This is a genomic window from Haloechinothrix sp. LS1_15, from assembly GCF_033042135.1.
Taxonomy (GTDB): Bacteria; Actinomycetota; Actinomycetes; order Mycobacteriales; family Pseudonocardiaceae; genus Haloechinothrix.
In genome coordinates, this window is sequence record NZ_WBXM01000008.1 from 1 (window position 1) to 115,343 (window position 115,343).

General features: G+C 68.7%; 101 protein-coding genes, 2 tRNA genes and 1 pseudogene (1 of these 104 running past the window's edge). 32 read left to right on the plus strand and 72 right to left on the minus strand.

The genetic code is table 11. The annotated features are described in order from the left end of the window. Positions 1–244: 244 nt before the first annotated feature. Positions 245–751: a polyadenylate-specific 3'-exoribonuclease AS gene (locus tag F8178_RS13360; protein ID WP_317495104.1), complete on the minus strand. Its 507-nt coding sequence runs from the start codon at positions 749–751 to the stop codon at positions 245–247. A 65-nt stretch (positions 752–816) separates the two neighbouring features. Beyond that, positions 817–1,572 carry a lysophospholipid acyltransferase family protein gene (locus F8178_RS13365; protein ID WP_317495105.1) on the minus strand — a complete coding sequence of 252 codons (756 nt, stop codon included), beginning with the start codon at positions 1,570–1,572 and terminating at the stop codon, positions 817–819. Between the two features lie 399 nt (positions 1,573–1,971). On the opposite strand from F8178_RS13365, the gene F8178_RS13370 reads away from it, so the two are divergent. Then, positions 1,972–2,742 (plus strand): alpha/beta fold hydrolase, encoded by a 771-nt coding sequence (locus F8178_RS13370; RefSeq protein WP_317495106.1) that lies wholly within the window; start codon positions 1,972–1,974, stop codon positions 2,740–2,742. Then, positions 2,739–3,416, plus strand: a complete 678-nt coding sequence (locus tag F8178_RS13375; RefSeq protein WP_317495107.1) for a hypothetical protein — start codon at positions 2,739–2,741, stop codon at positions 3,414–3,416. Before F8178_RS13370 ends, F8178_RS13375 begins: the two co-directional genes overlap by 4 nt. On the opposite strand, the gene F8178_RS13380 is transcribed toward F8178_RS13375, so the two are convergent. The 8 genes from F8178_RS13380 to F8178_RS13415 form a co-directional block, all read right to left on the minus strand. Beyond that, complete coding sequence (locus F8178_RS13380) at positions 3,413–4,354, minus strand: NUDIX domain-containing protein (protein ID WP_317495108.1); 942 nt, start codon at positions 4,352–4,354, stop codon at positions 3,413–3,415. The two genes, F8178_RS13375 and F8178_RS13380, sit on opposite strands and share 4 nt — an antisense overlap. After that, positions 4,335–5,312 carry an ROK family protein gene (locus tag F8178_RS13385; protein ID WP_396345541.1) on the minus strand — a complete coding sequence of 326 codons (978 nt, stop codon included), beginning with the start codon at positions 5,310–5,312 and terminating at the stop codon, positions 4,335–4,337. Before F8178_RS13385 ends, F8178_RS13380 begins: the two co-directional genes overlap by 20 nt. Positions 5,313–5,328: 16 nt before the next feature. Next, the gene (locus F8178_RS13390) at positions 5,329–5,841 is read right to left on the minus strand and encodes a hypothetical protein (RefSeq protein WP_317495110.1); all 513 of its coding nucleotides are present in this window, start codon (positions 5,839–5,841) and stop codon (positions 5,329–5,331) included. Then, positions 5,838–7,034 carry an ArsA family ATPase gene (locus F8178_RS13395; RefSeq protein WP_317495300.1) on the minus strand — a complete coding sequence of 399 codons (1,197 nt, stop codon included), beginning with the start codon at positions 7,032–7,034 and terminating at the stop codon, positions 5,838–5,840. Before F8178_RS13395 ends, F8178_RS13390 begins: the two co-directional genes overlap by 4 nt. Before the next feature lies 1 nt (position 7,035). Further along, entirely contained in the window at positions 7,036–7,482 is a 447-nt protein-coding gene (locus F8178_RS13400) for an SRPBCC family protein (protein WP_317495111.1), read from the minus strand. Between the two features lie 67 nt (positions 7,483–7,549). Beyond that, positions 7,550–8,338: a metallophosphoesterase gene (locus F8178_RS13405; RefSeq protein WP_317495301.1), complete on the minus strand. Its 789-nt coding sequence runs from the start codon at positions 8,336–8,338 to the stop codon at positions 7,550–7,552. A gap of 54 nt (positions 8,339–8,392) precedes the next feature. After that, positions 8,393–10,081, minus strand: coding sequence for a DUF885 domain-containing protein (locus F8178_RS13410; RefSeq protein ID WP_317495112.1), 1,689 nt, complete (start codon positions 10,079–10,081; stop codon positions 8,393–8,395). Then, a complete protein-coding gene (locus tag F8178_RS13415) occupies positions 10,078–11,742 on the minus strand; it encodes a DUF885 domain-containing protein (protein ID WP_317495113.1) in 1,665 nt (554 codons plus the stop codon). Before F8178_RS13415 ends, F8178_RS13410 begins: the two co-directional genes overlap by 4 nt. A 271-nt stretch (positions 11,743–12,013) precedes the next feature. Between F8178_RS13415 and F8178_RS13420 the strand changes: the two genes are divergently transcribed. The 4 genes from F8178_RS13420 to F8178_RS13435 all read left to right on the plus strand — a co-directional run bounded on the left by F8178_RS13420 (position 12,014) and on the right by F8178_RS13435 (position 15,289). Then, the gene (locus F8178_RS13420; RefSeq protein WP_317495114.1) at positions 12,014–12,406 is read left to right on the plus strand and encodes an SAV_915 family protein; all 393 of its coding nucleotides are present in this window, start codon (positions 12,014–12,016) and stop codon (positions 12,404–12,406) included. Further along, a complete protein-coding gene (locus F8178_RS13425) occupies positions 12,396–12,740 on the plus strand; it encodes a hypothetical protein (RefSeq protein ID WP_317495115.1) in 345 nt (114 codons plus the stop codon). The genes F8178_RS13420 and F8178_RS13425 overlap by 11 nt, the downstream gene beginning before the upstream one ends. 49 nt (positions 12,741–12,789) lie before the next feature. Continuing rightward, positions 12,790–14,007: a hypothetical protein gene (locus F8178_RS13430; protein WP_317495116.1), complete on the plus strand. Its 1,218-nt coding sequence runs from the start codon at positions 12,790–12,792 to the stop codon at positions 14,005–14,007. 790 nt (positions 14,008–14,797) lie between these two features. Next, entirely contained in the window at positions 14,798–15,289 is a 492-nt protein-coding gene (locus tag F8178_RS13435; RefSeq protein WP_317495117.1) for a hypothetical protein, read from the plus strand. Between the two features lie 86 nt (positions 15,290–15,375). Here F8178_RS13435 and F8178_RS13440 read toward each other — a convergent pair whose 3' ends face one another. The 22 genes from F8178_RS13440 to F8178_RS13545 form a co-directional block, all read right to left on the minus strand. After that, positions 15,376–16,299, minus strand: a complete 924-nt coding sequence (locus tag F8178_RS13440) for an RluA family pseudouridine synthase (protein ID WP_317495302.1) — start codon at positions 16,297–16,299, stop codon at positions 15,376–15,378. An 8-nt stretch (positions 16,300–16,307) separates the two neighbouring features. After that, on the minus strand, positions 16,308–16,973 hold the full coding sequence (gene lspA / locus F8178_RS13445; RefSeq protein ID WP_317495118.1) for a signal peptidase II: 666 nt from the start codon (positions 16,971–16,973) through the stop codon (positions 16,308–16,310). Between the two features lie 67 nt (positions 16,974–17,040). After that, positions 17,041–18,525, minus strand: a complete 1,485-nt coding sequence (locus F8178_RS13450; RefSeq protein ID WP_317495119.1) for a potassium/proton antiporter — start codon at positions 18,523–18,525, stop codon at positions 17,041–17,043. A 204-nt stretch (positions 18,526–18,729) separates the two neighbouring features. Then, positions 18,730–19,032 carry a DUF167 domain-containing protein gene (locus F8178_RS13455; RefSeq protein ID WP_317495120.1) on the minus strand — a complete coding sequence of 101 codons (303 nt, stop codon included), beginning with the start codon at positions 19,030–19,032 and terminating at the stop codon, positions 18,730–18,732. Next, positions 19,029–22,223, minus strand: a complete 3,195-nt coding sequence (gene ileS / locus F8178_RS13460; protein WP_317495121.1) for an isoleucine--tRNA ligase — start codon at positions 22,221–22,223, stop codon at positions 19,029–19,031. Before ileS ends, F8178_RS13455 begins: the two co-directional genes overlap by 4 nt. Positions 22,224–22,603: 380 nt before the next feature. Continuing rightward, entirely contained in the window at positions 22,604–23,275 is a 672-nt protein-coding gene (locus F8178_RS13465) for a hypothetical protein (protein ID WP_317495122.1), read from the minus strand. 40 nt (positions 23,276–23,315) lie between these two features. Next, on the minus strand, positions 23,316–24,242 hold the full coding sequence (locus F8178_RS13470) for a DivIVA domain-containing protein (RefSeq protein ID WP_317495123.1): 927 nt from the start codon (positions 24,240–24,242) through the stop codon (positions 23,316–23,318). 44 nt (positions 24,243–24,286) lie between these two features. Then, entirely contained in the window at positions 24,287–24,577 is a 291-nt protein-coding gene (locus F8178_RS13475) for a YggT family protein (RefSeq protein ID WP_317495124.1), read from the minus strand. 20 nt (positions 24,578–24,597) lie between these two features. Next, on the minus strand, positions 24,598–25,281 hold the full coding sequence (locus tag F8178_RS13480; protein WP_317495125.1) for a cell division protein SepF: 684 nt from the start codon (positions 25,279–25,281) through the stop codon (positions 24,598–24,600). A gap of 43 nt (positions 25,282–25,324) precedes the next feature. Next, complete coding sequence (locus tag F8178_RS13485; RefSeq protein WP_317495303.1) at positions 25,325–26,062, minus strand: YggS family pyridoxal phosphate-dependent enzyme; 738 nt, start codon at positions 26,060–26,062, stop codon at positions 25,325–25,327. A gap of 2 nt (positions 26,063–26,064) precedes the next feature. Beyond that, on the minus strand, positions 26,065–26,772 hold the full coding sequence (pgeF, locus tag F8178_RS13490; RefSeq protein ID WP_317495126.1) for a peptidoglycan editing factor PgeF: 708 nt from the start codon (positions 26,770–26,772) through the stop codon (positions 26,065–26,067). Positions 26,773–26,995: 223 nt separating this feature from the next. Next, complete coding sequence (gene ftsZ, locus F8178_RS13495) at positions 26,996–28,300, minus strand: cell division protein FtsZ (protein ID WP_317495127.1); 1,305 nt, start codon at positions 28,298–28,300, stop codon at positions 26,996–26,998. A gap of 326 nt (positions 28,301–28,626) precedes the next feature. Further along, positions 28,627–29,343, minus strand: coding sequence for an FtsQ-type POTRA domain-containing protein (locus F8178_RS13500; protein WP_317495128.1), 717 nt, complete (start codon positions 29,341–29,343; stop codon positions 28,627–28,629). A 3-nt stretch (positions 29,344–29,346) separates the two neighbouring features. Then, positions 29,347–30,801, minus strand: a complete 1,455-nt coding sequence (gene murC, locus F8178_RS13505) for a UDP-N-acetylmuramate--L-alanine ligase (protein ID WP_317495129.1) — start codon at positions 30,799–30,801, stop codon at positions 29,347–29,349. After that, the gene (gene murG / locus F8178_RS13510) at positions 30,798–31,925 is read right to left on the minus strand and encodes an undecaprenyldiphospho-muramoylpentapeptide beta-N-acetylglucosaminyltransferase (RefSeq protein WP_317495130.1); all 1,128 of its coding nucleotides are present in this window, start codon (positions 31,923–31,925) and stop codon (positions 30,798–30,800) included. Before murG ends, murC begins: the two co-directional genes overlap by 4 nt. Next, entirely contained in the window at positions 31,922–33,298 is a 1,377-nt protein-coding gene (gene ftsW / locus F8178_RS13515; RefSeq protein ID WP_317495131.1) for a putative lipid II flippase FtsW, read from the minus strand. The genes murG and ftsW overlap by 4 nt, the downstream gene beginning before the upstream one ends. Before the next feature lie 79 nt (positions 33,299–33,377). Then, positions 33,378–34,760, minus strand: coding sequence for a UDP-N-acetylmuramoyl-L-alanine--D-glutamate ligase (gene murD / locus F8178_RS13520; protein ID WP_317495304.1), 1,383 nt, complete (start codon positions 34,758–34,760; stop codon positions 33,378–33,380). Then, a complete protein-coding gene (mraY, locus tag F8178_RS13525; protein ID WP_317495132.1) occupies positions 34,760–35,851 on the minus strand; it encodes a phospho-N-acetylmuramoyl-pentapeptide-transferase in 1,092 nt (363 codons plus the stop codon). Before mraY ends, murD begins: the two co-directional genes overlap by 1 nt. Beyond that, on the minus strand, positions 35,848–37,350 hold the full coding sequence (gene murF, locus F8178_RS13530) for a UDP-N-acetylmuramoyl-tripeptide--D-alanyl-D-alanine ligase (RefSeq protein ID WP_317495133.1): 1,503 nt from the start codon (positions 37,348–37,350) through the stop codon (positions 35,848–35,850). The genes mraY and murF overlap by 4 nt, the downstream gene beginning before the upstream one ends. Beyond that, positions 37,347–38,888 carry a UDP-N-acetylmuramoyl-L-alanyl-D-glutamate--2,6-diaminopimelate ligase gene (locus tag F8178_RS13535; protein WP_317495134.1) on the minus strand — a complete coding sequence of 514 codons (1,542 nt, stop codon included), beginning with the start codon at positions 38,886–38,888 and terminating at the stop codon, positions 37,347–37,349. The genes murF and F8178_RS13535 overlap by 4 nt, the downstream gene beginning before the upstream one ends. A gap of 126 nt (positions 38,889–39,014) precedes the next feature. Next, positions 39,015–39,572, minus strand: coding sequence for a GNAT family N-acetyltransferase (locus F8178_RS13540; protein WP_317495135.1), 558 nt, complete (start codon positions 39,570–39,572; stop codon positions 39,015–39,017). 37 nt (positions 39,573–39,609) lie between these two features. Continuing rightward, positions 39,610–40,536 carry a thiamine-phosphate kinase gene (locus tag F8178_RS13545; protein WP_396345544.1) on the minus strand — a complete coding sequence of 309 codons (927 nt, stop codon included), beginning with the start codon at positions 40,534–40,536 and terminating at the stop codon, positions 39,610–39,612. Positions 40,537–40,886: 350 nt separating this feature from the next. Here F8178_RS13545 and F8178_RS13550 point away from each other — a divergent pair, with 350 nt between their 5' ends. Together F8178_RS13550 and F8178_RS13555 are read left to right on the plus strand one after the other, a co-directional pair. Next, positions 40,887–41,120 (plus strand): Lrp/AsnC ligand binding domain-containing protein, encoded by a 234-nt coding sequence (locus tag F8178_RS13550; RefSeq protein WP_317495137.1) that lies wholly within the window; start codon positions 40,887–40,889, stop codon positions 41,118–41,120. A gap of 19 nt (positions 41,121–41,139) precedes the next feature. Beyond that, positions 41,140–41,712 carry a DUF3515 domain-containing protein gene (locus F8178_RS13555; protein WP_317495138.1) on the plus strand — a complete coding sequence of 191 codons (573 nt, stop codon included), beginning with the start codon at positions 41,140–41,142 and terminating at the stop codon, positions 41,710–41,712. A 58-nt stretch (positions 41,713–41,770) separates the two neighbouring features. Here F8178_RS13555 and F8178_RS13560 read toward each other — a convergent pair whose 3' ends face one another. Then, complete coding sequence (locus F8178_RS13560; protein ID WP_317495139.1) at positions 41,771–42,868, minus strand: D-alanine--D-alanine ligase family protein; 1,098 nt, start codon at positions 42,866–42,868, stop codon at positions 41,771–41,773. 126 nt (positions 42,869–42,994) lie between these two features. After that, the gene (locus F8178_RS13565; protein WP_317495140.1) at positions 42,995–44,359 is read right to left on the minus strand and encodes a PLP-dependent aminotransferase family protein; all 1,365 of its coding nucleotides are present in this window, start codon (positions 44,357–44,359) and stop codon (positions 42,995–42,997) included. Between the two features lie 111 nt (positions 44,360–44,470). Here F8178_RS13565 and F8178_RS13570 point away from each other — a divergent pair, with 111 nt between their 5' ends. Beyond that, on the plus strand, positions 44,471–45,220 hold the full coding sequence (locus F8178_RS13570) for a pyridoxamine 5'-phosphate oxidase family protein (protein ID WP_317495141.1): 750 nt from the start codon (positions 44,471–44,473) through the stop codon (positions 45,218–45,220). Here the strand turns inward: F8178_RS13570 and F8178_RS13575 are convergent. The 3 genes from F8178_RS13575 to F8178_RS13585 all read right to left on the minus strand — a co-directional run bounded on the left by F8178_RS13575 (position 45,178) and on the right by F8178_RS13585 (position 47,656). Further along, positions 45,178–45,636, minus strand: a complete 459-nt coding sequence (locus F8178_RS13575; RefSeq protein ID WP_317495142.1) for a cysteine dioxygenase family protein — start codon at positions 45,634–45,636, stop codon at positions 45,178–45,180. The genes F8178_RS13570 and F8178_RS13575 overlap by 43 nt on opposite strands. Positions 45,637–45,915: 279 nt before the next feature. Further along, positions 45,916–46,953, minus strand: coding sequence for an NAD(P)H-dependent glycerol-3-phosphate dehydrogenase (locus F8178_RS13580; protein ID WP_317495143.1), 1,038 nt, complete (start codon positions 46,951–46,953; stop codon positions 45,916–45,918). Then, positions 46,943–47,656: a lysophospholipid acyltransferase family protein gene (locus F8178_RS13585; RefSeq protein ID WP_317495305.1), complete on the minus strand. Its 714-nt coding sequence runs from the start codon at positions 47,654–47,656 to the stop codon at positions 46,943–46,945. Before F8178_RS13585 ends, F8178_RS13580 begins: the two co-directional genes overlap by 11 nt. A gap of 436 nt (positions 47,657–48,092) precedes the next feature. On the opposite strand from F8178_RS13585, the gene F8178_RS13590 reads away from it, so the two are divergent. The 3 genes from F8178_RS13590 to F8178_RS13600 all read left to right on the plus strand — a co-directional run bounded on the left by F8178_RS13590 (position 48,093) and on the right by F8178_RS13600 (position 51,592). Then, the gene (locus F8178_RS13590) at positions 48,093–50,228 is read left to right on the plus strand and encodes an RNA degradosome polyphosphate kinase (RefSeq protein WP_317495306.1); all 2,136 of its coding nucleotides are present in this window, start codon (positions 48,093–48,095) and stop codon (positions 50,226–50,228) included. 63 nt (positions 50,229–50,291) lie between these two features. Beyond that, positions 50,292–51,239: an NUDIX hydrolase gene (locus tag F8178_RS13595; protein ID WP_317495144.1), complete on the plus strand. Its 948-nt coding sequence runs from the start codon at positions 50,292–50,294 to the stop codon at positions 51,237–51,239. 62 nt (positions 51,240–51,301) lie between these two features. After that, on the plus strand, positions 51,302–51,592 hold the full coding sequence (locus F8178_RS13600) for a hypothetical protein (RefSeq protein ID WP_317495314.1): 291 nt from the start codon (positions 51,302–51,304) through the stop codon (positions 51,590–51,592). Positions 51,593–51,948: 356 nt separating this feature from the next. On the opposite strand, the pseudogene F8178_RS13605 reads toward F8178_RS13600, so the two are convergent. The 3 genes and pseudogenes from F8178_RS13605 to leuC form a co-directional block, all read right to left on the minus strand. After that, a pseudogene (locus F8178_RS13605) lies at positions 51,949–52,155 on the minus strand (HU family DNA-binding protein); the annotation flags it as partial. A gap of 307 nt (positions 52,156–52,462) precedes the next feature. Then, positions 52,463–53,071 carry a 3-isopropylmalate dehydratase small subunit gene (gene leuD / locus F8178_RS13610; RefSeq protein WP_317495145.1) on the minus strand — a complete coding sequence of 203 codons (609 nt, stop codon included), beginning with the start codon at positions 53,069–53,071 and terminating at the stop codon, positions 52,463–52,465. Between the two features lie 41 nt (positions 53,072–53,112). Continuing rightward, positions 53,113–54,582: a 3-isopropylmalate dehydratase large subunit gene (leuC, locus tag F8178_RS13615; protein WP_396345546.1), complete on the minus strand. Its 1,470-nt coding sequence runs from the start codon at positions 54,580–54,582 to the stop codon at positions 53,113–53,115. Between the two features lie 193 nt (positions 54,583–54,775). Here leuC and F8178_RS13620 point away from each other — a divergent pair, with 193 nt between their 5' ends. Beyond that, positions 54,776–55,495 (plus strand): IclR family transcriptional regulator, encoded by a 720-nt coding sequence (locus F8178_RS13620; protein WP_317495147.1) that lies wholly within the window; start codon positions 54,776–54,778, stop codon positions 55,493–55,495. A gap of 36 nt (positions 55,496–55,531) precedes the next feature. Here the strand turns inward: F8178_RS13620 and F8178_RS13625 are convergent, their stop codons facing one another. Then, a complete protein-coding gene (locus tag F8178_RS13625) occupies positions 55,532–56,158 on the minus strand; it encodes a TetR family transcriptional regulator (RefSeq protein WP_317495148.1) in 627 nt (208 codons plus the stop codon). A 143-nt stretch (positions 56,159–56,301) separates the two neighbouring features. Here F8178_RS13625 and F8178_RS13630 point away from each other — a divergent pair, with 143 nt between their 5' ends. From F8178_RS13630 to F8178_RS13660, 7 genes are all read left to right on the plus strand, one after another. Beyond that, positions 56,302–57,453 (plus strand): acyl-CoA dehydrogenase family protein, encoded by a 1,152-nt coding sequence (locus tag F8178_RS13630; protein ID WP_317495149.1) that lies wholly within the window; start codon positions 56,302–56,304, stop codon positions 57,451–57,453. 68 nt (positions 57,454–57,521) lie between these two features. Next, positions 57,522–58,163 (plus strand): TetR/AcrR family transcriptional regulator, encoded by a 642-nt coding sequence (locus F8178_RS13635; RefSeq protein WP_317495150.1) that lies wholly within the window; start codon positions 57,522–57,524, stop codon positions 58,161–58,163. Positions 58,164–58,273: 110 nt separating this feature from the next. After that, positions 58,274–61,582, plus strand: coding sequence for a carboxyl transferase domain-containing protein (locus F8178_RS13640; RefSeq protein WP_317495151.1), 3,309 nt, complete (start codon positions 58,274–58,276; stop codon positions 61,580–61,582). A 44-nt stretch (positions 61,583–61,626) separates the two neighbouring features. Then, positions 61,627–62,427 carry an SDR family oxidoreductase gene (locus F8178_RS13645; protein ID WP_396345491.1) on the plus strand — a complete coding sequence of 267 codons (801 nt, stop codon included), beginning with the start codon at positions 61,627–61,629 and terminating at the stop codon, positions 62,425–62,427. A gap of 51 nt (positions 62,428–62,478) precedes the next feature. Continuing rightward, entirely contained in the window at positions 62,479–63,777 is a 1,299-nt protein-coding gene (locus F8178_RS13650; RefSeq protein ID WP_317495152.1) for a hypothetical protein, read from the plus strand. A gap of 59 nt (positions 63,778–63,836) precedes the next feature. After that, complete coding sequence (locus F8178_RS13655; RefSeq protein ID WP_317495153.1) at positions 63,837–64,310, plus strand: TRAP transporter small permease; 474 nt, start codon at positions 63,837–63,839, stop codon at positions 64,308–64,310. A gap of 22 nt (positions 64,311–64,332) precedes the next feature. Further along, a complete protein-coding gene (locus F8178_RS13660) occupies positions 64,333–65,838 on the plus strand; it encodes a TRAP transporter large permease (protein ID WP_317495154.1) in 1,506 nt (501 codons plus the stop codon). Here F8178_RS13660 and F8178_RS13665 read toward each other — a convergent pair. From F8178_RS13665 to F8178_RS13725, 13 genes are all read right to left on the minus strand, one after another. Then, positions 65,822–66,460: a hypothetical protein gene (locus F8178_RS13665; RefSeq protein WP_317495155.1), complete on the minus strand. Its 639-nt coding sequence runs from the start codon at positions 66,458–66,460 to the stop codon at positions 65,822–65,824. The two genes, F8178_RS13660 and F8178_RS13665, sit on opposite strands and share 17 nt — an antisense overlap. A gap of 213 nt (positions 66,461–66,673) precedes the next feature. Then, positions 66,674–66,746: transfer RNA gene (locus F8178_RS13670), tRNA-Glu, on the minus strand. A 48-nt stretch (positions 66,747–66,794) separates the two neighbouring features. Continuing rightward, positions 66,795–66,866, minus strand: a tRNA-Gln gene (locus F8178_RS13675). Between the two features lie 87 nt (positions 66,867–66,953). Further along, entirely contained in the window at positions 66,954–67,649 is a 696-nt protein-coding gene (locus tag F8178_RS13680; protein WP_317495156.1) for an HAD family hydrolase, read from the minus strand. A gap of 177 nt (positions 67,650–67,826) precedes the next feature. Beyond that, positions 67,827–69,323: a glutamate--tRNA ligase gene (gene gltX, locus F8178_RS13685; protein WP_317495157.1), complete on the minus strand. Its 1,497-nt coding sequence runs from the start codon at positions 69,321–69,323 to the stop codon at positions 67,827–67,829. A gap of 87 nt (positions 69,324–69,410) precedes the next feature. Further along, positions 69,411–70,193 (minus strand): fumarylacetoacetate hydrolase family protein, encoded by a 783-nt coding sequence (locus F8178_RS13690; protein ID WP_317495158.1) that lies wholly within the window; start codon positions 70,191–70,193, stop codon positions 69,411–69,413. 34 nt (positions 70,194–70,227) lie between these two features. Continuing rightward, positions 70,228–71,904, minus strand: a complete 1,677-nt coding sequence (cimA, locus tag F8178_RS13695) for a citramalate synthase (protein WP_317495159.1) — start codon at positions 71,902–71,904, stop codon at positions 70,228–70,230. A gap of 303 nt (positions 71,905–72,207) precedes the next feature. Then, positions 72,208–73,257 carry a 3-isopropylmalate dehydrogenase gene (locus F8178_RS13700; RefSeq protein WP_317495160.1) on the minus strand — a complete coding sequence of 350 codons (1,050 nt, stop codon included), beginning with the start codon at positions 73,255–73,257 and terminating at the stop codon, positions 72,208–72,210. A gap of 146 nt (positions 73,258–73,403) precedes the next feature. Next, entirely contained in the window at positions 73,404–74,999 is a 1,596-nt protein-coding gene (serA, locus tag F8178_RS13705; protein WP_317495161.1) for a phosphoglycerate dehydrogenase, read from the minus strand. 304 nt (positions 75,000–75,303) lie between these two features. Next, a complete protein-coding gene (locus tag F8178_RS13710) occupies positions 75,304–75,606 on the minus strand; it encodes a DUF397 domain-containing protein (protein ID WP_317495162.1) in 303 nt (100 codons plus the stop codon). 11 nt (positions 75,607–75,617) lie between these two features. Then, positions 75,618–76,610, minus strand: a complete 993-nt coding sequence (ilvC, locus tag F8178_RS13715; protein ID WP_317495163.1) for a ketol-acid reductoisomerase — start codon at positions 76,608–76,610, stop codon at positions 75,618–75,620. 83 nt (positions 76,611–76,693) lie between these two features. Further along, positions 76,694–77,200 (minus strand): acetolactate synthase small subunit, encoded by a 507-nt coding sequence (gene ilvN / locus F8178_RS13720; RefSeq protein ID WP_317495164.1) that lies wholly within the window; start codon positions 77,198–77,200, stop codon positions 76,694–76,696. Positions 77,201–77,311: 111 nt separating this feature from the next. After that, complete coding sequence (locus F8178_RS13725; protein ID WP_317495165.1) at positions 77,312–79,165, minus strand: acetolactate synthase large subunit; 1,854 nt, start codon at positions 79,163–79,165, stop codon at positions 77,312–77,314. Between the two features lie 459 nt (positions 79,166–79,624). On the opposite strand from F8178_RS13725, the gene F8178_RS13730 reads away from it, so the two are divergent. The 3 genes from F8178_RS13730 to F8178_RS13740 all read left to right on the plus strand — a co-directional run bounded on the left by F8178_RS13730 (position 79,625) and on the right by F8178_RS13740 (position 82,009). After that, entirely contained in the window at positions 79,625–80,110 is a 486-nt protein-coding gene (locus tag F8178_RS13730; RefSeq protein WP_317495166.1) for a PH domain-containing protein, read from the plus strand. A gap of 380 nt (positions 80,111–80,490) precedes the next feature. After that, entirely contained in the window at positions 80,491–80,769 is a 279-nt protein-coding gene (locus tag F8178_RS13735; protein ID WP_317495167.1) for a WhiB family transcriptional regulator, read from the plus strand. 52 nt (positions 80,770–80,821) lie between these two features. Further along, positions 80,822–82,009, plus strand: a complete 1,188-nt coding sequence (locus F8178_RS13740; protein ID WP_317495168.1) for a PQQ-dependent sugar dehydrogenase — start codon at positions 80,822–80,824, stop codon at positions 82,007–82,009. Here F8178_RS13740 and gatB read toward each other — a convergent pair. The 3 genes from gatB to gatC are packed head-to-tail and all read right to left on the minus strand — an operon-like array spanning position 82,006 to position 85,350. Further along, complete coding sequence (gatB, locus tag F8178_RS13745; RefSeq protein WP_317495169.1) at positions 82,006–83,508, minus strand: Asp-tRNA(Asn)/Glu-tRNA(Gln) amidotransferase subunit GatB; 1,503 nt, start codon at positions 83,506–83,508, stop codon at positions 82,006–82,008. The two genes, F8178_RS13740 and gatB, sit on opposite strands and share 4 nt — an antisense overlap. Positions 83,509–83,536: 28 nt before the next feature. Then, positions 83,537–85,054 carry an Asp-tRNA(Asn)/Glu-tRNA(Gln) amidotransferase subunit GatA gene (gene gatA / locus F8178_RS13750; protein ID WP_317495170.1) on the minus strand — a complete coding sequence of 506 codons (1,518 nt, stop codon included), beginning with the start codon at positions 85,052–85,054 and terminating at the stop codon, positions 83,537–83,539. Beyond that, on the minus strand, positions 85,051–85,350 hold the full coding sequence (gene gatC, locus F8178_RS13755) for an Asp-tRNA(Asn)/Glu-tRNA(Gln) amidotransferase subunit GatC (protein WP_317495171.1): 300 nt from the start codon (positions 85,348–85,350) through the stop codon (positions 85,051–85,053). Before gatC ends, gatA begins: the two co-directional genes overlap by 4 nt. A gap of 253 nt (positions 85,351–85,603) precedes the next feature. Between gatC and F8178_RS13760 the strand changes: the two genes are divergently transcribed. Then, entirely contained in the window at positions 85,604–86,254 is a 651-nt protein-coding gene (locus F8178_RS13760) for an amino acid-binding protein (protein WP_317495172.1), read from the plus strand. Positions 86,255–86,319: 65 nt separating this feature from the next. Here the strand turns inward: F8178_RS13760 and F8178_RS13765 are convergent, their stop codons facing one another. The 11 genes from F8178_RS13765 to aceA form a co-directional block, all read right to left on the minus strand. Further along, positions 86,320–86,844: a GNAT family N-acetyltransferase gene (locus F8178_RS13765; protein ID WP_317495173.1), complete on the minus strand. Its 525-nt coding sequence runs from the start codon at positions 86,842–86,844 to the stop codon at positions 86,320–86,322. Positions 86,845–86,846: 2 nt separating this feature from the next. Further along, positions 86,847–88,937, minus strand: a complete 2,091-nt coding sequence (gene ligA / locus F8178_RS13770) for an NAD-dependent DNA ligase LigA (RefSeq protein WP_317495308.1) — start codon at positions 88,935–88,937, stop codon at positions 86,847–86,849. Between the two features lie 104 nt (positions 88,938–89,041). Further along, positions 89,042–89,776 carry a hypothetical protein gene (locus F8178_RS13775; protein WP_317495309.1) on the minus strand — a complete coding sequence of 245 codons (735 nt, stop codon included), beginning with the start codon at positions 89,774–89,776 and terminating at the stop codon, positions 89,042–89,044. A gap of 46 nt (positions 89,777–89,822) precedes the next feature. Then, positions 89,823–90,860 (minus strand): methionine synthase, encoded by a 1,038-nt coding sequence (locus F8178_RS13780; protein WP_317495310.1) that lies wholly within the window; start codon positions 90,858–90,860, stop codon positions 89,823–89,825. Between the two features lie 17 nt (positions 90,861–90,877). Then, positions 90,878–91,969: a tRNA 2-thiouridine(34) synthase MnmA gene (mnmA, locus tag F8178_RS13785; RefSeq protein WP_317495311.1), complete on the minus strand. Its 1,092-nt coding sequence runs from the start codon at positions 91,967–91,969 to the stop codon at positions 90,878–90,880. Positions 91,970–92,004: 35 nt separating this feature from the next. After that, positions 92,005–93,315, minus strand: coding sequence for a cysteine desulfurase family protein (locus tag F8178_RS13790; RefSeq protein WP_317495174.1), 1,311 nt, complete (start codon positions 93,313–93,315; stop codon positions 92,005–92,007). A gap of 26 nt (positions 93,316–93,341) precedes the next feature. Continuing rightward, positions 93,342–94,130 (minus strand): lysophospholipid acyltransferase family protein, encoded by a 789-nt coding sequence (locus F8178_RS13795; protein WP_317495175.1) that lies wholly within the window; start codon positions 94,128–94,130, stop codon positions 93,342–93,344. Positions 94,131–94,380: 250 nt separating this feature from the next. Then, on the minus strand, positions 94,381–95,340 hold the full coding sequence (locus tag F8178_RS13800) for an electron transfer flavoprotein subunit alpha/FixB family protein (RefSeq protein ID WP_317495176.1): 960 nt from the start codon (positions 95,338–95,340) through the stop codon (positions 94,381–94,383). A 38-nt stretch (positions 95,341–95,378) separates the two neighbouring features. Then, complete coding sequence (locus F8178_RS13805; protein WP_317495177.1) at positions 95,379–96,167, minus strand: electron transfer flavoprotein subunit beta/FixA family protein; 789 nt, start codon at positions 96,165–96,167, stop codon at positions 95,379–95,381. 431 nt (positions 96,168–96,598) lie between these two features. Further along, positions 96,599–98,200 (minus strand): malate synthase A, encoded by a 1,602-nt coding sequence (gene aceB / locus F8178_RS13810; RefSeq protein ID WP_317495178.1) that lies wholly within the window; start codon positions 98,198–98,200, stop codon positions 96,599–96,601. A gap of 86 nt (positions 98,201–98,286) precedes the next feature. After that, positions 98,287–99,573 carry an isocitrate lyase gene (gene aceA, locus F8178_RS13815; protein ID WP_317495179.1) on the minus strand — a complete coding sequence of 429 codons (1,287 nt, stop codon included), beginning with the start codon at positions 99,571–99,573 and terminating at the stop codon, positions 98,287–98,289. Positions 99,574–99,812: 239 nt separating this feature from the next. Here aceA and F8178_RS13820 point away from each other — a divergent pair, with 239 nt between their 5' ends. The 4 genes from F8178_RS13820 to F8178_RS13835 all read left to right on the plus strand — a co-directional run bounded on the left by F8178_RS13820 (position 99,813) and on the right by F8178_RS13835 (position 104,973). Further along, on the plus strand, positions 99,813–101,243 hold the full coding sequence (locus tag F8178_RS13820) for a short-chain fatty acyl-CoA regulator family protein (RefSeq protein WP_317495180.1): 1,431 nt from the start codon (positions 99,813–99,815) through the stop codon (positions 101,241–101,243). Between the two features lie 26 nt (positions 101,244–101,269). Beyond that, positions 101,270–102,268: a nucleoside hydrolase gene (locus F8178_RS13825; RefSeq protein ID WP_396345503.1), complete on the plus strand. Its 999-nt coding sequence runs from the start codon at positions 101,270–101,272 to the stop codon at positions 102,266–102,268. A gap of 135 nt (positions 102,269–102,403) precedes the next feature. Beyond that, positions 102,404–103,339, plus strand: coding sequence for an ABC transporter ATP-binding protein (locus F8178_RS13830; RefSeq protein WP_317495182.1), 936 nt, complete (start codon positions 102,404–102,406; stop codon positions 103,337–103,339). After that, entirely contained in the window at positions 103,336–104,973 is a 1,638-nt protein-coding gene (locus tag F8178_RS13835) for an ABC transporter permease (protein ID WP_317495183.1), read from the plus strand. Before F8178_RS13830 ends, F8178_RS13835 begins: the two co-directional genes overlap by 4 nt. A 21-nt stretch (positions 104,974–104,994) precedes the next feature. Here F8178_RS13835 and F8178_RS13840 read toward each other — a convergent pair whose 3' ends face one another. From F8178_RS13840 to glgP, 4 genes are all read right to left on the minus strand, one after another. Next, the gene (locus tag F8178_RS13840; RefSeq protein WP_317495184.1) at positions 104,995–106,173 is read right to left on the minus strand and encodes a THUMP-like domain-containing protein; all 1,179 of its coding nucleotides are present in this window, start codon (positions 106,171–106,173) and stop codon (positions 104,995–104,997) included. 104 nt (positions 106,174–106,277) lie between these two features. After that, positions 106,278–107,057: an enoyl-CoA hydratase-related protein gene (locus F8178_RS13845; RefSeq protein WP_317495185.1), complete on the minus strand. Its 780-nt coding sequence runs from the start codon at positions 107,055–107,057 to the stop codon at positions 106,278–106,280. A 156-nt stretch (positions 107,058–107,213) separates the two neighbouring features. Beyond that, positions 107,214–107,978, minus strand: coding sequence for an ABC transporter ATP-binding protein (locus F8178_RS13850; RefSeq protein ID WP_317495312.1), 765 nt, complete (start codon positions 107,976–107,978; stop codon positions 107,214–107,216). A 157-nt stretch (positions 107,979–108,135) separates the two neighbouring features. Continuing rightward, a complete protein-coding gene (glgP, locus tag F8178_RS13855) occupies positions 108,136–110,685 on the minus strand; it encodes an alpha-glucan family phosphorylase (protein WP_317495186.1) in 2,550 nt (849 codons plus the stop codon). Positions 110,686–110,789: 104 nt separating this feature from the next. Between glgP and F8178_RS13860 the strand changes: the two genes are divergently transcribed. The 4 genes from F8178_RS13860 to F8178_RS13875 all read left to right on the plus strand — a co-directional run. Continuing rightward, positions 110,790–112,244 (plus strand): neutral zinc metallopeptidase, encoded by a 1,455-nt coding sequence (locus F8178_RS13860; protein WP_317495187.1) that lies wholly within the window; start codon positions 110,790–110,792, stop codon positions 112,242–112,244. A 194-nt stretch (positions 112,245–112,438) separates the two neighbouring features. Further along, on the plus strand, positions 112,439–113,665 hold the full coding sequence (locus F8178_RS13865; protein ID WP_317495188.1) for a glycine cleavage T C-terminal barrel domain-containing protein: 1,227 nt from the start codon (positions 112,439–112,441) through the stop codon (positions 113,663–113,665). A gap of 36 nt (positions 113,666–113,701) precedes the next feature. Further along, positions 113,702–114,559, plus strand: coding sequence for a methylenetetrahydrofolate reductase (locus tag F8178_RS13870; RefSeq protein ID WP_317495189.1), 858 nt, complete (start codon positions 113,702–113,704; stop codon positions 114,557–114,559). A gap of 20 nt (positions 114,560–114,579) precedes the next feature. Beyond that, positions 114,580–115,343, plus strand: partial view of a formate--tetrahydrofolate ligase gene (locus F8178_RS13875; RefSeq protein WP_317495190.1) — the 5' portion only. The gene runs 934 nt beyond the window's last position; the window shows 764 of its 1,698 coding nt (coding positions 1–764); its start codon is at positions 114,580–114,582; the stop codon falls past the right edge of the window.

The following is a 115,343-nucleotide window of genomic DNA, read 5'->3' on the forward strand; positions in this document are numbered from 1 at the left end:
TCGCGAGAGCGCCTGCCCGAGGGCGGGCCGCAGGGCCACCCCCGGGGGGCGGGGGGCGGCCCCGCCCCCCCCCGCCCCCCCCCCGCGGGCGGGGGTGGGGGGCGCCCCCCCCGTGGTGCCCCGCCCCGGCCCGGCGGCGGGGGGGGGGGGGGGGGGGGGGGCGCCGGGGCGCCCCCCCCCCCCCGGGGGGGGGGGGGGCCCCCCGCCGCGGGCCGTAGCACTCCCCGGTGGTCAGCCCGCGGCCTCACCCCGCCAGGGAGAAGCCACGCCGTCGCCGTTCCTGTTCGAGTACCTCCCACCGGCGCAGGTTGTGGCGCGCGTCGGCCAGCGCGTCGTGCGCGTCGTTCGGTGCGGGCGGGAGCTTCGGCTTACCGAGATCCTCCCACCGCTGCCGCAGATCCCGGGTGAAGCGGGGAAGCTGCCTCGGCAAGGCGGGCATCGCTCCCCACAGCTGGGCGAGCGCCACATGATCGTACGCGGCCAGCCACGCCCACAGCTGCACCCCATCGCGCGGGTGGCCGAAGAACTCCAGCAGGTCCTCGCGGATGCCTGCGCGGCTACGCCAGGCGGGATCGCTACGCGGCGGGAGTTTCGGCAGCACGTGCTCGGCAACCCACGGCCCGGCCTTGCTCGCGTCGAACTCGGTCGAAACGGCGTAGAACTCTCTGCCGGATTCGGATACGACACCGATCGAGACCAGGTCGATCGTCACGCCGTCCTCGATGAACTCGGTGTCGTAGAAAAACCGCACCCGACAACCCTAATCGGCGGCAGCGGCCCGGCCAGCTCCGGCTCGCATCTCGCCGTCGCCTCCGGTCAGCTCCCTGCCGAGCTCGGGGTACGGGGGCCGACGTACCGGTACCGGGACACGGCATCGGCGACCTCGAGCTGCTCGGTCTCGGCGAGCTCCTTGGCCCTGGCCGCGTACATGTCGACGTACTCCTGGCCGGACAGCTCCATCAGGGCGTACATGACCTCGTCGGTGATCGCACGCTCCACGAACCGGTCACCGGCGAGACCCGAGTAGCGCGAGAAGTCGAGCGGCTCACCGATCCGGATCTCCAGCCTGCGGGGACGCCACATCCTCGAGCCGATGGGGTTGACCTTGTCGGTCCCGACCATAGCCACCGGGATCACCGGCACCCCGGCGTCCAGAGCGATGCGGGCGAGCCCGCTCTTGCCCTTGTAGAGCCGCCCGTCCGGCGAGCGGGTACCCTCCGGATAGATACCAAGAAGCCGCCCCTCTGCCAGCAGCCGCACCGAGGTGTCCAACGCGGCCTGCGCTGCCGAACCGCTGGAACGATCGATGGGGAACTGGCCGGTGCCGCTGAAGAACCACTTCTTCAGCTTCCCCTTGATGCCAGGACCCTCGAAGTACTCGCGCTTGGCGGGGAAGGTGATCCGGCGGGGCACGTAGCAGGGCAGGAAGAAGGAGTCGGCGACCGCGAGATGGTTACTGGCCAGTATCGCCGCTCCCGAGCGCGGGATGTTCTCCAGTCCCGTCACCCTGGTGGGCCATACGATGCGCATCAACGGCCCCAACAGCACGTACTTCAGCAACCAGTACAGCACGACGCACCCTACTTTCCACACCGGTCACGGCTCACCCAGCGAGTGATTCACCGGCCACACGCGCGGCGGAACCGCACGACCCTCGAGCATTCGACCTCGGCCAGCGCGCTCCCTACTGACTTGGCCGAACAGCTGGTGAGCAGCACTCGAGTGTCACGTCGTTCACTTTACGGACGAGCGCACCGCACGCACAACGAGCACCGGCGACCTCAACCCACCGAGCGACCGATCTCACATCGCCGTCCACCAACTCGATCTTCACCAGGCAGCGGCCGACCCGCACCTGGCCAACCGTGCCACCATGGAGGGATCCGAGCTCGGGTGTCGCGCCCGTTCACCGCGTGTACTCACCCGCAACCAGGAACCCACGACCGGCAGGACCGGCAGGAAGGTGTCGCCATGCACGTCACCCCCGGTGCGGAGTCGTTTTCCTACACCGGCTCCGGAAACGTGGGCGTGTTGCTGTGCCACGGTTTCACCGGCACCCCCGCCAGCATGGTGCCGTGGGGTGAACGACTGGCCAGCGAGGGGTTCACCGTGCGCTGTCCCCGGCTGCCCGGTCACGGCACGAACTGGCGGGAGCTGAACCGGACCCGATGGCAGGACTGGTACGACTGCGTGCGCTCGGCGGCGCTCGAGCTCTTCGACGAATGCGCCGATGTGTTTGCCTTCGGCCAGTCCATGGGTGGGACACTGACATTGCGGCTCGGCCAGGAGTTCGGTGACCGGATCGCCGGATTGACACTGGTCAACCCGTCCGTGACGACCCTACGCAAGGAGGTCGCGTTGCTCCCGCTGCTGTCGCGCCTGGTGCCCTCGGTGGCGGGGCTCGGCGGGGACATCGCCAAGCAGGGCGCGGCCGAGCTGAGCTATCCCAGGGTCCCGCTGCGGGCGGCGGCGAGTCTGGCGCAGCTGTGGAAGCATGTGCAGGCGGATCTCGGCAGCCTGACCCAGCCGGTACTGCTGTTCCACTCGCTCGTTGACCACGTTGTGGAACCCATGAACTCCGGCCTCATCGTGGAGCGGATCAGTAGCACCGACATCACCCACGTGATGCTGCGGAACAGCTTCCACGTGGCCACACTCGATCACGATGCACCCCGGATCTTCACCGACAGCATCGCGTTCGTCACGCGCGTACAGCAATCCCGAGTGGAAGCACCAGCATGAGCAAGACAGGTAGCCCCAACGGACCCAACGGGCCGGACGACCTCGACGCGGCGTTCAGCGAGATCGTCGCTGGCTTGCGCGCCGAAGGCATCGGCGAGGAGACCGAGTTCGGTAAGCGCACTCGTGACCGGCGTGGCAAGGACAGGCGCACCGACGACGCGTCGGGTAGCGCCGACACCGGGGCGGACGAGGTGACCGAACCGGACGGCGCCGACGCGCCCGGCACCGGCGATGACCGCGAGGCAAGCGAGATCGCCGATACCGGCGACGAGTGGGACGAACCCGACGCCGCAGCGGACGGTCCCGGCGGTCGCGACGTGGCAGGGCCACGCGCGGGTGGCACCGCCACGAGCGACTGGCGATCCAGCGACACCGACTGGGACTCCACGATGCTCTCCGACGAGGACCCGACCGCAGGGCTCGACGAGGACGAGCACTTCGTCCCGCCGGAACCTCCCCCGGTGCGCAAACCGGCGCACGGCACGGTGGTCGCCTGGCTGTTCCTCGCCGCTGGCGTGCTCATGCTGATCGCTCCTGGGCTCGTCGGTCTCGCCCCAGCCGTGAGTCTGCCGTTCGGCATCCTGTCCCTGGCCGCGGGACTCGGCCTGCTGCTGCTTCGGATCAAGGACGGGCCGCCCCCCGGATCGGACCCGGACAATGGCGCGCAAGTCTAGAGCGTGTCTCGGGGGCTAGCCGCCCGGTGCGCGGTGTCCGGCGGTAGGTCACTCAGCAGCTGATCCAGTTCCGCCGGTGTCAGCACCCCGGCTCCGCGTTCGCGTGCCAACGCGCCCTCCCGATCGTCTCCGGTGACCACCACCCGATGGTCGCCGGGCCCGGCCGCGTCGAGCCGACTCAGCAGCTCGCCCTCGCCCTTGCCGCCGGTCACCACCGTCACGCCGTCCCGCGTGCCGTGCGGCTCGGCTCCGGGTGGCACCACGAGAACCACGCGGGGCCACCACCACCATCCCGTGCCCTGATCCAGGCCAACGGCCCGTGCCGCGATTCCGTACTGCCGGAGCAGCGCCAGGTCGTCCCGCAGCCAGGGCAGGAACTCGGCGACCTCCGACGCGCAGGCGGGCTGTGGCCGCCCCTGCTGCCCGGTTCGCCGGGCAGGCACCTGCCCCGGTACAGCACGCCCGTCCACCAACAGGACGAGCTCCCTGCCGAGCTGCGCACGGAGAGCAGGCCATGCGGCAGCGAAGTCGCGCTGCAGGCGGTAGCGGACCACCTCCCGAGCAGGCACCCAGGCCAGCTTGGAACTCTCCGGGCTCCTGGCGCGCTGCCGTACCGGCGCCCGCACAGCAGCCAGTACGGTCGTGTACCGCCAGCTGCCGTGATCGTCGATGGAAGCGGCCGTCACTCGGACCGCATCGGCAGGGATACCGGCTTCCTCGGCGGCTTCCCGCAACGCCGCTCGCTCCGCCGTCTCGTCGCCGCGCATCGCCCCGCCGGGCACCGCCCACGTCCGGCCGTGCTGCAACCACCACGCCCTGCGCTGTAGCAGCACGCCACGGTCCGGGTCGGTGAGCAGCAACCCGGCCGCGCCGTGCTTGCCCCAGTGCCTGCGCCCGCAGGAGCAGGAGACGAACCCGTCACCGTCGCCGAAAAACACCCGACCAGCCTCGCACGGGCGGACCGCCGCCGGATACCGTCTCCCTGGCGAGAACCCCGGCACCCACCATGCCCGCCTCGTCACGGAGCTGCGCGGTGCGGATCCGTGCCAGCGGGCGGTGTCCAGCCCCGGTGAGTACGGTCCGGTAGTGTTCCCTGGCCTCGTCAAGGAACAGCGGCGCCGACTCGGACACACCTCCGGCGATCACGATGAGATCCGGATCGTAGACGTCGGCGACCAGGGAGAGTCCCTCACCGAGCCACCGGCCGAGCTCACCCATCGCCAGCTGCGCCACCGGGTCGCCGTCGCGCGCGGCGCCCGCGACTCGGCGTCCGGTGATCGATGCTGGATCACCGGTGGCTTCCCTGGTCAGCACGGTCGACTTTCCCGGGTACCTGGCAAGCAGCTCGATCGCGGTCGCGGCCAGCGCCGTCCCGCTGCAGTAGCGCTCCCAGCACCCTCGCTTGCCGCAGGAGCATGCCCGGCCGTCCGGGACCACCCGGAGGTGCCCCAGTTCCGGGGCGACCCCACTGGCGCCGCGGAATACCGCACCGTCGAGCAACATCGCTCCACCGATCCCGGTTCCGAGTGCGACCAGCGCGAGCACGCCAGCGCCGCGGCCGGACCCGTAGCGATGCTCGGCGACCGCGGCGGCGTTGGCATCGTGCTCAAGGATCACCGGCAGCCCGGTCCGCGTACCGAGCCGTTCGGCCACCGGGATGTCACGCCACGCCAGGTGGGGCGCGTACATGACGCGCTTCCGGTCGGCTGAGATGAACCCGGCTACGGCCAGCCCGACGGCTCCGATGGTGTGCCTGCGCCGGAGCAGCTCCACGACCCCGACAACGGCCTCTTCCAACGCATCCGAGTCGGCAGGGGTGCCCACACGCGCGGTATCGACAACGGTGCCGTTGCCGTTGATCACACCTGCCTGCACGCTGGTACCGCCGATGTCGATACCGACGGTCAGCACGCTACCGCCCCTCGGCATCTGTGGCGGCGCCCGCTTCGCGCCTGCGCACCGGGATGTGCTGGACCCTGCGCTGCCCGGGCCCCCTGGACTTCCCTGCGGCGGCGGCCGCCTGTGCCTCCGCCGGCCCCGCCTGCCCGTCACCGGCCGGGCCACCGTGCGCTGGTGCGCCGGAGGGACCGTACCCGGCCTGCCACCTGTCGGCCAGCACCGCGCGCAGCAACGCCACCAGCCGGGCGGCCTGCTCGGCCAACCGGGCGGCGAGCTCGGGACGCTCACCACGGACGATCGCGATCACCGCGCATAGCGGACACCAGCCGCCGTCACCCGCGGTGGCACCGCCATCGGTACGGTGCCCCTCGCCGGTTTCGGTGGCGTTCTCGCCGTTGTGCCCGGCCGCGAGAACGCTCTCCAGCCACGGTGAGGCGTGCTCGGTCACCAGCTCCACAAGCAGCCGGACCTCCTCGACCAGGCTGGCGACACCGTCCTGCTCGACCCGCTCGTACTCGGTGGTCATCGTTCCACGCTCCCTGCGGATACCTCGCCGCCTGCGGGGCCGCCTGGGCAGGCGGGCGGTCCCATGCTCACCACGAGACCGTCCTCGTCGTACTCGGCGCCGGTGACCTCGTAGGCGCGCAGCAACTCCGGCAGCGCGACCAGCCTGCGATGCCCGTCCAGGGTGATCGCCAGATCATCGTCCACTCTCGCGAGTTCGACAGCCGAGTTCCCGGCGAGCGGTAGTGCTACCCGCAGACGATACCCCCCGTCCGGTCCAGGACGGACCTGGAGAAGCGTGCCCTGTCCCGGAGCGTCGCCCGCGAGTGGATCGCCCCCGTCGTAGAGCTGCCGGGAGATCTCGGCCAGCGCGTCAAGCCCGACCGGTTCGGTCGCGCTGTGTTCCACGATACGTACCGGGGGCAGGCCCACCTCCCGAAGCTCGGCCAGCACCTCCTCCTGCTCGGCGCGCCGTTGCCGGAGCCACGACGCCGCGCCACCGCGCCAGAAGCCGGGGGCGGGCATCAACCGGTTGGCAACCAGACCGTCCACACGGATACCGCGCAGCGCCAACGCCGTCAGCGTGCGGCGGGTCTCGGCGACGACCATGCGTTCCGGGGTCAGCACCAGCCGCACCGCGGTGGTGTCGGTGTCGGTCAGCAGGGCTCGCAACGACTCGAGGTGGTCGGCGAGCCCGCGCGCGGTCGCGGCTGCCCCACCACGCCCGCGTTGGCCCTTGCGCCACCCGTACAGCCTGCGCAGGTACTCCGCGATCGCTTCGGGTAATGCCAGCAGTCGTAACGTCTCGGCGGTGGGCCCACAATCGACGACCACGGCGTGCCAGTAGCCCGATACCGCGTGACGCCGCACCTCACCGAGCGCAAGCAGCTCGTCCACGCCGGGGAGCACGGTCAGCTCCTCGGCGTCCAGGGCTTCGATGCCCACACCGGTCAGCGCCGTGCGCAACTGCCCGCGCAGCTCGTGCCACACCGAGTCCGCCAGCGCGCGCGGGTCGACCTGCACGGCCCGCAGCCTGTCGCGCACTGCGACGGGATCACTGCCCACCGGCACCCCGAAGGAGTCGGCAAGCGAATGCGCCGGATCCGTGGACACCACCAGCGTTCGCTTGCCCTGCTCGGCGAGCGTCGCCGCGGTGGCCGCGGCCAGCGTCGTCTTGCCGACTCCGCCCTTCCCGGTGAACAGCAGGAGCCTCAAGTCAACCCTCACCCTCCACCCGGCGCTTGAGTTCCTTCAACGCGGTATCCATGATCATCTTTTCCGCCTTGCGTCGAAGCAGGCCGATCATCGGGAGTACCAGCTCCACCGACAGCGTGTAGGTCACCTCGGTCCGCTGCCCGCCGTCGAGCGGGCGAAGCAGGTACTGACCGTGCTGCGCGCGTTGCATCTGGCCCTTGACGAGCTCCCAGGTCACCGACAGGCCGTCCGGCGCCCAGTCGTAACTGAGGGTGTAGACGTCCTTGACGGGCCCGGCGTCGAGGGTGAAGCGGACCTGGGCGGGCATGCCGTCGTCGCCGGTCTCCAGGACCTCGGTCTGCTGGACTGCCTTGGCCCATTCCGGATACGCCTCGAGATCTGCGATCACCGACATGATCCGGTCGGGGGGCGCGTCGATCACGATCGACTGAGTGGACTCCTCGGCCATGGCTCAACAGGGTAGCCGGACCATGCGGCGAGCTGTGCCTCGCCCACCGGAGCGCGGCACCGAAAGGCTACCAGCGCAGCACGTAGGGGGTCTCGTGACGCTTGAAGTATCCGACGTTGCGGCATTCGGTCATACCGATGCGCATGCGGTGCGCCAGCGGCTGATGCACGTGCCCGAACAGCGACCATCGCGGCGCGAACCGCTCGATGTGGCCGCGCAGTGCGGTCGAGCCGCACTCGGCGTTGCGCGCGACGACATCGTAGGTCAGGTCGGCGACATCAGGGGGGATGTGGCTGCAGAGCACGTCCACCTCGCCGACCGCGTCGACCGCGGCCTCGAAGTCGGCCGCGCTGCGCAGGTACGGGCGCCACGCGGGATTGGCGCGCGGCCAGGCTCCAGCGGGCCGCAACCCACCACCGACGAATCCGAACCGCAGGCCACCGATCTTGGTTACCTCACCGTCCAGCATGCCGACCGTCTCGCCCGTGAACTCCCGCCACAGCTCCGGCGAGTCGACGTTGCCGGGCGTTGCGTAGGTGGGTGCGCTCAACGCGCCGAACAGCTCCGCGTACTGCTCCCTGATGGCCTCGTCGACCGCCGCGTGTGGCTCGGTGAGGCTGCCCCACAGCGACTGTGAGAATGCCGCTAGCGCGTTCCTGTCACCGCTGCTGCGCAACTTGGCGAACGTAGCGACGTTGTCGGCGCCGAACAGCCGCCCCAGGATGCCGCCACTGTAATCGGAATAGTCCACGAAATCGATCAGATCGCCCAACACAACCAGCGCGTCGGCGCCCTCGCCCGCACGCGCCAACCCCTCGGCGTTGCCGTGCACGTCGGAGACCACATGTACCCGCATCATCGCCGACTCTACTGCCCGACGGGCGCGACAGGCGATGACGTGGCGGCAGGCTCAACCGAACTGCGCGTCGATCCAGTCCCGCACCACCGACGACAGCACCGGCAGCGGCACTGGGCCGCAGTCCAGTACCGCCGCGTGGAACCGGCGGATGTCGAACCGCCGACCCAGCCTGCTTTCCGCCTCCGAACGCAACCGCTGGATCTCGAGCCGCCCAACCATATAGGACAACGCTTGCGCCGGAACCGCGGCGTACCGGTCCACCTCTGCCACGATCTCGGACGGTGGTAGCGGGGTGTGTTCGAGGAGGTAGTCCATCGCGCGCCGCCTGCTCCAGCCGTAGGCGTGCAGGCCGGTGTCCACGACCAGCCGCGCCGCCCGCAACGATTCCTGCGCCAGCATGCCGAGCCGGGCAGGCTCACCCGAGTACAGTCCCATCTCGTCGGCCAGCCGCTCCGCGTACAGCGCCCACCCCTCCGCGTACGCGTCGACTTCGGCGATGCGCCGCAGCAGCGGGAGTTTGTCCAGGCCGTGCGCGGTGGTGACCTGGAAGTGGTGCCCGGGAATTGCCTCGTGGAAGGCGATCGCCTCGGCCAGGTAACGGCAACGCGACCCCGGGTCGGTGATGTTCGCGAAGTAGGTACCCCGCCGCGAGCCGTCCAGCGATGGCGGGGTGTAGTAGGCCACGGCGCCGTTGCCCGCTTCGGCTTCCGGGATCGGTTTGACCTCGATGGGCTCGGTGGGAAACCGGTCGAACCAGTAAGGGGCGACGGCCTCGGCTCTGCGGATCGCAGCGCGCGCCGCGTCGAGCAGCTCGCCAGCGCTCGACCAGCGCAGCCCGGTATCCCCCCGCAGCCGTTCGAAGATCTCCGCCACCCGGTGCGTTCCGAATACCCGCTCACCGGCCTCGGCGAACTCGCCGGTCAACCGCTCGATCAGCGACAGGCCCGTGTTATGCAGCTCATCGGGTCCGTACTCGGTCGTGGTGTACACGCTGGTCAGCGCCGTGTATCGGTGCTCACCGCCCGGCTGCCACCACAACCCGGCCTGCCCTTCCGGGCGTGCCCGCGGGGCGAGCTCGGTGGCCAGGAACATCCGGTATCGGGCGTAGGCGGGGCGCACCACGTCGGCCACCAGGGCGTCGCGGTGCCGCTCGAACCCGGGAACGTCCACCAGCGGGCGCACCGCGCACAGCGGATCGCCGTGCTGCCCACCGAGGTATCGGTCGAGGTAGGAGAGCCCGGCACGGACAAGGAACTCCGGAGGGGCGAGCCCACGCTCCAACCCGGCGCGTTGCCGCCCGGCCACCGTCGCCAGATACTCGGGTAACGCCGCGAGCCGGTCGAGGTAGCCGTGGGCCATCTCCTCGCTGTTCAGCCCGATCATCGGCAACGCGACCAGCGGCCACAGCGCGGGCGCGGAGAGCCCGTCGCTGACGGCGAACTCCTCGCTACGGACGTCGACGCGGGCGGCGAGCGCGCAGGCCTGCTGCACGATCAGCTCGCGGGTCGTCCGGTCGGCGTCGCTGAGCCGGACCGGGTCGACGGCGGTGGCGGCGCGGGCCACCGCCAGCGCCTGATCCCGACTGCGCTGCCTGCTCTCCTCGGCGTAGTCGGCGAGCCGGTGGTGCGGGCCGTCGAGGCCGAGCAGCGAGGCCTCGACCGGATCCGCTTCGGCCCTGGCCGCGACCAGCTCATCGGCGAGCGCGGAGATCTCGCCGTCCACCGCTGCCGGACCGCTCATGCCCGCACCGAGCACCACTGGCCGACGACGTCCTGCAACACCGACAGCGGGACCGAACCGCAACCCAACACCGTGTCGTGGAACGCACGGATGTCGAAGCCGTCGCCGAGCGTGCGCTCGGCGTCGGCGCGGATACGCTGGAGCTCCAGCCGCCCCACCATGTAGGCCAGCGCCTGGCCTGGGTAGGCGATGTACCGGTCGATCTCGGACGAGATCTCCACGAGCGGCATCGGCGTGTGCTCCGCCAGGTAATCGATCGCCTGCTGCCTGCTCCATCCCAGCGCGTGCAGCCCGGTGTCGACCACCAACCTGCCCGCGCGCATCGAATCGTTCACCAGCATGCCGAGCAGCGCGATGTCGTCCGAGTACAGGCCCATCTCATCGGCCAGCCGTTCGGTATAGAGCCCCCACCCTTCGATGTAGGCGGTGACACCGGCGACGGTGCGCAGCAACGGCAGGTGCGTCAGCCGCTGTGCGGTGCTGAGCTGGAAGTGGTGGCCGGGAATGACCTCGTGGAAGGCCGTGGCCTCCGAGATGTGCCGGAACCGCTCGGTGGCCTGGTGGGTATTGGCGAAGTAGATGCCCGGGCGGGAGCCGTCGGCGGCCGGTTGCATGTAGTAGGCGGCAGGCGCGCCGGGTGCCTGGGCCGCAGGCACCTCCCTGACTTCCCACGGCTGCGGCGGGATACTGCCGAACCAGCGGGGTGCCTCCTGCTCGGCGCGCTCGATGGCCGACCGAGCGTGCGCCAGCAACTCCTCGGCGCTTCCCCACTGCAGTGACGGGTCGGAGCGCAGCCGGTGGAAGATCGTCCCGAGATCGCGGGTGCCGAAAGCGCGGGAGCCGATCTCGGAGTACTCCCCTGCCAGCTGCTCGATCAGCGACAGCCCCGTCCGGTGCAGCTCCTCCGGCGCGCGGTCCGTGGTGGTGTGCACCCGCGCGAGCGTGCGGTAGATCTCCTCGCCGCCCGGCAGCCAGCACAGTCCGGGACGCTCGGCCGGGCGCGCGTGCTCGGCGATCTCGCTGGCCAGCCCCTCCCGGTAACGGGCGAACGCGGGCCGGACCACCTCGGCCAACAGCCGGTCGCGCTCGGCGTCGAAGTCACCATCGGGTTGGCCGGTGGCGGGGCGCAGCAGCGGATCGGCGGCCTCGTCGGCCAGGTACCGGTCGATGTGCTCGATGGCGGCGTCCACCAGGTGCCGGACCGGTGTCCTGCCCGAACGCACCCCGGCGCGGTGCCGGTCGAGCGCGGCGTCGAGATAGGCGGGGATCCGGGCCAGCCGGTCAAGATAGGTCCGTGCCGCGTCGCCGTCGCCGAGAGTCAGCAGGGGGAGCAGCGTGAGCAGCCGGGAGGCAGGCGCCACGAACATGTCGGTCACGGTGAACTCGGCGTCGGCCACCTCGATCGAGTCCACTGTGGTCCGGGCGTGGTGGATGACCACGTCGCGCGTGACCCGGTCCGTCGCATCGAGCTGCTCGTCCTCGAAAGAGAGGGCGCGATCGAGCACATCCCGCATCCGGTCGGCGGTACGACGCTCATCCTCCTCGCTGATGTCGCCGAGACCCGGCCGGGTGCCGTCCAGGCCGAGCAGTGCGGGCTGGATCGGATTGGCATCGAACATGATCTCCAACAGCTCGTCCGCCAACCGTGTTATATCGGTCATACCGTGCCCTCCCTGTCGTGCCTGTCGTGCCGGGTCTGGTTCGCTAGGCGGCTCCACAGGGCGCGATCGGCGCCCGTAGCGCGCCCTGTGAGCCTAGTACCACAGCGGCGGGCGGTGATCCTCACGGTTCGCCGCCCGCTCGGCGCGACACAGCTCGGCGACGCCGGGGCCGGACCACTCGACTCGATTGCCTACTGCCACACGGTCGGCTACGCTATGTGATCGAGGTCGCACGGTTTTGTCACCGAACTGTACGAGCTGGGGTGTAGCAGTGAGCTCTCGATGGGACAGCGACTTCTTCGGCCCGCCCGAAGGCGAGACGATCCTGCCCGAAGTGATCACCGGCGACATGGTCGCTGGTGAGGACGACGATATTCCCCCGGTGGTGTGGACGCCGACAGCGACGGCGTGGGATGAGGGGGACAATCTGCGCCTGGTGCTGCGGCAGCTGGATACGGCGGAGCAGGCGCTTCTGGTGTTCACGTCGTTGGAGAAGCTGGCCGAGGGGTGTGGGCTGGAACAACCGTACGTGAGTATCCGGACGGAGTGGCTGGAGCAACTGCGCTACACGGCGGGCGCGGATCGCATACTGTGGGATGCGGTCCTGGCGCCGGAGATCCGGCAGTACGGCGAATATCGAAGGGACAGCGGCGATGGGCAGTGACGGGCATGCCGTCTCGGAAGAGACCCTGAGCGAGGTGACCGGTCAGCTGACGAATGCGGCTGATCATCTGGATTCGTTGCGCGAGCCTCCCGACACTGTGACGGCCGGAACGCCGACGCCGGCCATCGCGGCAGCGGTGGCGCATCTGGCGGCGCAGACCGAGGAGTTCATGGGGCAGCTCGGCGGGGCAGGCCAGGCGGTGACCGACTCGTGGCGTGACTATGCCCGGGTGGAGGATGACCACGCAGGTCAGCTCGATGATCTCGGGCCGCGCGATACCGTCGAACGCGACGACACGAGTTCCGATCTACCCACCGGTGACAACGTCGCCTGAACCATCCTGTGGTGGCCCCGGCACATCGACTGGACCGACAAGGAGGGGTATGACGCTCGATATCACGGTGGATGCCACTCCATCATCGATCGAGCTCCTCGCCGGGTGGCTCAGGTCCACCTCCCGGGAGGTGGAAAGGTGTGCCGACGCAGCCAACCAAGCCGGGCAGGTGTCCAGAGACGGGTGGCAAGGCGCTGCCGGTGACGGGTTCCGCCATGCCATCACCGCTGTCCGTGACGGCGGGGACGAGCTCGCCCAGGAGTACTATGCGCTTGCCATCCGCCTGGACGAGTTCGCCAGCGCCATCACCGCAGTGCGCAACACCATGGACAAGGCGCGCGAGCATGGTCGCGACGGGGGCCTGACCTGCACCGAGACGGAGATTCATCCGCCAGGCGATCCGCCTCCACGACCGGACCTCATCGTGCAGAGCTCCCCACAGAACTCGTGGCAGGATCAGGCGGACAACCACGCCGAGTGGGCCGCCTGGAACGACTGGGGAGCCCAAGCCCGCACCTACGCCGGGTGCAGCACCCTCGTACTGGAAGCTCGCGCGAAGGAAGACGAGGCCAACAACGCGATGCTCGACGTTGTCGAGGCCATCGGACAACGCTGGCCCATTGCCACTTTGGACTTCGTCACAGGCCTTTCCGCAAGCTACATCACACGCCAGAACACCTGGCGAGCCAACGCCACCCACCTCCGCGACCTCGCAGAATCGCACCGCCATGCCGCAGGCGACACCGCTCGCGGCACCTCGACCCGATCCAGCCACATGGTCCAAGCCATGGTCGCCGACGCTCGCGCACACGCCCAAGAACTGCGCACACAACACAGCCGCATCGGCCAATGGATGGACCGACTACCACCACACATCAAATCCATGATTACCGCAGACGTCAGGGCATTTGCCTCACGTCACGCACCATTCCTGGAGAAGGCTCCAGCGATTCTCAAGGAGGTCCGTCTCAGCGGTGGCGTCCTGGCCGCAGGTGCCGTCGCCTTGGACATCTCTGAGGGCAAAGACCCCACCACCAGCGTCATGGCCGGCGCAGGCGCGCTCGTGACCGGCGCAGGGGCCGCGATGCTGTTCAGCAACCCGTGGACAGCCGCGGGCGCTGGTCTGATCGTCGGCACCGGCACCGCCATCGGCATTCACGAGCTCGGCCCAGACGCCGAGGACGCGCTCATCATCGCGCCCGGCAGGGACCCCGACACCGGCGCGATCAACCTCAACTCCAACCAGCTCGATCAACACCATGAGTGAACACCCACAGCTACCCCCCAAACCCGACCCCGAAACCGGTGAACCCCGCCCACCTCGCGCACCGAGCGACCGACGAGATCATCCCAGGCCCCAACCTTGGAATCCGCGCAAAGTCCGACAACCACCAGGCGAAGGACCTCCATTGGCATGGAGCTACGGCGAATGGCGACACCAAGTCGTGCTGTTCGCTTTGACTGCTGCTGCACTTGGCCTGGTGGCCACCTGGCGCTACACCGGACTCTCCTGGATGACGGAGTGGGCGCCATGGGGAATTATTGTAACTTTAAGCTTCCTGTTCTCGTGCGGAGTACACGCCTTTCCTGTTTCCGCAGGATCAGACTGGCTGAAATTCCGCCGTGCACAGGTGAAAACATACGAACTCGTATCCATAACAAGTGATCAGTCTATATCAACCGTCACTCTACATTTTCGTGACAAAAATGGAAACTATCTCCGCGCAAGACTACAAGAACTGACACACTCGCCCGATCTGTGGGATCTGGTCTACAACGGCATACGGCACTCAGTAGCCAACGGCGCGCACGTCGACCAGCTAGCACTACAACGGCTACGGCTCCACGACGCGGTCCGATTGCGTGACAACCCCGATCGAGCCGACTGAACGCGCCGACTCCCGACCCGCCAATAGACCGTCACTTATCGTCCGGGATGGCGCCCTGCCGGTCCTGCGTGCCCCGATCCGCGCGGGTGACCGTATGTGCTATACCGCCGACTGGCCCGACGTGGCACACCCCGACGGCCGGTTCCACCGCGCGGTACCGTGATGGTCGTGGCCGTGACCGACCCAGCCGACGCTCGTCTGCTCGCCGCGCTCGCCGAGCACGGCGGGCTACCGGTGCCCGATCTCGCCGCGCGCATCGGCATGGATCCGAGGGAAGCCGCATACCGGCTCGTCGGCCTTGCCAGCCTCGGGGCCCCACTGCGGGTCGGCGTGGACTGCGATCCGCAGGGTATTCGCAACCTGCTGGCGCAGGCACCCGGTCACCCGTCTCAGCCGCAGCAGGCACAACCACAGCACGCCCAGCAACCCCCACAGCAACCCCCACAGCAGCCCCCGCAGCACACCCCGCCGCACGGGCAGCAGCAGCCCCCGCAGCAGCCACAGCAGCCGCCTGCGACACCGCAGGGGACATCCCAGCAGGCGACCGCCGCCCCACCACCGGCCGAGGCGCCGACGAACATCTGGGGGCCGCCGCAGAGCGCGTCCTGGGCACGCGGGGACCGTGCTCACGATCCCGGAACCGACCACGGCGGGCGGTAACGCGCCGCACGGATACTCCGGAACACGCCCGGCGCCCCGGTGCCCGCGGGCACTCGGGCACTCGGGCACGTCCCGAGGGCCCGCCCCTATCGCTGGGCGCGTAGCACTTCGAGCGCCGCCGCCAGATCGGCCGGGTAATCCGAGGTGAACTCGACCCACCGGCCGTCATCGGGATGCGCGAAGCCCAGCGATCGGGCGTGCAGCCACTGGCGCGGCACGTCCAAGCTCCTGGCCAGCACCGGGTCCGCACCGTAGGTGATGTCGCCGACACACGGGTGGTGCAGCGCCGCGAAGTGCACCCTGATCTGGTGCGTCCGGCCGGTCTCCAGCGCGACATCCACCAGCGAGGCCGAGCGGAACGCCTCGATCACCTCGTAGTGAGTCACGCTGGGCTTGCCGTCGGAGACCACGGCGAACTTGTAATGGTGCTTGGGATGCCGGTCGATGGGGGCATCGATGGTGCCCTTACTCGGATCGGGATGCCCCTGCACGAGGGCGTGGTAGCCCTTCTCAACCGCGCGCGACTTGAACGCGCGCTTCAGCGCCGTGTAGGCGAGTTCGCTCTTGGCCACCACCATCACCCCGGTGGTACCGACGTCCAACCGGTGCACCACACCCTGGCGCTCCTCCGCACCCGAGACGGACACCCGCACCCCCGCCGCGGCCAGTCCGCCCACCACGGTCGGCCCGTCCCAGCCGGGGCTGGGGTGTGCCGCGACGCCCACGGGTTTGTCCACCACCACGATGTGATCGTCGTTGTGCAGGATGCGCAGCCCAGGCACCGCCACCGGCGGCTCCGGTTCGGCGTCCGCCCCCGCTCGCGGGTCCGGCAACGTGACTTCCAGGAGCGTTCCCGCGGCGAGCCGGTCCGACTTGTCCACCGGCTTGCCATCGAGTTCCACATGCCCCTCGGCAACCAGCTCGGCCACCGCGCTGCGCGACATCCCGAGCAACTTCGCCAACCCGGCATCGACCCGCATGCCGTCCAACCCGTCCGGGACGGGCATCATGCGCGTTGTCACTCGCGACTCCCCCCGCTGGTGTCCTCGGTGGGGTTCCCCGTGCCTTCGCCGGAGGATTCCGTGGTCGCGCCGGTCCCCGTGCCCCCGTCGGCCGCCGGGTCCGCGGCGCCCTCGCCGTCGTCCGTTCCGGTCTGCGCTGCTTCCGGCCCGCCGTCCCGTCGGCCGTCGTAGTCCCGACCGAGCAGGGTCAGCACCACGACTGTGACCGCGCCGACGACGATAGCCGCATCCGCCACGTTGAACACCGGCCAGATCCGCCCGTCCGGCGCGAACAGCGACACGAAGTCCACCACATGCCCCTGGAACACGCCCGGCTCCCGGAACAGCCGGTCGGTGAGGTTACCGAGCGCGCCACCCAGCACACCCCCGAGCGCCAGCGCCCACACCCGCGAACGCAGGTGACGCGAGATCCAGATGATCGCGACGACCACGCCGATCGCGATCAGCGCGAGCAGCCACGTGACGCCGCTGGCCATCGAGAACGCCGCTCCAGGATTGCGCACCAGTTGCAGGTACGCGACACCACCGAGCACCGGTACCGGCTCAGCGCCTTCCAACATCGCCACGGCGACCACCTTGGTCACCACGTCGGCCACCATCACGATCGCGGCCACCGCCGCGACCCACCCGATCCGCCGGGGCGGCTGCTGCTCACTCGTCACGTGCTCATTGTCCCGTGACCGCACATCGGTCCGCGCACCCCGCCCTTGTGTGCACTACCTGCCACGGTCACCGGCCGGTCTCACCCTTCCAGCGAGCGAGCCGACCCGCGCGGTCGACCGCCCGGATACGCTGCTCGGTGGCCGACCGCACGCCGTCCGTGGTCACGATCAGCAGCTCGTCCCTTTCCGTCAGCCGGGTGGAATCGCTTGGCGTGAAACCCGTGCCGTTGCGCACGACCAGGCTCACCGTGGCGCCCTTCGGCAGCCGCAGCTCCGCGATGTACACGCCGTGCAGTTTGGAGCCCGGCCGGATGGTCACCTGTAGCAGGTTGGCCCCGAGGTGGTCCAGCGGCGCCGAATCCACCTGCATCTCACGCGGCTCGGTGTCGCTGGCGACGCCGAGCAGCCGCGCCAGCGGCGACATCGTCAGCCCCTGCAGCAATGTGAATACCACGACCAGCACGAACACCGCGTCCAACAGCGCGTCCGCACCCGGGACGCCCTGCGCGTACGGGATCGTGGCGAGCACGATCGGCACCGCACCGCGCAACCCCGCCCACGAGATGAAGGCCTGCTCACGCCACGGCACCCGGAACGGCAACAGCGCGGGGATCACCGACACCGGCCGTGCGAGGAACAGCACGATCGCACCCGCCAGCAGTCCGGGCAGCACCGCGGTCGGTTCGAGCAGCCGCCCCGGCGAGGCGAACAGGCCGAGCATCACGAACAGTCCGATCTGGGCCAGCCAACCGAGGCCTTCGGCGAAGGACAGCGTGTCCGAGCGGTGGGGCAGCCGCGAGTTGCCGAGTACCACTCCGGCGAGGTACGTGGCCAGCAGCCCGGATGCCTGCAACAGTTGCCCCGAAGCGAACGCGAACACGCACACCGCGACCGTGGCCAGCGGGTACAGACCGGTGGCAGGCAACGCCGCGCGCCGTAACGCCTGCGCGCCCAACCAGCCCAGCGCCAACCCTACGAGGCCGCCCACCACGAGCTGATAGAGCACATCCACCGGCACCAACCAGCTCGCGGGTTCCGTGCCTGCCAGCAGCACGACCATGATGTAGACGGGGGCGTCGTTGAGCCCGGATTCCAGCTCCAGGGTGCCCGACAGGCGCTTGCGCAGCCCCTTGCTCCGCAACACACTGAACACCGCCGCCGCGTCGGTGGACGACAGCACCGCACCCCAGAGCAGGGCGGTCCGCCAGTCGAGGCCGAGCGCGTAGTGCGTGGCCGTGCCGATGACCAGGATGCTGATCCCGACCGACACGGTGGCCAGCGCGACACCAGGCCCCAGCGCGGGTCGCACCGAGCGCCAGCGCGTGGTCAAGCCCCCCTCTGCCAGGATCATCACCAGCGCCGCTATCCCCAGTGCCTGCGCCAGCTCCGCATCGTCGAAGGCGATCCCGAACCCGGCTTCGCCAAGCACCACACCGATCGCGAGGTACAACAGCAGGGACGGCAGGCCGAGCCGGATGGAGAAGCGGACAGCCACCACCGCGGCGAGCAGGACAGCCGCCCCGACACCCAGGATGAACGGGAGCTCCTGCACAGTACCTCCACCGGACTGCCGTGGCGCAGGACAAGCCGCTGTCCGTTACCGTGTGCCACCGGCGGCAGACCCGGCTGCCCGTGACGCACGGCGACGAACGATCCGGCCACGTCCCTGGGACACAGGTTCATACAGATTCATATTGTGACGTACGAACCTCCTCCTCAGCGCGGTTACGCCACGTGAGTGTCCAGCTTGTGACGCTCAGTACAGCTCGGCCAGCCGCTCCGCGACCTCCCCGTGTGGGTCGGCCACTTCCACGAGCTTGTCTCTGGCTCGCTGCCCACTCACGATCGTCACCTCACGGGCCCGCACCCCGAGTGCACCCGCCAGCACGGCCCTCACCGACTCGTTCGCCCGCCCACCTGACGCGGGCGCGGTGACCGCCACGATCAGCGCGGCGCCCCACGGGCCGTCGCGCAGACCACCGACCGCGTCCTTCTTGGCGTTCGGCTTGACCCTGACGGGAACGCGCAGTCGCCGCGCTTCCTGACCGGAACCGCTCAACGGACGGTCTCGACACGCACCCGTACCGGCCTGCCGTCACCGACGGTGCCACCGAAGCCATCCTCGCCACCGGAGCCGCCTGCACCGGCGGCGTCTACGGCACCACCTGCCACACTGCCGTAGACGACCCGGTCGGCAAGGGTCTCACCGGCGATGAACGCCTCGTGCGCACGCGCCGCTCCCGCCACGTCCTCGGGGGCGTCGATGCGCACCTCGATACGGTCGGCCACGTACAGCCCGGCATCCCTGCGCGCCTGCTGGATCACCCGCACCAGGTCCCGTGCCACGCCCTCCTCGGCGAGCTCGTCGGTCACCTCAGTGTCCAGCAGCACCAGTCCAGACCCCGCGGGCAACTCCGCCGCCGCGCCGTGATCGGCCGCCACGAAACGGCGCTCGTACTCCTCCTCGCGCAGCGCGATGCCCGCCGCGACCACCTCGCCACCCGAACCGGTGTGCCACTCGCCCGACTTGACCGCCTTGATGACCTTCTGCACATCCTTGCCGAGACGCGGACCCGCGGCACGCGCGTTCACCACCACCTCGAAGCTGCCGTACGAGGCGACATCGGTCGTCAACGCCACCTCCTTGACGTTGACCTCGTCGCGGAGGATGTCGGTGAACTCGGACAGCCGATCGGCATCCGCGGCCGCCACGGTCAGCCTCGCGAGCGGCAACCGCACGCGCAGCTGATTCGCCTTGCGCAGCCCCAGCGCCGCCGAGCACACCTGCTGGACACGGTCCATGGCCGCCACCAGGTCCGGCTCGGCCGGCAGCTCCTGGTGATCCGGCCAGTCACACAGGTGCACCGACCGGCCACCCGTCAATCCGCGCCACACCGCCTCGGTCGTCAACGGCAACAGCGGCGCCGCCACCCGGCACGTCACCTCGAGCACGGTGTGCAGCGTGTCGACCGCGTCGCGCTCCCCCGCCCAGAAGCGGTCGCGCGACCGCCGGATGTACCAGTTGGTCAACACCTCGAGGTACTCGCGGACAGCCTGGCAGGCACCCGCGATGTCGTAGTCGTCCATCTGCTCGGCGACCGACTCGACCAGCTCGGCCGTCTTGGCCAGGATGTAACGGTCGAGCACGTGCTCGGAGTCGGTTCGGAACCGTCCCTCGATGCCCTCGGCGTTGGCGTACAACGCGAGGAAGTACCACGAGTTCCACAGTGGCAACACCGCCTGCCGCACGGCGTCGCGGATGCCGCGCTCGGTGACGATCAGATCCCCACCCCGCAGGATCGGGCTGGCCATCAGGAACCAGCGCATCGCATCCGAGCCGTCGCGCCCGAACACCTCGTTGACGTCCGGGTAGTTGTTGCGCGACTTGGACATCTTCTGCCCGTCGTCGCCGAGCACGATGCCGTGCGCCACACAGTTGCGGAACGCCGGGCAGTCGAACAGCGCTGTGGCCAGCACGTGCAGCGTGTAGAACCAGCCGCGGGTCTGGCCGCTGTACTCGACGATGAAATCCCCGGGGAAGTGGTGCTCGAACCACGCCTCGTTCTCGAACGGGTAGTGGACCTGCGCGAACGGCATCGAGCCCGACTCGAACCAGCAGTCGAGCACCTCAGGAACCCGGCGCATGGTCGAACGACCCGTCGGGTCGTCGGGGTTGGGCCGGGTCAGCTCGTCGATGTACGGGCGGTGCAGGTCCGCAGGCCGCACACCGAAGTCGCGTTCCAGCTCGTCCAGCGAGCCGTACACGTCGGTACGCGGGTAGTTCGGGTCGTCGGAGATCCAAACCGGTATCGGCGACCCCCAGAAGCGGTTACGCGAGATACCCCAGTCCCTGGCGTTTTCCAACCACCGCCCGAACTGACCGTCTCTGATGTGTTCCGGAACCCAGTTGATCTGCTTGTTCAGTTCGACCATACGGTCACGGAACCGGCTGACGGCCACGAACCAGGACGACACCGCACGCTGGATCAACGGGTTATCGCACCGCCAGCAGTGCGGGTACGGGTGCTGGTAGGTATCGTGCCGCAGCACGAGTCCTTCGGCCTTCAGATCACGGATGATCGGCTTGTTCGCCTCGAAGATGTGCATCCCTTCGTACGGGGGCACCTCAGAACCGAACTCGCCCCTGGCGTTCACCGGCGTCGCCGGTTCAATCTCCGCCGCGTCGGTGACGACCTTGTCCTCCTCACCGTAGGCAGGAGCGATGTGCACCACACCCGTACCGGTGTCGGTCGTGACGTAGTCGGCGAGCAGGATGCGGTGCGCGTTGGCCCGCCCGGCGAAGAAATCGAACGGGGGTGTGTAGCGCGTTCCGGAGAGCTCGCTGCCTGCGAACCGGGCCACCACCTCGGGCTCGTCGCCAAGCTCGGCCGCGTAGGCGCCCAGCGTGCCCTCGGCAAGCAGGTACCGGCGGTCGCCAACGGCCACGACCACGTAGTCCAGATCCGGATGAACCGCCGCCGCGAGGTTGGCTGGCAGTGTCCACGGTGTCGTCGTCCACACCAGCGCGTACACCCCGTCGAGCTCGGCGCGGGCCGAGTGCAGCCGCAATCCGACTGTGACAGCGGGGTCCTGCCGGTCACGGTAGACGTCGTCCATCCTGGTCTCGGTGTTGGACAGCGGCGTCTCGCAGCGCCAGCAGTACCAGAGCACCCGGAACCCCTCGTAGACCAACCCCTTGTCCCAAAGGGTCTTGAACGCCCACATGACGCTTTCCATGTAGTCGGTGTCCAGCGTCTTGTAGTCGTTCTCGAAGTCCACCCAACGCGCCTGCCGGGTGACATAGTCTTGCCACTCGTCGGTGTACCGCAACACCGAGGAACGGCAGGCCGCGTTGAACTCCGCGATACCCATGGCCTCGATCTCGTTCTTGTGCGAGATCCCGAGCTGCTTCTCGGCTTCCACCTCGGCGGGCAGACCGTGGCAGTCCCAGCCGAACCGGCGCTCCACCCTGGCACCGCGCATCGTCTTGTACCGGGGGACGACGTCCTTGACGTAACCGGTCAGCAAGTGCCCGTAATGCGGCAGACCGTTCGCGAACGGCGGGCCATCGTAGAAGACGAACTCGTTCGCGCCGTTCTCCCCAGCCGGGCGCGCCTCGACGCTCGCTTGGAACGTCCCGTCGGCAGCCCAGTACTCGAAAACCTCGGCTTCCAGCTCGGGAAAGGACGGCTGGGAAGGCACGCCATCGTCGCCTGCGCCGCTACCGTGCGCTGCCTTGGGATAGGACATCGTGGTACTCCTCGGTGGTACGTTCCGCGATCAGTCGCTCGCACGGGCTCACACCCACGCGGGGACGGCAGGCCCACCCGTCGCCCGCCCTCTCAAGGACGCTCAGGCGAGCGACAGGATCTCGACGTACCGCGGTACCACCCCGCTTGCCCGCACGCCGTGCGGGCCGCTCATTGCTCGGCTGTGTCGGGCCGAACCCGTCCGGTTCTACTGAGGCCGCGCGCCAGGCGACCCGTTCTTCCGGAGGCTCCCCGGTGATAGCCGGATCATCGCCGCCACCGACCCGCGGGCGGGCCTGCGGCCCTGGTTCCCTCGGATCACTGGTGTGTCCAGGTTAACCCGCACACCGCGCGGGCGTGTAGCCAGGGGCGAGGCTGTACCTACCCGTCCGCTCGCTCACCCTGCTTACTCTCGCGGTATCCGGCTGCGAGGTGGGCGTCGGGGCCGCATCGGGCGCAAGGGGTGAATCCCAGATCCCTCGCTTCGGACACCGGCAACGGGATCGTGTCCCTATCCCCCAACCAACGGCACCGGGTCAGGTGGTATCGCGGATGCTCATCGACCACGAGAACCTCGTCGTCGAGCTCACACACGATCAGCAGGTCGGCTGCGTCCGTCTCCTCCTCGCCCGGATCCCCGGCGCCCACGGCTTCCGCGGTCTCCCCCGGCCCTTCGGAGCCTTCGGAATCCGGGTGCTCGCCTGTCCCCTCGGCGCCGCTGACGTGTTCGGGACCGATCACACCCTCGCGACCGGCGCCCTCGGCGGTTTCGGCGGCTTCGACATCCCCGGCGGGACGCACCTCGTCGCGTTCACCACCGAGTTCCGCGCCGTCCTCGACATCGTCCCCACCATCATCGCCGGTGCCGCTGTCCTGTCTCGCCGCAACGGAGCGCTCCCCGCCTCGCCGCCGCAACCAGTCCACGACCAGCAGCACCGCGGCTGCCCCCGAGCAGCCGATCGAGACCCACGCCCAGAGTGAAGCACCGGTGATCAGCGCCGCGATCAGCAGGCCCAACGCACCGAGAACGAGTACCAGGACGATGTAGAGCACGATGCCTCAGCTCAGTCGTCGAGTGTCGCCGTCACGGTAGCTACCCCGCCTCGGCCCGAGGTCCGAACGAGAAGCCCTGGCTGGCACCGCTCGAGTTGCCGCTCTGCGGGGCCGACGCCGATTCGGCGTGCGCACCACCGCCGCCGGAGGCCGGTGCCGAGGACGGTGCCGCGGATCCTCGGTCGTCCAGTTCCCGCAGTTGTGACTCCAGGAAGCCGCGCAACCTGGTGCGGTACTCGCGTTCGATGGTCCGAAGCTCGTCGATCTTTTTGCTCAGCGCGTCCTTCTCCGCGTTGAGCGCGTTCATGTGCTCGGTGTACTTGCGCTGTGCCTCGCGCTCCATGGTCGCGGCCTTGTCCCGCGACTGTCGCTCGATCGTCTCCGCACGCGTTCGCGCGTCGTTGAGCATCGTCTCCGCACGGGTGCGGGCCTCGTTCACCATCGAGTCCGCCTTCGAGCGAGCCTCCGACAGTAGCTGCTCGGACTTGGTTCGCGCCTCGGCGAGCATGCCGTCGGACTCGGCTTTGGCTTCCACCGTGAGACGGTCGGCCATCTCCTGGGCCAAGCCAAGGACCTTGGCCGCCTGCACGTTGGGCTCACTGCCGTCTCCGCCGAGATTGGCATGTTCCTGCGTCTGTTCGAGGGCTGACGGGGCGGGGACGGACGCCAGACGCCGGGACGGCTCGTCCTGGCGCGGCGCCTCGTGCTGCGCCGGCTCCCGACGAGCCTGCTGTGCAGCCGGAGCGCCCGAGGTCGCACCCTGCTGAAGCTCGTTCCGGGCCGATTCCAGCTCCGCGTCGAGCTGTTCGACCTGCTGACGCAGCTCGTTGTTCTCCTCAATCAGGCGGGCAAGCTCGGTCTCCACCAGGTCGAGGAAGGCGTCCACCTCGTCCTCGTTGTAGCCCCGTTTGCCAATCGGTGGCTTGCTGAACGCGACGTTGTGCACGTCAGCGGGGGTCAAGGACATCTGATCACCTCACGCACTCCAGGCCTGCGCGATACCCGGACCTGTTACCGGGCACCGGATAACGCCAGTTGCATCAGTATGAACACAACCAACAACAGCACCATAATCGATAAGTCCAGCCCCACGTTGCCAATCCGCACCGGTGGAATGAGACGCCGGAGCGCTTTGACAGGTGGGTCGGTCACTGTGTAGATGGTCTCGAGCGTTACCGCAACCCCTCCCGCTGGACGCCACTCTCGTGAGAACGCTCGAACCAGCTCGACCACCACCCTCGCGAGGAGGAAGAGCCAGTAGACGAACAACACGTAGTAGACGACAAGTAAGACCAGTTCCACGTGTCTAACTCTGCCACTTCTCAGCGACGGAGGAACAACCCGCCCTCGGCTATCCGTTGCCGGTCCTCCGCCGAGACGTCGATGTCCGGCGGGGAGAGCAGGAAAACCTTGTTGGTGACCTTGTCGATCGAGCCGTGCAGGGCGAAGGCGAGACCTGCAGCGAAGTCCACCAGACGCTTGGCGTCGGCGTTGTCCATCTCGGTGAGATTCATGATCACCGGACTGCCGTCCCGGAAGTGCTCGCCGATCTCCCTCGCCTCGCTGTACCCGCTGGGATGCAACGTGACGATCCGGCTCAGCGGATCCCTCCCGGCACCGGCCGATCCAGCAGCCTGCTCCGGAACCGGCCGTAACCGTGTCACCGGCTCCGGCTGCCGGTCCATCGCCAACGCGCCCGCGACCGCGGGCTCAGCCGACATGCCGCGCCCCCTGCCACGGGCGCGCCCACCCGGCTCGTCGAGTGGATCGGCAGGCATCCGGTAACCACCACGCCCCCTACGGGGCACCTGCTCCTCGCGATACTCGTCGTATCCCTGGTCATAGCCCCGGTCATAGCCGCGGTCGTAGCCGCCGTCACCACGGTGGCCGCGCCGGTATCCGTCCGGAGCCGCGTACTCCGGATAATCACCCGGGTAGTCGTCGTACCCCTCGTCGTCGGCTGGGATCATGCCGAAGTAGGCTTTCAGCCTCTGCAGCGTGCTCATGCTCTCCTCCGAGGGTGTACGCGGCCCAGGGTATGCCCCACCGTCACTCACGTGAGGCTAGCTCGCGCCCACCGAGCAACGCTGTTCCGACACGCACGCATGTCGATCCGTGCGCTATCGCGGATTCCAGGTCACCGCTCATCCCCGCCGAGAGCTCGACGAGATTGGGATAATCCTCACGGAGCCACCGAGCGATATCGGCGAATCGTGCGAATGCGCTATCATGATCGACTCCCTGCGGAGCCACGGTCATCAGACCCCGGAATCTCATTTCATCCGATCTAGTGATATTACTCACCAACTCGGGAAGCATGGCGGGTGAACACCCACCTCGATGAGGAGCCTCATCCAGGCTCACCTGGACGAGCACGTCCAACGGTCGCGACCGCCACCCCTTCTCCCGCGCTCGCGCCGCCGCCTGCTCCAACGCGTTCACCAGCCGCGGCGAGTCCACCGACTGCACCTCGTCGGCCCAGCGCACCACGGTACGGGCCTTGTTGCGCTGCATCCTGCCCACCATGTGCCAGCGAACATCGGCGTCCGGGCGGAGCCGCGTGAACTCCGCCACCTTCGCACCGGCCTCCTGGTCCTTGTTCTCGGCGAAATGCCGGACCCCGAGGTCGGAAAGCAACGCCGCATCCGAAGCGGGAAACGTCTTGGTGACCGCCACCAGCCGCACCCCTTCCGGATCCCTGCCCGCGCTCTCACAGGCAGCGGTCACCCGCGCTCGCAGAGCGTCCAGCGACCGGCGCAGCTGCTCGACACGTTCGGCATCCTGCAGGTTCACGTCGCTTCCATCCAGGTCACGGCTGCGATCCGGCCGGTGGTGCCCTGCCTGCGATAACTGAACAACGTCTCCTCCTCCACCGTGCACCGCGGATCCACCCCGATCTTGCCGACGCCGATCCCCGCGAGCTGCTGCCACAATCCTGCCCGCAGATCGATCCCAGCGGTCCCTCGCCTGCTCCGGCACGCGCTGCCCGGAAGGTGGGTCGCCACGTCGTCCGCCATCTCGCGCGGCACCTCGTAGCACGCCCCGCAGATGGCCGGGCCGAGCAGCACCTCGATACGCGAGGTACGCGCCCCCAGCGAGCGCATGGCCTCCACAGCGGCAGGCACGACACCGACGCGAGCACCCACCCGGCCGGCGTGCACCGCGGCGACCACACCCACTTCGGGCTCGGCGAGCAGCACGGGGACGCAGTCGGCCACCAAGGCCGCCACCGCCATGCCCGGCGCGGCGGTCACCAGCGCGTCGGTGGCTTCCGCTGGCGCGTCGATCGGACCGTCCACCACGGTGACGGTGCGCCCGTGCACCTGTTCCATCCAGGCGATCCGCTCGCCGGTCAGGCCGAGCTCACGTGCCAGCCGGGCACGATTGGCCGCGACCGCATCAGGGTCGTCACCGACAGCGTCGCCGAGGTTGAAGCTGTCGTACGGAGCACGTGAACACCCTCCGGCGCGCGTGGTCACCACTCGACGTATCCGCACGCTGGACCTCCCGGCAGTGCCAGCTGGCTGCCCGTTGGCTGCTATCTGTCCGCTACCGGCCGCTTGGTCTGCCCGGTAGCACCTCGGCTACCTCGCTCGTGCCCTCCCGGCCCCGGTCTCGGGCATGTCGGGGTACGGCACGATGCGAGAACCCTCTGGTGGCTCAGCCTAAACGGCACCGCACGCCGCCCGGCAGACCGGGCAGGCCGGGCACAGCGCCCGGTTACCGGCGCATGAACGGTGGGACGTCCACGTCATCGTCGTCGGCAGCGGCGTCCTCTTCTGTCACCGGAACAGCCCGGTGAGGCAGGCTACCGCGCGTGCCGTTACCCGCGGCGGCGTTCCCGCCATGCTGCGACTGCGGCAGCGAACCGCCATGTTGTGCGGTGCCACCCCGCGCGGATTCCCCGCCCGCGGCGGGCTGCTGCCGCACGGGAGGCTGCTCCTCGGAACGCGAACCCGACGAGCGACCGCTGCCGCCGCCGAGCGTGCCCGCTTCCGCCGAGGCCGTCGAGGACGAGCTCCCCGGCGATGCGGTCGAGGACGAAACAGCGGGCGGGTCCAGCTTCTTATGGGTCGGAGCGCCCGCATCGAACCCGGCGGCGATAACGGTCACCCGCACCTCGTCGCCGAGCGAGTCATCGATGATCGTGCCGAAGATGATGTTCGCTTCCGGGTGCGCCGACTCCTGTACCAGCGAGGCGGCTTCGTTGATCTCGAAGAGTCCGAGATCCGAACCGCCCGCGATCGACAGCAACGCGCCGTGCGCGCCGTCCATCGAGGCCTCGAGCAGGGGCGAGTTGATGGCCTTCTCGGCAGCCTGCACCGCCCTACCCTCACCACGTGCCGAACCGATACCCATCAACGCGCTACCGGCACCGGACATGACGCTCTTGACATCGGCGAAGTCGAGGTTGATCAGGCCCGGCGTCGTGATGAGGTCGGTGATGCCCTGCACACCCGACAGCAGCACCTCGTCGGCCGACCGGAACGCGTCCATCAGCGAGACCCCGATGTCGCCGAGCTGCAGCAACCGGTCGTTGGGGATGACGATCAGCGTGTCGCACTCGTTGCGCAGCTCCTGGATCCCCTCCTCGGCTTGCGATCCCCTGCGCTTGCCCTCGAAAGAGAACGGCCGGGTGACCACGCCGATAGTGAGCGCGCCGAGCTTGCGAGCGACCTGGGCGACCACGGGTGCGCCACCCGTACCGGTACCGCCACCCTCGCCCGCGGTCACGAAGACCATGTCGGCGCCCTTGAGCACCTCTTCGATCTCGTCGGCGTGATCCTCGGCCGCGCGCTGCCCCACATCGGGGGCGGCTCCCGCGCCGAGACCACGGGTGAGTTCCCTGCCGATGTCGAGCTTCACATCGGCATCCGACATCAGCAACGCCTGAGCGTCGGTGTTCACCGCGATGAACTCGACCCCCTTGAGGCCGACCTCGATCATCCGGTTCACGGCGTTCACACCACCGCCGCCGATACCGACGACTTTGATCACCGCGAGGTAGTTGTGCGGGGGCGTCATCGGGTCCGCCTTCCTGCTCGTGGCTCCAGGTCCGCTGCGTCTGCGCCCGAAGTCAATCACCCGACCGGTCATCCACCGGCGAGAAACCCTCAACCTCAACATGAGGTTCAGAATTATGTCAACTTCCGACGCTGTGTCTGGACGGTAAGCATCGTCCACCGGTGGAATCCAGCAGCCACGCCGGGCGTGGGGCCGAACGTGACATTCAGCGCCACCCCACATCGACTCTCATTCTGAGCTACCTACGAAACCGTAGGTAGCTCAGGACTCGAGACGCCCACCCGTCGCCCGACCACCACCCCACATCGACTCTCATTCTGAGCTACCTACGAAACCGTAGGTAGCTCAGGACTCGAGACGTCATATACGTCGCCGGGTTGGGTGAGGATGGCGTCGAGGACGCGGGCTTTGCGGTCGGGTTGCCCGGCGTCGCCCCAGTGCACCGTCTCGCCGCCTGCCAAGGTGAACTCCACACTGCCTGGAGTGTCCGCGCCGATCGTGGTCACCGACTCGCGCAGCTCACCCGGCAACGTGGCCAGCACCTCCATCACTGCCTCGGTCACCTCATCCTCCGACGACACGGTCTCCGTGCGCAGCTCGGGCAGTCCGTCTGGCGGATCGCCGACCTCGTGGAACGGCACCCCGTGCTCGTCCACCAGCCGGATGCCGTCATGGGCGGCGAAGTAGGCGACCTCCTCGCGTTCGATGACCTCGATCCTGATGGTCGACGGCCACGACCGCCCGACCTCGGCACGCTCGACCTCGTCGATCCCGGCGACGCGGTCGGCCACTTCCTCCGTATCCACCCGCAACATCGGGCGCTGGTCCGGGATCGCAGCCAGCTCCTCGACAGCCTCCTGCGAGGCCCGGTGCACCCCGCTCACGTCGACCGACCGCACCCCGAGCAGCGAAGTGAACAGCAGCAGGTACACCACACCACCCACGGCGAGCACGCACAGCACCGCGACGGCACGCCGTAACAGGATCCTGCCGCGCGAGGGGCGTGCCCGCGCCGCAGCACCGCGCCGGGACCGGCCCGCCACCGCCTACCCCTCGGGTACCGGCGCCGCGGCGGCAGCGTCCGCGACTCCCGCGTCCAGCTCCCTGATGATCTCGGCACCGAGCTGGGTGACATCGCCGGCGCCCATCGTGATCAACAGGTCGCCTGGCCGCACGATCCCGGCGGCCAACGTCGCCGCGCGGTCGAAGGCGGGTTCGTAGCGTACCGTAGCGCGCGTGATCCGGTCGGCGATCAGCGCTCCCGACACTCCTGGCACCGGCTCCTCCCGTGCGCCATAGATATCCAGCACCACCACCTCGTCCGCGAGTTCCAGCGCCTCGGCGAACTCGTCGGCGAACGCCATGGTCCGCGAGTACAGGTGTGGCTGGAACACCACGACCACACGGTCCCGACCCGCCGCGTGCCGCGCGGCACGTAGCTGCGCGGCCACCTCGGTGGGATGGTGCGCGTAGTCGTCGTAGACCCGCACATCGCCTGCCCGCCCTTTGAACTCGAACCGGCGCCGAACCCCGGTGAACGCGGCGAGCCCGTCGACCAGATCGTCCACACCGGCACCGAGCTCATCCCCGGCGAGCAGCGCGGCGACCGCGTTGAACGCCATGTGCTCGCCGGGAACCGGCAGCCGGACGTCCCGCTGCTGACCGTGCAGTGCGATCCGCACCGTGCCGCCGTCCTCGCTCGGCCGGTAGTCCAGTACCCGGGCATCGGAGTCAGCGGAGGCGTTCCTGCCGTAGCGCCGTACCCGCACGCCGTCGGCGAGCAGGCCGCGCGAGACGGCTTCGGTTGCCAACCGTTCCGCCGCCGGGTCGTCGGCACACACCACCAACGCACCACCCGGCCGGATCCGGCCGACGAACTCCTCGAAGGTCGAGCTGTAGGCTTCCACCGAGCCGTGGTGGTCGAGATGGTCCGGCTCGATATTGGTCACCACGGCGACCTCGGGGTCGTACGACAGGAACGAGCCGTCGCTCTCGTCGGCTTCGGCGACGAAGATTCCCCCACTGCCGTGATGCGCGTTCGCTCCCGATTCGTTGAGATCCCCGCCGATGGCGAACGACGGATCGAGCCTGCAGTGCTGCAGCGCCACCGTCAGCATCGACGTGGTCGACGTCTTGCCGTGCGTCCCGGTAATGCACGCGACGGTGTGGCCCGCCATCAACTCCGCGAGGGCTTCCGAGCGGTGCAGGACCGGGATGCCTCGGTCCCTCGCGGCCGCCAGTTCCGGGTTCGTTTCCCTGATCGCGGTGGAGACGATCACCGCGCTCGGCGAGGCGCCGGTGATGTCGAGATTGGCCGCATCCTGGCCGATCGCGATCTCGGCCCCTTGCGCGCGCAGCGTGAGGAAGGCGCGCGAGTCCTTGGCGTCCGAGCCACTCACCATCGCGCCTCTGGCCAGCAGGATGCGGGCGATACCGCTCATACCCGCGCCACCGATACCGATCAGGTGGGCGCACCGCAACACGTCAGGAACGGCTGTCATTCACGCTTCCCCTCTTGCCGGTCGGGCAAGGCACCGCACGCCTGCAGCACCATCTCGGCCAGCACCTCGTCCGCGCTGCCGTGGCCGAGGCCGGTGGCAGCCGCGCTCATTGTCTCCAACCGTGCCGCATCGGTGGCCAGCGGCACGACCTGCTGCGCCACCCAGTCCGCCGTCAGCTCGGCGTCGGCGACCATCGTCGCCGCCCCTGCCCGTACCGCGGGCCGGGCGTTGAGCTCCTGCTCCCCGTTGCCATGCGGCAGCGGCACGAACACCGCGGGCAGCCCGACCGCCGAGACCTCCGCCACGGTCATCGCCCCCGACCGACACAGCGCCAGATCGGCCGCCGCGTAAGCCAGGTCCATGCGCTCCAAGTACGGCACGGTCACGTACCGGGGCCCTGCCCCGCCGGAGCTCGATTCCCCGGTCACTGCCAGCGTATTGCCCGGGCCGTGCGCGTGCAGCACGCCGATCCCCGCCGCCGCGAGATCGCCCGCTGCCTCTGACACAGCGGTATTGAGCGTCCGTGCACCCTGCGAACCACCGAACACCAGCACCGTGGGCGCGTTCTGGTCGAGGCCGAAATGCTCGCGCGCCTCGGCCCGCAACGCGCTACGGTCGAGTGTGGTGATGGACCGCCGCAGCGGCATACCGACCGTCTCGCCGCCGCGCAGCGACGCGTCCGGTGTGGCGACCGCCACCCGCTCGGCGAACCGCGCGCCCACCTTGTTGGCCAGTCCCGGACGCTGGTTCGCCTCGTGCACCACGATCGGCATCCTGCCGCGAGCGGCCAGGTAAGCGGGCAACGCGACGTAACCACCGAACCCCACCACCACGTCGGCACCGACCCGCTGGAGCACCCGGCGGGTCGCGGCGACCGAACGCCAAACCTTGGCAGGCATGCGGAGCAGCTCTAGCCCGACAGAGCGCGGCATCGGCACCGGGGGAATCAACTCGAGCTCGTACCCCCGGTCGGGCACCAGGGTCGTCTCCAGTCCCCGCTCGGTACCCAACGCGACCACCCGCGCATCCGGCCGGAGCCGCCGCACCGCATCGGCGAGCGCGAGTGCCGGCTCGATGTGGCCCGCCGTTCCCCCGCCTGCCACCACAACCGTGGGCGTGCTCACCTGCGTCCTCCACGTTGTCCTCGTCGTTGCCCCCGGCGCTGCTTCGGCGGCGCCCGGTGCGCCTGCGTGGCCGAGCTCGGCCGCTGGCCGCCACCCGCATCACGGCCCGCGGGCCTGCCGCCACCCCGCGACTTCGACCGGGCGGCCGTGCGATTGGCTTTCGGCCGGTACGGGTCAGGCGCGGGCAAGCGCAGCAGCTTGCCGAACTTACCCGGCCCCTGATTGCGCAGCGCGGCCACCGCCTCCGGCTCGTGGCGAGCGCAGTTGGCCAATACGCCGAAGGAGAACATGGTAACGACCAGCGAGGTGCCACCATAAGAGATCATCGGCAGCGGGATCCCGGTGATCGGGAGCAACCCGACAACGTACCCGATATTGATGCCCGCCTGGCCGACGATCCAGACCGTCAACGTCCCTGCGACGATACGGATCCACGGGTCGAGGTTGCGCGCCGCGATCCGCAGCCCGACCACAGCCACCGCGGCGAACAGCCCGATCACCACGCACGCACCGATCAGCCCGAGTTCCTCACCGATGAGCGCGAAGATGAAATCGTTGTGCACGCTCGGCAGGTACTGCCACTTGGACGCGCCCTGACCGAGACCAGCGCCGAACAGCCCACCATCAGCCAGCGCGAACATCGCCTGGCGCGCCTGCCAGCCGGTTCCCTGCGGGTCGGCCTCAAGATCCAGGAAGGTCATCACCCGGGCTAGCCGGTACGGCGCGATCACCGCCAGCACCCCGACGGCCAGCGCTGCCACCCCTGACACCAGAATGAACAGCAGTTTCGGCGCCCCAGCGAACCACAGCAGGGCGAGCAGCACCACGCCGAGGCTGACCGTGCTGCCCAGGTCCGGCTGGGCGATCACCAGGGCGAACATCACCAGCGCCACCGGGACGATCGGGACGAGCAGGTGGCGCCACTGGTGCAGCAACGAACTCTTGCTGACCAGGATGTGGGCGCCCCACAACGCGAGCGCGAGCTTGGCCAGCTCCACCGGTTGCACGTAGATCGGACCGAGCGCGAAGGAGCGTTGTGCGCCGAACACCGAAGTACCCAGCGGGCTGAGCACCATGGCCAGCATGGCGACGCTGGCCACGAGCAGCACCGGAGCCACCTGCCTGAGCAGCCGCAACGGACACCGCAGCGCCACCAAGAACGCCGCGGCCCCGATCGCGACGAACATCAGGTGCCTACCGAACAGCGCGTAGACCTGCCCGCCCGCACCGGAAGCGGGCGACGAGGCCGACAGCACCATCACGATGCCGATCAGCGTGAGCAACCCGCACAGCGCCAGTACGAGGTGGAACGAGGCCAGCGGCCGGGACAGCCAAGCGGTCAGTGCGCTGCGCACGGCGGACAATCGAGCCATGGCACCACGATCGGTGCCCTGCGTTCGCCTGCTACGCACTCCTTTCCCCCGCGTCGACGTCCGCTCGGTGACCACGGCCTTACCCGCGCAGCGAACGCACCGCAGCCGCGAACGCGTCACCGCGGTGCGCGTAGCTGCGGAACATGTCCAGCGACGCGGCGGCAGGCGCCAGCAGCACCACGTCACCGGAACGCGCCATCGCGCTCGCTGCCCCTACTGCGGCTGCCATGACACCATCGTCACCCGGATCGGGGTGAATCAGCGGAATATCCGGGGCGTGTCGCGCGACAGCGTCCGCGATCACACCGGCGTCGGCGCCGATCACCACAACGCCGCGCAGCCGCCCGGCATGCTCGGCCACCAGCGCGTCCACCGTCTCCGGCGAGGCACCCTTGAGCTGCCCCCCGGCGATCCACACCACGTGGTCGTACGCGGCAAGCGAACCGCCCGCGGCGTGCGGGTTGGTGGCCTTGGAGTCGTTGACGTAACGCACGCCGCCGACCTCGGCGACCAGCGTCGCACGGTGGTCCTCTGGCCGGAAGGCCAGCAGACCCTCCCGCACCGCCTCGGCGCTGACGCCGTAGCCACGAGCGAGTGCCGCGGCGGCCAACGCGTTGACCACGTTGTGCGGCCCTGCCGGGCGTATCTCGGAGGTCGGGCACAACGACACGGGCTGCGTATCCTCCCCGAACGCGCGGTCGACCAACATGCCGGAGTCGACCCCCAGCTCGCCCTGCGCGGGCGGGCCGGGCACGATACCGACGCGGCGCGCGTCCCCGGGAGCGCGCCGGTGCGCCAACGTCCCGGAGTATCGGTCCTGCGCGTTGTACACAGCCAGACGGGTTCGGTCGTAGATGCTTCCCTTGGCCTCGGCGTAGGCGCTCATCGATCCGTGCCAGTCGAGGTGATCCTCCGCCACGTTGAGTACCACCGCGGCGTACGGCGCCAGGCCGCGGGACCAGTGCAACTGGAAGCTGGACAGCTCGACGGCCAGCACCTCGTAACCGGAACGCACCGCGTCGGTGACCGCGAATCCCACGTTGCCGCAAGCCACCGCGTGCCGCCCGGCCGCGACCAGGATCTCGGCCAGCATGCTCACCGTAGTGGACTTCCCGTTCGTCCCGGTCACCGCCAGCCACACCGGCGGCCGCTGCCTGGCCTGCCCTAGCTGCCATGCCAGCTCGACGTCCCCGATCACCTCGATGCCTGCGTCGGCGGCAGCACGCAGCACCGGCGTGTTCTGGCGCCATCCGGGGCTGGTCACCACCAGGTCGGTGCCCTCGGGGGGCGAGGTCAACCCCGGAACGCACGTCACCGCAACCGTCGCCGCGAGCCGGTCGAGCTGCTCGGCGCGCTCATCGGTGACCGTCACCAGCGCACCGGCCTCGACCAGCGCACCGGCCACCGACTCGCCGGTGACCCCGGCGCCAGCCACCAACACCCGACGACCGGCGAGGGGGATCACGACAACCCACCCACGGCGGCGAGCTGTTCACCATAGAACAACACGAGCCCGAGCATGCAGCAGATCGCGGCGAGCAGCCAGAACCGAATGATCACCGTGGTCTCGGCCCAGCCCGCGAGCTCGAAGTGATGATGGAAGGGCGCCATGCGGAACAGCCTGCGGCCGGTGGTGCGGAACACCGCGATCTGCAGCACCACCGAGACCATCTCCACGACGAAGAGGCCACCGATGACGATCGCCAGCAGTTCGGTACGCGTGGTCACCGACAGGCCCGCGATCAGGCCGCCGAGCGCGAGCGACCCGGTGTCACCCATGAAGATCTTCGCCGGCGCGGCGTTCCACCACAGGAACCCGATACACGCGCCCGTCGCCGCCGCGGCGACCACTGCGAGGTCGAGCGGATCGCGCACGTCGTAGCAGGCGGGCTGCGGCGTCTCCGCGCACGCCAGCCGCGCCTGCCAGAACGAGATCACGACATAGGTGCCCAGCACCATCGCGGCGGCACCGCCTGCCAGACCGTCCAGCCCGTCGGTGAAGTTCACCGCGTTGGACCAGGCCGCGATGAGCAGGTAGCAGAAGATGATGAAAACGGGCAGCGGAAACACGATCAGCGCGAGGTCGCGCACGTACGACAGGTTCGTCGATGCCGGGGTCAGGCCGCGCTCGTCGGCGAACTGGATCGCCAGGATCGCGAACACCACCGCGATCACCAGCTGCCCGACGAGCTTGGATGTCTTGTTCAGCCCGAGGTTGCGCTGCTTGCGGATCTTGATGAAGTCGTCGAGGAACCCCACGACCCCCAAGCCGGTGGCCAGGAACAGCACCAGCAAAGCCGAGGCTGACGGGCCGCCGCCGTCGGCCGATCCCACCCACCGCAGCAGGTGCGCGGTGCCGTACCCCACCAGCGTCGCGATGATGATCGCGACGCCGCCCATGGTGGGGGTACCCCGCTTCGACCGGTGTCCGTCAGGGCCTTCCTCCCGGATCTCCTGGCCGAAGCCTTGCTTGGAGAACTCCCTGATCAGGTAAGGGGTGAGCAGGATAGAGACGAGCAGGCCCACCGAGGCCGCGATCAGGATGCTGATCACGCGCTATCACCGTCCCGCACGAACGGGGACTCCAGCACCGCATCGGCCACCCGCCACAGCTCGGCGATCTTGGATGCCTTCACCAGCAGCACGTCCTGCCCCGAAAGCTCCTCGCGCAGCAGCTCGATCGCGGCATCGGCGTCCGGCACAAGCACCGACTCCCGGCCCCACGAGCCTTCGAGACAGGCTCCCCGGTGCATCGCGGCGGCCTCCTCGCCGACCACCACCAGGCGGTCGATGTTCAACCGCACGGCCAGCCTGCCGATCTCGTCGTGCGCGGCGGTGGCTGCCTCGCCCAGTTCTGCCATCACACCGAGTACCGCCCACGAACGACCTCCCGCTGCCCTGCGGTGCTCGCTCATCGCGGCCAGCGCCTTCAATGCCGCCCGCACCGATTCCGGGTTGGCGTTGTACGAATCGTTGAGCACGGTGACGCCGTCGCCGCTGGTGACGACCTCCATCCGGCGCTCCGAGCGGCGCGTGACGCCGGACAGCCGCTCGGCGATCTCCGCGACATCACCGCCCAACTCCAGCGCGACCGCCGCGGCGACCAGCGCGTTGGACACCTGGTGCTCACCGCTCAACGGCAGCGTCACCTCGGCCGACCCCTCAGGAGTGTGGAGCTGGAAGCTCGGCCGGGCCTGCTCGTCGAGCCGGATGTCGGTGGCGCGGATCTCGGCCTGCTCGGCGGTACCCACCGGCACCACTCGTGCCGCGGTGCGCTCGCGCATCGCCGCGACGAGCGGATCATCCACGTTGAGCACCGCGACGCCACCGTCGTCCGCGGCGGGCAGCGCCTCGACGAGCTCACCCTTGGCCGTGGCGATCCGCTCGCGGGAGCCGAACTCGCCCACGTGGGCGGAGCCGACGTTGAGCACCGCCCCGATGCGGGGCGGTGCGATAGCGGCGAGCTCGGCAATGTGCCCCATGCCCCGCGCGGAGAGCTCCAGTACCAGGTGACGGGTACTCGCGTCGGCGCGCAATGCGGTCCACGGGTGACCGAGTTCATTGTTGAACGACCCCGGCGGAGCGATCGTCGGGCCGAGCGGCTCCAGCAGCTGCGCGATCAGGTCCTTGGTTGAGGTCTTTCCAGAGGACCCAGTAAGCCCCACCACCGTGAGCGACGTGCGCGACAACCGTTGGACGACCGCGCGTGCCAGCTTGCCGAGCGCGGCCAGCACCGCGGCACCGGAACCATCGGTGTCGCCGGAAAGCGCGACCGAGCCGGTACCGGTGACCCCCTCGGCCTCGCGGGGCACGATCACCGACGGCGCATCGACCTCGCGCGCAGCGAGCACCCCGCTCGCCCCGGCAGCGACCGCCGCCGCCGCGAAGGAATGCCCGTCGACTCGCTCACCAGGCAACGCGACGAACAGGCCGCCTTCGGCGATCTTCCTCGAATCGAACTCCACTCCGGCGGTCACCCGCTCGCTGCCGTCGGCGTGGTGCAGCACGCCACCGGTGATCTCGGCGACCTCCGCCAGGGTTAATGGGATCACTTCTGCGCCTCGATTCGGTTGCGCAATGCCGATGCCAGTTCCTCCCGATCGGAGAAGGGATGAACCACCTCACCGATCACCTGTCCCGATTCGTGTCCCTTACCCGCCACGAGAACCACGTCTCCTTGGTGGGCAAGTTCGACCGCGTAAGCGATCGCCTCGCGGCGGTCGCCGATCTCGCACACCTCACCACCCTGCGAGGGCCCGACCATGCGCGCGCCGGACAGGATGGCCGATCGGATCGCCTCCGGGTCCTCGCTCCGTGGGTTGTCATCGGTGACGATCAGTACGTCGCTGCGCCGCACCGCCGATTCGCCCATCAACGGCCGCTTGGTGACGTCCCGGTCTCCCCCGCATCCCAGCACCGTGATGACCCGCCCCTCGGTCTGCAGCCGGAGCGCGTCCAGCGCTTGGGCGACCGCGGCGGGTTTGTGCGCGTAGTCGACCACTGCGGTGAAGTCCTGCCCCTCATCGACCCGCTCCATCCGGCCGGGTACCACGGCGTCGGCCAGGCCGGTGGCGATGTGCTCGCCCGGCACGCCGCAGGCGTCGAGCACGGCGGCTGCCAGCAGCGCGTTGGTGACGTTGAACTCCCCCGGCAACCGGAGCGTGGTGCTGATCCGCTGCCCGGCCGGACCGTGCATGACGAACGACTGCTCCCCCGTCGCCGTCGTCGAACGGTCGGTGGCGGTCCAGTTCGCGCCGGAGTTCGGGTCGTTGGCCACCGTGACGGTGTGCGGCCGGACCAACTCCTGGCCCCAGGCGGTGTCGATCGCCACGACCTCGACCGTGGCACGCCCGTCGAACAGGATCGCCTTGGCTTCGAAGTACTCGGCCATGTCCCGGTGGAAATCCAGGTGATCCTGCGAGAGGTTGGTGAACGCCCCCACCGCGAACCGCGTACCGTTCACCCTTCCCAGCGCCAGCGCGTGGCTGGACACCTCCATAGGCACGTGAGTCACGCCCTGCTCCACCATGGCGGCGAACAGTGCCTGCAGGTCAGGTGCTTCCGGCGTGGTGAACGAGCTGGTCTGCCGCTTGCCCGCGATGCGTGTCTCCACCGTCCCCACCAGGCCGGTGGTCAGTCCCGCCGCCCGCAGGCCCGACTCGACCAGGTACACGGTGGTCGTCTTGCCTGAGGTGCCGGTGATTCCCAGCACGTTCAGTCGGAGCGAGGGTTCGTCGTAGATCCACGCCGCCACGTCACCCAGCACGCCGCGCGGGTCGTCGTGCACCACCACCGGAACGTCCACCCGGCTGACCCCGGGTCGTTGGGCGCCGTCGGCATCGGTGAGGATCGCCACAGCACCGGCGTCGACCGCCTCGGCCGCGAAGTCCGCGCCGTGCGTGCGTGCTCCGGGCAGTGCCGCGTACAGATCGCCGGGACGGACCTGCTGCGCGCGCAACGTCACCCCGGTGATCGGCGCATCGACGCCGCTGCTGTCCCGGATGAGCCTGCCGTCCGCACGCGCGACCAGCGTGGTCAGCGGGACAGGCTCGGTGACACGTGGCCGCACCGGCAGGTGTTCCGCGGTCACCACCTCGTCCCCTTTCGGGTCTTCAGCTTCGTGGTCCCGAGATCGTCTCGGCGTCCCAGTATTGTCGACCGGCACGGGCGGAAGGTTACCGGCGTGTGGTCGGCACTGTTGCGCCCGGGCCGGTGATCACCCTTGTGCGGGGCACGGGACCGCGCGAGGGATGCTGGAGGAAGGCAACGGCTTCGCGAAGCACCGGCTGGCGGGCTCGTTGCGGTGCTCGCCGAAGGCCGGGATCGGTTCGTACCCCATCGAGGTGTAGAGGCCGATCGCCTCCGGTTGTGCGATACCGGTTTCCAACACCATCCGGCTCCGGCCGTGGGCGAGAGCGGACCGCTCCACGGCTGTCACGACCAGCCGCGCGTATCCCCGGCCGCGGGCGTACTCCGGGACGTAGACGCGTTTCATCTCCGCATCGCCCGGCATCAGCTCGGGAGGTGGGTCGTCGACGGCACGCCAACCGCCGCAAACCACCGGCAGGCCATCCCGGTAGCCGATGAGGAAGTGCCCGCTGCTGCCGGTGAACTCGTCCGGCCGTATCGGTGTGTGGTCGGGCTGGCCGTAGCGGTCGACGTACACCTGCTGCGCGCCCGCGATCAGGTCACGTGCGTCGGGATGGTCCAGCGCACGTGGGACCAAGCGCGGCGCGGCAGCGGGCGTGCCGCCGGGATCAGCGTTGGTCGTCACATCGCCAGACTATCCCGGCGAACCGCCCACGCGCGGCTCAGCTTCGCCAGTGTTGCCAGCCGGGTTCGTCCCCGGTGTACGGCTTGCCGTCCACGGTGATCGACGGGCCATCGACCCCGGCGGTTTCCGCCGTGCCCACCACCGTCCATCCCTGAGGAACGTGTTCCTTTCCGGGGAAGGTCGCCGCGAGCGCGTGGTCCTCACCACCGGTCAGCACCCAGTGCAGCGGGTCGGCACCGAGTGCCGAGGCCACTTCGGCCAGCCGGTCGTCGACCCGCAGCCAGCCGGAACGGATGTCGAACGCCACACTGGAGGCTTCCGCAAGGTGACCGACGTCGGCGAGCAACCCGTCGGAGACGTCGATCATCGACGTCGCTCCGGCCTGAGCGGCGATCGGTCCTTGCGCGTACGGCGGTTCCGGGTAGCGCTGCGCATTGACCACACCGGCCGGGGACCGGAACCCGCGGCCAAGGACGGCCAACCCGCCTGCGGCCCAACCCAGCCTGCCGCACACCGCGAGCACATCACCCTGGCGAGCACCCGATCGCGGGACAGGATCCCGGCCCTGCAGGTCACCCAACGCGGTCACGCTGATCACCACCTGCTCCGCGGTCACCATGTCACCGCCTGCGATCCCCACACCCGCACGTTCGGCTTCCGCCCACATCCCGTCGGCGAGCCCTGACACGGTTGCGATGCGGGTGTCACCCGGGCACGCCAGCCCAACCAGCACCGCGGTTGGCGTGGCCCCCATGGCCATGATGTCGGCGAGGTTGACCGCGATGGCTTTCCTACCGACCTGCTCCGGCGGTGACCAGTCGAAGCGGAAGTGCACGCCCTGCACGAGCACGTCGGTGGTGGTGACCACCCGGCCGTCGGCGGCTGCCACCACGGCTGCGTCGTCGCCAGGGCCGAGCAGCGTCGACGGCGGCTGGACGCGCCCCGAGGTGACGGCGGCGATCAGGCCGAACTCGCCGAGTCCCGCGACAGTGTCCTCGCCGCCTGCCGACCCGGTGTCACGGCTGGACCGGCCGAACGCCGCGGCCCCGCTGGCCGCGCGGGCCCCGGTCGCCTTCCCATCCTTCGGTTCCTGCACAGCTCACCCATCCATCGGCTCATGGTGTCCCGCACCGGCAGCTCGACCGCAAACCGTGCCCCGTCCCGGCGGCTGCGGTAGCTTCGGAAACCACGTGGAAATGCCCTATGCACTCATCAGGTTATGCCCCGGGAGGGTGAGGCATCAGCCACCCGGTGACCAATGCATCAGGTCTCGTTCATACCCTGTACTGGCTCGATCGGACGAAGGGACGCGCCGTGGTCAACGCATACATCCTCATTCAAACCGAGGTCGGCAAGGCGGCATCCGTGGCCGCAGAGATCGCGACGATTCCCGGGGTGCTCAGCTCGGAGGACGTCACCGGCCCCTACGACGTGATCGTGCGGGCCGAGGCGGAGACGGTCGACGACATGGGCCAGCTCGTGGTGGCACGGATCCAGAACGTCAGCGGGATCACCAGGACACTGACCTGCCCGGTCGTGCACCTGTAGCCCATGATGTAGTGGTTCCGTGAGTGGTACCGCAGGCTCATCCGACCGTACGCCCGACACCGCGGCGCCGCCCCGTGCCCTGGTCGCCGTGGCCGCCGCCCTCGGCCTGGTGCTGGTCGTCGGCGCCGCGATCATCGGGCTCACCGCCGGTTCCGGCGAGGACGATGCCGCAGGCGGCGACGAGCGCCTCGCCGTCCCCGAGGTTCCCGCTCCCGAGGCAGGCGCCGAGGCGTGCGACCGGCTACTCCGCGCACTGCCCGAGGAGCTGCCTGCCGGCGACGAGGACCTCACCAGGCGTGAGCTGGCCGACCCCGCCCCACCCGCTACCGTCGGGTGGGGGTTGGCGAACCCGGTCATTCTGCGCTGCGGGCTCGAGCAGCCCGCCGAGCTCGAACCGGATTCCCCGCTCCGTGCGGTTGACGGGGTGGAATGGCTCCCTGTCGAGGGTGAGGGCTCGCACACCTGGTACGCGGTGGACCGTGCGGCGTACATCGCGCTGACCGTACCGGACGCGGCGGGCACCGGACCGCTCCAGCTCATCTCCGAGATCATCGACGAAACACTCGAGCCGGTCGCCGTCGAGGTCGACTGAATCCTCCTCGCTGATCTCCGACCGCCGTGCCACCGCTGCGCGGTGGCACGGCGGTCGGTCACCGCAGCCCGGTCCCCCGCGCCAGCGCTGTCTCGATCAGCGTGGCCAGCAAGGTCGGGTAGTCCATACCGGTCACCGACCACATCTTCGGGTACGCCGACGTCGTGGTGAAGCCGGGCATGGTGTTGATCTCGTTGATGACCAGCTCGCCACCATCGGTGACGAAGAAGTCGACCCTGGCCAGGCCCTGGCAGTCGAGCGCGCGAAAAGCACGCACGGCAGTCGCCCGTAACCGCTCGGTGACCTCGTCGTCCAGCTTGGCCGGGATATCGAGCTCGGCACCGTCGTCGAGGTACTTGGATTCGAAGTCGTACCAACCCGCGCCCTCGGCGGCCGTTACCCGGATCTCGGCGGGCAGCGAGGCCTCGACGCGCCCGTCGGGGTACTCCAGCACGCCGCACTCCACCTCACGTCCGGTGACCGCCGCCTCGACGAGCACCTTCGGATCGGTCCGCCGAGCGGTGGCCACGGCCTCCGGTAGCTGCTCCCAGGCGGTCACCTTACTGATCCCGATGGACGAGCCAGCCCTGGCGGGCTTGACGAAGGCAGGCAGCCCGATACGCTCCTGCTCGGCCGGATCCAGCGCCGAGGAGCCCCTCGGCACTTCGGCGTACGCCACGGTCGGCAGGCCTTCCGCGGCGAGCAGTTTCTTGGCGAAGATCTTGTCCATGGCCGCGGCGCTGGCGAACACCCCAGCTCCCACGTAGGGGACGTCCGCCAGTTCGAGCAGGCCCTGGATCGTCCCGTCTTCCCCGAACGCGCCGTGCAGCAACGGGAATACCACATCGACGGAGGCGAACACCTCGGCGGCGCCCTCCCGCGACAGCGACACCAGCTCGCGCCTGGTGGGGTCGGCACGGAGCACTAGCTCGTCACCACCGGTCACCGAGGGCAACCGCCGCCCCTCGATTCGCAAGGCCCCCGGGTCGTCGGTGCCGACCACCCAGCCCCCGTCCGGGGTAATGCCGATCGGCACGATCTCGAACCGGTCAGTGTCCAGATTCGCCAGCACGCTACCCGCGGACACGCACGAGATGGTGTGTTCCGTGCTGCGGCCGCCGAATACCACAGCCACCCTGATCCTGCCCTCACTCATAAGCGGGACCTTACGCCCACCCGTCGCCCCACCAACCACCCCATGCGTCACCGATCCCACCAACGCCGTCGCCCCACCAACCACCCCATGCGTCACCGATCCCACCAACGCGGGTGGTGCGGCGGCTCAGCTCGCGACCACCTCGACCAGCGTCTCGACCGCGCCGGTCAACGCGTCCCTGGAACATCCCGCATAGCCGATCGCGATGCCGTGCGCGCTCGGAGGTCCAGCGAAGTGGCGTGCCAGGCCGTCCAACCGGATTCCGCGGCTCCTGGCGTGCCGTAGCCGTGCGCGCTCGTCCCGCAACGATTCCAGCGGAACCACCAGGTGAGCCCCGGCGTCGTCACCTAGTACCGGGGCACCCGCACCGCGCAGCGCCGCCGTCAGTAACCTGCGGCGTTCCGACAGTTCCCTGCGCACCCGCCGGATGTGTCGCCCGAGATCACCGCTGCGCGCGAGCTCGCTGAACACCCGCTGCCCGGCTGGGGACGGTTGCGTGCCGGTACCGTCCCGGTACCGGAGCACGGCGGCGGCCACCCCGGGTGGTGCCACCATCCAGCCCGCTCCCAGCGTGGGCGTGAGGATCTTGCTGGTGGTCCCGAGGTGCACCACCACGTCGGGGGCGAGCGCGGCGAGCAGCGGCAGCGGTGCCACGTCGAAGCGCAACTCGCCGTCGTAGTCGTCCTCGAGGATCAACATCCCATCGGCGCGGGCGCGCTCCACGAGCGCGACCCTGCGCGGGGCGCTCATGGTGCTGCCCATCGGGTACTGGTGGGCCGGGGAGCAGTAAACCGCGACCACCCCGGGCGGCACGGCGTCTACCCGCAACCCTTCCCCATCGACCCCAACCCCCACCACGCGCAGCCCGGCTGCCCGCAGCGCCCGCACCGCACGCTGGTAGCCGGGTTCCTCGACCGCGACGGTGTCACCGGGCCGCAGCACCCCTGCGGCCAGCTCGGCGACCGCGCTGGACGTTCCCGCAGTGGCCAGCACGGATCCGGTGGCGGCTGGCAACCCCCTGTGACGCAGCAGGTGCTCGGCGATCGCCGAGCGGTAGGCGGTAATGCCTGCACGATGCGTGCCGGTCGACGGCGGCGTGTCCGCGGCCGCCCGCCAGGCGCGTCGCCACGCCGCGCGGTCGATACCGCTGGCCCACGGTGTGCCGGGCACGAGCTCGAGCAGCTGCTCCTCGTCCCCACCCTCCGGGCTCCGCACGGTGGCGTCCGGGCGAGCACCGGGCGGGGTGGTGGTCACATAGGTCCCGGACCCGTGCCTACCCGCGATCCATCCCTCGGCGTGGAGCTGCTCGTAAGCGGCCGCCGTGACGGTGCGGCTCACTCCCAACCGTGCGGACAGCGCGCGGGTCGACGGTAGGCGATCACCCGCACGCAGGTGGCCCTCCGTGGCGGCGTCACGCAGCGCGTCGGCGAGCTGCACCGCGAGCGGCGTGCCCGAGGATCGGTCGAGGCTGACCGGCAACGCAGGGTCCATGGCGGCCCTCCCCTGGCGCACCCCGGTATCGCAACCTACCGGCGAGTGGCATTTCGAAACGACATGGTATTGGCTATTCGATCATGCCACATTCTGGGCCAAGCTGGGCGCATGCCCGATTCCGCATTCTTGCCACCGGCCTCGTCACCAGGCCTGCCACCTCACCAACCGGCGCTGTCGTCGACGGAGCGGAGCACCCCCAGCCGTACCAGGCACCGGACGGTGCACCGCACGGCCGCCCTGCACGAGGTCCTCGACGCCGGCTTCCTGTGCCACGTAGCCACGGTCCGCCACGGTGCCCCCGTGACGCTTCCCACCTGCTACGGCCGCGACGGCAACACGCTCTACCTGCACGGCTCCAGCGGAGCACACCACCTGCGGGCGGTATCCGGCGGTCAGCTGTGCGTGGCTGTCACACACGTCGACGGCATCGTCTACGCGCGCAGCCTCGTACACCACTCGCTGAACTACCGCAGCGCGGTAATACACGGCACGGCCCACGCGGTGGACGGGCAGGAGGAGAAGCTGCACGGGCTGCGTGTCATCACCGACCATCTCGCGCCCGGCTCCTGGCAGTACGCCCGCGAGATCAGCCGCAAGGAACTGGCGTCCGTGGCGGTGGTCGCCGTGCCGCTGGCCGAGGCGGCCGTCAAGATCCGCGACGACGGTCCGAATGACGAACCGGACGATGTCGCCGACGGCTCACGGTGGGCTGGTGTGCTGCCGTTATGGTGGGGTTTCGGTGAGCCACGCCCCAGCGAGGATCTGGCCGCGCCGGTCGCGCTACCGGACCACGTGGCGGCACGTGAGGCGACCGCTCACGGGGTGACCGGGCGCACCGTGCGGGAACCATACCGGTAGACGTGGATACTGACAGCGGGATCGTCGCCCGCGTTGCGCACCCGATGGGCGTAGCCGGGGCCGAACACCCTCGACTGGCCCTGCGTCAGCTCGTGCACGTCACCGGCACCGCGCCGCCCCGCGAGCGGGGTTCGCAACACCGTCTCCGTAAGCGTGCCACTGACCACGGTGAACGCTCCGCTGGTGTCACCGTGGTCATGCGCGTCGGCATGCTGGCCGGGCAGCCAGCTCATCAGCCACACTTGCTGCTCGGCATCGGCGCTGATCAGCGTGGCGAACCGCTCGTCGGGGTCGTAGCGTAGGTGGTCGCGCCACCGGTCACGATCGGCGGCGAACTCGGTGGCGACCCGGACGGGATGGCGCGGCACATCCGCGCCCGCGGCAGCGACGACGGTATTGGCGGGTACTGCGAACACGGTGACTGACCTCAAGAATCCTTGTCCGGCAAAAGGGAGGGGCGATGTACGCGGTGAAACGCGCACGGCGACGGCTTGGTGTCAGCCGATCGGACAAGGACGGCAACAGAGCGCGATCCACCTCACCCGCGGCGGTGCCTGCCTGGCGGGCTGGTGACGGTTGACGATGCGCTCATCCACGATGTCGGACTATCGCAACAGAACCCGGCGCCGTCAAGCGCACCACAGGCACAACCGGCACCCTCCCACTGTGTGGGACGGGCGCGCGGTGCGGAAGTTCTAGTCCCACTCCGACTTCTTCGCCCTGCCGAGCAGCTCCGCACCGATCCGCCGGGGGTCGCGACGCTCGTGGCATAGCCGGTGCATCGCGTCGGTCAGCGGCATATCCACACCACGCTCGATCGCCAGCTCGCGGATCGACGAGCACGACTTCACCCCTTCGGCGACCTGACCGCCGCTGGCCTGCTGCGCCTGTTCCACGGTCTCTCCCCTGCCCAGCCGCTCACCGAAGGTGCGGTTGCGCGACAGCGGTGAGGAGCAGGTGGCCACCAGATCCCCGACCCCTGCCAGGCCGGCGAAGGTGAGCGAATCGGCACCGAGCTTGGCACCGAGCCGAGCGATCTCGGCGAGTCCCCTCGTGATCAGGGTTGCCATGGTATTCGTGCCGTACCCGAGGCCGGAGGCGACACCGCAGGCCATCGCGATCACGTTCTTGCACGCGCCGCCGAGCTCGCAGCCCACGAGGTCGGTGTTGGTGTATGGGCGGAAGTAGCTGTTGAACGCGGCGCGCTGAACCGATACAGCCCGCTCGTGATCGGTGCAGGCCAGCACGGCCGCCGAGGGCTGTTCCTCGGCGATCTCCCGCGCCAGGTTCGGGCCTGCGACCGCCACGACTCGGCGCTCGTCGGCACCGGTGACCTCGGTGATCACCTCGCTCATCCGCTTGAGCGTGCCGAGTTCCACCCCCTTGGCCAGGCTGATCAGCGCACCGCGTGCGGGCAGCAGGTCGCGCCACCCGGTGAGGTTCGTGCGTAGCTGCTGGCTGGGCACGGCCAGCACCACGGCCTCGGCGCCGTCGAGTGCGCGCCCAGGGTCGCTGGTGGCGGACAACCCGTCGGGCAGCCGCACACCCGGCAGGTACCGCTCGTTGCTTCCCCCCTCGGCGATCTCCGCGGCCACCTCGGCACGCCGGGCCCACATCGTGACATCACGCCCGGCATCGCAGAGCACTTTCGCGAAGCTCGTTCCCCACGAGCCCGCGCCGAGCACGGCGATCCGCTGCGGCACGATCTCCTCGGCGACCACGTCAGGCACCATCCACCCGTGTCGACTCCTTGCTCCTCGGTGGCTGTTCACCACGGATCTCAGCGAGCAACGTCGTCACCTCCGCCATCAGTACGTCGGTGACCTCGCGCAGGCTCTCCGGCGTCGGTTGCCCCGCATCACGATAGCCCGAGAGATCGACAGGCTCGCCCACGTTGTGGGTCACCGTCTTGCGGGGCAACGGCCGGAACTTCTTCGCGTAACCGTCCAGCAACTCATTCGTGCCCCACCGCGCGATCGGGATCACGGGAACGTCGTTGGCCAGCGCCAACCGGGCGACACCCGTGTAGGCCTTGCTCGGCCACCCCTGTGGGTCCTTGGTGATCGTGCCCTCCGGGTAGATCACCACGACCTTGCCCTCCCGAAGCGTGCGGTGCGCCTCGCGCAGCGCGTCCCCGCTGGCCGACGACTCCCGGTACACCGGGATCCCGGCCGAGCCGCGCAGGATCCTCCCCAGCACCGGGACGCGAAACAGGCTCGCCTTGGCCATGAAGCGTGGTACCCGCCGCTGCCGATGCACGAATACCGCATCGACCACCGGATCGAAATGGGACACATGGTTGAGCACCAGCAACGCCCCGCCCTGACGCGGGACCCGCTCGGCGCCCCGGTATCTGCGCGCGGCCAACCAGCTCAACGGGTAGAACAGCACGGCGGTGAACGCCACCCAGAAGCCACCCTTTTCGCGCCCGGCCAACTTCCTGCCCCGTTCCTTCGTCTCGCTCGTGCCTCGCGGCTGCAGCCCCGCCGACAGCGGCACAATCTGCTGACATGCTGCCCGCACCGCCGGGATACCGGCAGTACGGGCGCGGTCTACCTTCTCAAGTTTGCCTGCTTCCCGCGTCACTGCGAAGCTCGGGTGGTATCACCGCGGCGCGCGGGAAGGCCCGCACCGGGACGGACGACGTGCACACGGGTCATGCCGATGCGGGACAATCGGCGGTGTGAGTAGCAGTGACAGCTCGACGGCTCCGGACACCGCCACGGCAACCCACCGGTCGCCCGCGAACGACGCAGACGGTGGGACCAGCAGGCAGGTGCGGCACGCACCCGGAGACGGCCAGCAGGACGACGCCCAGCCAGAAGCCGCGCACCCAAGTGATGAGGGCGATGCCCAGGATGAACCGGGAACGATCGACGATCAGCCGGGTGAGGCCCATACCGTGCCGTCCGCGCCGCCTGCGGTCACGCCGTCCGATTCGGGCGAGTTGCTCGATTCGCTCCCGGAGGACCGTTACCTCAACCGGGAGCTGTCCTGGCTGGACTTCAACGCGCGCGTGCTCGCGCTCGCCGAGGACGGCTCGCAACCGCTGTTAGAGCGGGCGCGGTTCCTCGCGATCTTCGCTTCCAATTTGGATGAGTTCTACATGGTGCGGGTCGCCGGGCTGAAGCGCAGGCACGAGACCGGGCTCGGGGTGCGCAGTGCCGACGGTCTGTCGCCACGCGAGCAGCTGGCCTACATCGCGAAGCGGAACCAGGACCTGGTGTCGCGGCAGACGGCCGTGTTCGAGGAGCAGGTCCGGCCCGAGCTGGAAGCCGAGGGGATCCGGATCGTTCGCTGGGGCGAACTCACCGACATCGAGCGCTCCCGGCTATCGGTCTATTTCAACGACCATATATTCCCGGTGCTGACGCCGCTGGCCGTGGATCCCGCACATCCATTCCCCTACATCTCCGGGCTATCGCTGAACCTCGCGGTCACCGTACGCGATCCCGACGCGGGCACCGAGCGTTTCGCCAGGGTGAAGGTCCCGAACAACGTACCGCGACTGATCCGGCTGGAAAGCGATCCGGAGTCCGGGGCGACTTTCCTGCCGCTGGAGGAGCTCATCGCGGCGCACCTGCGCGAGCTGTTCACCGGCATGGAAGTGATCGAGCATCACGTATTCCGGGTGACGCGCAACGCCGACTTCGAGGTCGAGGAGGACCGGGACGAGGACCTGCTGCAGGCGCTCGAACGCGAGCTCGCGCAGCGCCGCTTCGGCAGGCCGATACGGCTCGAGGTCGAAAAGGACATGAGCGAGCACATGCTCGAGTTGTTGCTCCGCGAGCTCGAGGTCGATCCCTACGACGTCGTCGCCGTCCCCGGGCTGATCGACATGACCTGCCTGGACCAGCTCAGCGAGATCGATCGCAAGGAGCTCCGGTTCCCGCCGTTCGTACCTGCCACGCATCCAGCTTTCGCCGAAGGGGAAACTCCCAAGAGCGTCTTCGCCACCCTGCGTGAGGGGGACGTCCTCGTCAACCATCCCTACGACTCGTTCTCCACCAGCGTGCAGCGGTTCATCGAGCAGGCGGCCTCCGACCCACACGTACTGGCCATCAAGCAGACGCTCTACCGCACTTCGGGCGATTCGCCGATCGTGGAGGCGCTGATCGAGGCGGCCAAGGCGGGCAAGCAGGTAGTCGCGTTGGTCGAGATCAAGGCGCGTTTCGACGAGCAGGCGAACATCTCCTGGGCGCGCACCCTCGAACGCGCGGGCGTGCACGTAGTCTACGGGCTGGTCGGGCTCAAGACACACTGCAAGGTCTCACTGGTGGTACGGCAGGAAGGCCCTCGCATCCGCCGTTACTGCCACATCGGTTCCGGCAACTACAACCCGAAAACCGCCCGTTTCTATGAGGATCTCGGGCTGCTGACGGCCAACGACGGCGTGGGCGCCGACCTGACCGACCTGTTCAACGTGCTGACCGGCTACGCGCGACAGGGCCGGTACCGCAACATCCTGACCTCACCCCACGGCATCCGCCGCGGCATCCTCCGCGCCATCGCGGGCGAGACGGCAGCCGCGCGGCAAGGTAGGCGAGCCGGTATCCAGATCAAGGTCAACTCGCTGGTCGACGAGCAGATCATCGACGGGCTGTACGAGGCATCGCAGGCCGGAGTGAGCGTCGACATCGTGGTACGTGGCACGTGCTCGCTCAAGCCGGGTGTCGCAGGCCTCAGCGAGAACATCACGGTCCGCTCCATCCTCGGAAGATTCCTCGAACACTCCCGCATCTTCCGGTTCGCAGGCAGCCAGCAGTACTGGATCGGAAGCGCCGACATGATGCACCGCAACCTCGACCGCCGCATCGAGGTCCTGGTCAAGGTGATCGACCCGGCACTGACCGCGCAGCTCGACGACATCTTCGCTTCCGCGCTCGATCCGGCCACGCGGTGCTGGGCACTGGGCCCCACAGGAGAATGGACACCCTCCCCTTCGGCTTCCTCGGAGGTTCGCGATCACCAGAGTGAGCTTCTCGCCACGCACAAGGCGGTGAGTTGACCCCGAACTCGGCAGTCGACGACCGGCTCGGAGCGCCGAGCAGCTTTCGAGAAAGGAAGGGTAGTGACATCACTCGAGAAGCAGCTCGAGATCCACGCGGCAGGCGCGGTCCTCTGGAGATCCGACGGCAGCGGGAACGTCCGGCTCGCCGTCGTGCATCGCCCACGGTACGACGACTGGTCGCTTCCGAAAGGAAAGCTCGACCCAGCCGAAACCGCCCCCGCCGCGGCCGTACGGGAGGTCCGGGAGGAGACGGGCTCCGACTGCGTGCTCGACCGTCACGTCAGTACCATCCGTTACCAAGTCGCCACCGGTGACGGGGATCGGACCGTCCCCAAGACGGTCCGGTACTACAGCGCGCGGGCCACCGGGGGAGACTTCCTTGCCAACTCCGAAGTAGATCAGCTGCGCTGGATGGCGCCTTCCGAGGCATACCAGACCCTGACCTACGACACCGAGCGCGCTGTGCTCGATGAGTTCACCCGGATCCCGCCCGGCTCTCCGAAACTCCTCCTCGTGCGGCACGCCAAAGCGGGCAAGCGCGAGCACTGGGACGGCGACGACGATCTCCGCCCGCTCTCCGAAGCGGGGTTACGACAGGCCGACGCGCTCTCCCGGCTGCTGCCGCTGTTCGGCCCTGAACAGGTGCATTCGGCGCCGCGGCTGCGTTGCGTACAGACGGTTCGCGGCGTGGCTACCGAGCTGGGCATCGACGTCGTCCACGAGCCGCTGCTGACAGAGGAAGGCTACACCGAGGATCCCGACAAGACGCTGCACCGGTTACTCGAACTCGTCGCCGGCTCGCGGACCCCGCTGGTGTGCAGCCAGGGTGGCGTGATTCCCGGCGTTGTCCACACCCTGGCCGAACACGGCGATCTTCCGTTGCGAAGCGCGCCGAGCAAGAAGGGATCCCTGTGGGTGCTGACGTTCAGCCATGACCCGAACGGGTCGGGACACGTGCTCAGAGACGCCGATTACTTCCCGAACCCATTACCCTCACCTCGCCGGTGATGGCCAGCGAGGTACCGGCGAGCTGAGCTGTGTGCGTCGACTGTGCGCCGAAGTGAGCGCGTGTGAGCGACGTCCCGCAACGACAACGCTGCGCCACCGACCTCTGGCGAGGTAGGGACGATCCTCGTGAGTTCGGTGGCGCAGCGTTCGTGTCGCTGACGTCGCGGTGGCGACGTTACTTCTTTTTCGCGGTGGACTTCCGCGCGGTGGTCCCCGCCGAGCTCGACTTCGTGCCCGACCGGGTGCTGGACTTCGTGGTGCCCTTCGACGTCGACTTCGCCGTGCTCGTCGCCTTGGGCGAGGACTTCGCCGTGCTCGCACGCGAGGTCGACTTGGTCGCAGGCTTCGACTGAGTCTTGGTCGCCGCCTGCTTCGTGCTTGCCGCCGAGGTCTTCCTCGTCGTCGTCTTCGGCGAGGACTTCGCCGTGCTCGACTTCGATGCGGTTGCGGTCTTGGTGGTCGCCTTCTGGGTCGACTTGGTTGCCGCCTTCGCCGCGGTACCGCTGGTGCTCGTCCGCTTCGCCGGGCGGGTACTGGTGCCCGGCGAGGTGGGCGCACGGCCCGCGGAGCGGGTCGTGGTCGACTTCGCGGCCGTCGACTTCGTCGTCGAACGCTGCGTGCTGGCCCTCGGCAACTTCCGCTTGCCGCTGACGACCTCCTTGAACGCCGTGCCAGGGCGGAAGGCAGGCACGTTGGTCTTCTTCACCCGCACCGTCTCGCCGGTCTGCGGATTCCTCGCCGTACGAGCGGCGCGAGCACGCTTCTCGAAGGCACCGAATCCGGTGATGTTGACCTTCTCTCCCTTGTTGACCGTGCGGATGATGATGTCGACGAGGTTGTCCACCGCCTCGCTCGCGACCTTCTTATCACCGATGCGCTCGGAGAGCGCCTCAACCAGATCCGTCTTGTTCGCCATTCCAGTCCTCCGAAGAACCTTGATGTCACGGCCCTACCGGCCGACTCAAATCGTCACGGTATTAGGAACAGCCTACAAATTCCACACGACACGGCCTCACTTCCCCTGCGACTTCGGTGAATCACCACCCCATCGGGGGGTGATTCAGGCCGATCGCGGCCAAGTCGCGCTCCGTTGAGGCTCCTGCGTCTGCCCGGCATTCCGCCGCGGATCGACCGTATCCCGACCGGAACGCCGCCCGAAACAGCAACAGCCGCCCGTTCCCGTACGGGAGCGGGCGGCTGCTGGATCGTGTGAAGCCGCTGACTCAGCCGGAGCGCTCAGCCGGAGCGCTCGTGACGGGCTTGTAGCCGGGCCGGTTCGCCTCGAACCTATCGATGTCGTCCGCGTGACGAAGGGTCAGCGCGATATCGTCCAATCCTTCGAGCAAGCGCCAGCGGGTGTAGTCGTCGATGCCGAAACGCGCGACGAAGTCCTTCGCCCGGACGACCTTCTCCTCGAGATCGACGGTCACCTCGGTGCCGGGATCGTTCTCCAGTATCTTCAGGAGCTGCTCTACATCAGACTGCTCGCACTCTGCGGTGAGCAGCCCTTGCTTGCCGGAGTTACCTCGAAAGATGTCCGCGAAGCGCGAGGAGATCACGACGCGGAACCCGTAGTTCATCAGCGCCCACACGGCGTGCTCGCGCGACGAGCCCGTCCCGAAGTCCGGACCCGTTACCAGCACGCTACCGTTCCGGAAAGGCTCCTGGTTCAGCACGAAGCTCTCGTCATTGCGCCAGGCGGCGAACAACCCGTCCTCGAACCCCGTCCGGGAGACCCGCTTGAGGTAAACGGCCGGGATGATCTGATCCGTGTCTACGTTGGATCGGCGCAGTGGGACGCCGACCCCGGTGTGGGTGGTGAATGGTTCCATGATGTCCCTTTTTCTCGGTGACGCGTGCGGTGGTCGGTGCCTCAGGTGAGGTCTTCCGGGCTCGACAACGTTCCCCTGACCGCGGTCGCTGCGGCGACCAGCGGGGAAACCAGGTGCGTGCGGCCGCCCTTGCCCTGCCTGCCTTCGAAATTACGGTTCGAGGTGGAGGCGCTGCGCTCGCCGGGTTGGAGCTGGTCGGGATTCATCCCGAGACACATCGAGCATCCCGCCTGCCGCCACTGCGCGCCCGACTCACGGAAGATCCGGTCGAGCCCTTCGGCTTCCGCTGCTTCGCGCACGCGCATGGATCCGGGCACCACCAGCATCTGCACTCCGTCGGCGACCGTGCGGCCGCGCAACACCTCGGCTGCGGCACGGAGGTCTTCCAGCCTGCCGTTGGTACACGAGCCGAGGAAGACAGTGTCCACCGCGATCTCCCGCAGCGGCGTTCCCGGTCGCAGGTCCATGTAAGCCAGAGCCTTCTCGGCGGCGAAGCGTTCCGTCTCATCGGCGATGAGTTCGGGATCCGGCACCGACTCCGAAAGCGGCAGCCCTTGCCCGGGATTCGTTCCCCAGGTCACGAACGGTGTCAGCGAGCTCGCGTCGATGTTCACCTCGGCGTCGAACCGCGCGCCGGGATCGGTACTCAGCTCCCGCCAGGCGGCGACGGCCTCCTCCCACTGCTCGCCCCGAGGGGCGTGGGGACGGTCGGCCAGGTACGCGAACGTCGTCTCGTCCGGGGCGATCATCCCGGCACGAGCTCCGGCTTCGATCGACATGTTGCAGATCGTCATCCGTGCTTCCATCGAAAGCGACTCGATGGCACTGCCGCGATACTCCAGCACGTAGCCCTGGCCACCACCGGTACCGATCTTGGCGATGACGGCGAGAATGATGTCCTTCGCCGTCACACCGGGCCGTAGCTCACCCGAGACGTTCACCGCCATGGTCTTGAACGGCCGCAACGGCAACGTCTGGGTGGCCAGCACATGCTCCACCTCGGAGGTGCCGATACCGAAGGCCATCGCGCCGAACGCGCCGTGCGTCGAGGTGTGGCTGTCGCCGCACACCACCGTCATGCCCGGCTGGGTCAACCCCAGCTGCGGCCCGATGACGTGCACGATGCCTTGCTCGACATCGCCCATGGGATGCAGGCGGACACCGAACTCGGCGCAGTTGGCACGGAGCGTGTCCACTTGCGTACGCGACACGGGATCGGCGATCGGCAACTCGGTGTCGACGGTCGGGACATTGTGATCCTCGGTCGCGATCGTGAGATCAGGCCTGCGGACCTGCCTTCCTGCCAGCCGGAGCCCTTCGAAGGCCTGCGGGCTGGTGACCTCGTGGACGAGGTGGAGGTCGATGTAGACCAGATCGGGTTCGGCTCCCTCGCCACGCCGCACGACGTGGGAGTCCCACACCTTCTCGGCGAGCGTGCGAGGCTCACCCGGCGTGTCGGAGTCGCCGGCTCGGGATGGTGCGCTATCGGGCCCATCGGCCCGGTTCGTCAGGGTTGCCACGATGCACAAACTCCTCGTACAGGGACACAGGGGCTCGGCGACGCCTACAGATCGCCCGGAATCGGGTGATGCGCCTCCCGCACCGGCGATCCCGATGTGGGATCACTCACGGCAGCGGGGCCCGAGGCGCCCACCGAGCGTCGGTGGATGGACTTCTCATTATTCGGGACTATAGTATCGCGTTGTGGGACAGGATAGCGCGTCGAACCAGCACAGCGGTATCGGAGTACTCGACAAAGCCGTCGCCGTATTGCAAACGGTGGCGGACGAGCCGTGCGGCCTCGCGGAGCTCTGCAGCCGTACGGGACTTCCCCGTGCGACGGCGCACCGGCTCGCCGCGGGACTGGAGGCGCATCGGCTGCTGCGGCGCACCCCGGACGGCCGGTGGCGCCCCGGCTCCGCGCTGGCCGAGCTGGCGGGAGCGGCCACCGATCCGCTCCTCGACGCGGCGAGCACGGTGTTGCCGAAACTCCGGGACGCCACCGGCGAGAGCGTTCAGCTGTACCGCAGAGACGGGAAGCAACGCGTCTGCGTCGCCACCGCGGAACCACCGAGCGGGTTGCGCGACACCGTCCCCGTCGGCGCCCGGCTGCCGATGAGCGCGGGCTCGGGCGCGAAAGTGCTCGCGGCATGGACCGATCCGCAGACACAACGCTCGTTACTGGCCGACGCCGTCTACGGTGAACGCACGCTGCTCGAGGTACGCAGGCGTGGCTGGGCGCAGAGTGTCGCTGAGCGGGAGCCGGGAGTGGCCAGTGTGTCGGCCCCGGTACGCGATTCCACGGGTGCCGTGGTGGCCGCCGTGTCCATCTCCGGGCCGACCGACCGGATCGGACGCAAGCCGGGCGTACGGTGGGCCACTGATCTGCTCGCGGCGGCGGAGGATCTCACCCAACACCTGTAGCACCCCGCCGTACCCGGCTGCGGCACTACAGCCGGGTCAACGGGTCGCCACCTCGGCATACAGTGACTGCAAGCCAAGCAGGAACGCGTCGAGCGCGAGCTCGAAGCTCCCCGTGTCGATCTCGTCGGCGTACTTGGCGAGCCGGTGTGCCTGCGCGAGGTTCGGGTAGCGGTCGAAGTAGACCTGCACATCCTCGGTGAATCCCCGGGAGAACGAGCCGAGCGCGGCGCCGAGGACAAGGTACTTGGTCGATGCGCCGATCATGGTCGCGTAGCGGGGCGGCCATCCTGCGACGACCAGTCCACCGTGCACCGCGTCGGCGCGCGCCAGCGCGACCTCTCGCCTACCGGGTCCCGACGCGAGCAACGGCACCATGTTGGGGTGCGCGGCCAGTGCGGCCCGGTAGGAACGCGCCCAGGTGCGCAGCCCCCGCATCCAGTCGCCACAGGCGAAGTCGCTGGTGTCCACCTCGGCCATGATCTCGTCGGCGATCTCGTGCAGCAGCTCGTCCTTGGTGGCGAAGTAACCGTAGAGCGAGGGCGCCTGCACGTCGAGCTCGGCGGCGAGCTTGCGCATGGACAGCCCGTCGAGACCGTCACGATCGATCATCGCCAGCGCCGTGGCGCGGATCACCTGCTTGCTGACCCGGGACGGGCTGGGCATGGTGAGCTCCTTCCGTGGCGCGGCCGTGCCGTCCAACAGCGATGCACCCGGTGCCCGGCACGTGCCGCCCGGTTGTGCGGTGGCTGCGGCAGCTCCTAAGCTGACGATACCTAACACCGTAAGGCATCGTCAGCGAGGTGGCCATGGATCTCTCCCTCACCCCCGAGCAACACACCCTGCGCGCGACGGCACGCGACTTCGTCGACGCCGAGATCGTGCCGAACCGTCAGGAGTGGGACAGAGTCGAGTCCGTCGACCGCGGCATCGTCGACAAGCTCGGCACCGTGGGGTTCCTCGGCCTGACGGTGCCGGAACGTTACGGCGGCGCGGGCGGTAACCACCTGGACTACTGCCTGATGATGGAAGAGCTCGGCCGTGGTGATTCCTCTGTGCGCGGCATCGTGTCGGTCTCGCTCGGCCTTGTCGCCAAGACCATCCTCACGTTCGGCAGCGAGCAGCAGAAGCAGCGATGGCTCCCGCCCCTGTGCTCAGGGACCTCGCTCGCCTGCTTCGGGTTGACGGAGCCGGAAACCGGCTCGGACGCGGCGAACCTACACACCAAGGCCGACCGGGACGGCAACGACTGGGTCATCAACGGCTCGAAGATGTTCATCACCAACGGCACATGGGCCGACCTCGCGCTGGTCTTCGCGCGCACCGGCGAGCCGGGCCCCAGGGGGATCTCTGCCTTCCTCGTCCCCACCGACACGCCGGGCTTCGGGCACACCGAGATCACCGGCAAGCTGGGGTTGCGCGGGCAGTCCACCGGTGAGCTCACGTTGGATGCGGTGCGCGTTCCTGACGATGCCATGCTCGGCGCGGAGGGGACGGGCTTCAAGATCGCGATGGCGGCGCTGGACAAGGGGCGGATGTCCGTTGCGGCGGGCTGCGTCGGGCTGGCCCGTGGCGCACTGGAGGAAAGCGTGCGCTACGCGGGCGAACGCAACCAGTTCGGCAGGCCCATCGCGAGTTTCCAGCTCGTACAGGAGATGCTCGCCGACATGGCCGTGGCCACCGACGCGGCACGGTTGCTGGTGTGGCGGGTCGCCGATCTCGCCGACCGATCCGAGCCGATCGGCACCGAGGCGTCCATGGCGAAGTTGCACGCCACCGAGAACGCGGTGAACGCAGCCAACCAGGCCATCCAAGTCTTCGGAGGATACGGGTACATCGACGAGTATCCGGTGGGCAAGTACCTCCGTGATGCGCGCGTGATGACACTGTACGAGGGGACGAGCCAGGTACAGAAACTGCTCATCGGGCGAGCACTCACCGGCGTCAACGCCTTTACCTGACGCGCGGCGCTTCCCGCGGGGGTGGCCCGCGGGAAGCGCTGGAACCGACTGGTCGGTAGCCTTTGGTCATGAGCAGCGCAGCGACAGGCATCGAGCCCGAAAACCCGGACGGACCGGCGGCAACACGCGGCCGTGCCCGCTCGGGCGAGGTACCCGCACGGCTGGTCGAGGCCGCTACCGAGCTCTTCGCCGAACACGGCTTCGAGAGCACCTCGGTTCAGTCCATTGTAGATGCCGCAGGTGTCACCAAAGGTGCGATGTACCACTACTTCGACTCGAAGGACGATCTCCTCTACGAGATCTACGGGCGGTTGCTGCGGATGCAGACCGCCCAGCTCGAGCGTATCGCGGCCACCGACCGCCCGCTCGTCGAGCGGATCCGGCACGCCACGGTGGACGTGGTGGAGACCAGCATCGCCAACTTCGACGACACCAAGATCTTCTGGCGTTCACTGCACCAGCTCCACCCCGACAAGCAGGCCCAGGTGCGCGCCGAGCGACGCCGGTATCACGAACGCTTCCTCGCGCTGATCAAGGAAGGCCAGGACAGCGGTGAGTTCCGCGACGACATTCCCGCTGATCTGGTCGTCGACTACCACTTCGGCTCGGTCCACCACCTGAGCACCTGGTACCGCAAGGACGGCAGGCTCAGCGCCACCGACGTCGGCGAGTACTTCGCGGACCTGTTACTGGCCGCACTACGACCCTGACCCGCGGCGCACCCGGCCGGATCTTGCACGGCCGCACCGAGCTCCGTAGCCTCCTCCATACCAACTAGTCGGTCATCGCTATAGCCGGTGGGATACGTGAGGTGGCGCGGGTGCGGGTCGAGCGGGTACTGGTGGCCAACCGGGGTGAGATCGCGGTAAGGATCATCCGAGCCGCCCGATCGCTCGGGATGACCGCGGTGACCGTCGCGTCCCTGGACGACGGCGCGTGCCTGCACGCCGAGCTCGCCGACGAGGTGATCCCGCTGCCAGGTAGCGGCGCAGCGGCCTTCCTCGATGGTGATGCGATTCTTGAGGCGGCCCGGTCATCGGGTTGCCACGCGGTCCATCCCGGCTACGGCTTCCTCGCCGAGAACGCGCGGTTCGCCCGGCTATGCGTCGATGCCGGGCTGGTATGGGTCGGCCCCGATCCCGAGACCGTGGCTACCCTCGGCGACAAGGCACGGGCACGGCAGCTCGCCGAGAAGGTGGGCGTCGCCGTGCTTCCCGGTTCCACCCCCATCCACTCGCCCGCCGATGCCACGGAGTTCCTCGACGCGCTCCCACCGGATGTGGCGATCATGGTCAAGGCACGCTCCGGGGGTGGCGGTACCGGCCTCCAGGTGGTACACGACAGGGGCGAGTTGGCCGAGGCCATGCAACGCTGCCGTGCTGCCGCGAGCGGGGCGTTCGGCGGCACCGAGGTGTTCCTCGAGCGGTACCTGCCGCGCGCCCGCCACATCGAGGTCCAGCTACTCGGCGACGCCACCGGCGATATCTCCGTGCTCGGTGATCGTGACTGCAGTCTCCAGTATCGCAGGCAGAAGCTCGTCGAGATCGCTCCCGCTCCCCTGCTGGACCCCGAGACACGCCGCGCGCTGGGCGAAGCCGCCCTGGCCATCGCCTCGCGAGCGAATTACCGGAGCCTCGGTACCGTGGAGTTCCTGCTCGGCAGCGACGCTGCTCACGCCGCCGCGCAGCCCTACTTCCTCGAAGTCAATCCCCGGTTGCAGGTGGAGCACACAGTGACGGAGGAGGTCACCGGCATCGACCTGGTGTGTGCCCAGCTCCGCGTCGCCTCGGGCGCCACCCTCGCCGATCTCGACCTGCCCACCGGGACCGTTCCGCATACCCGGCAGGCTCACGGGATCGCCGCGCAGGCACGCATCAATGCCGAGGAACCGGGACCGGACGGCACCCCCGTGCCCAGCGCGGGAACGCTGGCCGCCTACACCCCGCCCGGTGGCCCGGGAGTGCGTGTGGATGGATACGGCTACGCCGGTTACCGGATCACCGCCCGCTACGACAGCCTCCTCGCGAAGGTCATCACCCGTGACAGCTCCGGCGATCTCGGTGCCGTGCTCGACCGCCTGCGTGGCGCCGTACGCGAGTTCCATATTACCGGGTTGGGAACCAACCAGGATCGCATGACAGAACTCCTCACACGGCGAGACATTTTGACATGGAACGTCCATACCGGACTTATCGACGAGTACTTCGACGCGCTCTCCGGGGATGACCATGCCACCGGGGAGCATCGGCACCGTGCCACCGCCGATACCGCTACCGCACCGTCCAATGCGAGCAACGGCGAGATCGTCCTCCACGCTCCGGTGACCGGAACCGTGGTCTCGGCCGCGGCGACCGAGGGCACCCCTGTGGCGTGCGGGGAGACAGTACTGGTGCTCGAAACCATGAAAATGGAGCATCCGATCGTGGCGAGCGCCGCGGGTACGGTACACGAACTACTCGCAGAACCCGGGGAGGTAGCAGGTGCCGGTCAGCCACTCGTACGGCTGGTGACGACCGGAACCGCTATCGGCACAAGCCGCACCGGGGCGACCGGCGACGGCTCCCGGCACGCCGATCCCGGCAGGATCAGGGGTGATCTGGCGGACACGTATCGTCGCCACGCGCTGACCACCGATCACGCCCGGCCCGAGGCGGTAGCCCGGCGCCACCGCGAGGGCCGCCGCACCGCGCGGGAGAATCTCGCCGACCTGTGCGACACCGACAGTTTCCTGGAGTACGGCCCCCTCACCGTAGCCGCGCAGCGCAGCAGGCGATCGGCCGAAGACCTCGCCGAGAACACCCCGGCCGACGGTCTGGTAGCGGGTATCGGAACCGTCAATTCAGAACTGTTCGGATCAGACAGTTCACGTGTGATTGCCATGTCGTACGACTACACAGTACTGGCCGGAACGCAAGGAACACGCGGTCACGCCAAGAAGGACCGCATGTTCTCGATCGCCGAACGGGAGCGCCTGCCGGTTGTGCTGTTCGCCGAGGGCGGTGGCGGACGCCCTGGCGACACCGACGGTGCGTGGGTAACTGGACTAGACTGTGAATCCTTCGCTCGATACGCCACGTTGAGCGGAACCGTGCCGCTCGTCGGTATCGCTTCCGGCCGATGCTTCGCGGGCAACGCAGCGTTGCTCGGCTGCTCTGATGTCATCATTGCCACTATCGATGCCACCATCGGCATGGGTGGACCTGCCATGATCGACGGAGCCGGACTCGGCAGTTTCCGGCCCGAGCACATCGGACCGGCGGAGGTCCAATGTGCCAACGGTGTCATCGATGTGCTCGTCGAGGATGACGTGGCCGCGGTCGCTGTCGCCAGAAAGTACCTGTCGTACTTCCAGGGACCGCTCGACCACGGTGACATCTGCGACCAGCGCGTGCTACGAGAGGCGGTACCGGAGAACCGCAAGCGCGTGTACGACGTGCGTGCGTTGATCGAAACCCTGGCCGACACGGCTTCCGTGCTGGAGCTCCGCGGGGACTTCGCACCGAACATCGTCACCAGCCTCGCCCGAGTCGACGGCAGGTCCGTGGGGATACTCGCCAACGATCCTGGCAGTCTGGGCGGCGCGGTCGACGCACCGGCTGCCGACAAGGCTGCACGGTTCCTGCAACTGTGCGAGGCATTCGGGATCCCAGTCGTGTCGCTGGTAGACACTCCGGGGTTCATGGTCGGGCCGGACTCGGAGCGAGCGGCCGCTGTCAGGCATGTAAGCCGGATGTTCGTCACGGCAGCGAGCCTGACCGTGCCGTGCGGCACCATCGTGCTGCGCAAGGCCTACGGACTCGGCGCGCAAGCTATGGCCTACGGCGGCTTTCGCAGTCCTCGCTTCCTCGTCTCCTGGCCGACCGGCGAGCTCGGACCGATGGGATTAGAGGGCGCGGTGCGGCTCGGTTACCGGAAGGAGCTCGATGCGATCACCGACCGGGAGGAACGCGAGCGCGCCTTCGACGCCATGGTCGCCGAGGCCTACGAGCGGGGACGAGCCGCGCACGTCGCCTCGGCGTTCGAGATCGACGACGTGATCGACCCGACGGAATCCCGCCGGTGGATCGCCACGCTGCTGTCCGGGCACCCGCCTCCGCCCGGCGGCAGGCCGTTCGTCGACACCTGGTAACAGCAGCAGGCAACGAAGTCACGCAACGGGAGGAGATGCTGATCATGATCGAAATCGCGGGCGCGGCAGCTGTCGTCACCGGTGGCGGCAACGGCATCGGCAAGGCGCTGGCCACGAGGCTCGCCGAGGGGGGAGCACGCGTGGTCGTCAACGACCTCGACGCGGAGGCCGCGTGCGCCGTCGCAGCCGAGATCGGCGGGTACGCCGTGCCGGGCGATGCCGCCAGCGCGGCGGGAGCGCGCGAGCTGGTAGCCCGTTCCCGGGATCAGCTCGGCGAGATCGATCTCTTCTGCGCCAACGCGGGCATCGCCGAACAGGGTGGTCCCGACGCGGCGGAGGCGGTCTGGCGGCGATCCTGGGAGGTCAACGTGATGGCTCATGTCAGGGCTGCGACCGAGCTCCTGCCGTCATGGCTGGCGCGGGGACACGGCCGGTTCGTCGTCACCGCCTCGGCCGCTGGCCTGCTCACGATGCTGGGTTCGGCGCCGTACTCGGTGACCAAGCACGCCGCGGTGGCCTTCGCCGAGTGGCTGTCGGTGACCTACGCGCATCGCGGGATCACCGTGCAGTGCCTGTGCCCCCAGGGTGTGCGCACTAGGATGCTGCCGGAGGAGGGCACCGCCGGGCATGCCGTGCTCGGCGATTCGGCGATCGAACCCGAACAGGTTGCCGACACCTTCTGGGAGGCCCTCGGCGACGACCGGTTCCTGATCCTGCCGCATCCCGAGGTAGCGGGATACTACGCGACTCGCGCGACGGCCACCGAGGACTGGCTGGGGGCCATGCGGCGGATGCAACAGCGCATCGAGACGCTGCCGACCTCTGGACGACAAACCGACCAGTAGGTATGGTCCATCGCACAGCACACACCGCACGAGCTCACTGGAGACGTCATCATGACCACAGGAGTGTGGGGGCGACGGCGCAGACACGGCTTGTCCGTGCTGCCTGCGACGATCACGGCAGCACTGGTGTTGGGCGCCTGTACCGGCCCGGGGAGCCAGCAGGAGTCCGCGGGCGGACCAGGCGTACCACCCGAGGCATCTCCCGAGGAGTACCAAGAAGCGCTCGCGGATATGGAGCCCGTCGAGCTCGTCAGCCAGACCTCGAGCGGACCGGGATCGGTCGTCAGTGCCGCGACCGAAGCGTACGCCGAGGTCCTCGAGGAATGGTCCGGTGGAAAGGTCACTCTGGACATCGCGTACAACAACTCGGTCGCAGAGCCAGGTGAGATCGGCGACGCCCTCGCCGACGGCAGGCTCGATATGAGCTACGTGCCCGTGTTGTACGACCCTTCCCGGTATCCGGCCAACAACGCCCTGATCGATGCGACCTTTCTCGGTGAGCAGAGCCCGGTCGTCGGCACGCTGCAGACCAACGCGGCCTTCCTCGAGGCAGCCTTCGACTCTCCGGAGATCATGGAGGAGTACACCGACAACGACATGTACCCCGTGCTGCCTTACGCACCGAGCGACCGGGTCGGCATGGCGTGCACGGAGCAGCGCACCGAGCTCGAGGACATGTCAGGTGCGCAGGCTAGGATCGCCGCCCACGTCCACGCAGGCCAGGTCGAGGCGCTCGGCATGTCCCCCGTCTCGCTCGACCTCACCGAGATGTACGAAGCCTTGCAGCGCGGGGTGGCCGATTGCGCTGTTGCCAATCTCTGGATCGCCGACATGACCGGGATCCTCCCCGTGGCCTCCGAGTACATCATCGACTCCGAGGTCGGCATGGCCAAGACTCCGTACGGCATTGCTATGAGCATGGCGACATGGGAGCAGCTGCCGCTGGCCGCGCAACAGTTACTACACGACAAGCGCGACGTGTTCCTCACCGAGATGTTCCGCGAGGGCGTGTGGCAGGGAGTCGCGGATGGCCTGTCCACGATAGACGAGGCAGGTGCCTCCGTCTCCGAGCTCTCACCGGACGCACGTGCGGCACTCGAGAGCGCGAACGAGGAGATCCTGGCTGGGGTGCGCGATACCGACGCGCTAGCCGACGGCAATGCACTGGTGTCCGAACTGTCCGACTCACTGGATGTCTGGTACGAGATCGTGACCGAGGAGCTCGGCTACTCCGACGAGGTCGGTTACGACGGGTTCGCGGAGTGGTACGCGGAGAACGAGGTCGATCTGGAGCCGTTCATCGACCGGCTTTACGACGAAATCCTCGACGAGCACCGGCCGGAAGAGTGAGGTAGCAGCACACGATGCGCTGGCGCGCTGCCGTGAACAGGGCGGGACAGTTGGTCGCGGTGACCGCACTGCTCCTGCTGATGGTGCACACCGTGGCCAACGCCCTGCTCCGCTACCTGGCGGGCAGTCCCATCACCGGGACCAACGAGTACGTCGGCTACTGGTACCTCCCGATCGTGGCGTTTCTCGGTTTCTACTTCGCGCAACGGAGTGGATCGCATATCGAGGCACGTCTGGTGTTCGACAGGCTGCCGCGTACCAACCAGCTCGAGCTCCAGCTCGCCGGGCAGGTGCTGCTCATCGCACTGTGCGTCGGTTTCGCCTATCACGGCTTGCTGGAAGCCATCGAGGCCGTGCAGCTCGGTCTGACCGCGGGTGTCGCCAACATCGTCATCTGGCCGGTGCTGTTCGTCGTACCTCTTGGCTTCACCCTCTTCGCCGCACGACTCGTCATCGATGCCATCGCCACGTTCCGCACGCGTGACCCCGATGCGGCACATACGGAGCAGGCAGGCGAGGGAGTACTGAACTGAGACGAGCACGTGAGGAACGCACATGACCGTCGATCCCACCGCCGTCACCGCGAGTCCCGGCAGCCCCGGCGGGGTATCGCGAGACAGCCACGGCTATTCCGCCAAGCGGATCTGGACCACCCGCATTGCCGTTCCGGTGCTGGTTGCTGGCTGTGTCGGGATCATGTTCCTCGACGCTCCGAGCGAGGTGGTCGGCGTCGGCGGCATCGGGCTGCTGATCGTGCTGATGTTCATCAAGGTGCCGGTCGCGGCCGCACTCTCGGTCTCGGGTCTGCTCGGCCTCTACGCACTGCGCGGTGAGCGCGCCGTCGCCAACGTCATGGCCTCGATCCCCTACGATGCGGTCGCCTCATGGACACTCAGCGTCCTGCCCATGTTCGTGCTCATGGGACTGTTGCTCTGGCGCTCGGGAATTTCGAACAAGATCTACGTCGCGGCGCGACACTGGCTCGGCTGGTTGCCTGGCGGGCTGGCGATCGGCACCAACGCGGCTGGCGCGGGCATGGCAGCAGTGTCTGGGTCCACATTGGGCACCACTTACGCGCTCGCCCGAATCGGAATCCCGGAGATGCTCAACGCAGGCTACCACCGCCGCCTCGCGGTGGGATCCATCGTGGTCGCCGGGCTCGGCGGGCAGCTCATCCCGCCGAGCATCATGCTGGTGATTTACGCAGGGATCGCCGAGGTACCTGTCGGGCCGCAGCTCATCGCGGGTATCGGCCCCGGACTGCTGCTCGCCGCCTGCTTCGGGATCACCATCCTGGCCCTCTGCCTAGCACGGCCGGCTATCAGTGGTCGCGGTAGCGGTGCCGCCGCGATCGTGTCGAGCTGGACGGAGCGGCTGCTCTCGGCCGCCCGGATCTGGCCGGTTCCCGTGCTGATCACTGTCGTGCTCGGCAGCATGTTCGCGGGCGTGCTGACCGCCACCGAAGCGGGTGCCGCGGGAGCATTCGGGGCGGTGTTGTTGGCGCTGTGGTACAAACGCGCCGACAAGCCCATCGGGGCGGTGCGAGCGGCGGCCACCGACACGGTGCGCGTGATCGGCGCGATCCTGTTCATCATCGTCGGCGCCTATATCTTCGCCAGGTTGCTCGCCGTCTCCGGCGTAGCGGCAGGCTTCTCCGACTGGGTCGCCGACGTAGGCCTCGGCAGAGTGGAGTTCCTGCTGCTGATGATGGTGGCCTACCTGGTGATGGGCATGTTCATGGACCCACTGTCCATGATGCTGCTGACCGTCCCGTTGCTCATCCCCACCCTCGAGACCCTGGATATCTCGCTGCTGTGGTTCGGTGTCTTCGCCGTGCTCATGGCCGAACTCGCGGTGATCACCCCACCGGTGGGGATCCTGGCCTTCATCATCCACTCCATCACCGCCGACCCGGAGGTCAACCTGGGACAGCGGATCACGCTCGGCGACGTCTTCCGCGCGATCGGCTGGTTCCTGCCGGTCGCCATCGCCTTCATCCTGATCCTCATCGCCTACCCGGACATCGCCACCACACTCCCCGATCTCATGATGGACGGCTGACCGGCGCACGCTGCGAGCGATACCACTCGTTGGCGGCAGCGGACCAGAACAGCGCGACGGCGACACCGACATAGGCCGTCACCGGAAGGATGCTGGCGTCGCCGGTGAACAGTTGGAAGAGGTTCCACGCAACGTTGAGCGCGCCGATCACGGTCAGCACGATGCGCCACGCGTTGCTGCCCCGCTGCGCCAGCACTGCTGAGACGAGCAACACCCCACCCTGAGCCAGCACACCGATCCCCGCACCGATCGCGACAGCCTGCACCGTTCCCGGGCTGACGTCGAACCCCGCGCCCTCGGCGAAGCCGGTGGCGAACTCGCTCCCACCCGCGGTCACCCCGACCAAGACGAAGAGCCCGAACAGCATCAGCAGGCCACTGCCGATGTAGGTCATGATCGCTCCCGCCAGCACCGAGCCCGGCCGCGGCATCCGCCCGCCACCCCCGGTCCCTGTCATACCGGGATGCCCCGGATACCCCGGGTGTCCCGGCTGCCACTGCTGGTGCTGCTGCGGGTACCCTGGATGCGGCGAGTAGCCGGGCTGTTGCGATGGGTAGTACTGCTCGGCATACGGCGTCGGTCCGCCCTGTTGACCTCCCGGTCGCGCGTACGGATCGCTCATGGCTGGAGCCCCCTCGATCGTGCGGCTGTGCTTGCCCCGCCACACCTTAACGGATCGACCGGTACGGATGGGCGGTTTCCGGAGTATCTCCTCGCTGATCCGACCGGCGATACCACTGTAGACATCGCACGTCGCTCACTGCCCGGCACAGCGCACGAAAAACCGCGGTCCATCGACCAAGTCGATCGACGGACCGCGGCTATCGGTACTAGGTACCCCCGATGGGATTCGAACCCACGCTACCGGCGTGAGAGGCCGGCGTCCTAGGCCGCTAGACGACGGGGGCTGAAGCGCACTGAGAACAACCTAGCAGTTGCCTTTCGTGGCTCCGCAGCTGGGGTACCAGGATTCGAACCTGAACTAACTGAACCAGAATCAGTCGTGCTGCCGGTTACACCATACCCCAAGGGCTTCGGCGTTGTTGCCGCCTAAAATAGTAGCCCACGGTCACTAACCGCCCGCAACCGGGGGTAGGGACCTAGCGAGGGCCGCGTCAGCGCGGGGCGGGTACCGCCGTCCTGCCGTGTTCGGCCATCAGCAGCTCGGGAAGGTCGGCGAGCGTCGCGATGACTCGCACCCCGTCCGGAACCTCCTGGTCGCGCCACTGGTGACGATCCAGCCAAACGGCCTGGAGCCCGGCGCGCGCGGCGCCTGCGGCGTCCGCACGCAGCTTGTCGCCGATATGGACTGCCTGGTCCGGCTCGCAACCCACGGCGGCACACGCCGAGTGGAAGATCAACGGATCCGGTTTGGCGGCGCCGATCTCACCCGCGATGACGACATGGCTGAAGAACCGCGACAGTCCGAGCATGTCGAGCTTCTTCCGCTGATGTGTCCCCGAGGCATTGGTCACCGCGACCATCGCGACACCACAGGAGCGCAGCCACTCCAAGCACGGCAACACGTCCGGGTAAATGCTCCAGTAGCACTGCGCCAGGGCGGCGCGCCTGCGCTCGAACCGCGCGGCGTCCTCGTCGGCCATGTCGACACCGAGTTCGGCGAGAAAGCATCTGGTGCGCTGCCGGTGGACGAACGCGTAATCGAGCCGATCGCTCACCACCTGCGCCACGTGCTCCTCGGTGACGCGCTCCCAGATCGGCCACATGTCGTCCCTGCCGATCATGCTGGCCAGCGCTTGCCGTGATGCTGCGGTGAAATCGACGAGCGTGTCATCGATATCGAAGCACACGGCGCGTAGTCGGGGCGATGGCCAGGTATCGAACGGGGGGACGGCGCTGGCCGAACCGTCTCGGACTGTGTGATGCGTCTCAGCAGAAAGGGGACTCGCGAACTCCACCCGGTGAGACTAGAGGGTGAACGCCGTTGTCCGATTCGGCCAACGAGGTGAAGTCCCGAACTGACACGGTCAAGCAGCCGCGTTGGCCGCCCGTTCCCGAGCTTTCCGCAGTCGCGCCAGCGAGCGCTCGCGCCCGAGGATCTCCATCGACTCGAACAGCGGGGGGGACACCGTGCGCCCGGTTACCGCGACCCGGATCGGCGTGAACGCCTTGCGGGGTCGCCAACCGAGCCTTTCGACCAGCGCGTCCTTCAGCGTGTTCTCGATCTCCTCGGTCCGCCATGCCGACATCGCCTCCAGTGCGGCGATCGCGGCATCGAGCAGCGGGAGCGCGTCCGAGGTCAGGGCCTTCGACGAGGCGGATTCCTCCGGTTCGAAGCCCGCCTCGTCGACGAACAGGAACCGCACCAGCGGGCCTGCCTCGGAGAGCACGGTCACCCGTTCCTGCACCATCGGCGCGATGGCTCGGAGTGTCTCCAGGTCGCTGTCCGAGGGATACGGGTCGAGCACGCCGGCCGCGATCAGGTACGGGAGCATCCGCTCGGTGAAGTCCGCCACGTCCAGCGCCCGCAGGTGGGTGGCGTTGATCGCCTCGGCCTTCTTCACGTCGAACCGGGCGGGGTTCGCGCTGACTTTGCGGATGTCGAATGCCTGGACGAGCTCGTCGACGGTGAAGACGTCCCGGTCATCGGCGATCGACCAGCCGAGCAGCGCAAGGTAGTTCAGTAGCCCTTCCGGGATGAAGCCGCGATCACGATGGTGGAACAGGTTCGACTGCGGATCGCGTTTGGACAGCTTCTTGTTGCCCTCACCCGTGACGTAGGGCAGGTGCCCGAACTCCGGGCGGCCGGTGGTCACCCCGATGCGGGTCAGTGCCCGGTAGAGCGCGATCTGCCTCGGGGTGGACGGCAGCAGGTCCTCACCCCGCAGCACGTGCGTGATGTCCATCAGCGCGTCGTCGACCGGGTTGGTGAGAGTGTAGAGCGGGTCGCCGTTTCCCCGCACCAGCACCGGGTCAGGAACGGTCCCCGCCTGGAAGGTGATCTCACCGCGGACCAGGTCGTGCCAGGTCACGTCCTCGTCCGGCATGCGCAGGCGCAGCACCGGGGTGCGGCCCTGCTCCCGCAGCTCTGCCCGTTGCTGCTCCGTCAGGTAGCGGTCGTGATTATCGTACCCCAGCTGCGGGTCCTGACCCGCCGCCCTGCGGCGCTCGGCCACCTCCTCAGGAGTGGAGTACGCCTCGTACAGCTCGCCGGCCTCCAGCAGCCGTTTGGCGATATCGGCGTAGAGGTGGCCGCGCTCGCTCTGCCGGTATGGCCCGTAGGCACCGCCCACCTCAGGCCCCTCGTCCCAGTCGAGCCCCAGCCACCGTAGGCCGTCGAGCAGTGCCTGGTAGGCCTGTTCCGAATCGCGGGACGCGTCGGTGTCCTCGATCCGGAACACCAGGCTGCCCCCGTTGTGCCTGGCGAAGGCCCAGTTGAACAGCGCGGTGCGGATCAGGCCCACGTGCGGTGTCCCGGTGGGCGATGGGCAGAAACGAACCCGTACGGCTTGACGCTCACTCATCACGCACCCAGCCTAGCGGCCGCGAGCCGAAGGGCCCCTCGGGTACCTGTGGTGTACCCAACGAGCCCATCGGCTCGCCACGCGAGATCAGTCCGAGTCCGCCTGGACGGGGTTGCTCAGCGAGCCGATTCCCGACACCGTGACAGTCACGTTGCTACCCTCGGTGAGGGGGCCGACACCTTCCGGAGTACCGGTCAGGATCACGTCGCCGGGGAGCAGGGTCATGATGTGGGAGACGAACTCGATCAGTTCGCCAACGGTGTGCACCATCTTCGCGGTGTGCGATGCCTGCTTGACCTCGCCGTCCACCTCGGTGCTGATCTCGAGGTCCGCCGGGTCGATGTCGGTGGCGATCCACGGACCGAGCGGGCAGAACGTGTCGTAGCCCTTAGCGCGGGTCCACTGCCCGTCGGCTCGCTGCTGGTCACGCGCGGTGACATCGTTGGCGATCGTGTACCCCCGCACCACCGCGGCTGCCTTGCTCGCAGGCACGTTCTTGACCGGTCGACCGATCACCACCGCGAGCTCGCCCTCGAAGTCGACCCGCTCCGAGCTGGCGGGCATCTTGATCGGCGTGTTCGGGCCGGTCACGCTCGTCGAGGGCTTCATGAAGATCACCGGCGATTCCGGTACCTCCGAACCGAACTCGGCGGCGTGCTCCGCGTAGTTCTTCCCAACCGCGATGATCTTGGTGGGCAGGATCGGCGCGAGCAGCCGGACCTCGGCCAGCGGCCAGCTCCGGCCCGTGTGGCTCGGGGTACCGAACGGGTGCTCCGCGATCTCGTGCACCGTGGCCTCGTCACCGTCGACATCCCCCTCCAGGGAGGCGAAGGCGACACCGTCGGGATGGGCGATACGAGCTAGACGCATAGTGGTGAGCCTAAGCCACCGGACGCGCCGCAGCTCACGCCCCCGGCTCGCGGGCCTGGCGCATGCTCTTGTGCACCAGCGCGTCACACAGCGCCATCCAGCTGGCCTCGACGATGTTCTCGTGCACGCCCACGGTGGTCCACTCCTGCTCGCCGTCCGTGCTCTCGATCAGCACCCGCGTCACCGCGTCGGTGCCAGGATGCCCCTGCTCCTTGGGCGAGCCACCGCCCGGGGTGAGGATCCGCACCTTGTAGTCGATCAGGTCCACGTCCGCCAACCAGGGTAGGTAAGGCGACAGTGCCTTACGCAGCGCGGCATCGAGGGCGTGGACCGGACCGTTGCCCTCGGCGGTGGAGATCACCCGCTCCCCCGACACCGCCACCTTGACGGTGGCCTCGGAGATGACCTCGCCACTGGAGTCGTGGTCCAGCACGACCCGGTAGGACTCCAGCTCGAACGGCAGGTCGGGAGCGTGCTGCCCGCCACTTCCCTCCTCGGCGGCACCGTCCATCTCCCTGCGTAACAGCAGCTCGAGCGAGGCGTCGGCCGCCTCGAACGACCAGCCACGCGATTCGAGAGTCTTCACCTTGTCCACGACCGAGCTCAGCGCCACCGGCCTGCTGGCCAGGTCCACGCCGAGCTCGCGGCCCTTGAGTTCCAGGCTCGCACGACCGGCCATCTCGGTGACCAACACCCGCATGTCGTTGCCGACCACTCCCGGGTCGATGTGGTTGTACAGCAGCGGGTCGACCTTGATGGCACTGGCGTGCAGCCCCGCCTTGTGCGCGAACGCCGACGCACCGACATAGGCCTGGTGGGTGTCTGGGGCGATGTTGGCGATCTCGGCGAGCGCGTGGGACACGCGGGTCAGTTCGGCGGCTCCGCCCGGCGGCAGGGCCTGCATGCCGAGCTTGGTCACGAGGTTGCCGAGCACCGCGAACAGGTCGGCGTTGCCCGCTCGTTCGCCGTAACCGTTGGCGGTGCACTGCACGTGGGTGGCCCCGGCCTGCACGGCAGCGATGCTGTTGGCCACCGCACAGGCCGTGTCGTCCTGGCAGTGGATCCCCAGCCGCAGCCCGGTCCGTTCCTGTACTTCACGTACCGTCTCCGCCAGCTGCAGTGGCAGCTGGCCACCGTTGGTGTCACACAGCACGACCACGTCAGCACCACTGTGCCCTGCCGCCTCGATCACCCGCAGCGCCGTGGCGGGATCGTGGGCGTAGCCGTCGAAGAAGTGCTCGGCATCCAGGAAGACTCTGCGCCCCTGGCCAACCAGGAACGCCACAGTGTCGGCCACCATCGCGCAGGCGGTGTCGACGTCCACGCCAAGGGCGCGCTCGATGTGCCTGCGATCCGACTTGGCGACCAGCGTGATCACCGGCGCCTGTGAGTCGAGCAGCGCCCGGACCTGGGGATCGGCGTCGGCGGGTGTGTCCGCCCGCCGCGTGGACCCGAAAGCGACCAGCACCGCGTGCTTCAGCGGCAGCTCGCCAGAGGCCGCTCGCCGGAAGAACTCCGTGTCCGAAGGCAGCGCACCGGGCCAGCCACCTTCGATGAACCCGACGCCGAGCTCGTCGAGCAATCGCGCCACGGCCAGCTTGTCGGTGACCGAGTACGAGATGCCCTCTCGCTGCGCACCGTCACGCAACGTGGTGTCGTAGACGTGGAATTCGTCGCCGAGCGGCGTATCTGCGGGTTCCGAGCGCATCACGATTCTCTCCCGAATCATCCGGTTCCGGGCAGCGGTGCCGTGCCGTGGTCCCGCCACGGCCGCCCTGCCGTTGGTCTCGTGCCGTAACCGGACAGCCAACAAAAAAAGGACCCCCCGCGACATGCGAGAGGTCTGCGCGCCGAGTGCCTGGGGGCGTTACTCGACGCGCCTACGAATAATCATGACTGCTGGATACGGCATCGAAGCCATCATGCCATACCGGGAAGGGACACGGACGGGGCACCCATCACATGGGCGCCCCGTCTCACATCATGGACCGTGTCCCCATGGGGAGTCCGGCGCTCAGCCGTCCGGCCGGGTGTTCGACGAGACCAGCGCCGCCAACCTGTCCCCAATGGCCTGCGTCGTGCCAGGCGCCGAGTGGTCCCGGGTAGCCAGGTCGAACGCGACCGAGGCATCGATCCGGCGCGCCGCCTCGGCGTGCCCGAGATGGTCCAGCAACAGCGCCGCGGACAGCACCGCAGCCGTCGGGTCTGCGATGCCCTGTCCCGCGATGTCCGGCGCGCTGCCGTGCACCGGCTCGAACATGCTCGGGTTGGCCCTGGTGACATCCAGGTTCCCGGAAGCGGCTAGGCCGATACCACCGGTGACCGCGGCCGCCAGGTCGGTGATGATGTCGCCGAACAGGTTGTCGGTCACCACGACATCGAACCGTGACGGATCGTTCACCAGGTGAATCGTGGCTGCGTCGACGTGCTGGTAGTCCACCGTGACGTCCGGGTGCCGCATGGAGGCTTCCTCCACGACCCTCGACCACAGCGAGCCCGCGTGCTCGAGCACGTTGGTCTTGTGTACCAGCGTGAGGTGCTTGCGGGGCCGCTGCGCAGCCCTGGCGAACGCGTCGGCGACGACCCGTTTGATGCCGAACGCCGTGTTCAGGCTGATCTCGGTGGCGATCTCGTGCTCGGTGTCCTTGCGCAGGATGCCCCCGTTGCCCGCGTACGGACCCTCGGTGCCTTCCCGCACCACCACCATATCGATCTCACCCGGATCGGCGAGAGGGCCGGCCACGCCCGGATACAGCCGGGCCGGCCGGAGGTTGACGTGATGATCCAGCTCGAACCGCAGTCGCAGCAGCAATCCACGTTCCAGGATGCCGCTCGGTACCGAGGGGTCACCCACCGCGCCCAGCAGGATCGCGTCGTGCTGGCGTAGCTCCCCGATCACCGACTCCGGCAGCAGCTCGCCAGTGGAATGCCACCGCGCGGCGCCGAGGTCATAGTTGGTGATCTCCAGGTCGGACGCTGTGGGGGTGACCTCCCCGAGGACCTTCAGCGCCTCCGTCACGACCTCGGGACCGATCCCGTCACCCGGGATCACCGCGAGCCGCATCCAACACCTCCGTCTAGTAAGGATTCCGCTGTGTCACAGGCTCCCCAAGCACGGCAGACTACCCTGCGTAGAAAGCATACGCGTAAGCAGCTCACCCGTGTTCGCGGATCTCGCTACAGCGGCCCGAGCACACTCGCGTCACCCGGTCAGTCGAACGTGACCGATCGGACGGTACGCGCGCCGACGGCGGTGCCGATGGGATCGAGCACAGTGCTGTCGATCGGACGGTCCACCCGCATCAGCAGGATCGCGTTGCCCTCGGACGTCTGGCTGACCTGAGCGGTCTCGATATTCACGCCTGCCTCGCCGAGCAGCGTACCGATCCTGCCAAGCACGCCGGGCCGGTCCGGGTACTCGAGCAGCAACATGTTGCCCTCGGCGCGGATGTCGAAGTGCCTGCCGTTGACCTCGACGAGCTTTTCCACCTCGTCGAGGCCGGTGATCGCACCGGAGACCGACAGCACGGTGCCGTCGCCGTGGACCGCCCGAACGGTCACCTCGCTGCGATAGATCTCGCTTTCCGAGCGCGTCTCGACGTCGACCGCGACACCGAGGTCCTCAGCCAGCCGCGGCGCGTTGACAAAGGTCACCTGATCCTCGACGACGGGGTCGAACACACCGCGCATGGCCGCCAGCGGCAGCACGCTGACGTCCTCGCTCGACAGTTCACCGCTGACGATGACCTGCACCGAGGTCGGTGCGGTCGAGCTGAACGCCGACAGCACCACACCCAGCTTCTGGGTGAGCGGCACGTACGGCCGCAGCTCCTCGCTGACCGTGCCACCACTGGCCACGTTCACCGCATCCGGCACGAAATCGCCGCGCAGCGCGAGCAGCACCGAGTGGGCGACATCGGTACCCGCACGGTCCTGCGCCTCGCTGGTCGAGGCCCCGAGGTGGGGGGTGACCACCACGTTGGGCTTGCCGAACAGCGGGCTCTCGGTGGTCGGCTCGGTGGCGAAGACGTCGACACCCGCCCCACCGATCTGGCCGCTGTCGAGCGCATCGGCCAGGGCCTCCTCGACGAGCAGGCCACCGCGCGCGGCGTTGATCACGATCGCGCCCTTCTTGGTCTTGGCCAGGGCGTCGGCGTCGATCAGCCCGGTGGTCTCGGGGGTCTTGGGCAGGTGGATCGAGATAATGTCCGCCCTGCCGAGCAGCTCATCGAGGTCGACCAGCTCGATCCCGAGCTGCGCGGCCCGTGCAGGCGACGCGTACGGGTCGTAGGCGATGAGCTCGGTACCGAAAGCGGCCACTCGCTGGGCGAACAGCTGGCCGATCTTGCCGAGTCCCACCACGCCGACGGTCTTGCCGTTGAGCTCCATGCCGGTGTATGCACTGCGCTTCCACTCGCCACCCCGCAGGCTCTGGTCGGCGGCTGGTACGCGACGGACCACGGCAAGCAACAACGCCACCGCGTGCTCGGCAGCGGAGACGATGTTCGAGGTCGGGGCGTTCACCACCATCACACCGCGCTCGGTGGCTGCCTGCACCTCGACGTTGTCGAGGCCCACACCCGCGCGCGCGACGACGGTGAGCTTCTTCGCCGCCGCGAGCACCTCGGCGTCCACCTGCGTGGCGGAACGGACCACAAGCGCGTCCGCCTCGGCGACAGCTTCGAGCAGCGCGGCACGGTCGGTACCGTCGACGTGACGGATCTCGACCTCATCACCGAATACGTCCACAACGGACGGCGCAAGCTTCTCAGCGAGCAGGACAACGGGACGACTTGATGCGGTCACAAAGTGCCTCCGGTCTGTCGGGACTTGAGCAGTACGGCGGGCCGGTCGCACCGCTGGACCGGGTGAACTCGCGCACGGTGTACACAGCGGGCGGCCCGCACGACTGGGTTACGGCGACGGAACACCAGCCCGGCAGAGTCTATCGGCGGACGCACCGACATTGACAAGTCGGATACTTCACACGCCGGTGGTCGATCGTGGCGACCGCCGCGTTCTCCAGCAGGTGAAGCCCACACCATCGCACCGGACGGTGAACCATCACACCGGGCGACAACAGCGCCCGGTGTGATGTCGCTCACCGAGCCTACCAGGGTTCGTCGAACTCGCCGTCCTTCGCCCCGAGCACGAACGCCTCCCACTCACTCGGTGTGAACACCAGGATCGTGCCGTCCGGCTCGGAAGCCTGCCGCATCGCGACGTAGGTGACGCCGTCGGTGTGGGGGACGAACGCGATCTCCACGGCGTCCTCGAGCTCGTCCGGATCGACGTCGTCCGGTAACGGCCGCTGCCACTCCGCGTTGCTCAGATCGATCTCATCGCGGATGTGCGCTTTGTCGTCAACCGGCTCGGCCTCCGGCGGATCCTGGGTGGGCTGCTCGTCGCTCATGTCCACACCTCTCAGCGCACCCACGCCATGAGGCTGCGCAGCCGACTGCCGACCTCTTCGATGGGGTGCTGGGCGCCCTTCTGCTCGAGCGCTGTGTAGTTCGGGCGACCCGCCTCGTCCTCGGCGACCCACTCCTTGGCGAATGTGCCGTCCTGCACCTCGGTCAGGACCTTGCGCATCTCCTCCTTGACCGCCGGAGTGATCACGCGCGGCCCCCTCGTCAGGTCGCCGTAGGTCGCGGTGTCCGAGACCGAGTACCGCTGCCCGGCGATACCGCCCTCGTACATCAGGTCCACGATGAGCTTGAGCTCGTGCAACACCTCGAAGTACGCGATCTCCGGCGCGTAACCAGCCTCGGTGAGGACCTCGAAGGCGTTCTGGATCAGCGCGCTCACACCGCCGCAGAGCACGGCCTGCTCACCGAACAGGTCGGTCTCGGTTTCCTCGGCGAAGGTGGTCTTGATGACCCCGGCACGGGTGCCGCCGATCGCCTTGGCGTAGGCCAGGGCCAGTGCCTGCGCGCCGCCGCTGGGATCCTGCTCGACGGCGATCAGGCACGGCACCCCCTTGCCGTCGGTGAACTGCCTGCGTACCAGGTGCCCCGGGCCCTTGGGGGCGACCATTGCGACATCCACATCGGACGGCGGCTGGATGAGACCGTAGCGGATGTTGAAGCCGTGCCCGAAGTACAGCGCGTCCCCCGAGCGCAGATTCGGCGCGATGTCGTTGGCGTAGATCTCGCGCTGCGCCGTGTCCGGAGCCAGGAGCACGATGAGGTCCGCCTCGGCCGCTGCCTCGGCCGGGGTGACCACCTTCAGGCCCTCCTCGGCCGCCTTGGCACGCGACTTGGAGGCTTCGGGAAGACCGACCCGGACGTCCACCCCGGAATCGCGCAGGCTGAGCGCGTGCGCGTGACCCTGGCTGCCGTAGCCGATGATCGCGACCGTGCGCGCCTGTATCAGGCCGAGGTCGGCGTCGTCGTCGTAGAACATTTCGACTGACATGGGGGCTGTCTACTTCCTTTCGGTTGTGTGGGTTCTATGGTTGCGCCCGCGGTGCGGGGGGCCTGGCAACGGCGACGAGGCGGTTACCGGGTCGTCGACCCCGTGATGGACCGCGGTCCCCTGCCAATGGCGACCATGCCCGATTGGACCAGTTCGCGGATCCCGTACGGCTCAAGCATGCGCAGCAGCGCGTTGACCTTGTCGACCGGCCCGGTGGCCTCGATGGTCACCGCCTCCGGAGAGACGTCGACGACCCTGGCGCGGAACAGGTCCACGATCTCCAGAACCTGGCTGCGCACCGTCGCGTCGGCCCGCACCTTGACCAGCAACAGCTCCCGCTGCACCGAGCCCGGTTCCTCGAGCTCGACGATCTTGATGATGTTCACCAGCTTGTTGAGCTGCTTGGTCACCTGCTCGAGCGGCAGGTCCTCGACCGCGACGACGATGGTCATCCGGGAGATCTCGGGATTCTCCGTCGGACCGACGGCCAACGAATCGATGTTGAAACCGCGCCGGGAGAACAGCCCCGCGACCCTGGCCAGCACGCCAGGCTTGTTCTCCACCAGCACGCTCAAGGTATGAGTGCTCACGTACGTGCCTCCTGTCAAACCCCCGTCAGCGCGTGCCCAGTGCCCCGGCCTGCGTTCGCCGGTACCGACCGGGCTCGCTCGTGTTCACCGTGCTCGCCCACGGGCGTGCCGTCAGACCTCGTCGTCGTCGAACAGCGGGCGGATACCCCTGGCGGCCATGATCTCGTCGTTGCCGGTTCCCGCGGCCACCATCGGCCACACCTGCGCGTCCTTGCCCACGATGAAGTCGATGACCACGGGCCGGTCGTTGATCTCGTTGGCACGCCGGATCGCCTCGTCGACGCCGTCTTTGGAGTCGCAGCGCAGTCCCGCGCATCCCATCGACTCTGCGAGCAGCGTGAAGTCGGGGACGCGGTGCATGTGGGTACCCAGATCGGTATTGGAGTACCGCTCGTCATAGAACAGGTTCTGCCACTGGCGGACCATGCCGAGGTTGCCGTTGTTGATCACAGCGACCTTGATCGGCGCTCCCTCGATGGCACAGGTCGCCAGCTCCTGGCAAGTCATCTGGAAACAGCCGTCGCCGTCGACCGCCCACACCTGGCGATCCGGGTAGGCGAACTGCGCCCCCATCGCCGCGGGGATCGCGAAGCCCATCGTGCCGAGACCGCCGGAGTTGATCCAGGTTTGCGGCCGCTCATAGCTGATGAACTGCGCGGCCCACATCTGATGCTGACCGACACCGGCGGCATAGATGGTGTCCGGGGCGGTAAGCGCGCCGAGTCGCTCGATCACGTACTGCGGCGACAGCGATCCGTCCTCCGGCCACTCATAGCCTGGTGGGTAGGTCTCGCGCCAGGAATCGATCTGGGTCCACCACGCGCCGAAGTCCGGCCTCCCGGAACTGTCGATCTCCCCGCGCAACTCGGTGATCAACTCACCGATGATCTCCCGACAGTCGCCGACGATCGGCACGTCGGCCTTGCGGTTCTTGGAGATCTCCGCCGGGTCGATGTCGGCGTGCACCACCGTGGCGTCCTGCGCGAATGTGGACAGCTGACCGGTGACCCGGTCATCGAACCGCGCGCCGAGCGAGATGAGCAGGTCGGAGCGCTGCATCGCGGCGACCGCAGCGACGGTGCCGTGCATCCCTGGCATCCCGAGGTGCTGCTGATGCGAGTCGGGAAACGCACCACGGGCCATCAGCGTGGTCACCACCGGGATACCGGTCAACTCGGCGAGCTCCGCCAGCTCCTTCGACGCCTGCGACTTGATCACGCCGCCACCCACGTAGAGCACGGGCCTGCGGGAGGAGGTGATCAGCTTGGCCGCCTCGCGCACCTGCTTGCCGTGCGGGCGCATCGTCGGCCGGTAACCGGGCAGGTGCATCTCAGGGGGCCAGGAATAGGAGGTGGACTCCTGCAGCACGTCCTTCGGGATATCCACCAGCACCGGACCGGGACGGCCAGTGCTAGCGAGGTGGAAGGCCTCGGCGATGGCTTGCGGGATCTCGGCCGGATCGGTGACCAGGAAGTTGTGCTTGGTGATCGGCATGGTGATGCCGCAGATATCGGCTTCCTGGAAGGCATCCGAGCCGATCAGCGCGCGGGTCTGCTGCCCGGTGATCGCCACCATCGGCACCGAGTCCATGTGCGCGTCCGCGATCGGTGTGACCAGGTTCGTCGCGCCGGGGCCCGAGGTAGCCATGCAGACCCCGACCTTGCCGGTCGCCTGTGCGTACCCGGTCGCCGCGTGGCCCGCTCCCTGCTCGTGACGCACCAGCACGTGCCGCAGCTTCGTGGAGTCGAGCAACGGGTCGTACGCGGGAAGGATGGTGCCGCCCGGGATCCCGAACACGACCTCGGCCCCCACCGACTCGAGGGAACGCACGAGCGCTTGCGCCCCGGTGACCCGTACCGGTGCCCCGGCGGGCGGTGCCGGCTTGGGGCGGGAATCGAGCCTTCCGTGCGGAGCCGGATGCGTCTGCCGTGGCTGCGAGCTCGCTCTCGGAGTGGCGCTTGTCATCGGTTCTGCCTCGTTGGTCGCTGGGTCCGGATAGGTGGCACGGGCACCGCAGGCGATCGTCGTCCCGGTTGCCGGGCAATCGCCGTCGTTGCCGCTACCGTGCGGCGAGCACACGCCCACCGCACGAAAAAACCCTCGCCGACCGTCCGGTCGAACGAGGGTAGCGCGTCGACAGCAGCGAGGCGAGATCGCCTCCTCACGCGCCGTCGACGCGCGGGAGAATTACTACGAGTCCCACTCGCTGCTGCATGCTTCGCACGCTAGCCGCCCCACGAGCCGGGTGTCAACTTGGCGGGACTGTGTTCCCAGATACTGGTCACACCCACATCCCCCGATCGTGTCACCTCGCGCGCTGTGGCCGCGTGGGCGGCGTGGGCGGCGCTACACCCCGGGGACGCCGGGCCACGACGGAACACCCCGGCGGCAGTGTGTGCGACCCCACGAGGCACCATGGACGGCGTGAGCACCACCGGCGACGCACGGAACCAGGAAGCAGGGAAACCGGCCTCCCAGCAGGCATCACAGCCGCAGCACAAGCGGGCGGTCATGCGGATGCCGAAGACCGCCGTGCTCGGTGCGTTGCTCGTCGTCGTGTGCGCGACCCCCCTCGCGATGGCACTGCCCGCGCTGTCGGTGCTCTACCTGTTCCCCATCGCCTTCATCGTCTGGCTGTTCCGCACCCAGACCGTCGCCGACGGCAACGGCTTGACCGTGCGCACCACGTTCGGCACCCGATTCCTGCGCTGGTCCGACCTCAGCGGACTGGCGCTGACCGGGAAGTCCACGGTGCGCGCCGTGCTCACCGACGGCCGTCAGGTCTCGCTTCCCTCGGTGCGCGTCCGCCACCTTCCGGTGCTGTCGCTGGTGAGCGGGGGCAGGATCAGCGACCCGACGGAGCCCCGGCCGCGACCGGCTGCGCCATCCAGGGCCTCCGAGGTATCCTAGGGCGGGCCGCACGGCCTGGGTTAGTCCCGAATAGTCGCCGAGCGCGGGCAGGTGCGACGGAAGGTGGCCAGCACCACGCTCCGATCCGTCACCGGCCCGCCGGCTCAGGGAACATCAGTCAAGCCCGAAACGTTGAACGGCACCGGTGGCCCCGTGCGGGCAACCGGCACGTGCGGGCGCACGCCCGTCGATACGCGCACCGACACCACCGGATCATCACGACGAGCGGCATCACGAGCCCGTAACCCGCGCGTGCGCGGCGTAAGCCAGCCGCGGGACGTGCGGGCGGTGACATGCCCCAGCCACAGCGAACGGCGTGCGCGAGACACGCAGGCCAGCGACAGTGACCAGCAACGAACACCGAGAGGAGGCGGCACGAGATGGAACGCACGGCAACGGACTGGCGGCTTCGTGCCGCCTGCAGGGACTCGGACCCTGAGCTGTTCTTCCCGATCTCCGAGGTAGGCCCGGACGCCGAGCGGATCGAGCAGGCGAAGGCGATCTGCGGGCGCTGCCCGGTGCAGGAACAGTGCCTGGAGTTCGCGCTGACCGAAGGACTCGATCACGGCATTTTCGGCGGGACGACCGCCACCGAGCGGCGCGAGCTCGTCTGGCGGCGCCGCGCCCATCGCAGCGGGGTCACCGGTACCCGCCGCTGACCGGCCACACCATTACCAGGGATTCACGCGGGTAGCCCTACCCTGGGGAGTCGTGAGCACCACGAGCCGCACCGGGACCAGGACGCTGCTTACGGCGCTGACCGCGTCGGGGGCCCTGTTGCTGGCCTCGTGCGCCACGTTCGACGAGTCGGACGCGGGTGGCCAGTGGCAAGCGGCCCCGGAGCTCACGCCGGAACGTGGGCCGCAACCCGACCTGCCGGAAGCCCAGGGACGGGCGGAGCAGGAGGGCAACGAACGCGATTCGATCCCGCCACCGGACGGCTGCACCGATCACGACCCCGCCGTCATCGCCACCTGCCTCGACCCCGTCGGGGCAGTGGCTGCGCTGCCGAGCATGGGCGTCGAGGTAGCAGCCCTCGCAGGGGAGCGGGAGTCAGGCACCCTGTACCGCGCCACGAATGGGGCCGAGCCGGAAGAGGTCACCACGCTCGACGTCGACGCGGCGGGCGACGGGGGGCTAACCGGCCTGGCGCTGTCACCGAGCTACGACTCCGACCAGCTGGTCTACGCCTACATCACCACCGAGGAGGACAACCGTGTGGTGCGGTTCGCAGCGGACTCCGATCCATCGCCGGTACTGACCGGGATCCCCAAGGGGGAACAGGGCAATGCGGGCGCGCTGGCCACCGATCCCGACGGGGCACTGCTGGTGGCCACCGGCAATGCCGGTGATCCCGAGGCGGCGGCCGATCCCGACTCGCTGGCGGGCAAAGTACTGCGTATCGACGACACCGGGGATCCGGCTGCGGGCAACCCCCGCGCGGGGTCGCCGGTCATCGCGAGTGGGCTCCACTCTCCCGGTGGTCTGTGCAGCACCGCGGACGGGTCGCGCTCCTGGGTGACCGATCGTGCCCCGGACGCCGACCGGCTCCACCACATCGAACCCGGCGAGGACCTGTCCAACCCGGCGTGGACCTGGGAGGACCGGCCGGGCGTGGCCGGCTGCGCCGACTGGTCGGACATGGTCATGGTGACCGCCTCGCAGGCGGGGAACGTGCAAACCATGCCGATCGACCCCGACGGCACCATCACCGCGGAACCGCACGTCGTCGGCGAGGACGACGGGTTGGGTTACGGCAGGATCTCGGACGTGGACCTGATCACCGAGGAGGTAGCCGTGGCCGGGACCGTCAACCGGGCAGGTGGTGACCCGGTCTCCAGCGACGACCGGGTCGTGCTGCTGCCCAGGCCGGAAGCGGCAGCGGGCGGCGCGGACTAACCGACCACGCCGCAGCGTTCGAGGATCAGCTCGCGCACCCGCTTGGCGTCGGCCTGCCCCTTGGTGGCCTTCATGACCGCACCCACGATCGCGCCGGCGGCCTGCACCTTGCCGCCCCGGATCTTGTCGACCACATCGGGCTGCGCGGCAAGCGCCTCGTCGATCGCCGCGGTGAGCGCGGAGTCATCGGAAACCACCTCGAGCCCGCGTGCGCTGATGACCTCATCCGGATCACCCTCACCGGCGAGCACCCCCTGCACGACCTCCCGACCGAGCTTGGTGGTCAACGTGCCCTCGGCCACCAGCTCGATCACCCTGGCGACCTGAGCTGGCGTGATCGGGAGTTCGGCCAGCTCGGCTTCCCGGCTGTTGGCCTGCTCGGTCAGGTACTGCACCCACCAGCTGCGCGCGTCGTCGACCGGAGCTCCCGCGTCCACAGTGGCCGCCACAAGATCGGCGGCGCCGGTGTTGACCAGGTCGCGCAGCTCCTCATCGGTGAGGTTCCACTCCGCCTGGATGCGCTTGCGGCGCTCCCACGGCAGCTCCGGCAACGTGGCCCGCAGCTGCTCAATCCAGGCCGCGCTCGGCGCGATCGGCACCAGATCCGGCTCCGGGAAGTACCGGTAGTCCTCCGAGGTCTCCTTCGGGCGCCCCGGCGAGGTCGTTCCGTCGGTCTCCTGGAAATGCCGTGTCTCCTGCACCACCTTCTCGCCCCGTGCCAGCAGGGCCGCCTGCCGGGTCATCTCGTAACGGACCGCCCGCTCGACGCTGCGCAACGAGTTCACGTTCTTGGTCTCGCTACGGGTGCCGAACTCCGCCGAGCCCTTCGGTGCCAGCGAGACGTTCGCGTCGCACCGCAGCGAGCCCTGGTCCATCCGCACGTCCGACACGCCCATCGCGCGCAGCAGGTCACGCAACGCGGTGACGTACGCCCTGGCGACCTCGGGCGCGCGCCGACCGGTTCCGGTGATCGGCTTGGTCACGATCTCGATCAGCGGAACGCCCGCGCGGTTGTAGTCCAGCAACGAGTAGTCCGCGCCGTGGATCCGCCCCGTGGCACCACCAACGTGCGACGACTTACCGGTGTCCTCCTCCATGTGGGCACGCTCGATCCCCACACGGATCGTCTCACCGTCGCCGAGCTCCACGTCCAGGTAGCCGTTGACGGCGATCGGCTCATCGTACTGCGAGGTCTGGAAGTTCTTGGGCATGTCGGGGTAGAAGTAGTTCTTGCGCGCGAACCGGCACCACGGTGCGATCTCGCAGTTCAACCCGAGCCCGATACGGATGGCCGACTCGACGCCGGTGCCGTTGACCACCGGCAACGCGCCGGGTAGCCCGAGGCATGTCGGGCATACGTGGGTGTTGGGCTCGCCGCCGAAGGCGTTCGGGCAGCCGCAGAACATCTTCGTCGCGGTGGACAGCTCGACATGCACCTCGAGCCCGAGCACGGGGTCGAAGTTCGCTACCACGTCCTCGTAGTCCATTGTGTCGCTCATCGATTCAGCCTTCGCAGTCACAACCGCCTCACAGCTGGGGAAGGTGCTCGGTCAACGCGCTGCCCGCCGCCTCGTCGCGCGCGCGTTCGTAGGCGGCAGCCACCCGGTACATGCTGTCCTCGGCCAGCGCGGGGGCCATGATCTGCAGCCCGACGGGTAGACCGTCGTCGTCGGAAAGTCCACTCGGTACGCTCATCGCGGGAATTCCCGCCAGGTTCGCAGGGATTGTGCACAGGTCGGCACGGTACATCGCCATCGGATCATCCACCCGTTCACCGATGGGGAATGCGGTGGTGGGAGCCGTCGGCGACACCAGCACGTCCACCTGCTCGTAGGCGGCGTTGAAGTCCCTGGTGACGAGCGTGCGCACCTGCTGGGCTGACCCGTAGTAGGCGTCGTAGTACCCCGCGGACAGCGCGTAGGTGCCGACGATGATGCGGCGCTTGACCTCGGCGCCGAAACCTTCCTCCCTGCTACGGGACATCACCCGTTCCGCGCTGGCCGACCCGTCGTCACCGACGCGGAGCCCGTAACGCATCGCGTCGAACCGGGCCAGATTCGACGAGCACTCGCTGGGCGCGATCAGGTAGTAGGCGGCGAGCGCGTAGCGGAAGTACGGGCAGGACACCTCCATCACCTCGGCCCCGAGTTCGCGGAGCCGGTCGACCGCGGAGGAGAACGAGCGCAGCACGCCCGCCTGGTAACCGTCACCGTGCTCGCCACCAGCGAGTTCTGACACCACACCGACCCGCACGCCGCGCAGGTCGCCCTCGGCACCCGAACGCGCCGCCGCCGCCACGGGGGGAACCGGGGCGGCCAACGATGTCGAGTCCAACGGATCGTGACCGGCGATGATCTCGTGCAGCAAGGCGGCATCCAGCACCGTGCGCGCGCACGGCCCAGCCTGGTCCAGCGAGGAGGAGAACGCCACGAGGCCGTAACGGGAAACTCCGCCGTAGGTGGGCTTCACACCGACCGTTCCGGTCATCGCCCCCGGCTGCCGGATCGATCCGCCGGTGTCGGTGCCGATGCTCATCGCGGCTTCGAACGCCGCCAGCGCGGCCGCCGAGCCCCCGCTGGAGCCGCCGGGCACGCGGGTGGTGTCCCAGGGGTTCGCGGTAGGGCCGTAGGCGGAATTCTCGGTGGACGAGCCCATCGCGAACTCGTCCATGTTCGTCTTGCCCAGCACCACGACCCCGGCTTCGGCGAGCTTGCGGGTGACGGTGGCGTCGTACGGCGGGATCCAGCCTTCCAGGGTGCGTGACCCGCAGGTCGTGGGCTGACCCGAGGTGGTGAGCACGTCCTTGAGCCCGAGCGGTACACCAGCCAGCGGCGACGCTGGTGGGTTGCCTGCCGCGATGTCGGCGTCCACCCGCTCCGCCGTGGCCAGCGCGCCCTCGGTGTCGACGTGCAGGAAGGCGTTGATCTCCTTGTCGACCTCGCCGATGCGTTCGAGATGCGCCTTGGTCACGGCCACCGAGCTGACCTCGCCCGCGTGAATCCTCGACGCCAGCTCGGCGGCAGTCAGTGTGATCGGCTCCGTCACTGCTCCTCCCCCAGGATCCGCGGGACCTTGAACCGGCCGTCCTCGGCCGCCGGTGCACCGGACAGCGCCTGCTGCTGGCTCAGGCCGGGACGCGGCACGTCCTCGCGGAAGACGTTGGTCACGTCGGCGGCGTGGGTCATCGGTGGGACGTCGTCGCCTGCCACCTCGCTCACCTTGGCCATCGAGTCGAGGATCACGTCGAGCTGGCCCGCGAAGGTATCCAGCTCGGCCTCGGTGACGTCGATCCTGGCGAGCCTGGCCAGGTGCGCGACCTCATCGCGGGAAATCGTGGACACGAGGTCAACTCCCGGGGTATACGTTCGGGGACCAAACCTGGGCACCTCGCAGTCTATGGTTCCCGCCGAGCCGGTCGTGCACAGGGCCGTGTCTCTGCCGCATCCCGGCCGCGCGCACCGGCTGGTGTGCACGTACAGCTATCCTTGTACCGGAGATGGCGGATCCGCAGGGGCCGGTATCTCTGCGAGAATGTCCCACTGATCCCATCTCCCCACGGCAAGGCTGGGGTAGGCAAAGGAGAAGAGGTTCGCGTTGTCCTTCCTGATCCGGGTGCAGATCCCGGACGCCCCCGGAAGTCTGGGTGCGGTCGCCACGGCGCTGGGCATGGTCGGCGCGGATATCTTGAGCGTCGACGTCGTCGAACGCGGGTCGGGTACGGCGGTCGACGACCTCGTCGTCGAAATGCCCTCCGGTAGCTTGCCGGACGCGCTGATCACCGCGGCGGAGAGTGTCGACGGTGTGGAGGTGGACGCGGTACGCCCCTATGCCGGTGTGCTGGACACCCATCGCGAGCTCGAGCTCGTCGAGGAGATCGCGGCAGCTCCGCGCGCAGGGCTGGAACGCCTCGCCGAGGGCGTGCCGCGCATCGTGCGCGCCGGGTGGGCGTTGGTGCTGCGTCAAAACGGTGGGGTGGAGCGGTTGGCGGCATCCACCGCCGCCCCGGAAGCGCCGCTGGGGGAGCTGCCCTGGCTCCCGCTCGAACGGGCCACGGTGCTGGACGCCGACGAGTCCTGGATCCCCGCGACCTGGCGGGAGCTGGGCACCGAACTCGCCGCCACCCCGATCGGCAAACCCGACCGGGCATTGCTGGTGGGCAGGCCGGGCGGCCCGATGTTCCGGGCCGCGGAGGTGGCCAGGCTGGCGCACCTCGCCGGAATCGTGGCCGTGGTCCTGGACGGCTAGCGCGCTCTGGGCACCAACAGGAACGAACGCTCCGTTCGTTCCGTCCACGGCGCTGAACATGACGTTCAGCGCCCACCCCCAGGGCTGTACCGCCCGTCCACCGCGCGCTCGAAGGCGTGCAGGTGCACCTCGGGGGCAGGGGACCAGTCACGATCCGGGAGCCTGACGAAGCCGAGCCTGCGATAGAGCCGCTGCGCTGCGGTGTTCTGCTCGTCCACGCACATCACCACGCGAAGGCAGCCGAGCTGCGCGGCGCGATCCATCACAGCGTAGGTCAGCAGCTCGCCGATGCCGCGACCACGGTAGGCGGGATCGGTAGCCAGCATGCGGAACTCGAGCTCCCCTGGCCGTGCGATCTGTGCTAGCGGCGTACCGAACGCTGCGACGGTGACGGTACCGAGCACCACATCGTCACCATCCACCGCCACCAGCAGCTCCGCCTGCTCCGCTCGGTTGGTCGCGTCCCGCAACCGTGCCACGTAATCGCTCGACTCGCTCAACAAGCCCGCGGCCTGGTAGGCCAGGACGGCGATCTCACCGGAGCGGTCGATCTCCGCGCCCTGCGCTGGGCGCACGACGATGTCACCCACGGTCACTCCCCCACAGCACTGCCCGCCACAGCACTCTCAGCCACCTCGCGCGCGGCGTCCGGACCGCGCTCAAGCAGCACGGTGAATCCCTGCTCGTCCAGCACCGGAACTCCGAGCTGCATTGCCTTATCGTACTTCGAGCCAGGCGCATCCCCCGCCACCAGGAAGGAGGTCTTCTTCGATACCGAGCCGGCTGCCCTGCCCCCACGCACCATGATCGCTTCCTTCGCCTCCTCGCGGGTGAACCCTTCCAGCGAGCCGGACACCACGATCGAGTGCCCTTCGAGGTTACGCGGCACCGAGTCGTCTCGCTCCTCGGTCATCCGCACGCCAGCTTCCCGCCACTTGCGCACCACCTCGCGGTGCCAGTCCACCGCGAACCACTCGCGAACCGCGGTCGCGATCGCGGGGCCCACCCCGTCGATCTCCGCGAGGCGCTGCTCGTCCGCCTCGTCGATCGCCTCGATCGAGCCGAACTCGCGCGCCAGCGCCTGCGCCGCTGTCGGGCCGACGTGCCGGATCGACAGCGCGACCAGTACTTTCCACAGTGGCCGGTGTTTCGCCTCGTCCAGGTGGGACAGCAGCTTACGCCCGTTGGCGGAGAGCTCACCCGCCTTCGTACGGAACAGCTCCACGTCGAGCAAACTGCCCTCGTCCAGGGTGAACAGGTCGCCCTCGTCGGTGACGACGCCCGCCTCCAGCAGCGCCGTAGCCGTCTCGTAGCCCAGCACCTCGATATCCAGCGCGTTGCGGCTGGCGACGTGGAACAGCCGCTCGCGCAGCTGCGCGGGGCACGAGCGGGCGTTGGGGCACCGGATATCGGCATCACCCTCCTTCTCGTGCCGCAAGACGGTGCCGCACTCGGGGCAGCTCGCAGGCATCACGAACTCTCGTTCCGCGCCGGTGCGTTCCGCCGCGATCGGTCCGAGCACCTCCGGAATCACATCCCCCGCCTTACGGATCACCACGCGGTCGCCGATCAGCACCCCCTTGCGCTTGACCTCACCCGCGTTGTGCAACGTGGCCATGGACACCGTGGACCCGGCGACGGTGACCGGCTCCATCACCGCGAACGGGGTCACCCGTCCCGTCCGGCCCACGTTGACGCTGATGTCGAGCAGCGTGGTCGTGGCTTCTTCCGGGGGGTACTTGTAGGCGATCGCCCATCTCGGCGCCCGCGCCGTGCTGCCGAGCCTGCGCTGTAGCGCGACGTCGTCGACCTTGGCCACCACACCGTCGATCTCGTGCTCGGCGTCGTGCCGGTGCTCGTCCCAGTACCGCACGAACTCGGTCAGCTCGTCGAGCGAGCGAACCACCCTCGAGTGACTCGACACCGGCAATCCCCAGGCTGCCAGCGCGTCGTAAGCCTCTGACTGGGTGCGCGGCTCGAAACCGACACGCTTACCGAGGCCATGGCAGATCATCCGCAGCGGCCGCCGCCGCGTCACCCTGGGGTCCTTCTGGCGCAGCGAGCCCGCGGCCGCGTTGCGCGGGTTGGCGAACGGCGTCTTGCCCTCTGCGACCAGGCCTGCGTTGAGCTCGGTGAACTCCTCGATCCGGAAGAACACCTCGCCGCGGATCTCGACCACCTCGGGGATGGGGAAGCCGTCGCGCGCCACCAGTGTCTCCGGGACCTCGTCCAGCGTGCGCACGTTCCACGTGACGTCCTCGCCGGTTCGGCCGTCTCCCCTGGTCAACGCCCGCGTCAGGGTGCCGTTCTCGTACAGCAGGTTCACCGCGAGACCGTCGATCTTGAGCTCGCAGAGGTAGCTCAGCGCCGCGCCCGCCTCCTCGCCGAGCTCACGGTGCAGCCGTTCCACCCAGGCGGACAGCTCCGCGGTGTCGAAGGCGTTGTCCAGGCTGAGCATGCGTTCCAGGTGGTCGTAGGCGGTGAACTCGGTCGAGATCCCGCCGCCCACCTGCTGCGTCGGCGAGTCCGGGGTCGCCAGCTCCGGATAGTCGGCTTCGAGCTGTTCGAGTTCGGCGAACAACGCGTCGAACTCGCCGTCGCTGATGGTCGGTTCGTCGAGCACGTAGTACCGGAAACGGTGACTCCGCACCTCGTTGGCCAGCGAGGTGTGCCGCTGCCGGATCTCGCCCGGAACGTCCCCGCTCGGCTGCTCAGGCCGCGGCTGCTGCTCGACGGTGCCCCGGCGGTCGCCATCTAGCTGATTCTCCACGCTCACATCACCCGAGATTAGTCGGCCGTACCGACACCGCCACCGCTGTCCCCCTCGCCGGTCCCCTCGGCGAGCCCGGTGACGAGTTCGCGGAACTCGACCAACGTCATCGCCCCCTCGGGCGGCGCCGTGGCCATCTCGACCCGGCGCAGCCAGGTGGCCGCCTGCCGCTCCCCGAGCGAGGCCTCCAGCGGGAGGAACGTCATGGTCTCGCGCGCCACCGCGTCGAGTTCGCCGAACAGCGGGTGGTAGACGGCCACGTCGACGGCGCGTTCGGCGCTGTCCACCTGCGCGACGACGCGCACCTCTGCCAGCCCGATCCGGTGCGGGCCGAGGTTAACCGTGACCTCACTCGGATCGGGGACCGCGGGAATCGAATCGTGGTACTCCCACATCGCGTCCTCATCGGGGGCAGCGGCGATCCACGCATCGGTGTAGGGCCGCAACGCGGGATCCTCCTGGCCGGAGAGCACCAGCGCGTAGGCGGAGCGCTGCCCGCGCTCCACGGAGAACTGGAGATCCGGGTGCAGGGCGGCGACCAGCTCGCAGAGCGTGTGTTCCACGCGCAGCGGCTCGCCGTCACCCAGCGCAGCGCTGACATCCGGCAGGATCTCGGACCACCGACGCCAGAACCGCTTCGCCGCCTCGGTCGGATCCTCCGGTCCCGGCGCGGCAGGCCACGGCGTACGGGGGTCAACCGGCTCGCCACCGGAGGTGGGCTCGCGCTCGGCGCGTCGTCGAAACCATCGCATCACGACCTCACCGTACGTCCCGCGCCCGGCCCACCGCCGGTGGCGCCTACCAACCCTCGGGTGGCTCCACGAAGGCCTTACCGAGGTCCCGGCTCAGCCCGAGGGCACGGCGCGCCCACTCTCGGTCGACCCCGGCGAACCCGGCGGTCGGGGTGGGCACGGCACGCTCGGCGAGCAACGACCGACCGAAACCCAGCCGGTCGACAAGCCACAGCGCGGGCTCGGCGAGCGAGCGTAACTCGACCCGCTCGGCCGGAGGGGTCGCGGGGACCAGGCCGAGCAGCAACACCGTGTCCGCTTCCCAAGCCTCGCCGATCTCGTCGAGGACCCTGCCTGGGGCGCCGGGCAGCAACGTGGCGTCGAGCGACACCGCCTTGACCCCGGCGTCGCGCAACACCGCCACGGGCGGGCGTGGACCCTCGCACCGCAGCACCACGGGTGTGCCGCTGACCTGCTCCAGCTCGTCGACGGCCGGTTTGAGCAGCGCCGTCACCTCGGGAGCAGGCACCGACGGCACCGTCCCGTACCCGGAGGGTGTCGGCAACGCCCCGGCGAGCACCTCGGGCAGCACGGACTCGTCGAACTGCACAACCACCCGCATCCCGGTGCGCTCGCTCAGCTCCCCGATGTGTGCGGCGACGCCCTCGGTCAGGGACGTGGTGAACTCGCGCAACGCCCCGGGGTCGGTCATTACCCGGTGCCCGCGCGCGAGCTCGACGCTTGCCGCAAGCGTCCACGGGCCAGCCAGCTGGAGCTTGAGTACCCCACCGCGGGTGGCGGCCCGGGCGGCGGCCTCCTCCAGCGCGTCCAGGTCCCAGCGCAGCAGGTCCACCGCGCGGCGGTGATCATGGCCGGGTCGGGCGGCGACCCGGTACCCGGTGGGCACCAACTCCACCGGGAGATCGAGCAGCAGCGCCGCGGTGCGCCCGATCGCGTCGGCACCCACACCCCGGTCCGGGAGGTCGGGCACGTGCGGGAACTCGGGAAGCTCGCCGAAGACGACCGCCGTCGCCTCGACGATATCGGTTCCTGGCATGGGACCGACCGCTGTCGCGGTCCCCGGCGGCCACGGAAGCTGCCGCAACGCTACCTCCTCCCCCATCACCTTCCGGTGTCCGCGATCTTGCCGCTGCCGAGCACGCGATCCCCCCGCTCGTCCGGCTGGTACAGCACGACCGTCTGGCCGGGAGCCACCCCGCGCAGCTCCTCCCGCAGCGACACCCGGATGGACTCGCCGTCGCAGTCGGCCACCGCCGGTGCCGTACCACCGTGGGCGCGCACCTGCACCACGCACTCCGTCGGCCCAACGGGCACCCGCTCGCTCGGCCACACCGCTCGATCGGCGTCGATCCGCGTCACGCCGAGGCGTTCGGCTGAGCCGACCGTGACGGTCGCCGAGACCGGCTCGATATCCAGCACGTACCGCGGCCTGCCGTCCGGGGCGGGTGCCTCGATACCGAGGCCCTTGCGCTGGCCGACGGTGAAGTGATGCACGCCGGAGTGCTCGCCGAGCACGGCACCCGAGGACTCCTCGACCAGGGTCCCCGGCCGCTCGCCGAGCCGGGACTCCAGGAACTTCGCGGTGTCGCCGTCGGGGATGAAGCAGATGTCGTGGCTGTCCGGCTTGCTCGCCACGGCGAGACCGCGCCGCTCGGCCTCGGCGCGCACTTCGGACTTGTGCGAGTCGCCGAGCGGGAACATCGCGTGCCGCAGCTGCTCGGGCGTGAGCGAGGCCAGCACGTAGGACTGGTCCTTGTCGGGGTCGGCGCTGCGCCGCAGTACGGGCGCGCCGTCGACGATCGCCAGCCGGGCGTAGTGGCCGGTGGAGACCGCGTCGAAGCCGAGCGCCATCGCCTTGTCCAGCAACGCCTCGAACTTGATCTTCTCGTTGCAGGTCACGCACGGGTTCGGGGTCCGGCCAGCCGCGTACTCGCCGACGAAGGTCTCGATGACCTCCTCGTCGAAGCGCTCGGCGAAATCCCACACGTAGAACGGGATGCCGAGCAGGTCCGCGACACGGCGCGCGTCTCCCGCGTCCTCGATGGTGCAGCATCCCCGAGCTCCCGAGCGCAGCGTGCCCGGCTGGGGCGACAGCGCCAGGTGCACACCGGTCACCTCGTGGCCTGCGTCGACCGCGCGGGCAGCCGCCACAGCCGAGTCCACCCCACCGCTCATCGCGGCGAGTACCTGCAACGGGCGCCCTCCGTTCTCTCGCGCCGTGCCTCCGGTCATGATCGCACTCCTGCATCACGCCGCTTGCGATATCCACCAGCCGGACCGGCGCTGCCCGCCGCGTCCGCCGAACCCGGACTGCCTGCCGGGTTGCCGCGCGTGCTGGACGCGCCAGCGAGCCCGGCCTGCCGTGCCCGCCGCACCACACCGCCGATCTCGGCAACCACCGCTGCCACATCGTCCTTGCTGGAGGTCCGGCCAAGGGTGAACCGCAGCGACCCCCGCGCTGACGCGGGATCGGCGCCCATGGCCAGCAGCACGTGGGATGGCTGCGCCACGCCTGCGGTGCAGGCCGAACCCGTCGAGCACTCGATCCCCTTCGCATCCAGCAGCATCAGCAGGCTGTCACCCTCGCAACCGGGAAAGGTGAAGTGCGCGTTGCCGGGAAGGCGTGCCGGGACGGTGTCGCCTCCAGCGCTGGCCTCCTCGAGCGGCGCGCCGTTGAGCGCCGCGTCCGGTACCTCCTCACGGATACCGGAGACGAGCTGGTCACGCAGTTCGCTCACCGTGCGCGCGTGCTCCTCGCGGCCATCGACCCCCGAACGTACGGCCGCGGCGAGCGCGGTGACGGCAGGCACGTCCAGCGTTCCGGAACGGACCTCGCGCTCCTGCCCCCCGCCGTGCAGCAGCGGCACACACGCCGCCTCACGCGACAGCAGCAACGCGCCGATGCCGTAGGGGCCGCCGATCTTGTGCCCGCTCAACGTCAACGCGGTCACCCCACACGCGCCGAAGTCCACCGGCACTTCCGCGACGGCCTGCACCGCGTCGGTGTGGCAAGGGATGCCGAACTCGGCGCAGACCGAGGCGATCTCGCCGATGGGGTTGATGGTCCCGACCTCGTTGTTCGCCCACATCACGGTGACCAGCGCCACGTCGTCGGGGTTGGCCTCGATCGCCGCGCGCACCGTCTCCGGCCGGACCATGCCGTAGGAGTCCACCTCGAGCCAGGTGACCTCCGCGCCTGCGTGATCGGCGAGCCACTGGACCGAGTCGAGCACCGCGTGATGCTCGGCGGTGGGCGCCAACACCCGGATGCGGGCGGGATCGGCAGCGCGCCTGCCCCAGAAGATGCCCTTGACTGCGAGGTTGTCGCTTTCCGTTCCGCCGCCGGTAAAGATCACTTCGGAGGGCTGCGCCCCGAGCGCATCGGCAACCGTCTCGCGCGCTTCCTCGACGACACGACGGGCCCGCCGTCCCGACGAATGCAGCGACGAGGCGTTGCCAACCTGCGACAGCGCCTCCGTCATCGCGGTGATCGCTTCCGGCACCATGGGTGTGGTCGCCGCGTGGTCGAGATACGTCATCGTCTCTCCAGGGTAGCTGGGCCCGGCTACCGCGACGTTTCCCGTACCCGTACCCGCGCCTCGCGCAGCGTCCCACGCACCGCGGTCTCGGCGAAGGCGGCCAGCAACCGGCGGTCACCGGCTCGCGACGGCGCGATCGGTTCGCCGATCCGCACCTCCACGATCAGGCCGGACAGCCGCGCGATCCGGCGCGCGCAGTCCAGCAGCGAATCGCCAGCGATCATCGCAGGATGGGTGGTCTCACCCGCACCGGCGAGGCGGTAGCGCACGGTAACCGGCCGCACCACCGCGTCCGCCTCCAGCGCCGCCTGGAACGGGGCGTTGTGGAAGCGCCCCACCTGCTTGCCGCAACGGGTCGTACCCTCGCCGAACACCGCGACCAGCCAGCCCTCGCGCAGCGCCCGCGACAGCTCGAACACCGTGCCTGGCAACCTCGACAGGGCGGCACGGTCGACGAAGACGGTGCCCGCGGCCGAGGCAAGCGGCCCGATCACCGGCCAGCCGGCGATCTCGGCCTTGGCCAGGCACCGCACCGGTGCCACCGTGTTCACCGCCACCACGTCCAGCCATGACACGTGGTTGCTCACCAGCAGCGCACCCTGACCGGGCCGCGGTTCGACGCGCCCGGCGAGGTCATCGCCGCCGACGGCCGCCACCCGGACCCCCAACGCCGCGGCGAGCACCACGAAGAACGACCGCTGGAACCGGAGCCTGCCCACCTGCCCGACCAGGCCGAGCGCGGGCACACACAGCAACGCGACCAGCGCGGCGCCTGCAGCCAACGCAAGCCGCCACCACGCGGTGACGCGGCGCACGCGCGGCACTGTTCCGCCGATACACCCAGCTCCGCAGGGTGATCGTGGCATCCACGCGTGCACGCCTCACCCTCCGATGCCGGGACGTCGCGAAGCCGGACAGGACGCGGAAGTCACACCCCAGTGGTATCGCGTGGCAGGCGAACTCCGGGAGGCCACGCGCATGACGGTTGGTCGCACGGCGGGCGAACGCCGGGCGAGGCGGAGGCATCCCCTGCCATCGCCCGGCGCCTGCCGCCGTGGTGCTATCTCAGCCCTTGCGCTGCTGCACAGCTTCGGTGAGCTGCGGGGCCACGTTGAACAGGTCGCCGACCACGCCGAGGTCGGCGATCTCGAAGATCGGGGCCTCGGGATCCTTGTTCACGGCCACGATCGTCTTGGAGGTCTGCATGCCCGCTCGGTGCTGGATCGCGCCGGAGATCCCCAGCGCGATGTACAGCTGCGGCGAGACGGTCTTACCGGTCTGCCCCACCTGGAACTGTGCCGGGTAGTAGCCGGAGTCGACCGCGGCACGCGAGGCGCCGACCGCGGCTCCCAGCGCGTCGGCCAGCTGCTCGACGACCTCGAACTTCTCCGCGCTGCCGACACCACGGCCACCGGAGACGACCACCGACGCCTCGCTCAGCTCCGGCCGGTCACCGCCGACGATCGGCTCGAACCCGGTGACCTTGGCCGACTTGGCTGGGTCGATCGCGGGCAGCTCGAGCGGCACCTCGGTAGCCGCGCCGGAGGCCTCCTCTGCGTCGATGCTGCCGGGACGCACCGAGATGACCGGCGCACCCCGTGTCGCGGACGAGGTCACGGTGAACGCTCCACCGAAGATGGACTGCTCCACGGTGCCGTCGGCGTTGATCCCGACGGCGTCGGCGAGCAGGCCGGAGCCGAGCCGGGCCGCCAGCCTGCCGGAGACCTCTTTGCCCTCCGAGGTCGCCGACACCAGCACCGCCGAGGGAGAGGCCTGCTCAGCGGCCGCGGCTAGCGCGTCGACCTTGGGGGTGACCAGGTAGCCGGTCGCGTCGTCGGACTCGGCGACGTAGACCTTCTGCGCGCCGTACGAGCCCAGCGCGCTGCTGATCTTGCCTGCCGTGCCGGGAGCCCCGACCACGACGGCAGCGGGCTCCCCGAGCGTGCGGGCGGCGGTGAGCAACTCGAACGTGGACTTCTTGACCTCGCCGCCTGTGTGATCGACGAGTACCAGGACTTCAGCCATGAATTCTTTCCTCCGAAACCTTGTTGCCTGCGCGCCTGTCAGATGAGCTTCTGGCTCGCGAGATACTCGGCGACCTTGGTGCCGCCGTCGCCGTCGTCCTCCACGCGCTCACCGGCCTGGCGCGGCGGCTTCGGTGCGGCCTTTTCGACCTTGGACCAGGCATTGGCGAGGCCGACCTCGCCCGCGTCGATGCCGAGATCGGCCACAGTGTAGGTGTCGACCTGCTTCTTCTTGGCCGCCATGATGCCCTTGAACGAGGGGTAGCGCGGCTCGTTGATCTTCTCGGTGACGCTCACCAGCGCAGGCAGGCTCGCCTCGAGGTGGGTGATGCCCTCGTCGGCGGTCTCCCGGTCGACCGTGATCGTCGAACCGTTCACGGTGACCTGGTGGGCATGCGTGAGCTGCGGCAGGCCGAGCAGCTCGGCGACGATCGCGGGAACCGCGCCGCCCCGGCCGTCGGAGGCCTCGTTCCCGGCGATGACGAGGTCGAAGCTGTCCAGCTTGCCGATGGCCGCGGTGATCACCTTTGCGGTGGCGATCACGTCGGATCCGTGCAGGGCCTCGTCCGAGACGTGGACCGCCTTGTCCGCGCCCATGGACAGGGCCTTGCGGATCGCGTCGGTCGCCCGGTCCGGGCCGACGCACAGCACGGTGACCTCGCCCTCGCCCGCTTCCTTGATCTTCAACGCTTCCTCGACGGCACGCTCGTTGATCTCGTCGAGTACCGCGTCGGCGGAGGCACGATCCAGCGTGTGGTCGGATTCGGAGAGCTTGCGCTCGGAATAGGTGTCAGGCACCTGCTTGACCAGGACAACGATGTTGGTCATGGGTCTTGCTGACCTCCGATACTGGCGTCTGGGCTGTCGCGTTTGCCGTTGTGCGTGTCGTGCGGCTCCACCTGGTCGCCTGGTACCCACGGCACTGCGGGCGCCCGAGTGCCTCCCGAAGAGGACATCGGAGCGAGGCTTGCACCGATCGACACTGACCTAGAGAACTACTGGGCAGTAGATTAATGCCAACGCCCGTGCGAGTTCCCGCTGAGGTGACTGCATTCACCTGGAAGGCCCATCTATCTGGACCATCGTACAACTACCACTCACACGTTCGAACAGGCGCTACGGCATCCAGCGGGTACAGCAGGGTGCGCGATACGGCCAGTACGGGGGTGCGCGACGGGGAAAGTGGCCGGAATGTCCTGGGGAAACCCTTCCCCTCGCGCCGGCAGCGGGTGAGAACCGGCGCGAGGGGAAGGGAAGTGTCACACGCTGTGCGTCAGGTAGCGGGCGTAGGCACAGGTGGTAAAGAAGCTCGGCAACGTCTCGCTGAGGGCGGACTCGATGAAGATCGCGCGGGCATCGTCGAGCCGGTCATCGGCGCCGCCACGCTCGGCACGGATGGTGGCCACCTCCTCGTCGAGCATGCGGGTGACCAGCTCGGCGTCGATGGCCGTGCCGTCGTCGAGCTTGGTCTGGTTGTGCATCCACTGCCAGACCTGGCTGCGGGAGATCTCCGCGGTGGCCGCGTCCTCGCGCAGCTCGCCGATCGTCACGGTTCCGGTGCCTGCCAGCCACGAGTCGATGTAGCGCAGCGCCACGCGGATGTTGTGCCGCAGCCCGTCCTCGGTGACCTCGCCGCCGGTACCCGCGACGTGGAGCAGGTCGTCCCTGGTGACCTCGGGACGGGAACGCGCGGGCCGGGCGGTGGCCGCCGCACCCTGCTCACTGCTGGATTCGCCGCGGGTGTCGTAGACCTCCCGGCACACGCCGACCATGGCCGGGTGCGCCACCCAAGAGCCGTCGAACCCGACGTCGATCTCGCGCTCGGTATCCTCCCGGACCACGGCGATCGCCTCGGTGTTGCGATCGGTGTCCGTGCTCGGCACGACCGCCGTCATATCGCCGATCGCCTGAGCGCCCCGCTTGTGGCACGTGTCCACAAGCAACTCGGTGTAGGCGCGCAAGAACGGCACCGACATCGTCACCTCGGCGCGGTTGGGAAGCACGAAGTCGCCACCCCGGCGGCTGAAGTTCTTGATGATGCTGAAGATGTAGTCCCACCGTCCGGCGTTGAGCCCGGCAGCGTGCTCGCGCAGCTCGTAGAGGATCTCCTCCATCTCGAACGCCGCGGTGACCGTCTCGATCAGCACCGTAGCCCGGATGGTGCCCTGCTGCACATCCAGCAGCCGTTGCGCCGTGACGAACACGTCGTTCCACAACCGGGCCTCGTGGTGGCTCTCCACCTTGGGCAGGCAGAAGTACGGGCCGCTGCCGCGATCGAGCAGTTCCCGCACGTTGTGGAAGAAGTACAGGCCGAAGTCGAACAGGCTCGCCGAGACCGGGCGTCCGTCGATCCGCACGTGCTTTTCCACCATGTGCCAGCCACGGGGGCGCACCGCGATCGTCGCCCTGCCGTCACCGGTAGCACCGGTGGCGCCGCGAACGGCGTCGTGCAGGTTGAGCTGGCCGCTCATGACGTTCGCCCAGGTCGGCGACAGGCCGTCCTCGAAGTCCGCCAGCCAGACGTGCGCGCCCGAGGTCACCATCTCCTCGACCGTCGCCCGGTCGGCAGGGGGGCCTGCGATCTCCACCCTGCGGTCGCTCAGCCCGGCAGCGGCACCGGCCACCCGCCAGGAGGAGTCCGAGCGGATGTGCGCGGTCTCCGCCAGGAAGTCGAGCTCCTCCTCTCCCGAGTTCAGCTTCTCCTTCCTGCGCCGCCGCGCGTCGAGGAGCTCACGACGTCGCCCGGCGAACTCGTTGTCCAGGCGGGCTACGAACTCGAGCGCCTCAGGCGTGAGGATCTCGTCGAACCGGTCCGCCATCGAACCGGAGACCGTGGTCCGGTAGCTCAAGCTGGTAGCCATGTCGCTCCTCCTTGACGGGTGGGAAAGCGGCGGCGGTGGGAGGCGGTGTCAAGGGGGAAGGCTCCCACCGCCGCCGCAGGGGTGAATCAGAACTGAGCTTCCTCGGTGGAACCGGTCAGCGCCGTGGTGGAGCTTTCCGGGTTGAGAACCGTGCTGACCTGGTCGAACCAGCCGGTGCCGACCTCACGCTGGTGCTTGGTGGCGGTGTAACCGCGGTCCTCCGCGGCGAACTCCCGCTCCTGCAGGTCGACGTAGGCGGTCATGCCGTCGCTGGCGTAGCCCTTGGCCAGGTCGAACATCGAGTAGTTCAGCGCGTGGAAGCCTGCCAGCGTGATGAACTGGAACTTGTAGCCCATGTGGCCCAGCTCCCGCTGGAACTTCGCGATGGTCGAGTCGTCCAGGTGCTTCTTCCAGTTGAACGACGGCGAGCAGTTGTAGGCCAGCTTCTGCTCCGGGAACTTGTCCTTGACCGCCTCGGCGAACTGTCGCGCCACGTCGAGGTCCGGCTCCGAGGTCTCCATCCAGATCAGGTCGGCGTACGGCGCGTAGGCCAGAGCCCGGTCGATGCAGGGCTCGATGCCGTTGCGCACCCGGTAGAAGCCCTCCGAAGTCCGATCACCGGTGACGTACTTGGCGTCCCGCTCATCAACGTCGCTGGTGAGCAACGTGGCGGCCTGGGCGTCGGTGCGCGCGATGATCAACGACGGCACACCCGCGATGTCGGCGGCCAGTCGGGCGGCGTTCAGCGTGCGCTCGTGCTGCTTGGTCGGGATGAGAACCTTGCCGCCGAGGTGGCCGCACTTCTTCTCCGAGGCGAGCTGGTCCTCCCAGTGCACGCCCGCGGCGCCTGCGGCGATCATGCCCTTCATCAGCTCGAACGCGTTGAGCGGGCCACCGAAGCCCGCCTCGGCGTCGGCGACGATCGGGGCGAACCAGTCGATGCTGGTGTCGCCCTCGGCCCAGGTGATCTGGTCGGCGCGCGCCAGCGCGTTGTTGATCCGGCGCACCACAGCCGGGACCGAGTTCGCCGGGTACAGGCTCTGGTCCGGGTAGGTCTGGCCAGCCAGGTTGGCGTCCGCGGCGACCTGCCAGCCGGACAGGTAGATCGCCTTGAGGCCGGCGCGCACCTGCTGCACGGCCTGGTTACCGGTCAGCGCACCGAGCGCGTGCACGTAGTCCTCGGTGTCGAGCAGCTCCCAGAGCTTCTCGGCACCGCGGCGAGCGAGCGTGTTCTCCTCGACCACGCTGCCGCGCAGCTTGATCACGTCGGCGGCGCTGTACGGGCGGCTGATGCCCTTCCACCGGGGGTTGGTGTCCCACTCGGCAGCGAGCTCGGCAGCGGCCTGCTCCGGCGTCTTGCGCATCTCGGTCATCGGTTCTCCACAGTTGTCCTCGTGCATCGCTGCAACGACTTTGCAAACGTTGCGATTTCTCGCTTCTTAGAGAAACCATGCCATGCCCAGCTAAAACAGCGCTACATGGCCAATTTGCAAATTTGTGCGAAGTATCCGTACCATCTTGCGAAGGATGCGAAGGTGTTGGCTCGCGAGCCGACTCTTCCACGGCCGTTCCCGGTCGAGTCCCGGACAATCAGCGGTGAGGGAGCCCCACGATGGAGAAAACGTTCGCCGGAGCCAAGCTCCGGCATCTGCGTGAAGACCGCGCGATGAGCCAGGCTGATCTGGCTCGCGTGTTGGAGATCTCACCGAGCTACCTGAACCAGATCGAGCACAACGCCCGCCCGCTGACGGTCCCGGTACTCCTCCGGCTCGCGGAGGCGTTCGGAGTGGACGCCGAGTTCTTCGCCAGCAACGACACCGGCCGCCTCGTGGCCGATGTGCGCGAGGCGCTGATGGACGAGGCCGTCGGGGCGACCGTGTCCTCCAGTGAGATCAACGACCTCGCCACGAACCTACCCACCGTGGCCCAGGCCCTCGTCAAACTGCACAAGCGCTACCGGGACGCGGTGGAGAACACCGCTGCCCTGGTGACCGAGGACGGCACGGGACAGCACGGCAGCCCAGCCGCCCCGCTGCCGCACGAGGAAGTGCGCGACTTCTTCTACGAGCGCGAGAACTACGTCGCCGAGCTCGACGAGCGTGCCGAGCGCATGGCGGTGCAGCTCGGCATGGTGCGCGGCGCCGACCTGCGTAACGCGCTGCGCGATACGTTGTCGGCGTCCTACGGCGTGCACTGCACCACCGAAGGCCTCGACGAGGATCGTGGCGAGCTGCATCGCTACGAACCGGACACCCGGGTGCTACGCATGGCGCCGAGCATGCGGGTCGGCCAACAGGCCTTCCGCATGGCCTCGCAGATCGCGCTGCTCGAGCACTCGGATTTGATCGACGAGCTCTCCGACTCCTGGGCGTTCTCCGGACAGGCCGCACGCTCGCTGGCCAGGGTGGGACTGGCCAACTACTTCGCGGGGGCGCTGATCCTGCCCTACACCGAGTTCCACAGTCGCGCCGAGCGCTACCGCTACGACATCGAAAGGCTATGCGATCACTTCGGTGTGGGTTTCGAGACGGTGTGCCACCGGCTGTCGACACTGCAACGCCCGAAGAAGCGGGGGATCCCGTTCTCGTTCGTACGCGTCGACCGGGCGGGCAATATGTCCAAGCGGCAGTCGGCCGCGGGCTTCCATTTCTCCCGGGTCGGTGGTTCCTGCCCGCTGTGGAGCATCTACGAGGCATTCGCCTCGCCAGGCAAGATCCTCACGCAGGTCGCCGAGATGCCGGACGGCAAGCGGTACTTCTGGATCGCCAGGACCGTGTTCCGCAACATCGGCGGTTACGGGTCCCCCGGCAAGATCTTCAGCGTGGGGCTCGGCTGCGAGCTACGGCATGCACGCAGGCTGATCTACTCCACCGGGCTCGATCTCGACGACAACTCGGCTGCGACGCCGATCGGCATGGGATGCAAGGTCTGCGAGAGGCTGGCCTGCCCCCAGCGGGCCTTTCCCACCATCGGCAAGCAGCTCACCGTCGACGAGAACACCAGTACCTTCGTGCCCTATCCCGCGGTGCCCAAGTCGGACTGACTCCCAGCAGCACCGGCACCACCCCGATGCGCGTTGGCGCACGCCCACGCGGTACGACAGACTCGGCAGGCGTGAACCGGCTGATCATCGATACCGATCCGGGCGTCGACGACGCCTTCGCCATCGCCCTCGCCGCGCTCGATCCCGATACCGAGCTGCTGGCGGTGACCACCGTGTTCGGCAATGTGCCGCTGGAGGTCACCACCGACAACGCGCGACGGGTCCTCGCGCTGTGCGACCGCGAGGACGTGCCGGTCGCCGCGGGCGCAGCCCGGCCGCTGGTGCACCCGCAGCCGCACCGGGCGCAGCACGCTCACGGCGCCGACGGGCTGTCCGGCCGTGCCGGGCAGTTGCCGGAACCCACCCGTGCGGCGCACGATCTCGGCGCCGTGGAGCTGATGGTGCGGCTGCTTGCCGCGACCGACGAGCCGGTGACCATCGCTGCCATCGGGCCGCTGACCAACATCGCCCTCCTGCTGGCCACCCGACCCGACCTCGCTCCAGCCATCGACCGGCTGGTGATCATGGGAGGGGCGGTGTCGGGCGGCAACGTGACGGCTGCGGCCGAGTTCAACATCTGGAGCGATCCGGAAGCCGCGCAGCGGGTGCTCGCCGGGGAGTCGGTGCCGTCCGTGCTCGTCCCGATCGACCTGACGACGCGCTGCGCGGTGGACCGCGACTGGCTCGACACCCTGGCCCGTTCCGGGCACCGTGGCGCGGCCCTGCACGCGCTCGTTCCCGACTACCTGGCGCACTACCGGACCGTGCTCGGCTGGGACGGCATCGTGCTGCACGACGCCGTCGCCGTCGCCGAAGCGATCCGGCCCGCAACCCTCACGCACACTCCCTACCAGCTCGAGGTGGACTGCACACCAGGCCCATCGCGGGGCGCCACCGTCGTCGATCGCCGTACCACGGCACCCCTCGTCCCGCCTACCAGCGACCAGCGGCCGGTGGGCGTTGCCCACGACGCCGACCTCGACGCGATACGGGATCTGCTGCTCACCGGGCTGAGCAGCAGCTGACCGCCGCGCGGTCGAACCGTTCCGGGGAGCCGCCCGCCTATTTTACCATGTTCTTGATGTTCACAAACTTATGAAAATCATGTAGCTTCGGAGTGCCTGCGAGTCACGCTGGCATCGTCATCCAGGGGAGCGACCATGTCTCTAGCCACCACCCCGGACGGGGCTGCCGTGAGCGTGTCGGAGCTGAACAAGACCTTCGGCTCGGTCACCGCGTTGGATCGCCTCGAGTTGACCGTGCGAACCGGCGAGGTGCACGGATTCCTCGGCCCGAACGGGGCGGGGAAGTCGACGACCATCCGGATCCTGCTTGGCCTGCTCCGCGCCGATTCCGGCCACGCCGAGGTACTGGGCGGCGATCCCTGGCGCGACGCCGTGCACCTGCACCGCAGGCTCGCCTACGTCCCCGGCGACGTCAGCCTGTGGCCGAACCTGACGGGAGGGGAGGCCATCGACCTGTTCGCGAGGCTGCGCGGTGGTTTCGACCGGCGCAAGCGCGACGAGCTGTGCGAGCGGTTCGATCTCGACCCCACCAAGAAAGGGCGGACCTACTCCAAGGGCAACCGGCAGAAGGTCGCCCTGGTGTCGGCGCTGGCCTCGGACGTCGAGCTGCTCGTCATGGACGAGCCCACCGCGGGACTGGACCCGCTCATGGAGGCCATCTTCGCCGAATGCGTCCGCGAGGCGAACGCGGCAGGAACAACTGTGCTGCTGTCCAGCCACATCCTCGCGCAGGTGGAGGCACTCTGCGACCGGGTCTCGATCATCAGGAACGGCCACATCGTGGAGTCGGGAAGCCTGGACGAGCTTCGTCACCTCACCCGCACCACCGTTATCGCCGAGACGGCACAGCCGCTCACCGACATCGAAGCGGTCACCGGCGTGCACGACGTTGTCCACACCGACGGCAAGGTCCAGTTCGATGTCGACTCCGAACAACTCGACCCCGTGATCGGGCACCTGCACCGCCACGGTATCCGCTCGCTGATCAGCCAACCGCCCACATTGGAACAGCTGTTCATGCGGCACTACGGCGAAGAGTTGGCCGTCAACACGAGCGGGGAATCACAATGAACACGAGCACCGCACCCGCCGTCCGCGCCCGTCACGGCTCGCTCACCGGTACGCCTGCGCTGATCCGGTTCGCGCTGCGCCGCGACCGGGTGCGCATCCCCGCGTGGATCGCCGCGCTCACGCTGGGCACGGTGGCCACGCTCGCCAGCCTCGCCGATCTCTACCCCACCAGCGTTGAGCGACAGGCCATCGCCGAGACCATGGGCACGCCAGCGGGCCTGGCCATGTCGGGACCTGCCGAGTACCTCGCCGACTACAACATCGGCGCGATGATGGGGCACCAGATGCTCGGCTTCACCGCGCTGCTTGTCGCACTGATGAGCGTGCTCATGCTGGTGCGCCACACCAGGGCCGAGGAAGAAAGCGGCAGGGCCGAGCTGGTCCGCGCCGCGGTGGTCGGGCGCCACGCGCACGCGACGGCCGCGCTGGTTGTGGTGATCGCCACCAACCTCCTGCTGGCCGTGGTGATGGGACTCGCACTGGCGGCGACCGGCGCCGAAGGCGTCACCACGGGCGGCTCGCTGCTGTACGGGTTCGCCCACGCCGCGGTCGGCGTCGCCTTCGCTGGGCTCACCATGGTGACCGTGCAGATCACCGAGCACACCAGGGGAGCGGCAGGCATGGGACTGGCCGCCATCGGACTAGCCTACGTGCTGCGAGCGGCAGGCGATGTGGGCGACGGCACGCTGTCCTGGCTGTCCCCCATAGGCTGGGCGCAGGCGACCTTGGTGTACGTAGACGACCGCTGGTGGCCGTTGCTGCTCGCGGCCGGGGTCGCCGCCGTACTCATCGCCGTAGGGGTCGCGCTGAGCACCCGCCGGGATGTCGGCTCGGGGCTGCGCGGGACGCGCGCAGGCAGGCAGGCCGCCTCCGCCGTACTGGGAAACCCGTTCGGCCTGGCAGTACGGCTGCAGCGGGGCCTGCTCATCGGCTTCACCGCCACGCTCGCCCTGCTCGGCATCGCCTACGGCGCCATCCTGAACGAAGTCGAGGACATGCTCACGGCGATCGCGGAGATGGAGCGAGCCCTCGCGGACATCGGCGGCGCCACAGTCACCGAGTCGTTCGCCTCGATGGTCATGATCGTGCTCGCGGTGATCGCCTCGATCTACGTCGTGCTCGCCGCGTCGCGAGGCAGGGCGGAGGAAGCCGACGGCAGGGCCGAGCCGGTTCTCGCCACCGCTGTCTCCCGACACCGGTGGCTCGCCAGCCACATCACGGTCGCCCTGCTCGGCGGGATCGTGGTGCTGGCCGCTGGCGGGTTGGGTTTCGGCATAGCGGGAGCGCTCGCGGTGGATGACAGCGAGCTCATCACCCAGCTCCTCGGCGCCGCCGTGGCGTACTTCCCGGCGTTGTGGGTCACGGCAGGCCTCGCGGTAGCGCTCTACGGCTTGTCACCGAGGCTGACGCCGCTGGCCTGGATCGTGCCGGTGTACGGGTTCCTCGTCGGCTACCTGGGACAGATCCTGCAGTTCCCGGAGTGGATGACCAACCTGTCACCCTTCGGGCACGTTCCCGAGCTACCCGCCGAGGAGTTCTCCGTGCTCCCGCTGGCCTTGCTGCTCGCGGTCGCTGCCGCGCTGCTGGCCATCGGCCTGTCCGCGTTCCGGCAGCGTGACCTGGAGACGGCGTAACCACGGGCAGGCGGCTTCCGTTCAGCTCGGCGGGATGCGCTCGGCGCGGCAGATGAGAGCTGTCGGGGTGGGGCCGATGCGGGTGAGCACTACGCTCGCCTGCTCGGTCCCACCCAGCCGCAACCGGGGCCGTAGCTTGTTGGGATCCACGTCGAGCCCGCGCACCAGGATCTCGACCCTGCCGACCCGCCGCTTGCGCAGCGCCGCGCGTAGCGCTCTCTCGCTGTACTTGCCGTGCTCCAGCACCCGGAACGCGCGCACCCCGGCAGGCGGGGCCTCTCCGGTGAGGTAGGCGATACGGTGATCGAGCTGTCCCAGACCGTGCCGCGCCGCGTACTGCCGCACGAGACCGGCGCGGACGATCGCGCCATCCGGGTCAACGATCCACTCCCCCACCTCCCGCACCGCCGCGTCATCCGGCTCGGTGTCAGTGACCGCTTCACGGGAACCGTCCGAACGCAACACGGTTGCCCTGCGCGAGACCTCGGCGAGCCCGCCCGACCACAGGCACGCTTCCCGTACCTGACCGTCCAGCGAGATGATCTCCACTTCCGCCGCCCACGGAACCACCTCGGGGTCGACCCCGGGGGCACATTTCACCACCAGGTCACGACCGGCGTAGGTGCGCGCGAGCGCATCGAGCGGGGGCGCGAAATCCTCCGGTCGCCACGTTCTCCGGCCGGAACTGTCCCTCCGGCCGGGGTCGGCGACCACGGCTGTTCCTCGCGATACCGGACGCAGCGCGTCAGCCAGCACCACGGCAGGCGCCACCCCGGCTTCGGCGCAGTTGTGCCGCGCCATGGCCAGCCGGACCTCGTCCAGGTCGGAGCCGACGCACCGGCTCGCGGTCCGCGCGAGCGTCACGAGATCGGCACCGATCGAGCAGGTCACATCGTGCACGTCGCGCCCGGCCAGCCGGTCGGCTCGGTACCGCGCGACGTAGTGAGCGCTCGCCTGTTGCAACGCGTCATCGGTCAGCAACCATTCGCCGGGTTCGTCGAGCTTGGCGCGGGCCTTTCTCCGGAGCAGCACGGTCTCGACCACGGCCGCGTACCGATCCCCGACCTTCTCCCGCGCGGCGGCGATGTCCGAGAGCCAGCTCGACGTGCTCAGCTCGAGCTCGTTACAGGCGGCGAGCGCCTGCCGCCCCTCATCCGAGCGAAGGTACTCGACATCCCCTCGCGAGAACCGGTATCCCACGGGCTGATCCTATGTCGCCTCCGTTGCTGGGGCGCGATGCGTCGCGTGGCGGGTATCCAGGACGGCAGTGGCGGCCTCTCACCTCCACTCGATCGATCAGCGCCTCACCGGCCGGTGAAGGACGCCTTCCCTGGGCCGTGCTCGAGGAAGGACCGCATGCCGGTGGACTGGTCCTCGGTCGCCCATAGGGCGGTGAACAGCTGCGTCTCCCACCGCAGCCCACTGGTGAGGTCGACGTCGAGCCCACCGTCGATGGCTGCCTTGGCGGCGCGCAGCGCTATAGCCGGGCCGTTGACGAACTGCTCGGCCCACTCCTTCGCCCTGGTGTACACCTCGTCGGCGGCGACCACCTCGTCGACGATGCCCAGCCGCTGCGCCTCGTCAGCAGCCACGAACCGACCGGTGTACACCAGGTCTTTGGCCGTGCTCGGCCCCACGAGCCTGGTCAGCCGCTGGGTACCGCCCGCACCGGGAATGATGCCGAGCTGGATCTCCGGTTGCCCGACCTTGACGTTATCGCCCGCGATGCGCCGGTCGGCGGTGAGTGCGAGTTCGAGACCGCCGCCGAGTGCGTAGCCGGTAACCGCGGCGACCGTTGGCTTGGGGATGCCCGCGATCAGGCTCATCGTCTCCTGAAGGCCCGTGCCGAACGCCGTCATCTCCGCGTAGGACTTGGCAGCCATCTCCTTGATGTCCGCGCCGCCCGCGAAGGTCTTCTCCCCGCCGTACAGGATGACCGCACGCACGTCGTCGCGCTCGCTCGCCTCCTTGGCGGCACCGGCCAGCTCCTCCTGGATCTGTTCGTTCAGCGCGTTGACCGGCGGGCGTTCGAGGCGAATGGTGCCGACGCCTGCTTCCACCTCGAAACGCACGAACTCTGTCACACGAACCTCCTCTGACGACCATCTGACCCCTTGGCCGGTGTACCGGCCGGTGTGCCGCGACCGGCATGCTCCGCCAGGCAGGTTACCCGCGCGACAGGCAGGCGGTGGACCAACCCCGTTCGAACGGGACCCGATGGAGCCGGTCACGCCACACGCTCAGCGCCTGCGTGCGAAGTACCGGTCACCGGACCGTTCGAGCAACAGGTCCTGCCCGAACGTCTCTGACAGCGACTCGCTGGTCAGCACGTCATCGATCAGCCCGGCAGCCACCGCACGGCCATCGCGCAGCAGCAACGCGTGGGTGAAGCCCGGCGGGATCTCCTCGACATGGTGGGTCACCAGCACCGTCGCCGGGGCGTCCGGATCCCCGGCGAGCACCGACAGCTGGCCGACCAGATCCTCGCGCGCTCCCAGATCGAGCCCGGCCGCGGGCTCATCGAGCAACAGCATCTCCGGGTCGGTCATCAGCGAGCGCGCGATCAGCGTACGCTTGCGCTCCCCCTCGGAGAGGGTGCCGAACGGTCGGTCCGCCAGGTGCGCGACACCGAGAGCATCGAGCATCTGATGGGCGCGGTGAACGTCCATCTCCTCGTAGCTCTCGCGCCAACGTCCCACCACCGCGTAGCCGGCGCTCATGACCACGTCTCGCGCCGTCTCGTCGCCGGGGACCCGCCCGTTCAGGGCGGTGGAGGTGAATCCGATCCGGGGTCGTAGCTCGAACACGTCGGTCCGACCGAGCCGTTCCCCCAGCACGTGCACCGTCCCGACCGAGGGATGGAGCTCGGCTGCGGCCAAGCGCAACATCGTCGTCTTGCCCGCGCCGTTCGAGCCGAGTACGACCCACCTCTCGTCCAGCTCCACCGACCAGTCGAGGTCGGCGAGCAGGTGGGTGTCACCGCGCCGCACCCCGACCCCGTCCATGTGCACCACCAGGTCGTTGAGATCAACCAACGGGTCCCGCCTTCCGTCTCGCGACTCCGGTTCGAGGGTGTGGCCCGACACGTTCCGCTCGAGCCACGTCCCGGTGTCTTATACAACGTCGGGTCATTCTCCCGCCCGTCACCCACAGTCTGTCGGATCACACCACGACCACTTTGCCCAACTCCGATGGAGTAGTGAGGAGCTCGTGGTGCGGCAGCACTCGCACCGTGTAACCGAGCGAACCGGCATGCGGCAGCGGCACCCGCGCGGCGAACCGGCCGTCACCGACGTGTTCCATCGACGCCGTGACCACGTCGTACAGTTCGTCGGCGTCACCGACCTTGCCGACAACGGCCTGCACGTCGACCTCGGAAGGTGACAGTCCAGCGAGGTCGACTGTGGCGTCCACACGGACCGGTGCGCCGACAACCAGCTCGCCCGCGTCATCGGTGCCGAACTCGGTCTCGATCACCCGGACATGGTGCCACCGCTGCTCCAGCCGTTCACGGTAACGTGCCACGGATCGTGCTCCCTCATGGTCGTGACCGTTCGCGGCGGCCACGGCGGCCGCGGCGGGCAGGTAGTACTGCTCGACGTACTCGGTCACCATGCGGGAAGCCTGCACTCTCGGTCCGAGGGTGGCCAGGGTGTGCCGCACCATCGACATCCACCCCGACGGCACCCCATCGGCATCGCGCTCGTAGAACAGCGGTGCGATGCGCTGGCCGAGCAGATCGTACAGCGCGGCGGCCTCGAGGTCGTCCCGGCGCAGCGGGTCGGACACACCGTCAGCGGTGGGGATCGCCCAACCGTTCTTCCCGTCGTAGCTCTCGTCCCACCAGCCGTCCTTGATGGAAAGGTTGAGCCCGCCGTTGAGCGCCGATTTCATCCCCGAGGTACCGCAGGCCTCCAGCGGGCGGGTGGGGTTGTTCAGCCACAGGTCACAGCCCCAGTACAGGTACCGTGCCAACGACATGTCGTAGTCCGGCAGGAACACGATCCGGTGCCGCACGGCCGGATCGTCGGCGAACCGCACCACCTGCTGGATCAGCGCCTTGCCGCCCTCGTCCGCCGGATGCGACTTGCCCGCGACCACCACCTGGATCGGTCGCTCCTCGTCGAGCAGCCGCTCGCGGAGCCGGTCGGGGTTTCGCAGCATCAGCGTCAGGCGTTTGTACGTCGGCACCCGGCGCGCGAAACCGACGGTAAGCACCTCCGGATCGAAGACCTGGTCGGTCCACCCCAGTTCCAGCGCGGAGGCGCCGCGCTGCAACCAGGAGGCACGCACCCTGCGCCGCACCTCATCGACCAGCCGCCTGCGCAGGGTGCAGCGCAGCTCCCACAGTTCGCGATCGGTCACTGAGTCGAGCCGGTCGGCGTCGCCCTCACCGTCCCCGCCGAGCAACGCGCGCAGCTCCCGCGCCAACCAGGTCGGTCCGTGCACACCGTTGGTCACCGAGGAGATCGGGATCTCCTCGGTGGGAAAGCCCGGCCAGAGACTGGTGAACATGCGGCGCGAGATCTTCCCGTGCAGCGCCGAGACGCCGTTGGCGCGCTGCGCGAGCCGCAATCCCATGTGCGCCATGTTGAACAGCCCGGGGTTGCGCTCCTCCCCGAGCTTGATGACCTGCTCGGCGTCGATGCCGGGGAGGAGCTTCCCGTCACCGAAGTAGCGCTGGATCTGCTCAAGCGGGAAGCGATCGATCCCGGCGGGCACCGGGGTGTGCGTGGTGAACACCGTCCCCGCACGCACCGCCTGCACGGCCTCGTCGAAGGCCAGCCCGTACCGGGTGATCAATTCGTGCGCCCGTTCGAGACCGAGGAAGCCCGCATGCCCCTCGTTGGTGTGGTACACCTCGGGACCCGAGTGGCCCGTCAGCGCGCAGTAGCGACGTACCGCGCGGACCCCGCCGATGCCGGCGAGGATCTCCTGGCGGATCCGGTGCTCCGAGTCTCCCCCGTACAACCGGTCGGTCACGCCACGCAACTCGTCGTCGTTGCTGTCTACATCAGAATCGAGCAGCAGCAGCGGCACCCTACCGACCTGCGCGATCCACACCTGGGCCGCCAGCTGCCGGTCACCGGGCATGGCGAGGGTGACGTGGGCGGGCTCACCGGACGGTTCGGTGAGCAGTTCCAGCGGCAGCCCGCTGGGATCGATGACCGGGTAGTGCTCCACCTGCCAGCCGTCGGTGGACAGCGACTGCCTGAAGTATCCCGAGCGGTAGAACAGCCCCACCCCGATGAGTGGCACGCCGAGGTCGGAGGCAGCCTTGAGGTGGTCGGCGGCCAGCACGCCCAGCCCGCCGGAGTAGTTCGGCAATGCCTCGGTGACGCCGAACTCCATCGAGAAGTACGCGATGCACTCCGGCGCCGTGCCGCCGGTAGCGCCGCTGGCGCGTTCGGTCGCCACGCGCTGGTACCAGCGTGGTTCGCACAGGTAGGTCTCCAGGTCTCCGACGGCGGCGTGCGCGCGCGCCACGAAATCCGGGTCGGCCGCGAGCCGTTCCAGCTTGGCGGGCGGCAGCTCGGTGAGGATCCGGAGCGGGTCACCCCCGACCTGCTCGGCCAGTTCGGGATCCATCGAGGCGAACAGGTCCCTGGTTGCGGGATGCCAGGTCCAGCGCAGGTTGGTCGCGAGCCTGCTCAGGCCGGCCAGCGGTTCCGGGATGCTGGCGCGCACGGTGAACCGTCGGACTGCTCTCATGACCGCCGAGCCTAGTGCCCGTTCCCCGTCGCGTGCTGGGTATGTCCCGTGCTGGGTATGCTGCCTCACCAGCACCCAGCTGGCGGGAACACTGTGGGGGGCCGATGACGGGACGGCGGAGACAACGAGCGGTACGGGTCCTCGCGTTACTCGCGGTGGCCGCTGTCGCGCTCACCGCCTGCGGGGACGAGCCGACCGCGGGTGAGGCGATCACCGAGGGGGACATCGCGGGACTTCCGGTGACCCACTTTCCCAGTGGGCTCGCCGACGACGCGCCGGAGCCGGAGATCGACGTCGACAACGTCACAGACTCCGAGGCGGACGGGCTGGCGACCGCCGCGAGCGAGGATCTGACCCGCTACTGGTCGGATGCGTTACCCGCTTACTTCCGCACCGTCTTCGAGCCCGTCGAGCGGCTGCTGTCCTACGACCCGGACACCGACGACTTCACGGTGTGCGGCCAGAGCGTGCGGGGCGAGGTCAACGCCTTCTACTGCCCGGCGGCGGACACGCTCGGGTGGGACAGGGAATCGCTGTTCCCGCTGCTGCACGACCAGTTCGGGCCGATGGGCATCGTGACGGTGATGGCTCACGAGTACGGCCACGCGGTGCAGCACCGGATCGCCGAACGCGCCGGGATCTCGGCGAACACCCCGACCATCGTCAAGGAGCTGCAGGCCGACTGCTTCGCGGGCAACTACTTCCGCTGGCTGGCCGAGGGGTCGAGCGACTTCTTCGAGCTCTCCACTTCGGAAGGCGTCAACCAGGCGCTCAGCGCGCTGCACTTCGTCAGGGACGCACCCGGCGATCTGCGCCACGACATCGCGGCCCACGGCACGGGCTTCGACCGCACCTACGCGTTCCAGCTCGGGTTCGAGAAGGATCCCACCTCCTGCGCGGACATCGACGAGCACACGGTCGACGAGCGGTCCACCCAGTTCGCCTTCAGCGAGCAGGACACACGCCGGGGTGACGTGCCCATCACCGCGGAGACCATCGAGCTGGCTACGGAAAGCCTCGACGCGGCGTTCGCCGACACCGCGGCCGCACGTCCCAGGGTGGTGATCTCCGAGGACGGCTCGTGCCCTGACGGTTCGGGAACCCCGCCCGCCTCGTACTGCCCGGACACCAACACGGTCTCCATCGAGTTGTCCGGCCTCGCCGCCCTCGGCGAACCCATCGATCAGCGCGCCGCCTGGTCCGGGGAACCGATCGCGGGGTTCGGCGACTTCGCCGCCTTCGCGGTGCTGGCTTCGCGCTACGCCATGGGCCTCCAGCGAGCGAACGGGCAGTCGCTCCACGAGACGGGAGCAGGGCTGCGCGCGGCATGCTACGTCGGATCCTGGGCGGCATTCGCCACTGAGCCACGGGCCGACGATCGGATCCTGCGGCTGTCACCAGGCGACCTCGATGAAGCCATCCTCGAGATGCTGCAGCCCGAGAGCCTGATCGCCGCGAACGTCGAGGGCGTGCCTGCCCCGGCCGGATTCACCCGGGTGGAGGCACTTCGGGTGGGCTTCACGGAGGGCGCGGGCAGCTGCCCCGCGACGTTCGAATAGCGCTGACGCTGGTCAGCGACCAGCACCCCGAAAAGCCGCGCCGAGCAGGCAGAATCCGTCCTCTTCGCGCTCCTGCCATCGCTTGACGCGTAACCTTACCGTGACGCACACTGTTGCGTAGTACCCAACAGTTGAGTACTACGCAACGAATCCGGCTCGACGTTACCACCCGTCACCATGCGTTAGGAGGCACCATGGCCGAGGTCCTCGACCCGCGAGTCACCGCTGCAGCCGCCGACCAGCCCGCGCAGAAGGTGGTCGAGACGCCTGCGGTCATGCTCTATACGCGGCTACGGAAGTCCCCTTACTTTTGGAAGTCGCGCGCGCACGGCGTGGCGGCCTACAGCGTGTACAACCACACCTACCACCCCCGGCACTACGGTGACCCGGTCGGCGAGTACTGGGCGCTGCTGAACGGCGTCACGATCTGGGACGTCGGAGTGGAACGCCAGCTGCAGATCTCCGGGCCGGACGCGTTCGACTTCACCAACATGCTGATCCCCCGCGACCTGTCCAAGTGCGCCGTCGGCCAGTGCAAGTACGTGTTCATCACCGCCCCGGACGGCGGCATCATCAACGACCCCGTGCTGCTGCGGCTGGACAGCGACCGCTTCTGGCTGTCGCTGGCCGACAGCGACGTCCGCCTGTGGGCGATGGGCCTGGCGCACGCGGGCGGCTGGGACGTCGACATCGCCGAGGTCGACGTCGCGCCCATCCAGGTACAGGGACCGAAGTCCCGCGAGGTCATGGTCGACCTGTTCGGCGAGTCGATCCTGGACGTGCCCTACTACTACCTGCGCGACTACACGCTCGACGGCATGGACGTCGTGGTCAGCCGCACCGGATACACCGCAGAGCTCGGCTACGAGATCTACCTGTACAACGCGAGCAGGGACGCGGGGCGGCTGTGGGACGCCGTCTGGCAAGCCGGTGAGCCCCACGGCATGCGGCCGATCGGCCCGTGCCACATCCGTCGCATCGAGGCGGGGATGCTCTCCTACGGCTCCGACATCACCCTCGACACCAACCCCATGGAGGTCGGATACGACTACAAGTGGATGGTCGACCTGGAGCAGGAGGCCGACTTCATCGGCAAGGACGCCCTGAAGCGGGTCCGCGAGCAGGGTGTCTCGCGCATCATGGTCGGCGTCGAGATCGACGGCGAACCGCTTGGCACCTACAACGACGGTTCGATGATCGAGCGATTCGGCGTGCTGGACGCCGACGGCTCCGAGGTCGGTAGCGTCACGAGCGCGTGCCACTCGCCGCGGTTGGAGCGCAACATCGGGCTGGCCATGGTGCCGGTCGAGCTCAGCGCACTGGGCACCAAGGTCGGTATCGAGACGCCGAGCGGCCTGCGTAACGGTCTTGTGGTCGAGAAGCCGTTCGTCGATCCGCGCAAGCAGACCCCGAAGGGGTGAGAGAGCCAACCAACCGACTGATTCGAAAGGCCGACCATGGCACAGCCCACTTCCCGGCTTCGCCCGCGGCAGGCGAAAGCCACGCTGCTCGACCAGCCGCGCTATGAGCTCATGCCGATTTCCGGTGTGATGGATCAGGCCGCCACGCTGCCGCCCGGTGCCGTGGTGACGGTGACCTCCTCGCCGCGCCAGGGTGCGGCGGCCACCGTGGACCTGGCGGTGCAGCTGGCCGAGCGGGGGCTGCGCGCCGTGCCACACCTCGCGGCACGGCAGCTCCACGACCGCGAGGAACTGATCACGATCCTGGACCGACTCGAAGCGGCGGGCATCGACAACGTGTTCGTCGTCGGCGGCGACGCCGCGGAGCCCGCTGGCCCGTATCCCGACGGGTTGACGCTGCTCGAGGCGATCGCCGCGCTCGGCAGGCTGCCTCGTCATGTGGGGATACCATCCTATCCCGACGGGCACCACGCGATCGACGACGCCACACTGCTGACCGCGCTGAAGAGCAAGCAGCTTTACGCGACCTACACGGTCAGCCAGATGTGCTTCGACGCGGCGAGGATCGGCCGCTTCAGCCGTGCCCTGCGCGGACAGGGCATCACGCTGCCGATCTACGCGGGCATTCCCGGCGTGGTGGACATGGCCAAGCTGTTGCGGGTGAGCTTGCGTATCGGGGTCGGCGACTCGGTTCGCTTCCTGCGCGGCAACAAGGCGGCCGCAGGCCGCCTGATCAGGCCGCGCGGTTACCGGCCGGACGGCCTCGTGCGCAAGCTGGGTGCCCAGGTACGCGAAGGCAAGGCGGATCTCGCGGGTCTGCACATCTACACGTTCAACCACATCGACGCGACCGTGCGATGGACGCACGGCAACCGGCGCCGGGTGGCGTCCTGATCACAGAGAGGGGGTTCGCCATGGCCATGCCGAATGATCTCGAGATCTCGCGGCACACTGTGCTCAAGCCGATCGGTCGCGTCGCAGCCGACATCGGTATCGCCGAGCACCTGGTCGAGCCGTACGGCAGGAATGTAGCCAAGATCTCGCTGGATGCCATCGGCGAGCGTGACGGCACGCGACGCGCCCGGTACGTCGTGGTCACCGCGATCACCCCGACACCGCTCGGCGAAGGTAAGACCACCACAACGGTCGGTCTGGGCCAGGCCTTCGATCACCTGGATCAGCGGGCGGTCATCGCGATCCGCCAGCCGTCCATGGGCCCGACGTTCGGCATCAAGGGCGGCGCGGCAGGTGGCGGCTACGCGCAGGTGGCCCCGATGGAGGCGCTCAACCTCCACCTCACCGGCGACATGCACGCCGTAACCGCGGCGCACAACCTGCTGGCCGCCATGCTCGACAACCACCTGCACAAGGGCAACGCCCTCGGCATCGACCCCCACACGATCACCTGGCGACGGGTCATCGACTCCAACGACAGGGACCTGCGGCAGATCGTGACCGGGCTCGGGGGCAAAGCCGACGGCACACCGCGGCAGACAGGTTTCGACATCACCGCAGCGAGCGAGGTCATGGCGATCCTCGCGCTGTCGACTTCACTGGCCGACCTGCGGCAACGGCTGGGCAGGATCGTCGTCGGCTACGACCACGACGGGCAGCCGGTCACCGCAGAGCAGCTCAAGGCGGCGGGCGCGATGTGCGTGATCCTTCGCGAGGCGATCAA

Excerpts from the sequence above, each read along its gene's own strand:
- F8178_RS13805 (WP_317495177.1), bottom strand. The coding sequence starts at position 96,167 with ATGACCAACATCGTTGTCCTGGTCAAGCAGGTGCCTGACACCTATTCC.
- F8178_RS13370 (WP_317495106.1), top strand. The coding sequence starts at position 1,972 with ATGCACGTCACCCCCGGTGCGGAGTCGTTTTCCTACACCGGCTCCGGA.
- glgP (WP_317495186.1), bottom strand. The coding sequence starts at position 110,685 with ATGAGAGCAGTCCGACGGTTCACCGTGCGCGCCAGCATCCCGGAACCG.
- F8178_RS13865 (WP_317495188.1), top strand. The coding sequence starts at position 112,439 with ATGGCCGAGGTCCTCGACCCGCGAGTCACCGCTGCAGCCGCCGACCAG.
- F8178_RS13835 (WP_317495183.1), top strand. The coding sequence starts at position 103,336 with ATGAACACGAGCACCGCACCCGCCGTCCGCGCCCGTCACGGCTCGCTC.
- F8178_RS13440 (WP_317495302.1), bottom strand. The coding sequence starts at position 16,299 with ATGATGCCCGTCCCGGACGGGTTGGACGGCATGCGGGTCGATGCCGGG.
- leuD (WP_317495145.1), bottom strand. The coding sequence starts at position 53,071 with ATGGAACCATTCACCACCCACACCGGGGTCGGCGTCCCACTGCGCCGA.
- ilvC (WP_317495163.1), bottom strand. The coding sequence starts at position 76,610 with ATGTCAGTCGAAATGTTCTACGACGACGACGCCGACCTCGGCCTGATA.
- F8178_RS13850 (WP_317495312.1), bottom strand. The coding sequence starts at position 107,978 with ATGGACGGGGTCGGGGTGCGGCGCGGTGACACCCACCTGCTCGCCGAC.
- F8178_RS13400 (WP_317495111.1), bottom strand. The coding sequence starts at position 7,482 with ATGGCCGAGGAGTCCACTCAGTCGATCGTGATCGACGCGCCCCCCGAC.
- F8178_RS13650 (WP_317495152.1), top strand. The coding sequence starts at position 62,479 with ATGACCACAGGAGTGTGGGGGCGACGGCGCAGACACGGCTTGTCCGTG.
- F8178_RS13375 (WP_317495107.1), top strand. The coding sequence starts at position 2,739 with ATGAGCAAGACAGGTAGCCCCAACGGACCCAACGGGCCGGACGACCTC.
- F8178_RS13700 (WP_317495160.1), bottom strand. The coding sequence starts at position 73,257 with ATGCGGCTCGCGGTGATCCCGGGTGACGGGATCGGTCCCGAGGTCGTG.
- F8178_RS13625 (WP_317495148.1), bottom strand. The coding sequence starts at position 56,158 with ATGCCCAGCCCGTCCCGGGTCAGCAAGCAGGTGATCCGCGCCACGGCG.
- F8178_RS13405 (WP_317495301.1), bottom strand. The coding sequence starts at position 8,338 with ATGCGGGTACATGTGGTCTCCGACGTGCACGGCAACGCCGAGGGGTTG.
- F8178_RS13570 (WP_317495141.1), top strand. The coding sequence starts at position 44,471 with ATGCCCGATTCCGCATTCTTGCCACCGGCCTCGTCACCAGGCCTGCCA.
- F8178_RS13665 (WP_317495155.1), bottom strand. The coding sequence starts at position 66,460 with ATGAGCGATCCGTACGCGCGACCGGGAGGTCAACAGGGCGGACCGACG.
- gatB (WP_317495169.1), bottom strand. The coding sequence starts at position 83,508 with ATGAGCGACACAATGGACTACGAGGACGTGGTAGCGAACTTCGACCCC.
- F8178_RS13860 (WP_317495187.1), top strand. The coding sequence starts at position 110,790 with ATGACGGGACGGCGGAGACAACGAGCGGTACGGGTCCTCGCGTTACTC.
- aceA (WP_317495179.1), bottom strand. The coding sequence starts at position 99,573 with ATGACCGAGATGCGCAAGACGCCGGAGCAGGCCGCTGCCGAGCTCGCT.
- F8178_RS13630 (WP_317495149.1), top strand. The coding sequence starts at position 56,302 with ATGGATCTCTCCCTCACCCCCGAGCAACACACCCTGCGCGCGACGGCA.
- F8178_RS13580 (WP_317495143.1), bottom strand. The coding sequence starts at position 46,953 with ATGGTGCCTGACGTGGTCGCCGAGGAGATCGTGCCGCAGCGGATCGCC.
- F8178_RS13390 (WP_317495110.1), bottom strand. The coding sequence starts at position 5,841 with ATGACCACCGAGTACGAGCGGGTCGAGCAGGACGGTGTCGCCAGCCTG.
- F8178_RS13690 (WP_317495158.1), bottom strand. The coding sequence starts at position 70,193 with ATGCGTCTAGCTCGTATCGCCCATCCCGACGGTGTCGCCTTCGCCTCC.
- F8178_RS13425 (WP_317495115.1), top strand. The coding sequence starts at position 12,396 with ATGGGCAGTGACGGGCATGCCGTCTCGGAAGAGACCCTGAGCGAGGTG.
- F8178_RS13790 (WP_317495174.1), bottom strand. The coding sequence starts at position 93,315 with ATGACGTATCTCGACCACGCGGCGACCACACCCATGGTGCCGGAAGCG.
- gltX (WP_317495157.1), bottom strand. The coding sequence starts at position 69,323 with ATGAGTGAGCGTCAAGCCGTACGGGTTCGTTTCTGCCCATCGCCCACC.
- F8178_RS13565 (WP_317495140.1), bottom strand. The coding sequence starts at position 44,359 with ATGGACCCTGCGTTGCCGGTCAGCCTCGACCGATCCTCGGGCACGCCG.
- ftsW (WP_317495131.1), bottom strand. The coding sequence starts at position 33,298 with ATGGCTCGATTGTCCGCCGTGCGCAGCGCACTGACCGCTTGGCTGTCC.
- ileS (WP_317495121.1), bottom strand. The coding sequence starts at position 22,223 with ATGTCCTATCCCAAGGCAGCGCACGGTAGCGGCGCAGGCGACGATGGC.
- F8178_RS13480 (WP_317495125.1), bottom strand. The coding sequence starts at position 25,281 with ATGAGCACGCTGCAGAGGCTGAAAGCCTACTTCGGCATGATCCCAGCC.
- F8178_RS13825 (WP_396345503.1), top strand. The coding sequence starts at position 101,270 with ATGCGCGTTGGCGCACGCCCACGCGGTACGACAGACTCGGCAGGCGTG.
- F8178_RS13430 (WP_317495116.1), top strand. The coding sequence starts at position 12,790 with ATGACGCTCGATATCACGGTGGATGCCACTCCATCATCGATCGAGCTC.
- F8178_RS13470 (WP_317495123.1), bottom strand. The coding sequence starts at position 24,242 with ATGTCCTTGACCCCCGCTGACGTGCACAACGTCGCGTTCAGCAAGCCA.
- murC (WP_317495129.1), bottom strand. The coding sequence starts at position 30,801 with ATGACAGCCGTTCCTGACGTGTTGCGGTGCGCCCACCTGATCGGTATC.
- F8178_RS13800 (WP_317495176.1), bottom strand. The coding sequence starts at position 95,340 with ATGGCTGAAGTCCTGGTACTCGTCGATCACACAGGCGGCGAGGTCAAG.
- F8178_RS13560 (WP_317495139.1), bottom strand. The coding sequence starts at position 42,868 with ATGAGTGAGGGCAGGATCAGGGTGGCTGTGGTATTCGGCGGCCGCAGC.
- F8178_RS13415 (WP_317495113.1), bottom strand. The coding sequence starts at position 11,742 with ATGACCGATATAACACGGTTGGCGGACGAGCTGTTGGAGATCATGTTC.
- F8178_RS13635 (WP_317495150.1), top strand. The coding sequence starts at position 57,522 with ATGAGCAGCGCAGCGACAGGCATCGAGCCCGAAAACCCGGACGGACCG.
- F8178_RS13725 (WP_317495165.1), bottom strand. The coding sequence starts at position 79,165 with ATGACAAGCGCCACTCCGAGAGCGAGCTCGCAGCCACGGCAGACGCAT.
- F8178_RS13735 (WP_317495167.1), top strand. The coding sequence starts at position 80,491 with ATGGAACGCACGGCAACGGACTGGCGGCTTCGTGCCGCCTGCAGGGAC.
- ftsZ (WP_317495127.1), bottom strand. The coding sequence starts at position 28,300 with ATGACGCCCCCGCACAACTACCTCGCGGTGATCAAAGTCGTCGGTATC.
- F8178_RS13410 (WP_317495112.1), bottom strand. The coding sequence starts at position 10,081 with ATGAGCGGTCCGGCAGCGGTGGACGGCGAGATCTCCGCGCTCGCCGAT.
- F8178_RS13775 (WP_317495309.1), bottom strand. The coding sequence starts at position 89,776 with ATGCGATGGTTTCGACGACGCGCCGAGCGCGAGCCCACCTCCGGTGGC.
- F8178_RS13820 (WP_317495180.1), top strand. The coding sequence starts at position 99,813 with ATGGAGAAAACGTTCGCCGGAGCCAAGCTCCGGCATCTGCGTGAAGAC.
- F8178_RS13830 (WP_317495182.1), top strand. The coding sequence starts at position 102,404 with ATGTCTCTAGCCACCACCCCGGACGGGGCTGCCGTGAGCGTGTCGGAG.
- F8178_RS13870 (WP_317495189.1), top strand. The coding sequence starts at position 113,702 with ATGGCACAGCCCACTTCCCGGCTTCGCCCGCGGCAGGCGAAAGCCACG.
- F8178_RS13710 (WP_317495162.1), bottom strand. The coding sequence starts at position 75,606 with ATGAGCGACGAGCAGCCCACCCAGGATCCGCCGGAGGCCGAGCCGGTT.
- aceB (WP_317495178.1), bottom strand. The coding sequence starts at position 98,200 with ATGGCTACCAGCTTGAGCTACCGGACCACGGTCTCCGGTTCGATGGCG.
- F8178_RS13660 (WP_317495154.1), top strand. The coding sequence starts at position 64,333 with ATGACCGTCGATCCCACCGCCGTCACCGCGAGTCCCGGCAGCCCCGGC.
- F8178_RS13645 (WP_396345491.1), top strand. The coding sequence starts at position 61,627 with ATGATCGAAATCGCGGGCGCGGCAGCTGTCGTCACCGGTGGCGGCAAC.